The following is a 113396-nucleotide window of genomic DNA, read 5'->3' on the forward strand; positions in this document are numbered from 1 at the left end:
TGTTTGCCAGAGCGTCGAATTTTCGTTGTATGGCAGATTGTTACTTTGTCACAAAGGTCTGTCACAATAGGCCTGCCAACAGGACCGGGCACGGCCGTTACATGACTGTCGCAAAGCTGTGATTTGTACCCGACCGTCGGTGCGTCGCCGGCCCGGTGGTTCCCCCTTGCCTAATTTCCGCAGCGGTAGTTAGCTTCCTTCCGGGAGAGGTCGACGCAGATCGATGAAACCTGCGAGCGGGACGGACCGCCGCGCGGAACATCCGTTCTATCGAACGGACTTTGGGAGAATTACAATGAAACGGCGTGATTTCATGCTCGCTGCTGGCACGGCTGCCGGCGCCCTGATGCTGCCCCGCATGTCCTTTGCCGCCGAAGGCGTCATCGACATCTATTTCAGCTCGGACCAGAACGTCATCGACTTCTGGACCAATACGGTGAAGCCGGCTTTCGAAGCCGCCAACCCGGGCATCACGCTGAACCTAGTCGACGGCGGTGACGGCACCGGCGTTGGCGCCATTGCCGACCGCGCCCTGGCGGCGCTGGACAGCGGCGCTGACCCGCAGGCTGACCTGTTCGAAGGCTTCGACAGCCGCGTCACCACCGGTGGCATCGACAAGGGGCTCTATGTGAATTTTGAAGAGGCTGGCCTCTCCAACTATTCCAAGATCAATCCGCTGGCTTTCGACATCCCGACCAACATGCCCTACCGTGGTTCGCAGGTCCTTCTGGCCTATGACACCACCAAGCTCGATCCGGCCAATGTTCCCAAGACCTGGGCAGACCTCGTCGCCTGGATCAAGGCTAACCCGGGCCAGTTCATCTACAACCGTCCCAACAAGGGCGGTTCGGGCGGCAATTTCGTCCGTCGCGCCATCTATGAAGCCAATGGCAAGGACCCGAGCAAGTTCACCGTCGACAATTACACCGCCGAGCTGGGTGAAGAGACGCTGAACCCGGCCTGGGACATCCTCAAGGATCTGGCGCCCTCGCTGTTCGATGGTGGCGCCTATACGTCGGGCAATACGCAGTCGGTGCAGCTGCTGGGCCAGTCGGCCGTGACCATGATCCCGGTCTGGTCGGATCAGGCGCTTTCGGCCATCGACCAGGGCGTGCTGCCCGAGACCACCGGTCTCGTCCAGCTGCAGGACCTCGGCCTGCCGGGCGGTTTCACCAAGCTGGCCGTGCTCAGCAATGGTGCGAACAAGGATGCGGCACTCAAGCTGGCCGATTTCCTGCTGACCGAAGAAATCCAGTCGGCCGTGCTGACCGAACTGGGCGGCTTCCCGGGCGTCAGCTGGGACCATGTCTCGGCTGAACTGCGCGAGCGCTTCGCCGACATCATTCCGGAATCGATCCCGAGCTTCCCGAGCGGGGACTGGGAAACCGCCGTCAATGACGGCTGGTACCGCGCCGTGGCGCCGAATGTGGACCCGAATTCGTGACCATGACCGTCTCGGACCAGATCGGGTCCGCCACACCAGTGCGCAGGAGGCCTTTTGGCCTCCTGCTTGTTGCCACGCCAGTGCTGCTCGTCGCCTGGCTGGTCATCTGGCCGATCATCTCTGCCGTCATCCAGACCGTGTGGGTGCCAACGCCCGACGGTGGCAAGACGGTGTCGCTGGCCAGCTACAGCTATTTCTTCTCGGACGGCTACAGCCTTTCCAACCTGTCGATGACGCTGTGGACCACGGGCGTCTGCGCCATATTGCTGCTGGTCGTCTGCCTGCCGATCGCGCTCTATCTGCGGTTTTCCAATTCCAAGATCGCCGCCTATGTGCAGGGCCTCGCGATCTTTCCGATGTTCGTGCCGTCGATCATCCTGAGCTTTGCCTTCATCCGCGTGCTCGGCCCCAATGGCACCGCCGACCTTCTGCTCAACTCCGTCGGCCTGCCGAAAATCCGCTCGCCCTACCTGACGCCCTGGGGGCCGGTGATCGGGCTGGTCTGGGACAATATTCCGCTGACCGTTCTCATTCTGCTATCAGGCCTTGGGAATGTGTCGAACCAGGCAGTCGAGGCGGCGCGCGACGTCGGCGCGGGAAAGATCGCGCTGCTATGGCACATCATCCTGCCGCGCATTTCCAATTCGATCCTCGTGGCGATTTCCTTTGCCGTGCTCGGCATCTTCTCGGCCTTCACCCTGCCCTATATCCTGGGGCCGGCGGCGCCGGAAATGATGGGGCCGTTCATGCAGCGCACCTTCCGCGAATTGCTGCAGCCCAATACGGCCATAACCCAGGCGGTGATCACCTTCGGGTTCTGCATCATCTTCGGGCTCTTCTACGTGCGCTCCGTCGCCAAGAACAGGACGCCGTAAGATGGCTGCAACCCTGACCAAATCCCGCGTGGACTGGACCGGCATTGTCTTTGCCGTGGTCCTGACCATTGTCATCGTGGTGCCGCTGCTCGTCGTCGGCACCTGGGCTTTCACCAATGTGTGGCGCTATCCGTCGGTCATTCCGCAGGAATTCGGCCTGCGCTTCTGGAACCAGACACTGGCGAGAGCAGACGTCTGGAGCTCGATCTCGATGAGCCTGACCCTCAGCTTCACGGTGACGGCGCTCTCCGCCCTGATCTGCCTGCCGGCCGCCTATGCCTTTGCGCGGCTCGACTTTCCGGGCAAGAACATCCTGTTCTTCTCCTTCCTCGCCGGTCATGCCTTTCCCAAATTTGGCCTGCTTGTCGCCATTGCCGGCATTTTCCTGCAGCTCAATCTCATCGGCTCCTTCTGGGGCGTGGTGCTGATCCAGCTGGTTGGCACGCTGCTGTTCATGATCTGGATTCCGGTGGCGGCGTTCCAGGCGGTCGACCGGCGCATGGAAGAGGCGGCGCGCGACGTCGGCGCATCGCCGCTCCGCGTTTTCTGGTCAATCACCCTGCCCCAGGCTGGGCCCACCATTGCCGCGGCGATCCTTCTCAGCTTTGTCGGCACTTTCTACGAGACCGAAGGCGCCTGGCTGATCGGCGCGCCGCAGGTGCGTACGCTGCCGGTGCTGATGATCTCCTTCATCAACAACCAGCCTGTCATCCAATATGGCGCGGTGCTGTCCGTGCTGCTCTGGGTGCCCAGTTTCATCGCGCTGCTGTTCGCCCGAAAAGTGGTGAATTCCGGCTCGTTCGCCCGCGGCTTCGGCGGCTAGGATTCTTCGAAAATGTCCGTTCTCAAAATCAACGACGTCTCCAAAATCTTCCCCAATGGGACCACGGCCGTCGACAATTTCACGCTCGATGTGGCCGATGGCGAGCTGGTCTGCCTGCTCGGTCCGTCCGGGTCGGGCAAGTCGACGCTGCTGCGCATGGTGGGTGGCTTCGAAACGCCGACCTCTGGCGTCATGACCATCGATGGCGATGACATCACCCGCGTGCCACCCGAGCGGCGGCCGACGGGCATGGTGTTCCAGAGCCATGCGCTGTGGACGCATATGAATGTGTATAGGAACCTCGCCTTTGGCCTGAAACTCCGCAAGGTGCCGGCCAGCGAGATCAAGCGGCGGGTCGAGGGCGTGCTGGAGCTGGTGGGGCTGGGTGGCTATGGCACGCGCTCGGTGACACAGCTTTCGGGCGGGCAACAGCAGCGCGTGGCGCTGGCACGCTCGCTGGTGCTGGAGCCGAAAATCCTGCTGCTGGACGAGCCTTTTGCGAGTCTGGACCAGCACTTGCGCGAAAGACTTCGCGAAGAGGTTCGCGATATCCAGCAGCGCCTCAAGATCACGACGCTGTTCGTGACCCATGGCCAGGACGAAGCCCTCTCCATGGCCGACCGGATCGTCGTGATGCGCGACGGCAAGACCGAGCAGATCGACCGGCCGGACGTGGTCTATCGCGAGCCGCGCACGCCGTTCGTCGCCGGCTTCATCGGCACGATGAATCTCGTCGAGGGCATGGTCAGCAATGGCGTGTTTTCCAAGGCCGGCTTTGCGACGAAACTGCCGATCGGTGATGGCCCAGCCACGCTGGCGGTGCGGCCCGAGGCGCTCGATCTTGCGGCGGCAGGCAGCAATGGGCAGGGCAAGGTGCATCGCGTCACCGACTATGGCACGCATGGCTTGGTCGATCTCGAACTGAACGACGGCACGCGCATGAAGGCAATGGTCAGCCATCCCGATCTGTTCAAATCCGGTCAGGGCGTCAACCTCTCGCCTAGGGCCGTTGCCGCCTATCGTGACGGCGTGGTGGTGCATCGCGGCGAGGTCGCGGCGGTGACGGCGGTTCAGCCGGTTCTGGCAGACGCGTAATGGCCGACCCGATCTTTATCGAGCGCAACGGCCACCGCACGTGGCTGAAGTGGCATCGTGGACGGCGCCGGGCCAGCGATCCGGTGTTCACCGGGCAGCGGATCGTCGAAGGCATGCGGCTGGGGGCCAGCATCGAGGTCGATCTGGTGGTGACCGGCGACAAGGGTTTTGCCGTGCTGCATGACATGACCCTCGACCGCGAAACCACGGACCGCGGTCCGGTGGCGCAGACGGCTGACGCCCATATCCGCACGCTGAACCTGCGCGACAATGACGGCGCGCCGATCGACGAGCCGGTGATGCTGCTGGACGATCTCTGTGCGCTGATGGCAACGGCGGGCGTGCATCCCGAGGCGCTGCTGCAGCTTGACTACAAGGAAGACGAGCATGTGCTCGACGCGCGGGCACTGGAGAATTTTGCCCGGGCGACGGCGACGATCGCGGGCAATTGCATCGTGTCGTCGGGGAGCGCCAAGGCGGTCGACATGCTGACCGGCGTGGTGCCGGGAATGCGGGCGGGCTTCGATCCGAGCGACGAGGACGTCTTCAAGGCGGCGCTGGCGTCGGGGACGCTGCAGGGCTTTGTCGATGACGCGGTGGCGGCCTCGCCGAAGTCGGACCTGATCTATCTCGACTGGCGGATTGTCACCACGTCAGACGATGCGGGGTTCGATATCGTCGCGGCGTTCCATGCGCTGGGGAAACGCGTGGATGCGTGGACGATCAATCGCGCTGATACCGAAGGCCTCGCCAATGTCGAGCGGCTGCTGGGATTGAAGGTGGATCAGATCACGTCGGATGATCCGGAGGGGATTGTGGGGATGGCGGGGTGAGGCCTGCGCCTGTCGCTCCAACACCCACGGTGTCACCCCGGCCTTGAGCCGGGGCCTATCCTTAGATCAGGTCACGGCCGTTAGGTGCCGATGATTGGCACTGCGACCGTGCGGCCGTGGAAAAATCTCGGGATGGGTCCCGGCTCAAGGCCGGGATGACATCGCGCGTGTGGATGGTCTAGGTATCCTTATTTGGGATCCTTCTTCGGCACGTCCTTGAGCTTTTCGATCAGAAACGCATGCGTCGCCTTGTTGCCCACGATCAGCGTTCCCGTGCGCTCGTAGACCTCAGGACCACGCCCCCACCAGTCGGTGACGACGCCGCCGGCTTCCTGCACCAGCAGGATGCCCGCAGCCGTGTCGAGGAAGCCGGTCTCCTCGAAATAGCCGGTGAGGCGGCCCATGGCGACATAGGCGCAGCTGTTGGCGGCGCTGCCGACGACGCGGACGGAGGAGATCGGGGCGCGGATGGCGTCGAGGCGTTCATAGGCGCCCGGATAGAGCTGCAGGCCCGGCGTGGGGAGGCCGGTGCCAATGTTCATCAGACCGATGTCCACCTGTTCGCTGACCTTGAGGCGCTCGCCGTTCATATAGGCACCCTGCCCGGGCATGGCGGTGAACATCTCGTCGGCCGGCGGATTATACAGCACGCCGCAGACCGTCTCGTTGCCATGCCGCAGGGCGATCGAGATGGTGTAATGCATGCCATTGATGAAATTGGTGGTGCCATCGATCGGGTCCACCAGCCAGCGGTGATCGCCGCCGCGCTCGTCAGCGGCAAATTCCTCGCCCGTGAAATTCCAGTCCGGATAGCGCTCGCCGAGGAATTTCCGGATCAGCAGTTCGCTCTCCTTGTCGGCCTCGGAGACGAAGTCGGCCGGGCCCTTGATGCCGATCTCCAGATCGCGGAAACGCTTGAAATAATCGAGCGTCAAGGCGCCCGCTTCACGGGCAATGGTGATCATGTCCGCGAGGACGGCGTCGTAATTCATGGTGGTCTCCGGAGGCGAGTCTGCGGCTCAGTCTAGCGCGCAACAGGTCCTAACAGGGGACAATCGACAGAATTGTGACAGTCAGATTTCAAGTGTCCAGAGTACGCTCCAGGGGCCGAGCAGGCCCTCTTCGGCAAAGCCCTGCAGGTGCACGCGGCGGCCGATGATGGCAGGAACCCCGTCCTGAGAATTGTTGTCGAGATTGGCATAGAGGCGGAGCGTGGTGCCGTCGCCCATGTGCCACCGGATCAGCACAGCCTTCTGGCCGAGGACCTCGTAATGCGCGGAAAAGCCCTCGAGGCCCGGCAGGCGCGGCACGATTTCGGTCTTGCGGATATCGATCAGCTGGCGGTAGTGCCACAGCCATTCGGCGTGGTCAGCTTTTTTGACATTGCCCCAGTCGAGCTTGGCGGAGGCAAAAGTGCTGGGCAGGGTCGGATCGACGGTCTCGTGCACGTCGGGCTTGCTGGGGTCCTCGTGCTCGGGCGTGTTCTTGAGCTCCTCCTGGCGGCCTTCGAGCACGGCTTCGCGCAGATCGGGCGGCACGTCGGAGAAATAGGGGAAAGGCGTGTCGCTATTCCACTCTTCGCCCATGAACAGCATGGGGATCTGCGGCAGCAGCAGATAGACGGCGGATAGCGCCTTGATGGCATCGGCGTGGGCCAGCTTGCCGATGCGATCGCCGAAGATGCGGTTGCCGATCTGGTCATGGTCCTGAATGTAGGACACGAAGGCCGTGGCCGGCAGGCCAACGCTGGGCTCGCCGACCTTTTCGCCCTTGCGCGGCCGGATTTCCCCCTGATAGGCGAACCCTTCCGCCAGGGCCCTGCCGAGACGTTCGCAGCGCTCGTCCAGATTGTCGAAATCGGCGTAATAGCCGGTGTTTTCGCCGGTCGCGGCGGCATGGAGCAGATGATGCACGTCGTCGTTCCACTGCGCGGTGTAATGCACCGGCAGGCAGCCGGAATTGCGGCGCAGCCAGCGTTCCTGGTTCTTGGAATTTTCGACGATCAGATGCACATGCCGGTAGGGCCCCGCAGCGCGGACGCGGGCGGCGATGATTTCGAGAATGTGGGTGGTGCTGTCGTCCTGGATTTCGTGCACGGCGTCGAGCCGCAGCCCGTCGAAGTGGAATTCGGTGACCCAGTAGATGGCGGCTTCGATGACCAGTTCGCGCACCACGTCGGCGCCCTTGTCATCGTAATTGATGCCGGCGCCCCAGGGGCTGCGATGGCGTTCGGTGAAGATGGGCGCGATGGCAGGCAGATAATTGCCATGCGGGCCGAAGTGGTTGAACACGACATCGAGGAAGACCATCAAGCCGCGATCATGGGCGGCATCGATGAAGGCCTTGAGGTCCTCCGGGCGGCCATAGGTGCTGTCGGGAGCAAACAGCATGGCGCCGTCATAGCCCCAGTTGAAGCGACCGTGAAAGTCGCTGATCGGCATCATCTGGATGGCGCTGACGCCGAGATTGACCAGGTGGTCGAGCTTGCCGATGGCGGCGCGGAACGTGCCCTGGTCGGTGAAGGTGCCGACGTGCAGTTCATAGATGATCGCTTCTTCCCATGGGCGGCCGCGCCACTCCTGATCGGTCCAGTCGAAGGCGCGCGGATCGATGACCTCGCTCCAGGAGTGGATATCTTCGGGCTGATAGCGCGAGGTCGGGTCGGGAATTTCCACCCCGTCGGCCAGATACTTGTAGAGGGTGCCGGCCTTGACGCCATCCACTTCGATCTTGTGCCAGCCATCGGCGCGGGCTTCGAGATCGAGCGGCTTGCGCTGCCCCTTGAGCTTGAGCTGCACGCTCTTGCTCTTGGGCGCCCAGAGCTTGAAGCGGGTGCTCTTGGGCCGCAGTTCGGCTCCGAACCGCATCTTGTGGCTACGCGTAATGGTATGAGACGTCATGAAATACCCCGGCCGGGCAAACAGCCGGCAGGTCAGGAATGGGACGCCGGGCGATTGGGTTCCGCGCTCTCAGCGCATCACAGCAATTCCGGCTCCTGCACCAGGCGAACGCCGAAGCGGGTCTCGACGCCCTCAACGATCATGGCGGCCAGTTCGCTAATCTCGCTCTGGGTCGCGCCGCCATTGTTGACGAGGACCAGCGCGTGATTGGGCGAAACGCCGGCATTGCCATGGCGGAAACCCTTGAAGCCGGCGCGTTCGATCAACCAGGCGGCGGAGAGCTTTGCCAGCCCCTCGCCCGCAGGATAGCGCGGCGCCTCGGGGAATTCGGCCTGCAGGCGTTCGGCCACTTCGACGGGCACGATGGGATTGTGGAAGAAGGAGCCGGCATTGCCGGTCATGCGCCAATCGGGGAGCTTGCGACCGCGCACCTCTGCTACGCCGTGCAGGATGGTTGCGGCATCGGCGTCGGCGGGGATGTGGCTGAGGCCGGGATAGTTGAGGTTTGGTTGCCAGTCCACCGGTAGCGCCAGTGTTACCGAAGTAACGATGAAACGGCCGGGTTTGCGCTTGAAAAAGCTCTGGCGATAAGAGAAGGCGCATTCATCGCGGGTGAAGCGACGGATGGACCTGTCCTCGGTATCGAAGGCCAGTAGGGAGTCGAAACGGTCGACCAGTTCGACGCCATAGGCGCCGATATTCTGAATCGGCGCGGCGCCGATCGTACCGGGAATGGCGGCAAGGTTTTCGAGACCTGGCAGGCCTTGGGCGACGGTCCATTCGACAATGGAATGCCAGTTTTCGCCGGCGCCGAACTGGACAAGGTTGTGGTCGCCTTGCCGCCCGATGATGTCGCGACCCTCGATGCCCATCAGGCCGATGATGCCGTCGAACTGCGGGCGCAGAACGACATTGCTGCCACCGCCAAGAATGCGGAGCGGCAGGCCTTTGCTTTTCGCATCGGCCAGCAGCGGCGCCAGTTCGGCGGCGTGGGTGATTTCGGTTCCGAAGCGCGCATGCGCAGGCAGGCCAAAGGTGTTGTGGGCCTTCAAGTCAAAGTCTGGCGTCATCCAAGGCAGTCCCCGAGCATCAGCAGTGCTGATACAGAGAAGATGCGCCGAAATCGAGACTTTAGCGCAGTTGGTACCGCAATCTCGGTGTCATCCCGGCCTTGAGCCGGGACCTATCCCGAGATCCCGCCACAGCCGCTAGGTGGTCATGTCGAACATCTCAGGATGGGCCCCGGCTCGAGGCCGGGGTGACACCGTGGGTGGGGAACCTCTGGTGCCTCTCGTAACCTACTCCCCGGCAGCCGCAGCCTTGATCACCGTCACCACTGCGCCGGGCTGGGATACATAGGCTGCGTGGCTGGCGTCGATATTGGTCACTTCCGCACCCATGCGTTGGGCAAAGAAGGCCTGGGCATTGGGATCGATGACCTTGTCCTGATTGGCAATGACGTACCAGACCGGCTTGTCATGCCAGGCCGCCACTTCGGCCTTTGTCTCGAAGACGGCGCCGTTGAGCGGGCGCTGAGCCTTGGCCATCAGCTCGCCCCGTTCGGGAGGAAGGTCAGCGGCAAAGACGGCCGGAAAGGCCTCCGGATTGATGGACAGGTAACCCTTGTCGTCGGGCACAATCTGCTGCACCCCCTCGGTGGGTGGTCCCGATTGGGAGAGTGCGCCCAGGGTTTCGCCGCTATCGGGCGCAAAGGCCGCGACATAAACGAGCGCGGCGACATTGGGGTGGTCCCCTGCCTCGCCGATCACCACGCCGCCCCAGGAATGACCCACGAGGACCGTCGGGCCATCCTGGGCATCGAGTACGGCCTTGGTTGACGCCACATCGTCGGCCAGCCCGGTCAGAGGATTGGACACGGCGGTGACATTGTACCCCTCAAGCGACAACAGCCGCGCAACGTCTTCCCAGCCGGTTTCATCGGCAAAGGCGCCATGCACCAGGACGACATTCTTGATGCTGCCCTCCGGCAGCACGGCCTGGGCAACGGAGGGGGTGGCGATGGTCAGGGCAAGTATGGTGGTCAGATACAGGGATTTCATCAAGAACTCCGAGGTTGAATATGCAGGTGTCATTGGCTTCCGCCGCGGTGTTCGCGCACGGAAGTCGATCGATTGCCTATGGTCTTCAAGATCAGGGCGACGGGCGCTTAAAACGCTCGATGCCGGTCGCCCGCACACTGTATGTTCGTCGGAAATATGGTTGCCCGGTGCGCAATCCGGGCCGTCTGAAATCTACGGCAAGAGCTTGGGCAGACGCGTTTGCCGCCACGCCTGCATCAGAATGCTAGCGTAGCGGCCCTGCCCTGTCATCGAGAATGAATCGAGGGCTGGCGCGGGTTTGACAATCCCGCGCCATGCCGGTCAGTGCCCGGTCGGGCCGATCAGGCGCGAGCGGATGGCCGTCGAAAGATTGTCGAAGATGAAGACCACCAAAAGGATCAGCAGCACCATATAGGCCACCTTGTCCCAGTCGGAATTGGTGCCCATGGTTTCGAGCAGCTTGAGACCAATGCCGCCGGCTCCGACGGCGCCGATGACGGTGGCCGAGCGGGTGTTGCTCTCCCAGAAGTAGAGCGACTGGGACACGAACACCGGCAGCACCTGCGGCACGACGCCATAGCGATTGACTGAGGTCGGGCTGGCGCCGACCGACTTCATGCCCTCGCGCTGCTTGTCATCGACATTTTCCAGCGCCTCGGCATAGACCTTGCCCAGGGCACCGGTGTCGGTGAAAAAGATCGCCGCAATGCCGGGGATGGGACCGGGGCCGAAACCGCGGGTGAAGAACAGTGCCCAGATCAGCATGTCGACCGAGCGGATGAAGTCGAAGAAGCGCTTCATGAACCAGTTGGCCGGGCGGTTCTGGGTGATGTTGCGGGCGGCGATGAAGGCCAGCGGGAAGGCGAAGAGCGTCGCCAGCAGCGTGCCGACAAAGGCCATGACCAGGGTCTGGAACAGTTTCGTCAGGATATCGGCATGCTGCCAGGCCTGATTGCCGAGCCACTGCTCCCAGATCAGCTGGATATTGGACTTGCCTTCAACCACCTGCTCGCCCGAGAAGGCGAGGCCAATGGTCGAGAACAGATCATTGCCCCAGAGCGGCGATTTCGGATCGTAGAGGAAATTGGCCCAACCAAAGAAGCGGCGCTGAACGGCAACCTGATTGTCACGGATTTCGGCCTGGCCTTCGAAGCCGTAATAGACCCAGACCTTGTCGCGATCCTGGACGATTTCAGCAGGCGCATCGGCCGGCGCATAGGCGCCATCGGGGGTGATGGTGACCGGGTAAGACGTGCCGTTGACATAGACTTCGACCTGGGTGGTCGCAATCTCGAGGCGGTTGGCCTCGCCGTCGAACTCCACGCGCATGCTGCCGTCGGCATGCGGGGTCAGCCATGGAATGGTGGCGTCAGCTGGATACTGGCCGCGGCTCGACCATTGGGGGGTGACCACGCCATCGTCGCCAAAGCGCAGCCGCGGCTGGGCGCGCCAGCTGTACCAGTCCTGCACGTAGATGGAAGCGCGGTCCAACTTGCCGTTCTGCAGCGCCGGGCCGACGTTGAAGAAGAACCAGCAGAAGACCAGATAGGCGAGTGTGACGGCAAGACCGATGACGAGGCCATGTTGCTTGAAGAAATTGCGCTCGAAAACTTCGGGAAATTTCTTTTCGAGGCGGCTGCGTTCGGCGGCGCTGATGGCGGTCATTTACACGCTCCCCTTGGCGACGTTGAAACCCTGGTTGCCGACGAGGCGGCGGCGCAGCCAGCCGGAGAACTGGTCGATGACGATGATGGTCACCAGCAGCATGATGATGATGGCATAGGTCTGAGCGGCATAATCGCGGCCGATGGAGAGGCGGAAGACCTCGCCGATACCACCGCCACCGACGGCGCCGATAATGGTCGAGGCGCGCACGTTGATTTCCATGCGCAGCAGGCCATAGGAAACGAAATTGGGCATGACCTGGGGCACGATGGCGTAGCGCACGCGCTCGAGCCAGGAGGCGCCGACCGACTTCAGCCCCTCGTCGGGCTTCATGTCGGCATTTTCCACGACCTCGAAGAAGAGTTTCCCGAGCGCGCCGATCGTGTGCAGCGAGATGGCGACGATGGCGGCGATCGGACCGATGGACAAAATGGCCGTCAGCATGCCGGCGATGACGATTTCGGGGAAGGCGCGCAGCACTTCCATGGTGCGGCGCATGAACCAGCGCACGGCGCCGGCGCCGACCAGGTTGGTGGCCGCGAAAAAGCACAGGCAGAAGGCCAGACCGCCGCCGATGATGGTCGAGACAATGGCGATATTGACCGTGATCACCAGTTGGTAGATCAGGTGCGGAATGTAGAAGGTGTCGGTCAGATAGACCCGTTCGGACGTGTAATTATACTTGGCCGAGCCGTCGAAATAGGGCGATTCCAGATCGAACATCGCGCGAAAGATCTCGAAGGGATCACGCGGCAGGAAGTTCTTGACGAAGTCGAACATATAGGGAAGACGGTCGAAGAATTTCCCCGAATTGGCCGCGTTGGCGTAGTTCATCGCGAAGAACAACGCCACCAGCACGCCCGCAACAGCCAGCAGCGAATAGACGCGCCGGGTCATCACCTGGCTGCGATAGTGCCGCAGCAGCGTCTGGGTCGCTGGCGTGAGGCCGTTGGATGGGGCGATGTCGGCCATGGGCACCGTCTCTTGCAAAAGGAAACGGCGGCGCAGGATGCGCCGCCGCAGAGTGTTGGCGATTAGCCGCCGATGACCGACTTACGGGCGTCGATGATGGTCTGGTACATGGCCTTGTCGGCGTCGACAAAGTTGGTGTAGCCGCCAGCGGTGAAGGCGTCGAAGCATTCGAAATCGGTCTCAGGCAGGGCCTTGAAGGTTGCCGTGATGGTTTCCTTGAGCTCGGGCGCGAGGGCGTTCGAGACCATCAGCGGGCCGTTCGGGATGATCGGGGACTGCCAGACTTCGACCAGATCGTCCATGTCGAGCAGGCCCTTGTCGACCATGATGCGCAGGTTGCCGGAGGTGTAGCCTTCCGAGAAGTCGCCCTGGCCCGAGCCGAAGGTGGTGCCGACATCCCAGGTGCCGTCGAGCACGCCGAGGACGAGGTTTTCGTGACCGCCGCCGAAGCCGGTCTCGCTATAGGCTTCTTCGATCGACTTGCCGAGGTCAGCCGGCAGGGCAACGTTGGGGATCAGGTAGCCCGAGGTGGAGTCCGGATCGGCGAAGCCAAGCTTCTTGCCTTCGGACGAGGCCAGATCGGTGATGCCGCTATCGGCGCGGGCGACCATGATGGTGTGGTAGCCGGTGGAGCCGTCTTCCTGCTGGGTGGTCAGGACCGGGTCAACGGCATCGGCCTTCTGCAGCTCGATGGCGGCGTAGGACGAAGCGCCCATGATGGCGATGTCGATGGTGCCGCCGAGCAGGCCCTGGATGATGCCGTTATAGTCCGGCGAGGGGAAGAACTGGACTTCGGTGGCGCCGGTTGCGGCCTTCAGCGGCTCGGCAACGCATTCCGAACGGCGCAGCTGGTCGGCTTCGTTTTCGCCGCCATCAAGGCCGATGCGCAGAACGAGACCGTCCTGGGCGAAGGCTGCGGTGGACATGGAGAGGGCCACGGAGGCCAAGAGGATCGTGCGGAGCGCGGTCATGGATATCTTCCTTTGTGACGCAGTTTGTCGGCATGCCGGGCTTGCTTCCGGCAGCGGAACGAGGTTTCAGGGCGCCGGATTGGCGACTTGGGACTTGAGCGCGAGCGGCGCGAGGGAGGTCGAGGTCATGGCCTCGGAAAAAGCCTCCTTGAGCCCGTCGGCGCCGTAGATTTCGCGGGCGACATCGGTGGTCAGGTCATCGGGCGTGCCGTCGAAGACGACCTTGCCGGCGCTCATGCCGATGATGCGTTCGCAATAGGCACGCGCCGTATCGAGCGTGTGCAGATTGGTGATGACGGTGATGCCCTCGGAATTGATGTCGCGCAGGCTGTCCATGACGATCTGGGCGTTGCGCGGGTCGAGCGAAGCGATCGGCTCGTCGGCCAGGATCATTTTCGGACCCTGCATCAGGGCGCGGGCGATGGCGACGCGCTGCTGCTGGCCGCCCGACAGGGTCTGGGCCCACTGCATGGCGGTCTGGGCGATGTCGAGGCGTTCGAGCGCCTTGAGAGCTTCGAGCTGCTCTTCGGCGGAAAACACCTGGAGCAGGTTCAGCACCGGGTTGCGGCCATTGAGCCGGCCGAGCATCACATTGGTGATGACGTCGAGGCGCGGCACGAGGTTGAACTGCTGGAAGATCATGGCGCAATCGCGCTGCCAATTGCGCAGGGCCTGGCCGCGCAGCTCGGACACCTTCACGCCGTCGAATTCAATATAACCGGACGAGACATCGTTGAGCCGGTTGATCATGCGCAGCAGCGTGGACTTGCCGGCGCCGGAACGGCCAATAATGCCAACCATCTGACCTTGCGGGATTTCGATATTCACATCGCTGACGGCGAGTTTGTCACCAAAGCGTCGCGAAACATTCGAAATCTTCAGCATTGGACTGCCCCGGCCGTTGAACTGCGGCAGACCTAGGGCGGGCAGGTAACGTCAGGATAACGGTTGGATGACGGTTCCATGACTGTGCACTGGCACGGTGTGGCGGGTTGTCGCGGGATCGAGGCACGCCCTCGTGGTTCGAGGGTCGCTACGCTCCCACCTCACCATGAGGGCTGCTGAGGCATCGCGTTACCAGTAGCCCTCATGGTGAAGTGCGAGTTCTTACGAGCCTCGAACCACGAGGGCGTGACACAGTTTCGCCTACTCATACTTCTCCAGAAAAGCCTCGATCCCAAGCTTGCGGAAATCCGGCAGCGCCTGATGCAGCTTGTCGTGGCTCCAGTCCCACCAGGCCATCGCATCGAGCCGGCTGGCAATCGGATCGCTGAACCGCTGCTTGATGGTCCTGGCGGGCACACCCACGGCAATGGCAAAATCCGCCACATCTTTGGTCACCACCGCATTGGAGCCGATGATCGCGCCATTGCCGATCTTGACACCCGGCATGATGACCGCGCCGTGGCCAATCCAGGTGTCATGACCGATGGTGATCCCCTGCCCGGCACGCCAGTCAAAAAACGCCTGGTCATCTTCCTCGCCCTCGAAATACCAGGCCGAGCGGTAGGTGAAGTGATGGAGCGAAGCCCGCTCCATCGGATGCATGCTGGCATAGATACGGACGTGGCTCGCGATATTGGCGAACTTTCCAATGGTCGCATAGGCGATCTGCGTGTTGTCGACGCAGTAGGAATAGTCGCCGACGGAGGATTTGGCGACATGGCAGCCGGCGCCGATTTCGGTGTAGCGACCCAGGGTTGAATCCCTGACCTCGGCCGTGGGGTGGATGAAGGGCGTTTCGCTGAGGCGGGTCATGCAGCAACCTTTGGGGCAAAAGCGGTAACGTCAACGATACGGTCGGCGACTTGGGTGCGGACATCTTCGTCGTGGAAAATGCCGAGCAGCGCCACGCCTGCTGCCTTCTTTTCGGCGATCATGGCGACGACGACAGCACGATTGGTGGCGTCGAGCGAGGCGGTGGGTTCATCGAGCAGCAGCACCGGATGATGGGTGATGAAGCCGCGGGCGATGTTGACGCGCTGCTGTTCGCCGCCCGAGAAGGTCGCCGGCGGCAGGGTCCAGAGCCGTTCGGGCAGGTTGAGGCGGGCGAGAAGGTCCCTTGCGCGTTGTTGTGCCTCGGCCTTGTCGACACCGCGAATGACCAGAGGCTCGGCCACGACATCGAGCGCCGAGACGCGGGGAACGGTGCGCAGGAATTGCGACACATAGCCGATGCTGTCGCGACGCAGGGTAAGGACCGTGCGCGGATCGGCGGTGGCGAGGTCCACCGCTTCGCCGTGATGCTGCAGCACAATGGCGCCGGCATCGACGCCGTAATTGCCATAGACCATCTTGAGGATGGACGACTTGCCGGCGCCCGAAGGCCCACCGAGCACGACGCATTCGCCGGGATGCAGCTCGAAGTTCACATTGGACACCACCGGCAGCACCACGCCATCGCGCAGGTGCATGGTGAAGGTTTTCGCCAGGTTCTGGACGGAGAGAGCGGTCATCATCACACCTGCAAAATCGAGCTGACGAGAAGCTGGGTATAGGGCTCGCGCGGGTCGTCGAGGACGCGGTCGGTGAGGCCCGCCTCAATGACATGACCGTCCTTCATCACCATCATGCGGTGACTGAGGAGGCGCGCCACGGCGAGATCGTGGGTGACGACAATGGCGGCAAGGCCCAGTTCGCCCACCAGCTGGCGCAGTAGGTCGAGCAGGCGCGCCTGCACGGAGACGTCGAGGCCGCCGGTCGGCTCATCCATGAAAACCAAGCGCGGACCAGTGACCAGATTGCGCGCGATCTGCAGGCGCTGGCGCATGCCGCCGGAAAAGCCGCGCGGCTGGTCGTCGATGCGGTCGGCGGAGATTTCGACGCGCCCAAGCCAGTCGAGCGCCGTGTCGCGGATATGGCCGTAGTTGCGATCGCCCACCGCCATCAGCCGCTCGCCGACATTGGCGCCGGCCGAGACTGTCATGCGTAGTCCGTCGGCAGGGTTCTGGTGCACGAAGCCCCAGTCGGTGCGGACGAGGAAGCGGCGCTCGGCTTCGCTCAGCTCATAGATATTGCGCCATTCGCCATCGCGCATGCGGTACATGGTGCGGCCGGAGGTGGGCTCTAGCGTTGCCGACAGCGAATTCAGCAGCGTCGTCTTGCCCGAGCCGCTCTCGCCCACGATGGCCAGCACTTCGCCGGGCCAGAGTTCGAAATCAACGTCGGCACAACCGAGGCGGCTGCCGTAGTATTTGGTCAGGCCTTCGACGCGCAGAAGGGGTTCAGACATCGAGGTTCTCCTCAACATTGCAGTAGACCTCATGGTGAGGTGCGAGCCCTTCGCGAGCCTCGAACCACGAGGTCGTGGCACAGATGCATCGCGTCACGCCCTCGTGGTTCGAGGCTTTGCAAGAGCAAAGCACCTCACCATGAGGGCTACTGGGGATTGCCGCTTTCATTCTGCGGCCTCCTTCACGCCCAGTTCGCCGACATGGCCGGCGGCGCGGCGTTCCTCGCAATTGTCGGTGTCCGAGCAGACATACATGTGCCCGCCACGGTCATCGAGAATGACCTCGTCGAGATAGACCTCATCAGCACCGCACAGGGCGCAGGGCTCGGAAAAGTGCTGGATGGTGAAGGGGTGGTCTTCGAAATCGAGGCTCACCACTTCGGTCCAGGGCGGCACGGCGTAGATGCGGTGCTCGCGCCCTGCCCCGAAGAGCTGCAGCGCGGCGCTCATATGCATCTTGGGGTTGTCAAATTTGGGCGTCGGGCTCGGGTCCATCACATATCGACCCTCGACCTTGACCGGATAGGCATAGGTCGTGGCGATGCGGCCGTGGCGGGCGATGTCTTCGTAGAGCTTGACGTGCATGAGGCCATATTCTTCCAGCGCATGCATTTTTCGCGTTTCCGTCTCGCGCGGCTCGAGGAAGCGCAGGGGCTCGGGGATCGGCACCTGATAGACCAGCACTTGGCCCTCGGTCAGCGCGCGTTCGGGAATGCGGTGGCGGGTCTGGATGATGGTGGCGTCGGCCGTATGCGTCGTGGTTTCGACCTGCGCCACCTTGGCGAAGAAGGCGCGGATCGAGACGGCATTGGTGGTGTCGTCGGCGCCCTGGTCGATGACTTTCAGCACATCGTCGGGACCGATAATAGACGCCGTGACCTGCACGCCGCCGGTGCCCCAGCCATAGGGCATAGGCATTTCGCGGGAGCTGAAGGGCACCTGATAGCCGGGGATGGCGATGGCTTTCAGGATGGCCCGCCGGATCATCCGTTTGGTCTGCTCGTCGAGATAGGCGAAGTTGTAGCTGGCGAGGGCGTTCATTCCGCGGCCTCCTTCTGATTGGCAGCATCGTGGTCCGCCCGCATGCGGCGGATGAGATCGAGTTCGGCCTGGAAGTCGACATAGTGCGGGAGCTTGAGGTGTTCGACGAAGCCGGTGGCCTGGACATTGTCGGAGTGCGAGATGACGAATTCCTCGTCCTGGGCCGGGGCGACCACGTCCTCGCCAAATTCCTTGGCCCTCAAGGCACGATCGACCAGCGACATGGCCATGGCCTTGCGCTCGGCTCTGGCCGAAGACCAGACCGTAGCCGCGGGTGAACTGCGGCGGAACTCTTGGCCGAGCCCTTGAACTGGTTGACCATCTGGCATTCGGTGAGTTTCACCCGGCCGAGGGCAACGGCAAAGCCGAGCTCCGGCATGTCGAATTCGACCTCGACTTCGCCGATGCGGATTTCGCCGACGAAGGGATGCGTGCGGCCATAGCCGCGTTGGGTCGAATAACCCAGAGCGAGCACGAACCCCTCGTCGCCACGCGCCAGTGCCTGCAGGCGCAGGTCGCGGTCGAGCGGGAAGTCGAGCGGTTCGCGGGTCAGGTCGCCAACATCGCGATCCGGGTCGGTCTCGCCATCGGGCTCCATCAGGCCCTGGCGGCCGAGCAGGTCGGTGACGCGCGGCGCCTGTTCGGTCTCGGCGTCACGGGTTAGCGGCGCGGCGACCTCGTCCGTGACGATGGAAGGATCGAGCAGGCGATGGGTATAGTCGAAGGTGGGGCCCAGCATCTGCCCGCCGGGCAGATCCTTGAAGGTGGCCGAGATGCGCCGCTCGATCAGCATGGCGCCGGTATCAATCGGCTGACTATATCCGAAGCGGGGCAGCGTCGTGCGATAGGCGCGGACGAGGAAGATGGCTTCGATCAGGTCGCCCCGCGCCTGCAGCAGTGCGAGCGCCGCCAGTTCCTTGTCATAGAGCGAGCCCTCGCCCATGGCGCGATCGACGGCCAGGCCGAGCTGTTCGACGATCTGGTCGAGGCGCAGCGCCGGCACCGAGCGATCCCCACGACGGCGGTCGGCCAGCAGGGCATGGGCATTGGCGATGGCGGCTTCACCGCCCTTTACGGCAACATACATGTCAGTGTCCTTCCGAAATCCGGGTCGAGCGCGGCAGGCCCATCACCTGACCATCGGCCACCAGCAGCAGGTCGACGCCGCGGGGGAAGACCTCGCGATTGGCGGCCCATTGGGCGACGAAGTCGTCGGGCAGGCCGGTGGGGCTGCAATGGAGGTGATCCTTGATACCGGGACCGCGCAAAGCGAGATCTCGTCCCCCAGTCAGCGACGGCACCGCGAGCACCACGGTGGTCGAGCGGTCGGGATATTCCTGCGTGCCGAGATTGAAACTGTCGAGCCTCGGCAGTTCCGCGGTGCTGGTCGCAAAGGCGAAGGTGGCGCGCTCGGGATCGGTCACCAATGGCGCGCCGGTGTGAAAAGCTGCGAAACCCTCAACCTCCGGCCGGCGCAGCGTTTCCGACAACCAGATTCGCGTGTCGGCATCGCTCAATGCTAACAGTACGTTACCCAATTCGGCGGTCAGGCCATGCTGCGAAAGCACAAGATTACCCAGCGCCTGCGGCTTTCCGGGATTGGCCAGCGCATCCATGATGGCGCGAAACGTGGCCTGGGAGTCCAGGACCGGATCGGCGAAACCGCCTTCAAAACTCATGTCCATGTCAGTTATCCCCGCGCACCATGGTGAAGAAATCGACCCGTGTGGCCGCTGATTCATCGCGGCGCTGCCGGTCGGACTTTTGGGCAAGTGCCCGCAGCGGCGCGATAATTTCGGCCTCGACCTTGGCGGCATCGCGCTGCCATAGGGCGTCGATCACGGCAATGACCTCCGCCTTTGCGAGGTCGCGGCCCAAGTTATACCCGTGCCCCACTTCGCCGGTTACAATGCGGACCGAGGCACGGCTGACCGTCGCCTCCCCGAGATTAAAAGGAGCACCACCGCCACCGGCACGACCGCGCAACATGACCAGCCCGACCTCGGGGCCACGCACCTTGCTATGGCTCGGCTTGTCGGCCCAGGCGTCCCAGAGTTCGGCCAGGGCGCGGGATGGCGCGGCCGCCAGCACGTCAAGCGCAGCCTTGCGCTGATTGGGATTGATGGAAAATTGCGTTTGCATGCTACCCTCGATTTGTCTAATGTAATAGACAACTAATGTTGCTAATCCGTCCCTACGCCGATCATGTGAAAATGCAATGACAATCTCAAAGGACATTTCAGGCGGCGTCGCGCTGTGGCGACGGATCGCAGATGCGATCCGTCTCGATATCGTCGGCGGCAAGCTGGCGGACGGCGATCGCCTGCCCACGGAAGCCATTCTGGCGGAACGATTTTCCGCAAATCGCCACACGGTGCGCCGGGCCCTGGCCGTGCTGGCCGATGAGGGCGTGGTCGGCGCCGAGCAGGGGCGCGGCACCTTTGTACGCAGCGCCAAGAGGCTGAGCTATCCGATCGGAAAACGCACGCGATTTCGCGAAGGGCTCAAAGGGCAGGCTCGCGATTTCATGTCGCTCAGTCTTAGCCATCGCCTCGAAAATGCCAGTGCCGCGGTGGCGCAGGGCCTGGGCATCAAACCCGGGGCCAAGGTGGTACGCACCGAGGGGCTGACCATGGCCGATGGCGTGCCGATGTCGCGCTCGACGACATGGCTGAGCTATCGCCGCTTTGCCGATTTTGGCGAGCGGCTGGCCGCGGCACAGTCTTTCACCATGGCCTTCCAAAGCTATGGTATTGCCGACTATTCCCGCGCATCGACGCGCATATCCGCACGCCACGCCGATGTGGAAGAGACCAAGTTGTTGAAACTCGTTCCAGGCGCCATCGTGCTGGTCTCGGAAGCGGTCGACGTCGATGCCGAAGGCGAGCCGATTTCCTATGCGCTGAGCCGGTTTCCGGCGGAGCGAATGGAACTGGTGGTCTAGGCTTTTACCAGCCCGGCAGCATCCTGCAGCAGGGCGACAAACCGCTCGCCAGCGGCGGCAAGATCGCCGGAATTGTCGATATTGATGGTGCTGGCGGGTAACGTATCGCTGACCTTTCGGTCGAGTCTTTTGCCAATCGATTCAGGGGTTTCGCGGCCGCGGGCGGCAAGGCGCCGTTCCAGCACGTCGCGGTCGGCGGTGACCGAAACGACCAGCGCATCCGGATAGCGCTCCATCAGCGCCGGGATGACGCTGCGGGAGAGATTGGCAACCACCACCCGCCCTGCCCCGATCTCGTCTTCGAGCGCGATGGGCAGGCCATAGCGCAAGCCATGGGCATCCCAGTTGAGCGCGAAGCGCCCATCGGCCTCGGCCGCGGCGAAGTCGGCCACGGTCAGACTGTCATGATCCTCGCTGCCGCCATCGGCCTCGCGCGTCACCACGCGACGCACGAATTTGACGCGGCCGGATGCTTCCAGCCGCGCGCGGGCAAAGCCGATCAGGCTGTCCTTGCCGACCCCGCTCGGTCCGACGACGGCGACGAAAGTTCCAGTCATATCACGCGCTTGCCCTGGCGCCAGACGGTCAGAACGATAGGAATGCCATCTTCGACGCGCACATGCACGAAGTCGGCGCGCTTGCCCACGGCGATCTCGCCGCGGTCATCAAACCCGGCCGCTTCGGCCGGCCGCTTGGTGACCAGCTGAATGGCTTTCGCGAGGCTTATCCCCGGTACATTCTCGGCGAGCGAGAATGCCGACTGGAGCATGGAAAAGGGAATGTAGTCGGACGAGATGATGTCGAGCAGATCGGCTTCGGCCAGGGCACGGGCGGAGACATTGCCGGAGTGCGAACTGCCACGCACGATATTGGGGCCGCCCATCAGGATGGAGAGCCCAGCCTGTCGCGAGGCCTTCGCGGCTTCGACGGTGGTGGGGAATTCGGCAATATGCAGGCCGAGATCCACCGCCTCCTCAACATGGGCGCGGGTGGCATCGTCATGGCTGGCGAGCACAATGCCGCGGTCGTGGCAGAGCTGGGAGATGGCGCGGCGATGCGGGCCGGAATAGGCCTGCGACTGGGCATTGCGGCGCTCGGAAAAGGCATCGAGCTCCGCGTTGCTCATCTTGGTCTTGCCCTGGTAATAGGCCTTGTAGGCATCTAGGCTGGCAAACTGCCGCTGGCCCGGGGCGTGGTCCATGAGCGACGCCAGGCGCACCAGCGGATCATCCTGGATGGCGGTGAAGCTCTCGAGGCAGTCGGGCGCCGAGACTTCGCAGCGCAGGTGGATGTGGTGCTCGGCGCGCAGGCGGCCGGCCTCGCCGCCCGCACGGATGGCGCCGGCCAGAATGCGCATTTCCTCGGCGCTGACATCGGTATCCTCGTCAAGGCCGATGCGGATGGCGTCGAGCACGGTGGTAATGCCGGAAGCGGCGATCTGGGCGTCATGCGCCTGGACGGCAGCAACGGGATTCCAGCGCACTTTGGGACGCGGCGCGTAGTGCGTTTCGAGGTGATCGGTATGCAGTTCGACCAGGCCCGGGATCAAATAGTCGCCTTCGAGATCCACGCCGGTGCGGCTGGCTTCACCGATATCGGTGATGATGCCGCCATCGACGCGGACCGAACCTTCGAAAACCTGGTCAGCCAGAACCATGCGGGCATTGGTGAGGACGAGATCCCCAAGGGCGACAGAGTTCATGATCGAGGACATTCCGGCTGGGTTCACTGACGAGAAGCTGCGGTAACCCATATAGATGACAATTTGGCGACCATGGCAAATTTGTCTACTGGATTCGACATCTCGAGCAATGCCGAAGGAGATGGGCGACGCGTGGCGCCGCCCGATCCATCAGCGTGCGTCGAAGAGTTCGCGCGCCAGCTTGAGGCATTCCTGATAGGCGCCGAGATCGGTCAACAGTTGATCCGGAGCCACGTCGCGGCGCACCAGTTGGCCGCCGATGGCAGCGATGCCGCCGTCATACATCAGGTTATCCACCATGCCGTGATCCTCGATCATCAGGCCGTCGGCACCGCGCAGCACGCCCTGGGCGTCCTTTTCGGCCTTGCTGCCATAATAGTCCTCGAGCAGCCGATCGTAGTAGAGCTTGCTGGTATTGGTATAGCCAAAGACCGGCTTGCCGAGAGCGATCATGAAACCAACTTCATAGCCCGTGCCGACATCGGCCGAAATGCCGCGGAAGGGCGTGAGGTTGGCGATGCAGAAATCGGCATCGCGCATCATCTTCTCGTTGGCGGCACTGATCTGGCGGCCGAATTCGAAGGGTGTGGCGCCTGTCGGATCGAGGTCGTTCTCAGCCATTGTGCTGGGGAAAAAACCTTCCGCCAAAGCCATTTCGCCCTTGATGCGCATCTGGTCGAAACCGTTCGGAAGGAAGACCTCCGGCCCGGCGATATAGACCTTGTGGGTCGGGCTCATGTGAGCTTGCCGTCGGCGAGTGCCTTCAGGATCCAGTCCTTGTAGCTCTGGTCCTTGTCTTCGATCTCGGGAATGACCTTAGAGGCCTCCGTCATGAAGAACAGGTAGTCGCGCCCCATTTCCTGGCCACGGCGCGTGTGCATGTCGAGCGCGACATCGGGTATCTCGGGCAGGTTTTCGCCGAGCTCGATTGAACGCTTAGCCCAGTTGACCATGTCGTCGCTGGTACGGTCCTTCTTGGAGCCGGTCAGCAGGCGAATAGCATGAGCGGCGAAGAGGAATCGATCACCGGCGGGGCGCGGGTAGCGCAGATGCTGCTGGTAAAGCGTCTCGACCAGGACGGGCGCGTCGACGTTGCCGAAACCGATGTCTTCGACGGCGATCACGCAAAGGCGCGACCACATCATTTCTTCCATTTCGGGGCTGGTGATGAACATTTCCCAGGCGAGGAGCAGGACGTTCTGCGTCATGCCACGACGGGTGCACTTCTGCAGCGCCGAGATGACTTCGTCAGCGGCAAAGCCATGTTCGGTGGTGGTGCGCTGCCACGGATCGGGCGGCTGCTGGACTTTCATGATGGACTCCTGAGAGGTGAGAGAAGAGTTATCTCCACAGCGCGTCGATGCGCCGTTCGGCCGACATAACCAGTCCGAAGACAATGACGGCGGTGATGGTGGCGATGATCGAGGTGCCGAAGGCGCGCTCCATGGCTAAGCGCCCGGCGGCCTCGCGGAACATGAAGCCCAGGCCCGAGGTCCCCATGAGCAGTTCGGCGAGAATGGCTGCCAGCACGGCTTCGGGCGCGGTTAGGCGCAGGGCGACCATCATATTGGGCACGGCGGCCGGCATGACGAGGCGCAAAAAGCGCTGCCAGGGGCTGGCGCCCAGCACCTTGAACAGGTCATCGCTGCCGGGCGGCAGGGATTTGAGCCCTGCCCCAACGAAGACGAAGGTCGGGAAGAAGGCAGCGATCGCAACGATGGCGACTTCCGTGCGCATGTCATAGCCGAGCAGGCGTGCCAGGATCGGGATCAGGGCCACAACTGGAATTGAGGAAAAAATCAGCCCGAGCGGCGTGAGCAGGCCATTCAGCAGGCGGGAGGCCCAGGCGGCCAGCGACAGCAGCACGCCAGTGAGGAGACCAAAGGCCAGCCCGAGGACAGCGACAAGGAAGGTCTTGCCCGCATTGCCGGCATAAATGGCCGGATTGGCGACGAGGTCAGATGCAACACTGAATGGGCTTGGCAGAACGATTGCATTGAGCCCCGAGATGCTGACCCAGGCCTGCCAGAGCAGGAGAATGCCGAGCACGCCCCAGTAGCGCGAGAAAAAGGTGCGCAGGCCGCTCATTGGAACCGTCCGTAAACAAGACGCTCGACGAGGCTCATCAGGCCGAAGAGCACGAGCGAGGCCGTGGTGACAATCAGTACGGCGCTCCAGAGCAGCGGGATCTGGAAGTTCTGCATGGCCGAGACCATCAGCAGGCCAAGTCCGCGCGAGGCGCCGAACCATTCACCGACAATGGTGCCAATGAAGGCCACGGGAATGGCCAGCTTCATGCCCGAGACCAGTGCTGGAAGGGCGGCCGGCAGTTCGAGGCGGCGAAAGCGTTTCACAGGGCTTGAGCCGAGCGCAGTGAACAGGTCGCGATGGGTATGGCTGGCAGCCTTGAGACCAGAGGTGGTGGCCACGTAGATCATGTAGAAGACGCCCAGCGCCGAGATGGCGGGCGGTGTCAGGTCGCGATTGGCCAGCACCATGAAAACCGGCGCCAGAGCCACCAGCGGTACGGCGTGGATGAAGGCGATCAGGCGATCGAGGCCCGGCCGCATCATTGGCAGCACCTGTCCCAGCATGGCGGCGGCGACACCACTCAGGATGCCAACGAAATAGCCGATGGCGACCGAGGCGAAGCTGGCCAGCATGGCGCGGACGAACAGCGTCTGCCGCGCGGGATCGGCAATGAACATCAGCACGTCGGTCAGCGGCGGCCAGGTCATGCCGGCAAGGCGATAGGAGCCGATCACCTGCCAAATGGCCAGAAACAGGCCGACGCCGAGTACGCCCAGGACGAGGCGATGCGTGGTTTCACTGCGCAGGATCATGGTGTGGCCAGTTCCGGCTCCAGCGCCAGAGTCAGTTCGTCGACCAATTGATGGAAGCCAGGTTCGCGCATGACCACAGGGAGGCGCGGGCGGGCGAACGGGATTTTGATGTCGCGGATGATGCGCCCCGGACGACCGCTCATGACGATGACGCGATCGGCCAGGAAGAGCGCTTCATCGACGGAATGGGTGACGAGGAGCGTGGTGATCTGCTGCGCGCTCCAGATGCGCTGCAGCTCAAGATTCATCTGCCGGCGCGTAACGGCGTCGAGGGCCCCGAAAGGCTCATCCAGTAGGAGGACGTCGGGCTGGAGGGTCAATGCCCGCGCAATGGAAGCACGCTGTCGCATCCCTCCGGACAGTTGGCGCGGACGGGCCTTCTCGAAGCCGGCGAGACCGACCAGGGCGATGAGCTCGTGAACACGGGCTTCGTCGACCTTGCGGCCAGCAACCTGGAAGGGCAGCGCGACGTTGGAAAAAATGTCGAGCCAGGGCAGCAGTGCGTGATCCTGGAAAGCTACGCCGAGGCGATGCGTCTTGCTCAGGGCCTGGGGCTCCCTGCCCTCAATGCTGACACGGCCGGTGCTGGGCGTCTCAAGGGCCGCGGCCAGTCGCAGAATGGTGCTTTTGCCGCATCCGGAGGGACCGAGCAGCGCCACGAATTCGCCCTTGCCGATGCTGAGATCGATCTCGCTGAGCGCGGTCAACTGCTGGCCATTGTCGAGGACAAAGTCCTTGCTGACACGGTCGAGGCGGATGGCGGCTTCGGTCATATTGCGGTCCGGCAGGAAAAGTGCGGTGACGGCTAGAGGCGCCGCCACCGCAGTCAGGAAAGAATCAGGCCTTGAGGGCCGCGATGGCTTCTTCCAGCGGGCCAAGGTCGACGATCTCGGACGACGTGGGAATGGCTTCGATGCCCGAGGCCCTGGCGATTTCGGCAATGGTGGTATCCACCACGGCCGGGTCGAACCAGAAGGGGCCGGGAGCGCCCGGCGCCTCGATCAGTGGCTGGCCAAGCTCGTTCTGGCGGACCTGCTGGGCCAGTTCGAGGCCGAAATCGGCGCCATACTTGCTGATGATCAGCTCGGCAGCGACCTTGGGGTCCTTGCCATTCTCGATCCAGCCACGCAGCAGCGCCTTGAGATAGCCCACGACCAGCGGACGGTTCTCTTCGACATATTTGCGGTCGGCAACGATGATGCCGGCCGGGGTCGAATAGCCAAGGTCGCTCATCAGCGTGACGAAGAAGTCTTTGTCGCGCTCAAGACCCATGTTTTCCAGGGTGATCGGCTGGTTGGTGGCAAAGGCGAAATAGGCATCGCCATCACCGGCCACCAGCGGCTCGGGCGAGAATCCGGTTGGCACGAGGGTGTATTCAAGCGGCAGGCCGGCCGTGGTCAGGATGAAGTCGACCGTGTTCTTGTCAGCAGGCATCTGGTTGAGGATGCGGGCGCCGACGAGGTCCTTGGGCTCCCTGACCGGGTGGGCGGCCATGGAGATCAAGGCAGCGGGACTAGTGGGGAAGGCAGCGCCGAGAACGACAAAGTCATTGCCGCGGGCGAGAGCTTCAAACAGCGGGATCCAGTCGGCGCCGGCATAGTTGGCGTCGCCGGCAGCCAGCGAGACCAGCACGCCAGGAGCGTTCGGGCCGCCGGGCGTATAGCTGATGTCGATGCCTTCCTCAGCGAAATAGCCATTCTCGATGGCGATCCAAAGACCCGCATATTCGGCGTTCGGGATCCAGCCGAGGGCCGTGGTGACTGGCGCACCGGCCTGAGCGACGGACCAGCCGGGTATGCTCATGGCCAGGCCGGTGCCAGCCATGCCCACAAGCATCTGGCGACGGGTGAGAGAAAGAGATGGCAGCTTGCTCATATGTCGGTACGCTCCTTGGCGACGAATGACTTGCGCCGTGAGCATCACGGCGTCCCCACCCTGAGATGTTGTTTTTGTTACATGGATTGATATCACCTGTAACAAGAGTTTCAAGTTTTGTGAGCACAGTTTTGGCAGAAAATTCGCGACGCACAAAAAATGGGCTTCCGGCTCAAACTTTGGTCGCGCAGCGCATCGCGCAGCACTATCCGGAGCTGTCGTCAGCGCTGCGTCAGTTTGCCGACCACGTCCAGGCGGAACCGCTGACGCTGGCGCGGATGAGCATCCATGAGGCGGTGGAAACCGTGGGCGTATCGGTGGCGACCGCGAACCGTTTTGCGACCGCGATCGGCTTTTCCGGTTATGCCGAGTTTCGCAGTGAGCTGATCCGAGGGTTCGAGGCGCTGTTTGCCCCGGCAGAGCGGCTCAAGCAGAAACTGGCCGAGGGCGCGAGCCCGCAAGACGTGATGATCGCCTCGCTGCGGGAGGATATTGCCAATCTCGAAGCGACCATCGCCAACCTGACCGCCGCGCAGACCGACAAGGCGGTCGAGATGATCGTCAATGCGGAGCGCATCTATATTGCCGGATTCGAGAATGCCGCCAGCTTGGCCAATATTTTGGCGGTGGGACTGGAGCTGACGGGCAAGTCGGTGCGCACGGCCGAGAACGGTAGTGGTGTTGTTGGCGCGGCGCGGCAGCTGTTCAAGTTTGGCGAGAAGGATCTCGTCATCGCCATCGCCTTTTCCTTCTACATGCGCGACACGCTGGTAGTGACACAGCACGCCAGCCAGCATGGCATACCGGTGCTGGCGATCACAGACCACCTCAAATCGCCGCTGACGGCGATGAGCCGGATGGCGCTGCTGGTGGAGGCGCATCACGAGTTCAACCCACCCTCGGACACCGCCATCCTTGGGCTGATCGAGGCGCTGGTGGCGGCCGTTGCGAGCAAGACGCCCAATGCTGCTGAGGTGGTGGAGAAGTTTGCTGCCTATACCTATCCGTGGATGATCAGCTCACCAATGGATTGGCCACCAGACTAATCGCCGGTTCATTCGGCGTGGGCAGCGACGGTCTGCTCCTGATCGACCTGCCGATGCGGAAAGATCAGCGAGAAGGTCGAGCCTTTTCCTTCCACACTGCGGATATCGAGTTTGCCGCCATGCAGGTTCATGATCTGCAGCACGAAGTTGAGACCGATACCCGTTCCGGCGATGCCTTCGGCGGTGCGGGCGCGGAAGAAGCGTTCGGAGATGAAGGCCAGTTCATCCGCCGGAATGCCAACGCCAAAATCTTCGACCTCAATGATGACATGGTCGCCCCACTTACCGCCGCGCACCAGGATCGAGCGACTCGAGGGGGAGTATTTGAGCGCGTTGGAGATGAGGTTCTGAACAGCCTGTTCCAGCAGCGTCGTGTCCACCATGGCCATGCGCGGCAATCCGTCCAGCGAACGGACGATGCGGGTTTGATCTTCGTCGGGCTGGCTTTCGCAGACGGCGGTGATGAGCTGATGCAGATCACTGGGCCGGGCATGGAAGCTGATCTCGCCCTGATCCAGTCGCGCGGCGTTGAGGGTGCTCTCCATCAGCCGGGTCAGACGCTGGCAGGCATTGCGGATCTTGTTGACACGATTGGTGATCTCGTCCGGCGACATCACGGAGCCGCGCCGCAGCATGCGCTGCGCGCTTGCATCGATGATGGACAGCGGGGTGCGGAACTGATGCGATACGACCGAGGTGAAGGCGCGGTGCAGACGCGATATTTCGCGCTCGTGCTGCAGCGCAGCCTCGGCGCGGACGGTCGTGCGCAGGCCGCGAACAACAATGATGGCAACCAGCACGCCCGCCAGCAGGGTTGCCAGAAGATAGCCCAGCACTTCGAAAAGGATCCTGCGGCGACCATCTCGCACCGACTCCTGCCGGTCGCGGCCATCCAACATGCCCGCATTGGCCAGGTCGCGCAGGGTCTGGGCGACCGACTGCGCCATTTCATGCAGCTCAAGAACGGCCGTCGTATCGCCGGGCTGCATGTTTTCCAGCCCCACGCGGTGGCTTTCGAGAGTGGTTCGCAGCGCGGCGACCTCGTCGTCATAGCCCATGTCCGCAATGCGGCGGGTCAGATGACCCGCTTCAAAAAGACCGAGTCGGCTGTCGAGCAGGTCGAAGCGCAGAACAAGATCGTCATGTGCGATCCGTCCGCTCTCGTAGAGCAGGATGGTATCGGCGAGGCGCATGGCCTCGTACTGGCCCTGGCTGGAAAACCAGATGACTCCCTCCGCCGGCTCTCCGCTCAGCCGGTTTTCGTTGACGGCAAGGCGGATCACGGCGGTCAGCAGCAGGACGAACAGAACTGTCAGAGCGAGAGCCGCAACGAGGAAGGGCCGCGAAATCCAGGGTCGCAACGCTATTGGACCTCGAGCGACTTGAGTTGCCAGACCCATCGATCGTTCAATTCCCGGTTCTGCAACTCGGAGAAATCGTCGCGCGGATAGATGATCCAGATTGGCCCCTTGTCGCTGACGCGCATTTCCTCGCCGTTGACCTGGATTGCCAGCAGCACGTCGTAGTTGAGAAAATCATCCATCGGGATCTCGACGGTATAGTCATTGAGCGCTGCCGCCTTGACCAGTGCACCCTCGCCTCCGACCCGTTCGAACAGGGTCCGCGCCAACACGCCCTCGAAAACCTGCACGCCATCGGTCCATGGGGTCGAGGTGTGGATTTCGCTCATGCCGAGTTCGGTGAGCATCTGCCGGTCAAAGGCGGCACCCTCGGGCGTGTTGGTGACGCCGACGTCGCCACTGACAAGCAGGATGACCGGGCCTTCCGGGGCGGGCAACGGTTCCGCTCCATTGGCCGCAGCCAGTGACAATGCAAGCCCGGCGACCGTCACCGCGCCGCGTGTAACGTGCAGAGATGATGTCCAGCTGAAAGAAGACATGACGCATGCCCCGATATGTTTTGTGAAAGCCCAGGCCATTTTACGCGGGAGAACAGGCCCCTGCATCAAAATTCTTCGCAATTTCCCGCCCGGAACAGCAATCGCCAAGACGAACTTCAACTAAACAGTCTCTGGCAAACGATATTTTCGGATATTCGGCAATTCATGACGAAGGATCATCTCGAACATATTCAGTTGTGACCATGCCGAAGCTCTTAGGCCATTGCGACGATTGTTTCGTCAGACCCTGCAAACGAGTGGGGAAGTGAATCTTCTGTTTGTCTATCAGGCTCCGCCACGCACCGCCTCTGCGGTGTCGTCGATGGAGTGAATGAAATGAACGTGCATGTGCGGGGCGATGCCCCAATGACGACATCCTCGTTGACGCCGGCCATTGAAGCGCTGGCGTCACACCTTACTGGGCGGGTCATGATTGCCGGCCATCCTGACTATGACTTGGTGCGCGGGCTCGCCCACAGCAACTGGGACGACCAGCCGCTCTTGGTGGCGCGTGTCGCCAATGCCGCAGACGTGGCCGATGTGATCGACTTCACGCGGTACAACAAGTTGCAACTCGCCGTCCGCAGCGGCGGTCATTCGGTCTGCGGACACAGCAGCAGCCATGGCGGTGTGGTGATCGACCTGCGGGACCTGCAGGGGATCGAGGTGGATCTCGATGCGATGACGGTCTGGGCCGGCAGTGGTCTTACCGCCGGACAGCTGACCGAGGCGCTTGATCGCGACAAGGTGGTGGTGGGTTTTGGCGACTCCGGCTCCGTCGGCATCGGCGGCATCACCCTGGGCGGCGGGATTGGCTACATGACGCGCAAGTTCGGCCTGACCATGGATGCCATGATCGCTGCCGAATTGGTGACTGCGGCGGGGGATATCCTGACCGTAACCGAAGAGAGTTATCCGGACCTGTTCTGGGCGCTGCATGGCGGCGGCGGCAATTTCGGCGTGGTGACGCGCTTCTGCTACCGCCTCCACGCGCTGGCCGAATTTACCGGTGGCCCACTGGTACTGCCGCCAACGCCAGAAGCCCTCGCCGGCTTTGTTGCCGCTGCGGAGGCCGCGCCGGATGAACTGTCGACCATCCTGCTGGCCATGCCGGCGCCGCCCCTGCCCTTCCTGCCGCCGGAGGTGATCGGGCAGACCGTACTGATCGGCATGATGGGTTATGCCGGTCCGGCGGCCGATGCTCAGGAGGCCCTGGCCCCATTCCGTGCACTCGCCGAGCCGATCGCCGATCTCGTCGGTCCCGGGCCCTATGGCATGATGTATCTGCCTGAGGACCCGCACATGAAGCCGGCCGTTTCGGTGCGGAGCATGTTCAGGGACGAGTTTGGCATTGCCGAGGCGACAACCATGCTCGAGCGCCTCGGCGACTGCGATGCACCGATGCGCATGGCACAGGTGCGCGTGCTGGGCGGTGCGGTGTCGCGCATTCCGGCCGATGCCAGCGCCTATGCGCACCGCGATGCGGGAATGCTGGTTGGGTTCCTGGCGATGGATGGGACAGCAGAGGCCGCTGCGCGCAATGACCTCTGGGCCGAGGATTGTATTTCGGCCATGGGTGGCGCCTCGCGCGGCAGCTATGTCAACTTCCTGGGTGATGAAGGCGAGGACATGCTGAAGGCCAGCTATCCCGGCCAGACCTGGCAACGCCTTCGTCGGATCAAGACCTTCTACGACCCGACCAATCTATTCAGCCGCAACCAGAACATTCCGCCTGCCTGAGACAGCTTTCTCTCGCAGCCTTGACCGGTGCCGGGCCCAGTGCCCGGCACCTGCCACCGCGGCCGTCCGGCAGATGTCCGGTACGGCCTGAAGATAGGGAGAAAAACCATGGCACGTCTGCCACATACGATTGCCTTCAACGACCTGGACTATCCAGAACTGGCCGACATTCTGCGCGGCATTGATATCGGTATTGCCGCCATTATCGCCAGCGATCCTGCAATGCGCATCAAGGGGCGGAGACAGCGCGCGGCCGACGCCAACGAGGGCATTGCCAACGCGACATCGAACCGGATGCAGCGGCGCGCGGCCTGAGATCAGGCCGTGTCCCGGGCCACAGGGTTGGAGAGGAACAGGCTGATCAGGTCGGCCTGACGATCGGTCTCGGTCTTGCGGAACAGGTTTTTCAGCGTGTAGCTGACCGTATTGCGCGACAGGCCGAAGTCGTCGGCGATCTCGTCGAGCCGCAGGCCCCGGACAAGTGCCAGAGCCAGTCGCGTCTCTGCCGGCGACAGGCCATAAAGCTGGGCCATTGCTTCGGCAGCATCGCTGGATCGCCATTCCGGATCGGTGACAAACAAGCCAATCGCTGGCTCGCCAGCGGCAGCGGGACCCCGTCCGAGCGGACAGGCCACAGCGATCAGCGGTCGCCTGCCGCTTTCACGGGTCAGCGCCACCGCTTCGCTACCCTGGCGCGCGCCGTCGGCGCCCCGGGCAATGGCCGTGTCCATGATATCGCGCAGGGCATGCGTCTGCTGCGGCTTTTCTCCGCGCAGCAGGCCCTCGCGTCCCAGGCTGATGCCATCGGCTTCGTCCAGCAATTCGCCGGCGCGGCGGTTGCGGAACAGCACCTTGCGCTCGCTGTCGATCAGAAAGACCCCGACAGCTATGCGATTGAGCGCCTCGTCTGCGCCCATCAAAGCGGCACGCAAGTTTTGACTTTCGCCGTCGTCAGGTGAACGCGTGCCCCTGATGCGCGCCACCTGGTCTAGGCGCGCTGCAATGGTGATCAGCATCAGGTCGAAGTCGATGGGCTTGGTCAGATAGTCGTCCACGCCGGCCGCCTTGCCCGCGATGATGTCCTGCCGCCCGGCGAGCGCCGTCAGAAAGACAAAGGGTAGATCGGCCAGGTCCGGCTCCTGCCGCACCTGGCGCAGCAGGTCGAGGCCGGACATGCGGGGCATAGTGATGTCGCAGAGCACCAGATCGTAGCGCTCGTCCCGCAACAGGTCCAAGGCCTCCTGCCCCGTGCCGGCCTCGTCGACCGCATAGCCGGCCGCGATCAACTCCTCGCAGATGTCGGAGCGCAGATCGGCCTCATCTTCCACGCATAGCAATCTGGCGCCCTTCAACGGCTACACCCCCGTCGTTCCCTTGCATGACGTCCTAGCCGACATCACGGCCATATTGAGCCGCCCCGCATTCCAGGTCTAGTCGTCAGGACGCGTCACAAGGAATAATCGTCGCGCGTTCCGCGCATGGGTTGGCAAATATATCCAAGCAAAGCAGGCATGGCACATCAGCGCTTTTGCTGCCCACATATTTGGGTGGCGACTCCGAACACTGCGCTATGGTCTTGAGCGTGGTCGAATTTTTACACCGAGGTCACCATGCATAGAACCCACAATGATCTTCCCATAACCGGCTATGCGCTGCTGGGGCTGCTGGCGATCGGGCATGAAGCGCTCGGGCTGCAAGGCGCCGTAACACTTGGAATTGGTCTGGGCGCCGCATGGGTTCTGCTGAGCCTTGCCGCTGCGCTATTGGAACAGCTGCGGAAAACGCCGGCCGATGCAAGGCTCCCCCCTAAACGGGTGGGGCGATGAACAAAGGGTGCCGCTACTCCATCCGGGCCGTCGCCGACGGCATCTGACCTTCCAGTCGACTCGCCGTCCCGCGCATCATGCCGGGGCGGCTTTTTTCTTACCAGAACCGAGACTTGGTTTCTGTTCACCCCCTGCGAACGAGTGGGGCGAGGCCGCGGAGGCGGGCATAAAAGGCTGCCGGTCAAAGGAGCATATCATGACCAACATTCTCGATACCTGGCGCGAAAAGCGCCGCATTGCCCATGCCCGCCGTCAGCTGCATGGCCTCAGCGATCACATCCTGCACGACATCGGGCTGACCCGCGCCAGCATCAACTCGGGGGTGCAGGAAGACGCCAAGCCGCATCATGGCCGTAGCCGGAGCTAGGTGCCGCCCATATCTCCGCGCAAGTCGACCCGTCGCGATATGCGCCGCGCCGACTTCGCGCTGACCCCGAATAGAGTTCATTGGACGCCGCCGTTGTCACAGCGCCCGGTTGATTTTTTGCTCCCGACTGGCCATGTCGTGGCAAGCCCGTTTTGGGCGCAGTCTGGTGGGTATCTTGGACATCGATCTCGACGCCTTGGCGGTCTTAGCCCGCTGACCCGAGACTTCGACGGTTCGAGATCGCCCGCCTACGGCAGGAGCAGCCATGAGCCTTCGCGACAAGCAGATCCTCCTCATCGTCTCGGGCGGCATTGCAGCCTACAAGACACCGGACCTAGTGCGCAGATTGCGCGAACAGGGTGCGCGCGTGCGTTGCGTCATGACAGATGCGGCGCGGAATTTCATTACGCCGACAAGCCTTGCGGCGGTCAGCGGAACGCCCGTTGCCACGGACCTGTTTGAGCCTATCGCCGGGGCAGATGTCGGGCATATCCGCATCGCCCGCGAGGCTGACCTCATCATCGTTGCGCCGGCAACAGCCGATTTCATGGCGCGGATGGCGCTCGGCCTGTCCAATGACCTGGCGACGTCAATCCTGTTGGCCCGCAGCGGTCCGGTGCTGATCGCGCCTGCCATGAACCCCAAAATGTGGGACCATGCCGCGACACAACGAAACGCGGCCACCTTGAAGGCGGATGGGGTGCTGTTCGTCGGCCCGGAAACGGGGGAAATGGCCGAATCCGGAGAAGCCGGGCTGGGCCGGATGGCCGAGCCGATGACCATCGTCGAGGCTGCTCGTCTTGCGCTGGGGTCCAAATCGCAGAGGCTCGCGGGCCTTTCCTTTTTTGTCACGTCGGGTCCGACCGAGGAGCCGATCGATCCGGTCCGGTTCATCTCCAATCGCTCCTCGGGCAAGCAGGGCCATGCCATAGCCGCGGCTCTGGCTCGCGAAGGCGCCAGCGTGACATTGATTTCGGGGCCGTCTGCCTTGCCGCCTCCGCAGGACGTGGCGGTGGTTGCGGTTCAGACAGCAGCCGAGATGATGGAGGCTGCAACCACTGCTCTTCCCGTAGACGGCGCGGTGTTTGTCGCGGCCGTCGCTGACTGGCGGGCTGCCACGGTGGCGACCAGCAAGCTCAAGAAACAGGGCGGCGACGACGAGCAGCTATCGATCAGCTTGGTGCGAAACCCCGACATTCTTGCCACGATCGGTCATCACGAGCAGCGGCCAAGGCTCGTGGTGGGCTTTGCGGCCGAGACCGACGCGCTGATCGACAATGCCCAGGCCAAGCTGCGCTCCAAGGGGGCGGACTGGATCCTGGCGAACGACGTCTCGACGGCAGGCGGCGTGTTCGGCGGCGATCATAACCATGTGCATCTGGTTGCCGGCGATGGCGTGACGGATCTTGGAGCGGGAACGAAACAGGATATCGCAGAGAGGATCATTGCGCGGATAGCGGGGTTCTTTGATCGGGCCTAGCAAAAGGCGATAGATCCCGGATGGCGAAATTCCTCTAACGCCTCAAGGGTAAGAGGGCGAAGGTTTCTGACCTCCGTATCGGTTGTGCGCCGGCGACAGTGTGCTATCCATTTGTTCGCCCATGAGAATAGAGGCTTCAAGCTTGGACAGGCACTACCTCGATCTCGCCCTGCCGGTGGGCAAAGGCCGGCAGATGCGCATTGTGGAGAGGCCGGGCCTCTGGATGCCGCAAGCGGAGTTGTTGGGTCTGGTGGCGCAGCTACGGACGATCGCCTCGCGGACGCTTGCCGACAAGGATCTCGACTACGGCATTTTCTCAGGGGATCCCGAGCGGCTTGAGGCCAGTTTCATTACCCTTGTGACCGACAAGCGAAGCGGCGCGCCGATTGCCTTCAATGCACTGCCGGTCATTGCGCTCGAACTGGATGGCCGCTCGGTGGAGCTTGTTCACCTCGGATTGGTGATGGTGGATCCCGACCAGCGCAGCAAGGGACTGTCCTGGGTGCTCTACGGACTGACATGTTTCCTGCTGTTCATCCGCAATCAGGGCCGGCCGATTTGGGTATCCAATGTCACGCAGGTGCCGGCCGTGGTGGGCATGGTGACGGAGACCTTTTCGGAGGTCTATCCGGATCCGGAAGGAAATTCGCCACGCAAGTTCCGCCAACTGGTGCTGGTGCGGCAGATCATGGCGGCGCACCGCCATGTCTTTGGCGTGGGACCGGAGGCCGGCTTTGACGAGCAAAGCTTTGTCATCACCAATGCCTATACCGGCGGATCGGACAATCTGAAGAAAAGCTTCGAGGTGGCGCAAAAGCACCGGCGGGCAGCGTTCAACGACTATTGCCAGACCCATCTCGACTATGAACGCGGTGACGACGTGATCCAGATCGGCAAGCTCGACCTAGCTGCGGCGAGGCGCTACCTGAGCGAAATGGTGCCCAAGGGGGCGCTGGGCCTGGTAGCCGTGGCGGCCGTCATGGCGCTGGTGCAGCGCGCCATCCTCCCAGTCGTCCAGTGGCTCGATGGAAAACGCGAGTTTGGCCGGCTGCGGCCGAGGAGCGGAGTGTGAGCTTTTCCTACGCCGAATTCACCGATCGCAACCTGGGCTTTGTCACGGCCGAGGAGCAGGACAAGCTGCGGCAGGCGACGGTTTTTGTCTGCGGCACGGGCGGCATGGGCGGCGCGGCCGTCCTTGCACTGGCCCGGGCCGGCGTGGGCCGGCTGATCCTGGCCGATATCGACACATTTGAAATCGGCAATCTGAACAGGCAGGTGTTTGCCTTCACCGACACTGTGGGGCAGCACAAGGCCGAGGCCACCGCGGCACTGATCAGGACGATCAATCCCCAGATCGAGACTGTGGTCTATAGGGACGACTGGCCCGAGCATGCGGTAGCGAGCATCACGTCGAGCGCGGTGACCATCAATGGCACGGATGACCTTGCCGCGAGCCTGCTGCTATATCGCAGCGCCCGCGCGGCAGGTCGGCCGGTGATCGACGCCTATGCCTCCTCGCTGCCCTCGGTCTATGTGACCCGGCCGGGAGAACCCATGCCGGAGGAGCGGCTCGGCTATCCCACCATGGGCACGCCCTGGGACCAGCTTACCACCGCACAGCGCGGGGACGCTTTCATGCGCGAGATCGAGCATGTCATGGTGCATTCCTCGGCTCGCAAATATATCGACCTGTCGCTGGCTGGCGAAATGGCCGCCGGCAAACGCAAGCGCATGTCCTTTGCGCCGATGGTGATCACCACGGGCATGCTGATGGCCTATGAGACCATCGCGCTGATACTGGGGCAGCAGACCAAGACCGATTACCGAGGCTGGTTCTTCAATCCTTATGAAGGCAAGGTCGAGCGGCCCCTGCCCTTCTGGCTGTCGGCAATTGTGACGCCGATTGCCCGCCGGCAGATCGCCAGGCTGGTGGGCACAGCGTGACGACACTGCATTCGCTGCTTGCCAATAGCGTCGTCTCTGCCGCTGCCCTTGCGGGCACGCTGGCGGCCATTGCCGTGGTGCGCATCCGGCCGGACCGGGACGGGTTAAGCAGCCGCCTGGTTTTCGCGCTGACCCTGGTTTCGCTGGTCCTGGCCATGCGGCTCCTGGCATGGAATGTCCACCACGGGATTTTCGAGACGCTGACGCGGCTGTTTGCCGCCTGGATCCCGCTGGCTGCGCTGCTGGTGCTGGAAGGGCTGCAGCGGCGACATGCGCCAGCGCTGATGAAGCAGGCCAGCCTGATTGGCGGCGTTCTGTTTTCCGTGCTGGCCTTTGTCAGCGGCAATCTGGGCCTGCCGCTCTATGCCTTGCTGGCCTTTCAGCTGGGCAGTTTCGCTGCCATTTACGTCCTGGCCATCACCGGCAGCGACGATGGTTTGACCGAGCAGGAAAAGCGGGTGATCGCGCGCATCCGCTTTGCCCTGCCGGTTCTGGCCGTCTTCCTCGCCAGTGACTATGGCGTCTTCGAACAGGTCGTGCCCGTGCGGGCCTCGGGCGTGGCAATCCTGTTTTTCTGCTGGATGGCGATCAGTTCGACCAATGGCACCACCGGTCGCCGCGATGCCGCCTTTGCTTTTGTCATCACCGCCTTGCTCGGCGCCATCATCGGCCTCAGCGCTACGGCCATGGCGCAGATGGATTGGGCCTTTGCCGTTCAGCTGTCGGCCATGACGCTGTGCACCGGCATCCTGGCGCTGGTTCTCAACGAAACGGTCAACGCCTTTGCCGTGACCCGGCGCAATGACATCATGCTCGCGCTGACCACTGCCGACACCAGCTCGGTCCGGGCGTTCATCACATCGGTAGCCGCCGCGTCACCGCTCGATGGATCGACGATCCTCGATGAAAGCGAACTGGCCCAGTTCGATGTGCCGACGCTACGTGCGGCCTTTGCGCGCCAACCCGTCTTGCGGCCCCGCGATATCGCAATGCTGCCCGAAGACGCTCGCCAGCAGTTCGACAGCCTGTTGATCACCCATGATGCGACGCATCTGCTGATGCTGGCTGCACATCCCCTGCTGGTCATGGCCACCACGCTGCCGTCGGTCGGGCGCAGTTCTGCGATCGAGACCGAACTGGCCCTGGTGCAGCGCATGGCGAGCCTCATTTCCAGACGCGAGGACAGTGATGGAACTGCGTGAAGGCGACTTTGAAGCGTTCTTTGATACTCCTTTCGAGATCTACGGCGCCTCGTCGCCCTATGTATCGCCGATGAAATCGGACCTGCGCCGCTTCTATACGGTCGGGAAAAACCCGCTGTTTCCGGAGGCGGGGAATTTCGCGCTCTTTACCGTCCACCGCGACGGCCGGCCAATCGGCCGGATCGGTGCCCATGTGCATCCCGCATCCAACCAGTTGCACCAGACCAACATGGCGTATTTCGCCTATTTCGATTGTGCCGATGACGCCGAGGCCGCGCGCCTGCTGCTGCAGGCGGCCGAGGGCTGGGCGCGCCAGCGTGGCTTCGATACGATCGCGGGCAATTTCAACCTGACCGCCATGCAGCAGATCGGCGTCGTGACCGGTGGCTTTGACGCTACGCCCTATGTCGACCAGGTCTATGGCCCGGCTCATATCCCGCGCCTCCTGGAGGATAATGGCTACGAGGCCTATTTCCCGATGCGCACTTTCGACGTCGATCTCGAAGCCGTCGATCCCGCCGCATTGGCGGGGCTGGGTCACACGGATCTCCTGGCGTCACCTGACTGGTCCTTTGCCCCGATCCGTCGCAAGGATATTCCCGACCGTCTGGAGGAGGCCCGCCTCCTGCTCAACAGCGGTTTTGCCGCCAATCCCATGTTTGTGCCGCTGACGCGGGAGGAGTTCGATTTTCAGGCCAAAGAGCTGCGCTGGATCATCGATCCGCGCATTACCGCGGTGCTGCACTACAAGGGCGAGGCGGCCGGCGTGGTTCTGATCATCCCCGATCTCAATCCCTTCATCTGCGCCATACGTTCGCGCTTCAACTGGACGACGCCGTGGCATTTCCTGATCCATCGCCTGCGCCGCGATCGGGCGCTGGCGGTCTATATGTCGGTACGCAAGGATCTGCAGGGTCAGGGTGTGATGGGCGCCATCATCGGTACCATGTTTTCGAGGATGCGCGAGGCCGGCTACAAGCGGCTGGGCATGACCTGGGTGTGGGATGAGAACCACGCAAGCCTCCGCCAGATGGAGCGGGTTGGCGCGAAGCCGCTGCACCGGACCCACCTGTTCCGCAAGTCGCTGACCACAGCATGACAATCGATATCGCCCATATCGCGACCACCGCCAACCTCGCCCCGAGCGTGCACAATACGCAGCCGACCCGGTGGTCGCTGGGCGAGGATGGGGCGCTGTGGCTGACCGCCGATCTGGCGCGGCAACTGTCCGTCGGAGACGTCGCTGGGCGTGACCTGCGGGTTTCGCTGGGCGCGGCGCTTGAAGGCACGGTGCTCGCGCTTGGCCAGCAGGGGCTTTGTGCGCGTGCTGTCGAGCTGCAGGGCGAGACGCCTGCGGCACGGTTGGAGTTTGGTGGCGGTGGCGTGGCAGATCCGTTGTGCAGTCAAGTCAATCGACGCTGCACCTGGCGGCGCGGCTTTGTAGCGGCACGAACCGACCAGACGCAGGCTCTGGACAGCTGGTCCGGTCAGCATTCAGACATTACGCTCGTCGCCGACCGGGACGAGATCGAGGCCATCTCGACGCTCAACGAGCGGACCAGCCTCGCCTTTTATCGCAATGCGCGCTACCGGCACGAATTGCTGTCGTGGATGCGGCTGGGCCCGTCCGATCCAAACTATGGGGTCGACGGCCTCTCGGCCCCGGCCCTTGGTCTCTCACGCATAGAGGCCTTCGGGGCTGGCCTGGTGCTGAGCGATCCCGCGTTCTCCATTCTGGACACGGTCGGGCTTGTCGCCCCACTGATTTCGGAAGCGAGCCGGACGCGCAGTGCTGCCGCAGTGCTGCTGTTCCATCGCCCCGAAGATGAAAATCCGATCGACACCGGACGGGCGCTCTACCGTCGACTGCTGGAATTGTCGGCACTCGGCTTTCAGGCTTGGCCCATGTCGGTCCTGGCCGACGATCCGCAGACCGCTGCCGAATTGACCGGGCGCTATGGCTTGCCGGAGCAGGACCGGTTGATCACGGCTTGGCGTGTCGGGCCGCTGCCCTCCGGTGCGATTGCGAAGCGCGAGCGCCTGCCGGCAGGAATGTTGGTTGCAGGCTGAGGTGGCGGAGAAGAACGGCATGGGCAATATTGTTGGCGACGTCGAAATTTCGCAGCGTTCGATCATCGTCTTTGACGCGATGTGCGTGCTGTGCTCGGCCAATGCGCAATTCGTCCTCAGCAATGACCGCCACGGCCATTTCCTCCTGGCCTCCATGCAGGGCGAGGTAGGCAGCGCGCTTTATCGCAAGTTCGGCATCGACCCGGCCGAGCCAGACACGATCGTGGTGGTAACCGGCGACAGCGCGTTGCGCGATAGCGAAGCCGTGCTCTCCATCTACGAAGGGCTTGGCTGGCCGTGGCGGATTTTTTCGCTGTTGCGGATCATTCCACGCGGCCTGCGCGATCCCGTCTATCGCTTCATCGCGCGTCATCGCTACCGCATCTTCGGCGAGCGGGACGCCTGCTGGCTGCCGACGCCAGAACAGGCACGGCGCGTGCTCTGACGTCGTTGCAGCAGCCTCGATATCTCCCGAGGATCTGCACAAATTCTGCAAGCGGCGCGGTCAGTTTCAGCGGCATGCGCAATCCTGATCGCCCATCGCTACAGTCCGCCCTTAAGCTCCACAGAAGCATTGTCAACAACGGCTGGTGGCTGGTGGACGACCTCCCGATCCCATGCAAGCCGGAGCGACGGCGATCAGGTTGCGCCTTTCATGTCATTGACGGAGGCCAGCCCGATGCAGAGCAAGACGAGAACCGCGCCGAAACGATCAAGAGCGCTGTTATGGGCCGGAGGCGCCACTATCCTGCTGGTGGCCCTGAGTGACCTATTGCTGTTCGACGTCGATGCCGGCATCAGCGTCTTTCTCGTCGCACTCGCCACGGCGCTTGCAATCCTGATTCTAGCCTGGCGCCGGCAGCGTTTCCGCTGGGGCGTCATGGGGTTCATCGCGGCGTTGATCCTGTCCCTGCCGCTGATTGAAGCTGCCTCGCTGCTGAGCGTCATGCTGTCTGCTCTCGGCCTTGGCCTTGCCGCGCTGATGGCGGTTCGGCTGGTGCCCCACCGGCTGGAGCGCATGCCCGAGATCCTGCTGCGCCTGTTGCTGCCAGCGCCGATCCGCCTGCTGCGCGACGCAGCGGCCCTGCGCCCGGCAGTGCAGCATCAGGCCGGGCGGAAAGCAGCTCTGTGGCTGGTCGCCTGGATCGTGCCGCTCGGCCTGGGTGCGGTGTTTGCCTATCTGTTCGCAGCGGCCAATCCGCTGATCGAAACCACGCTATCGGCACTCCAACCACAGGTCCTGTTCGACCTTCTCGACCCGTTCCGCCTGATGCTCTGGCTGATCGTCGCTATGGGCGTCTGGGCTCTGTTGCGCCCGAAACTGCTGCGCCGGCGCCGTCGCAGATTGCCGGAGCAGGTCGTTGCACCCAGGGATTCCTCCTGGTTTGGCAGCGCGGCCATCTTGCGTTCGCTCCTGGTCTTCAATGCGCTGTTCGCCGTCCAGACCGCGCTTGACCTCACCTATCTTTGGGGCGGCATCGCCCTGCCCGATGGGATGGGTCATGCCGAATATGCCCATCGCGGTGCTTATCCGCTGATCGTCACGGCCTTGCTCGCCGGCGCTTTCGTGCTGGTTGCCATGCGGGAGCGCAGCCCGGCGCGAGACAACCGGGTCATAAGAGCTCTGGTTTATCTGTTCATCGCGCAGAACGTGCTGCTCTGCCTTTCGGCCATGCTGCGGCTCGAACTCTATGTGGAGGTCTATTCGCTGACCGAGATGCGGCTGGCCGCAGGGATATGGATGGGGCTGGTGGCCATCGGGCTGGTGCTGATCCTGGCCCGGATCTGGCTGCGACAGTCCAATGGCTGGCTGGTGGCCACAAATCTGTTGGCGCTGACCGCGGTGCTCTACGCCTCGGCCATGCTTGATCTCTCCGCCCATATCGCCCGTTTCAATGTCGAGCACAGCCGCGAACTGACCGGCGCGGACAGGTCAGTGGACCTCCACTATCTGTGGGACCTCGGGCCAAGCGCCATTCCAGCCTTCGACAGGCTGATTCCGCGCCTCGTACCGGGTACGGCGCTTTGGGACGATGCAAGGGCGATCCGCGCGGACCTGGTCCGGACATTGCTGGACGGCCCGCAGGATTGGCGCAACTGGTCGTGGCGGGAGCAGCGCCTCAAGGACTATCTCGTCATGCATGCGGTTGCCTCGGCACCGCCAACACGGCACAACGGCATGGTAGTCGTCAGGTAGGTGACATGAGCAGCCGCATTCTCGTCGTCGACGACGAACCCCACATTCGCGACGTCATCACCTTCGCCCTCGAACGGGCCGGCATGGCAGTGACCTCGGCCCGCGATGGCGCCGAGGCCCTGATCGCCTGGCGGCGCCATGCGCCGGACCTCATCGTGCTTGATATCGGCATGCCCGAGCGCGACGGGCTCGATGTCTGCCGGACGATCCGCAAGACGTCGGACGTGCCGATCCTGTTTCTGTCCGCCCGCGACGAGGAGGTCGATCGCATCATCGGCCTCGAGATTGGCGGCGACGACTATGTGAGCAAGCCGTTCAGCCCGCGCGAGCTGGTAGCGCGGGTCAAGGCCATTCTGAAGCGAAGCGGCGGTGGACTGTCCGCGCCGGCCGACGTGTTGATCAGGGGTGCGCTGCGGCTCGATCGCAGCGCCCATAGCGTGACCTGGGGCGCAGAGCCGGTATCGCTGACAGCGCTCGAATTTGCCGTGCTGGCCGCACTGCTGGCGCGGCCAGACATGGTGTTTTCGCGCGAGATGCTGATCACCGCAGCCTATGGTGGGGACATGCATGTGTCGGACCGGACCGTGGACAGCCACATCCGCAATATCCGCGCCAAGTTCCTGGCGTCTGGTTGTTCCAGCATCATCGCCACGATCCATGGCGTCGGCTTCCGACTCGGTGCACTGGAGGCGAAACAGTGACCATGGCGCTGCAAGTTCCCATCAAATGGCGCCCGAGCATGGCGCTGGTGGTCTATGGCGTGTTGCTGGCCGTGCTTGGCCTGCCATCCGGGCTGATCGTGATGGTGCGCCTTTTCGGCGGGCGCGGGCTATCGACGCTCGAGATCGGCGTGCTGTTGACCTCGCTCATCGGTACGCTGACCATCGCCTATGTTCTTACCCGCGCCGTGACCCGACCGATCGAGGCCCTGGTGACCCGAACGCATCAGATCGCGCTGGGTGGGCGCAGCGCCATCCGCCCGCCCGATGCCTATGGCACGGCCGAGCTGGCCAGCTTGTCACAGGCGTTTCTCGATCTGGCCTCGCGGCTGATGGATCGCACCGAGTATATGCGTTCCTTCGCGGCCCATGTGAGCCATGAGCTCAAGTCGCCGCTGACGGCGATCCGCGGGTCGGCAGAGCTGATGCGCGACGAGGGCGACAGCATGACGCCGGCCGAACGGCAGAAATTCCTCGACAATATCGTCCGAGATACCGACCGCCTGACGCGGCTGGTGGCTCGGCTGCGCGAACTGGCCCAGGCCGAAATGCCGATGGGCGCAGGCACGACCACACTTGCGGACGCCCTGCCCGAGCTGCGGGCGCAATGGGGCCAGCTCGACATTGTCGCTTCGGGCGAGGATGTCGTCCTGCCGCTGCCAAAGGAAACGCTTGGGATTGTGCTTGCCCATCTGGCCGACAATTCGTCCCAGCATGGCGCAACGCGGATCACGCTTGACGCCACCGGTGACACGCTGACCATCAGCGACAACGGCTCGGGCATTTCGGAGGGCAATCGCGAGAAGATCTTCCAGCCGTTTTTCACCACGCGACGCGACAGCGGCGGTACCGGCATGGGCCTCGACATCGTCCGCGCGCTGCTGCGAGCACATGGTGCCGACATCGTCCTAGAGCCCTCGCCGCAGGGCGCCGTGTTCCGGATTTTCGTGAATGGCGCTGGGGCAGCGGGGTAAGTGGCGGAGAGGATGGGATTCGAACCCACGAGGACCTTTAGAGCCCTGCGCCCTTAGCAGGGGCGTGCCTTCGACCACTCGGCCACCTCTCCGGCAGGAGCGTGGATAGCGGGCACCGGGTTGCATGGCAAGCGGTTTTTGGATTGCTCCCCGGATTGCTGAGGCGGGCCCGGGTGTTGCCGGACCCGCCAGATCAGGTCAGCGCTGGTTGAAGAGGATCTTCTGGGCTTCCTTGTCGTCGGCAAGGCTCTGCTGGGGGGCGTCCTTGCCCCAGGCGAGGCCGCGTTCGACGGCGGGGCGGGCGTTGAGGCGGTCGATCCAGGCCAGGACATTGGGATAGTCGGCACGGGTGATGCCGTAGCGTTCCCAGCCCTGCGCCCATCCGATCGAAGCAATGTCGGCGATGGAATATTCGCCGGTGATGAAATCCTTGCTCTCGAGCTGGGTGTTCAAGACGCGGAACAGGCGGTGCGTTTCGTCGCTGTAGCGCTTCTGGGCGTAGGGGATTTTTTCGGGTGCGTAGACGTTGAAGTGATTGTTCTGGCCGAGCATGGGGCCAAAGCCGCCGACCTGCCAGAACAGCCATTCATCGACCTTGACCTGCTGGCGCGGGTCGGTGGGATAGAACTGGCCGAATTTGATGCCGAGATATTTGAGGATCGCCCCAGATTCGAAAATGGAGATCGGTTCGCCGCCCGGGCCGTCGGGATCGACGATGGCGGGGATCTTGTTATTGGGCGAGATGGCGAGGAAGTCGGGCGTGAACTGCTCGCCCTTGCCGATGTCGATGCGGTGGTAGGTCCACGGCACGCCGAGCTCTTCGAGGATGATGTGAACTTTTTGCCCGTTTGGCGTGGGCAGGGAGTAGGCCTCGATCGGCTTGGTCTGAGTGGTCATTGCCGTCTTTCCGTTTTGATTTGATGAGAGCAGACTATCGGCAGGTTACGATGATGGGCAAGGCAGCATGTTTGCTGCCCTGCTCCAAGTTTAATTCATCCGGCCCGTTTCATGACCAGTTGCGGATTGCCGTTGCCGCGCATGGCATTGGAAATGCCGTGGATGTCGACCGTTGAGACCACGCGATGGCGCAGGGCGGCGAACATGAAGGTCGGCGTGACATTGACCGGGGTGTCGAACTGGATGGTCACGGTGAAGTTCTGCATGTTGCCGAGCAGTTGGACGCCGATCAGCATGCCGGTGAAGGGCTGATCGAGGTAGAGACCCCTAACCTTCTGGCCGACCTGCCAGGGCGAGACGACCCGATCGGGCAGCGCGGCGCGGGCGGTGTTCCAGTCGCGATAGCCGTGGGCACGGGCGACCTGTTCCAGGGCTGCGCCATGCGACAAGGTTTCACCGGCCAGCTCGCGCTGGGCGCGCAGGGCCTTGGCTTCGGATTTCAGGGTCTGGGCGGATGGGGTATCGAGCGAAAACGACATGATTAGTCCTCTCAATGCATTGAGGCGACTTGATCCATGGGAGCCCGCATTGCCATGACCCGCCTTGCAAGGAAGAACTTTTCGAGTTCGTTCTGCACGGTGGACTGGACTTCACCATCGGAATTGCTTCCGGCGAGCGGCGGGTGCCAGCGACCTGAGCGGGATATGGGCGCGGTGGACGGATTTGTCAACGCATGGCTGTGCCACGCCACAGCGCGGTGATATGCGGTGACATCCGAGGATTGACCACCATGATCGAGACATTCTTCCTGCTGATCGCCGGCTTTGTTGGCGGGTCGCTGAATTCGCTGGCGGGCGGGGGCTCGTTCATCGTCTTCCCGGCGCTGCTTGCTGTCGGTGTCCCGCCCGTGCTGGCCAATGCGTCGAACACCTATGCCGCCCTGCCCGGCTATGCGAGCGGGGCGCTGGGTTATTGGAAGAGCGTGATGCAGCACCGCGACCGGCTGGTGCTTTATGTGATCATCGCCGCGGTGTTCGGCTACGTCGGGGCGGAACTGCTGCTGGTGGTGAGCGACGAACAGTTTGCCGTCATCGTGCCTTGGCTGATGCTGTTTGCCGTGCTGCTGTTCGCCTTTGGCAATCGGCTCAATGCGCTGGTGGCGGCGCAGAGCGGCGGGCGGCGTGGGATGAAGTTGGTGGGCAGCGGCTTGCTGCTGCTGTTCCTGGCCGGGGTCTGCGTCTATGGCGGGTTTTTCAATGCAGGGCTCGGAATCCTGCTGCTGGCGTTTCTGGCGACGGCGGGGCTCAGCGATATCCATGCGATGAACGGGCTGAAGCTCGTGATCTCCACCACGGTGGCGCTGGTGGCTGTGGCCCGGTTTGCCTTCAACGGGTCCATCGACTGGTATCACGGCTCCATCGCGCTGGTCGGCGTGACGCTGGGCGGCTATGTGGCGGCGCGCAACGCGCATCGCATTCCGGCACAGTGGATCCGGGTGGCGGTGATTGTTTATGGGCTGTTCATGACGGGGTATTTCTTCTGGGGTGCCTACGCCTAGGATGGCCTGATCCATACCGCTGCATCGTGGAAGGTCGCGCCGCCGAAGGGCGGCGCGGGGGTGGCGTTGGTGAGGGTGTTGATGCCCTTGCCGCCCCGATGGGACTTGTTCTTGTGGAGGCCCTCGGCGATGAGGACACCGGTGGGCAGGCCGGTGCGGATGCGGGCGGTGAGGTCCACAGCGCCGCGGCGATTGCCAACCGTCACGAATTGGCCGTCCTCAATGCCAAGGCGGGCTGCGTCTTCGGGGTGGATGAAGACGGAGGGGACGCCTTCGCGCTTCTGGCTGCCGGGGGTTTCGTTGAAGCTGGAATTGAGGAAGGCCCGCGCCGGGCTGGTGGCGAGGCGGAAGGGATGGGTCTCGTCGGTCGCTTCGGTGATGGCCCAGTGGTCGGCAAAACGAGGCATGTCTGCGGGGTCGCAGGTCCAGAGATAGCCCTTCTTGATGCGGGTGCCTTCCCAATTGGCGGAGAAGCGGAAGCGCTTGTCGGGCCAGGCAAAGCCATCGGCAAAGCGGGCGACGTCGTCGGGGCGCTCGCGGTCGATGAAGCCGGTCTTTTCGACTTCGTCGAGGGCCGGATAATTCGAGCGGCGGAAGGTCTCGGCGACGATTTCCCGGTCGGTGCCCGAGAAATGCTGCTCATCGAGGCCGAGGCGCAGAGCCAGGGCGTTGATGACTTCGTGGTTGGTGCGGGTTTCGCCCGGACGCTGGATGACGGCGGGCCCATAGAGCACGCGGGTGTGGCCGCCGCGGGTGTAATAATCGTTGTGCTCGAGGAACATGGTGGCCGGCAGGACGATGTCGGCCAGTTCGGCGGTTTCGGTCATGAACTGCTCGTGCACGACGAGGAAGAGGTCTTCGCGCAGGAGACCCTGGCGGGTCAGGGTCTGGTCCGGGGCGACGGAAGCGGGATTGGTGTTCTGCACGATCACGGCCTTGACCGGGCCGCCATGCTTGAGAGCTTTCGCATCGCCGGTGAGGATCGGGCCGATCTCGGACATGTCGAGCCAGCGCGGATCGCCCTTCTGCAGGGCCGGGCCGGTGATGGCGGATTTGTCGAGCGCCCAGGTGCCGGAGTTGGAATGGAAGGCGCCGCCGCCGCGATGCTGCCAGGCGCCGGTCATGGCGGGAATGCAGAGGGCCGCATGCATGGCGGTAGCGCCATTGCGCTGGCGGGTGAAGCCATAGCCGAGGCGGAAATAGCTGCGCGGCGTGGTGCCGACGAGATGGGCGAATTGGGTGATCTCAGCGACGGTCAGGCCGGTGATTTCGGCGGCCCATTCGGGCGTCTTGCTAGCGAGATGGGCTTCGAAGTCGGGGCCGAAGTCGGTGTATTTTTCCATATAGGCGCGGTCGGCGAGATTGTCGCGCAACAGGATATGCATGACCGCCACGGCCAGGGCGCCGTCGGTGCCGGGACGCAAGACGAGGCCGAGATCGGCCTGAGCCATGGTGGCGGTCTGATAGATGTCGATGACGACGATCTTGGCCTTGCGCTCCTTTTTGGCGCGCATGGCATGGGTCATGACATTGACCTGCGTGTGCACCGCATTGGTGCCCCAGATGACGACGCAGTCGCTTTCGGCCATCTGCTCGGGATTGACGCCGCCCAGCATGCCGGTGCCGGCGATATAGCCGGGCCAGGCGGTGCCGGTGCAGATGGTGTCGTACTGGCGAGAATAGCCCTTGGCGGCGCGCAGGCGGTCGATGCCGTCGCGCTGCACATGGCCCATGGTGCCGGCGTAGTAGTAGGGCCAGATGGCTTCAGCGCCGTGTTCGGCCTCGATGGCGGCGAAACGGGCGGCGATTTCGTCGAGGGCTTCGTCCCAGGTGATCTGCTGCCAGCGCCCTGCCCCCTTGGGGCCGATGCGGCGCATCGGGTGCAGCAGCCGCTCGGGGTGATGCACGCGCTCGGCGTAGCGGGCGACCTTTTCGCAGATAACGCCGGCCGTATAGGGATCGTCCTTGACGCCCCGCACGCGACCGATGGTGTGGGTGTCGACGATTTCCACGTCCAGCGCGCAGGCGGAGGGGCAATCGTGCGGGCAGACCGAGCGGGCGGTACGGATGGGGGCGGCGTGGTTCATGGGGAGAGAATACCGGAGCGGCGGAGCGGGCTCAATGGAATTGGCGCCTAGGGACCACCTGACGGCCCGGGTCGTCAATCCGGGATCAGGTGGTCCTTTGGCGCTTTGCCATTCGGGCAGGGCTTTTGGTCGCCCGGCCTTGCGGCGTCGCGATTACACGAGTGGGAAGCGGCTTTTCACCTCGGGGGCCGCGAGGCCCCCAATATGTTTTGTATGAAGAGGCTGGAGCCGCTTCCCACGACCCGGCTTTTCCCATGCCTGCATCGAGCGGCGCTACCAGGACGCCGGTGGTCAGCAGTACACAGGTGCCGGGCGACCCCGGCTGCCAGCTCATCCCCGCCCGATGCTTCGTCGGCACCGCGTGTGTGACGGCGGGAACGGGATGATTATGCGGGAGGGTTGAGGGGTGGGGAAAACTATTTGGCAAATGAGCCATAAGGGACTGATCGCACACAAAACAAAGTGAGATTATGCGTGCCAGTTTCGGCGGATTGGTCGAGAGCCACGGTCAGCCTTCTCCCCTTGAGGGAGAAGGTGGCTCGGCGTAGCCGAGACGGATGAGGGGTCCAGCGCTCACCTTCAGCATTGAAGCATGGGATAGCCTGGCCATTCAGGCATAGCCTTCATGGCCTTCTTCGCTCAAATCGCTCCACAGGAGCGATTTGCCCTTCGGGACACTCAGAAGCCCCTCACCCTGGAAATCTGCTGAACGCAGATTTCCTGTCCCTCTCCCTCAAGGGGAGAGGGTTGGCTCCGAGTGCGTGAGACCTGCGTGTCATTCGACCTTAGGCCTGTTCAGCCAAAGTCGCTCCGCCGGAGCGACTTGGCCTTCGGCCAATTTAGAGAGTTGCAAACGCCTTGGTGGCGGTCTCGGAATTCCGGCGGGCGCGGCTGGTGGCGTGGAGGGCCAGTTGAGCGGCACCGGAATGGAACTGGGAAAAGGTGACGCGCTGGGCGTCATGCGTGGCGATGGTGATGCCGCGCCAGTTGGGGCGGACCGAGCGCACATCGGACCAGGCGATTTTCGTTTCGCGGCCGAAGGCGTTGCGGTGTTCGAGGAGGGTATTGTTCCAGCGCACCTTGGTGAAGAGGCCACCGAGGCCGATGCCGACGGCGCCTGAACCGAGCAGCAGCGAGGCGACGAAGGTGGCGATCATCTGGGTGGCTTCGACATGCTTGGTGCCGCCGATGACGATGATGGCGCTCATCAACACGACGGCGAGGGCCGCAGCACCGTAGCATGCGAAATATTCGACCATGGAAGGGCGCAGTTCGGACCAGCCATCAACACTGGCGGCATCCTCACCTTGGATCAGGCGGAGGGCCAGGAAGGCCGCGTAACCAAAGGCAACGACGCCGGCGGCACGCGCCAGCGGCAGGCCAGAGGTGACGGGAACATGCTTGAGGACGATCAGCGAGATAATCACGAACAGTGGCACAGCCACTTCCTGCCAGCGCAAGGGCACTATTGCTCTCCAGTCATTTGGGGGGCCGGCGACGCTAATCGGCTATGGGTCGAATCTAGCAAGCTTCTGAAAAAGCACCATTAACAAAATTGGGAGCAAGCCATGTTCAGACGGAACATGAACTTTTTTGTCACAGTGGCCGAGCCTTGCGAGATTGATTCAAATGCGCGGACGAAGGCGTTGAAAACAGGGTGTCATCCCCGCGAAAGCGGAGATGACGTCGTGGGTTTGGATTTTCGCATTCAGCTCAGGAACTTGAGGCCGGCAATGCCGGAAATTATGAGGCCGATCGAAACCAGGCGTGCCACGGTGACCGGATCGCCGAAGAGAACCATGCCGAGGATGGCCGTGCCGACGGTGCCGATGCCGGTCCAGACGGCATAGCCGGTGCCGACGGGCAGATCGCGCAGGGCGATGCCGAGGAGGATGATGGAGATGATCATGGCGCCAAGAGTGAGGATAGTCGGCGTCAGGCGGGTAAAACCCTCGGTATATTTGAGGCCGATGGCCCAGCCCATTTCAAAGATGCCGGCGATGACCAGATAGACCCATGCCATTTGGAAGCTCCAAACTGCGTGGGTCGTCCCGACGGAAAAGGGGAAAAGCGCCAGGTCGTCCAGGCGCAGGGCCCTTCTAGATTAACCACGGCGAAAGGTGAAGTGCGTTTGGGGACCATAAGATGGTCTGCCGACGCATGTTGGGTGAAACCAAAACGGCGCGCGGTCCGTAGCTGTGGTCAGTTTCTGTATCGAGTTCTGATCCCGTGCCTTTGTTCTATCGCCATGTCCCTCCCGCGAAACATGAAAATGTCATCGCCGTCCGTATCTTCTGCCTGCCTGAAGGCCTCTCCTGCGTGGTGAGCTGGCCGCTGCCCGAGCCGGGACTGCGGGTGTTCTCGCCCACCGCCAATCCGCCGCAGGGCATTGAAGAAGCCCTGCCCTATGCGGTGTTTCTGAGCTCCCATCTCGAAACCAAGATTGCGGTCGAAATGGATGACGGTCTTGATTGGGATCCGAGTTGGGGCGAGCTCGTCGACATGCATTAGAGAAAAGGGTCGACCCGTGGGTTGACCTTTGTTCATTCCGCCGGCGCACCAACCGCTGCCGCGGCGGCGCGTTCTTCGGCGGCGATCTCGGCTTCGGGTTCGCGGCGCAGGGTGTTGGCCAGTGGCAGTTCCCTGAGCATGAAGGCGAGGCCGAAGGCGATGATGGCTGCGGCGGCGGCCGTCAGGAAAACCGGGTGCAGCGCGGCGGAAAAGCCTTCCACGACCTGGGTGCGGACCTCGTCCGGCAGAGCCTGAATGGCCTTGGCGTTGAAGGCGCCGCCCGAGCCTTCCGGCATGGCGCCGCCCAATTGGGCCGCCAGATTGCTGGAAAAGATCGCGCCGAACACCGAGACACCGATGGAGCCGCCGATCTGGCGGAACAGGGTATTGCCGGCGGTCGCGACGCCGACGAGGTTTTGCGACACGGCATTCTGCGTGGCGGTCACGCCGACGCTGTTGACCGGGCCGATGCCGGCGCCGACCAGGAACATGAAGCCGGCGATCATCCATGCGGGCGTATCGAGCTGCATGGTACCAAGCAGGACGAGGCCGGTGAAGAGCACGGCGGTGGAGCAGATGGGCAGGAGCTTGTAGCGGCCGGTCTTGCTCATGACGAAGCCGGCCAATGTCGAGGCGCCGATGAGGCCGATCATCATGGGCACGAGCTGGAGGGCCGAGCCGGTGGGCGTAACGCCCTTGGCGACCTGGAGATAGAGCGGCAGAAAGGTGATGGAGCCGAACATGGCCATGCCGACGAGAAAGCCCACGGCATTGGTGATGACGAAGGTGTTGTTACGGAAGAGATTGAGCGGCAGGACCGGTTCGGCAGCGCGGGCTTCCACCCAGATGAAGGCAGCGAGCGCGGCGACGGCCAGAATGACGAGGCCGATGATGGGCAGCGAGAACCAGGGGAAGGTGTTGCCGCCAAGGCTCGTGGCCAGCACGAAGGCGGAAAGCGCCGTGGTGAGCAGGACAAAGCCCATGTAGTCGATCTTGTGCGAGACGCGATCAGGGCGCGCCTTGAGGACGAGGCCGATGACGACCAGCGTCAGCGCGCCGAGCGGCAGGTTGATGAGGAAGATCCAGCGCCAGCTGAGGTGTTCGACGATGAAGCCGCCGAGCAGCGGGCCAACAACGGTGGCAACGCCGAAGACGGCGCCGAAAATGCCCTGGATCTTGCCGCGCTGGCGCGGGGGGATGACGTCGGCGACGACGGTCATGGCCACGACCATGAGGCCACCGCCGCCCAGGCCCTGCACGGTGCGGGCGATGATGAGGAAGGTCATCGAGGACGCCAGTGCCGACAGCGTGGCGCCGAGCAGGAAGACGACGATGGCGACCTGCAGCACGATCTTGCGGCCATAGAGGTCGCCGAGCTTGCCATAGATGGGAGCGACGACCGTGGAGCTGAGCAGATAGGCGATGACCACCCAGGTCAGGTGATCGAGGCCGCCCAGTTCGGTGACGATGGTGGGCAGAGCGGTCGAGACGATGGTCTGGCCGAGGGAAGCGAGCAAGAGGGTGACGGCGACGGCCGTTATGATGAGGCCGACGGACTGCGCCTGCGGCGCGTCGTCTGGTTGTAGTGTCTGAGACATTGGGCGATCCTTGTGGCCAGGCACGGCAGGAGTCGCGCCACTTGCGATAGAGACAATTGCAGCATATATCTGCGCAAGGCATTTACATGTCAATGACATGCAATTGCGCAAGGCATGCAAATCGACGAGGACGGCCATGAGCCAGACCGATATCAACGCCCTGCTGGAAAAGGCAGGCATAGCCAATGCGACCGTCGAGGCGGTGGTGCGGATCGATGCGCTGTTGCAGAATTGGCGGCGGCGGGCACTCAAGCGCGAGCTGGGGCAGCGGGCGCTGGTCGACCTCAAGATCGGCATCGACCTGGCGCAGCTCGACGTGCTGTTTGCCATCGAGGCGCCGGTGGATGAATTCGGCGAAATGGCGGGGGGCGAGACCATGGTGGCATCGGTGGCCGAGCGGCTCGCCATCGACCCGTCGCGGGCCAGCCGCGTGGTCAGTGAAATGGTGGAAATGGGCTATGCGCGGCGGGCGGTGAGCCAGGCTGATGCGCGACGCGCCATTGTCGAGCTGACCGACAAGGGCCGCACGGTGGTGGAAGCGGTGCGCGCCTACAAATTCCTGATCATGGGTGATTTTCTCGGCGACTGGTCGGCGGAAGAGCTGGCGGCCTTCGTGCCCATGCTGCGCCGGTTCGGGCACTGGCCGGAGCATACCGAGCCGGGGGCGGAGAAATATGCCGAGGATATTGCCGTACTGGCTGGCCGGATTGCGGCGAGCAACAAGCAGGGCGAGACCGCCTAGGGCGTGACGCCTTCGCGGGCGCAGAGCTCGGCCATGGCGCTGCCGGGGGGCGGCGGGGGCATGTCGCCGCGGCCGCGATTGGTGAACTGGCTGCGCCAGAGGTGGATGGCGAGAGTTTCCGGGCGGATGGCGGTATCGACGCTGGAGCCGGGCTGCATCAGGGCCGGAATGGCTTCATAGGGGATGGGGTAGAAGACGCTGGCGGGCTGGACCTGGTCCCAGAGGCCGCGCTGGCGGACATAATGGGTCAGCGCCATGGGGCCAGTGGCGCCATATTGCATGTTTTCGGGCAGGAGCGGATCGCCGAACAGCCGGCGGGCGGCGACTTCGAGGCGTCGCATGGGCGGAAGGTAGGGTTCGAGCAGCGGCCGGTTGGTGCCGGTGAAGACACCCATCAGGTCATCGAGCAGCGGCGCGTCAGGCGGAATATAGAGGACCGCGCTATTGACCGAACCGGGGCGCTCGAAGCCCATGATATAGCCAGGACCAGTGATCGGCCTGAACGCATAGACGTCGAGATCGGCGTAAATGCCGCGGTTCTGCTTGAGCAGCATGACGCGGAACTGGTCGGAAAAGACCGCCGGCGTGCCCTTCCCCTTGTAGAAGACCAGCTTTTCACGCGGCATGACTTCGGCCGCATCGCGCCAGGTGGCGCCTTCCGGCAGGCCGGGGATGGGATCGAAAGCAAAAACCTCCACACGATGGCGCTGGCGCCGGAATGAGGCGATGGACAGGTGTTCCAGCCAGCTCATCGGGCCATGCCAGAAGCTGACGATCGTGCGGAGGGTGCTCATGGGCTCAGATCAGACCTGGGGCTTGCGCTTGGGCTTGTGATCCTTCTTGGGGGCTTTCGGCTTTTTGGCCGCGGCACCAGCATCGGCCTTGTCGGCCCATTTGGGCTTGCCCTTGTCCTTGCTCGGCGGCGCTTTCGTCACCTTGGGCGGACGGGGACGCTCTTCACGGGCAGGTGCAGCATCCTGGGACGGGGTCCAGCTGCCAGTGGCGGGTGCCTCGAAATCGTCGCGGCTCATGCCACCCGAACCATAGCGCGCCTTGCGGTCGGCACGTTCGGGACGCGGGGCGTTGGGGTCATAGCGTTCCACTGGGCCGGGCGGACGACGCTGGCTCGGCGGCGGACCGGAGCGGCGTTCACCGGGACCATCGACGGCCATGATGGAGACGCCGCGTTCGCCCGAGCCGTTCTTTTCGACCGACCGGGTAAAGGCATCGGCCTTGTCGGCGGCGACTTCGAAGATGGATTCCGTGTCGAAGATGCGAATGGAACCAATCGCCGTCTTGGTAACATTTCCGGCCTTGCAGAGCATGGGCAGCAGCCAGCGCGGCTCGGCCTTGTGCTTGCGGCCAACGGTGACCTTGAACCAGGTGCCGCCTTCAAAGCGCTCGCGGGTGCGCGGGTCCTTGTCGCCCGGCCTGTCGGGCATCATGGTGGCGCTGACATCCTCGGGCGCCGGCCGCGCGGCGAGCTGCTGGCGCAGATAGGCCGCGGCGATGGCTTCCACGGAATGGCGCTCGATCAGTTGAGCGACGAATTCGGCCTCGGTCTCGGCGACGGGCTGGGTCAGCATGTCGTTGGAGAGGATGGATTCACGGTAGCGGGCCTCGATCTCCTCGGCGGAGGGCGGAGCCATCATGGTCACGTCGAGCTTGGCGACCTTAAGGACGCGCTGAGCGACGTTGCGGCGATGCATCGGCGAGATGATGACGCAGGTGCCCTTGCGCCCTGCCCGGCCAGTGCGGCCCGAACGATGCAGCAGCGTGTCCGGGTTGGTCGGCAGGTCGGCGTGAATGACGAGGTCGAGGTTTGGCAGATCGATACCGCGGGCGGCAACGTCGGTGGCGACGCAGATGCGGGCACGGCCGTCGCGCATGGACTGCAGCGCATTGGTGCGCTCGGCCTGCGACAGTTCACCCGAGAGGGTCACGACGTCGAAGCCGCGATTGTGCAGGCGCGAGGAGAGGTGCTTCACGCCTTCGCGGGTCGAGGCGAAGACGATGGTGTTGACCGCCTCGAAGTAGAGCAGCGTGTTGATGATGGCGTTTTCACGCTCGGCGGCGGGGACCAGCATCAGCTTGTAGTCGATGTCGGCATGCTGCTCGTTGGCGCTGGTAGCAGCGACGCGCAGGGCATCGCGCTGGAAGGTTTTCGCCAGCTGGGCGATGGGCTTGGGGACGGTCGCCGAAAAGAGCAGCGTGCGGCGGTCTTCGGGCGCGGCGTCGAGGATGAATTCGAGGTCTTCGCGGAAGCCCAGATCGAGCATTTCATCGGCTTCGTCGAGCACGACGGCGCGCAGGGCCGACATGTCGAGAGCTCCGCGGGTAATATGATCGCGCAGGCGCCCCGGGGTGCCGACGACGATATGGGCGCCGCGTTCGAGCGCACGGCGCTCGGTGCGGGCATCCATGCCGCCCACGCAGGACGCGGTCTTGGCGCCGGTCTCGGCATAGAGCCAGTCGAGTTCGCGCTGCACCTGGAGGGCGAGTTCGCGGGTCGGCGCAATCACCAGCGCCATCGGGGCGCCGAGCGTGGTGAAGCGCTCCTGGTCTTCGAGCAGCGTCGGCGCGATGGCCATGCCGAAGGCGACGGTCTTGCCGGAGCCGGTCTGGGCGGAAACGAGCAGGTCGCGGCCGGAGGTTTCATCTTCGATGATGGCGGCCTGGACGGGCGTCAGGGTTTCATAGCCCTTGGCGGCAAGCGCACGGGCGATGGGCGGGAGAATGGTTTCAGGCAGGGACATTTCTGGCTTTCTGGGACGCCGACCAATCGTTTGGCGTCATGACCGCAGCAGCAAGAGGGCTGGCTATGCGGAAGGAGAAGGAACCCTGCATTGGCAGGGCGATGCCGGGGTGAAATCACCATAGCACAGATAAAGCAAAAGGCCGCCCTGCGGGCGGCCCTTCGAATGCGAAGGTCAGGCGGGGATCAGGAAGCTTGGTCCTTGCGCTGTTCAGCGACGGACTTGCCCCTGACACCCCAGTTTTCCAGCGGAACATCCTCGATGACCACATGGGTCATCTCGGGGTTCTTGCCGAGAACCTTGACCATAACGTCCGTAATGCCGGCGATGACCTCGGACTTTTGATCCGGGGTGGCACCTTCAAGAATGCGGACGCTGATGAAGGGCATTTAGCCGACCAGTTCTTCGTCGGAGAAGAAATACTTGATTTCTTCGGCAGCGGTTTCCGGAGCGTCCGAACCGTGCACCGAGTTCTCGCCGATCGAGAGAGCGAATTCCTTGCGGATGGTGCCTTCGGCTGCGTTTTCCGGGTTGGTGGCGCCCATGACTTCACGGTTCTTGAGGATGGCGCCTTCGCCTTCCAGAACCTGAACGACGACGGGCGACGCGATCATCTGCTCGACCAGTTCGCCAAAGAAGGGGCGTTCCTTGTGGACCGCGTAGAAGCCTTCGGCCTGGGCGCGGGTCATGTGGATCTTCTTGAGGGCGATCGGGCGGAGACCGGCTTCCTCGAACTTGGCGACGATCTTGCCGATGAGGTTGCGACGGACGGCATCGGGCTTGATGATGGAGAAGGTGCGTTCGAGCGCCATGGGGTCGATCCTTGAATAGGGTCTGTTGGAAAGGTCGCGCCTTGTAGCGGCGAACTGCGACGCTTGCAAGACGGCCGCGCATGCGAGAATGCGCGGCCTTTTATCCGATTGTGTCAGTCGTGGTCGATGCGGTCAGTGCCGGTTGCCTTGACCGAGCCATCGGGGGCAAGCAGCGTTACTTCGACCTGGGTGGCGCCTTCGGGCACCACGATGGCCTGCTCCACTTCGATTTCGACCAGTTGGCGGGTGCAGACCTCGGCCGTGCTGGTGGTGGGGAAGGTCACGGCCAGGGTGCCGTCGACCAAGTCGCCGACCTCCGCGGTGCCAACGGCTTCACAGGCGCTGCCGTCATATTCGAATTCGATGATGACCTGGGTGGCGTTGAGCCGGTCGGCGTCGAGATCATCAAGGCGAGCGGCTTGCTGCGCGAAGGCAAAGCCGGTGGTGCCAAGGGCGATGGTGGCGGCAAGGCCGAGTGTGGCGAAGTTCATGTCGTCATCCTTTTGGTCGTAAGCACCATAGATAGTGCGGCCAGGACATTGCACTAGCGCGACAAAGCGGCACGGCTGCGGCAGGTCGCGGGTTGCCATGGCGGCTGGTTGACCTTATCGAACAGCCAACAGTTTTCCGGCGACGGGCCGAAGCGAAATCTTGCGCGGCCCCTGCCCTCTTCCCAGATTGCCTCATCATGCTCAATATCAATAGTCTGACCTATCGCATTCAGGGCCGCGAGCTGTTCGAGGATGCGTCCGTCGTGTTGCCGACGGGCTCCAAGACCGGCTTCGTGGGCAAGAATGGCACGGGCAAGACGACGCTGTTTCACCTGATCCAAGGGCATATTGGCGCCGATTCAGGCGGGTTCGAGCTCGACCGGAAGGCGCGGATCGGGGCGGTGGCGCAGGAAGCGCCGGCGGGCAACGAAAGCGTGCTGGACGTGGTGCTGGCGGCGGACAAGGAGCGCACGGCTCTGCTGGCCGAGGCCGAAACGGCAACCGACCCGGACCGGATCGGCGAAATCTATACGCGACTGGCCGATATCGATGCCTATTCGGCGGAGGGGCGCGCCTCGTCCATCCTCAAGGGCCTCGGCTTCGAGCAGGACCGGCAGAATGCGCCGACGCATGAATTGTCGGGCGGCTGGCGCATGCGCGTGGCGCTGGCGGGCGTGCTGTTTTCGCAGCCGGACCTGCTGCTGCTCGACGAACCGACCAACTATCTCGATCTCGAGGGCACGCTGTGGCTGGAGAAATATCTCGCCACCTATCCCTATACCGTCTTCATGATCAGCCATGATCGCGACCTGCTCAACAAGTCGGTCAATTCGATCATCCATCTCGAGCATCGGAAACTGACCTTCTACAAGGGCAATTACGACACGTTCGAAACCACGCGCCGCATGCAGATGGAGCTCAACAACAAGAGCCGCGACAAGGCGCTGGACCAGGTGGCGCATCTGCAGAAATTCGTCGATCGCTTCAAGGCCAAGGCGACCAAGGCCAAGCAGGCGCAGTCGCGCATGAAGATGATCGAAAAGCTCAAGCCACCGGCGGCGATGTTCGACGAATATGCGGCGCCATTCAAATTCCAGCAGCCCAAGGACGAGCCCCCTACCCCCATGATCACCCTCGACCGGGTGTCGGCAGGCTATGGCGACAGGACCATCCTGCGCAATGTGACCATGCGCATCGACCCCGATGACCGTATCGCGCTGATCGGCGTGAACGGTAACGGCAAGTCGACCTTTGCCAAGCTCCTGGCAGGCGACATCGAGGTGATGGACGGGACGCTGCGCAAGGGCAAGAAGCTCGAGATCGCGCATTTTGCCCAGCACCAGATGGACAAGCTCAAGCCGGAATGGACGCCGCTGGAGCATATGGTCGACCTGATGCCGCTCGACAATGAAGCGCGGCGCCGCAGCCGACTGGCGCAGATGGGGCTGACCACGTCGCGCATGGACACCAAGGCGAAGAACCTTTCGGGTGGCGAGCGGGCGCGCCTCTTGATGGGTATCATCACCTTTGGCGGGCCGGGGATGATGATCCTCGACGAGCCGACCAACCATCTCGACATCGACAGCCGCGATGCACTGGTGCATGCGCTCAATGACTACGAGGGCGCGGTGCTGATCATTTCGCATGATCGCCACCTGATCGAAGCGACCTGCGACACGCTGTGGATCGCCGAAGGGGGCACGATCAAGGAGCTGGACGAGGATCTCGACAGCTACCAGCGCAGCATCACCTCCACCAAGGAAAAGCCAAGCGGTGGTGGCGGCAAGGGCGCGGCCAAGCTGAGCAAGCAGGAGGCAGCGGCCAAGCGCGCCGAAGTTGCGCCGCTCAAGGCCGACATCAAGGATGCCGAGACCAGGATCGCGCGGCTGAAAAAGGAAATCGAGAAGGTCGACGCCCAGCTGGAGGACCCCAAGGTCTACAATGGCCCGGCGGACAAGCTGATTGCGCTGGGCAAGGACAAGGCACGGTTCGCTGCTGACCTCGAAACTTCAGAGGAAAAGTGGCTGGAACTCAGCGCGGAGCTGGAAGCGGCGGAACGCGGCTAGGGCTTTCCACAGTCAAGGGAACGGTAACCAGATCAAGGTGTTGAGCGGTTGACAGGCACTGCGGCTTGGCGTCTTCTGGCCGGGACGCAACCGGCCCGAAAGTGCACGATGTCCCTGTTCAGGAAGCTGTTTTTCGGGCTGGCGATTGGCCTGCCCCTTCTGGCGACCGGCGCCCAGGCGCTGGAGATGACCAAGCAGCAGCGGGCCGAACAGCGTCGCTTCTCCTATAACAACAGTCTCTTCGTCCTCTATCACGAGGTCGGGCATCTGCTGTTCCACCAGCTCGACCTGCCGATTCTTGGTCGCGAGGAAGATGCGGCGGATAATTTCGCCAGTTGGACCCTGCTTCGCCAGGGCACCGATGTCGCCAAGCAGGTGATGGAAGATGCTTCGCATGGCTGGCTGCTATCGGGCGTGGCCTATAACAGCGGCGGTGACGAAAGCGACTTTGCGGCGGCGCATAGTCTCGACAAGCAGCGCGCCTATCAGATCGTGTGCCTTGCCATAGGCATGGACGAGGATGCGTTCCGGCCGATCGCCAACGAATATCGCATCGATCGCGACCGGCAGGAAAGCTGCGCCTGGGACTATGACATGGTCGACCGCTCGCTCGATAACGTGCTGGCCGGCAGCGGCAGCAAAAAGGGCATGGGCACCGAGGTGGTGGTGACCTATCACCATGTCGGCGGCCGGCTGAAAGCGGCGGCAGATGCGTTCCGCTCCAGCGGCGTCTTCGACCAGGTGGCGGACGAGTTGCGCACGCGCTACCGGCTGCGCGAGACCGTGCGCTTCAATGCGCAGCGCTGTGGCGAGGCCAATGCCTTCTACGACCCGGACACGGTGGAAGTGATCTTCTGCTACGAGCTGATGCAGGATTACATGGACCTCTATGCCGACGACCTGGCCGAAGAGATCGCCAATTCACCGGCCGGCAAACAGAAGGTCAGGTAGGCCAATCCATCCGCGATGGATCAGTCGTTACACGTCTCCTGCCAAAGTTCGAGCTCCACCTCACCGACATCCTGAACTCTGGCAGCGCGGAAGACGGATAGCGCTGCCTAGCTGAAGCCGAGGTAGCGGCCGGGCTTGTGGTTGAGGCCGATGATGGCGTTCATCACCAGCGCGCCGAGGATGGAATAGAACACCTTGTCGAGCGGCAGGAGAAAGAGGGCGACGACGAGGATGACGCCGTCGACGCCGAGCTGGAACCAGCCGGCGCGGATGCCGAAGCGGTCCTGCAGGTAGAGCGAGAGGATGTTGATGCCGCCGACGCTGGCCCGGTGGCGGAACAGCGACAGGATACCCAGACCGATCATGCCACCGCCGATCAGCGCCGCGAACAGCGGTTCGACCCGGCCGAGCACCATCCAGTGCGGGATATTGGCGGTGAAAAAGGACACGAGGCCGACGCAGACGAAGGTTTTGATGGCAAAGGGCCAGCCCATGCGCAGCACGGCCAGCACGTAAAAAGGCAGGTTTATCAGGAAGAAGAGCCAGCCGAAGCTGATACCGGTGACATATTGCAGCAGCAGCGCGAGGCCAGCGGTGCTGCCGGTGGTCAGGGTGACGCGGGTATAGAGCGCTATGCCGATCGAGACCAGGATGGTGCCGATCAGCATGGCGAAAATATCTTCCGGCAGCGTGTGGCGGCTGGGGGTGGAGAGGTCTGCTGTCATGCCTTTTTCACCCAACGACCGTCGGGTTCCTGCTGCCAATAGGTTAGCGCATTGTTACCCTTGAGAGCGCGCCATGCGAGGCGCGCTTCGGCAACGGCGTCGGGATCGTGCCCGGAAAACATATAGACCACACGCACATAGCCTTCGGTGGATTGCGGCACGGCGCGATCCACAAAGAATCGCACTTCGGCGCTGTTGGGATTGTCAGTGCCGGTGGTCAGAAGGATGGGCTGATGGGCGTCGCTGTCCTCCCCGGCCAGGCCATGGGGCAGAAAGCTGTCATCGCGGAAGGTCCAGAGATGGGCGTCGAGGGCTTCGGCCCGCTCGGTGGACCCCAGTTCCACCACCGCGCGCCAGCCGCGCTCGAGCGTCTTTTCCAGCAGGGCCGGAATGACGGTTTCGAGCGGGCGCGGTTCGAGGTGGTAGAAGAGGACTTCCGCCATGCTGACTATTGCTTCTCGTAATAGTCGCGGACCAGACGGTCGAGCAGCGCGACGCCGAAGCCGGGGGCCCAGGAGGTGTTGGTCTCGCTGGCGGTGCCACCAAAGGCAGTGCCGGCAATGTCGAGATGGGCCCAGGGGGTGTTGTTGACAAAGCGCTGCAGGAACTGCGCGGCAGTGATCGAGCCGGCGGGGCGGCCGACCGAATTGCGGATGTCGGCGAATTTGGATTCGATCAGCTTGTCATAGGCGGGGGCCAGTGGCATGCGCCAGAGCTTTTCGTTGACCGAGAGGCCCGCGTTGAGCAGGCGGGTCGAGAGTTCGTCATTGTTGGAAAAGAGGCCGGCGTGCTCGTGACCCAGGGCGACGACGATGGCGCCGGTGAGGGTCGCCAGGTTGATCATGAACTTGGGCTTGAAGCGGTCCTGGGTGTACCAAAGGGCATCGGCGAGGACGAGACGGCCTTCGGCATCGGTATTGATGACTTCGATGGTCGTGCCGTTCATCGCCTTGACGATATCGCCGGGGCGCACGGCGCCACCCGAGGGCATGTTCTCGACGAGGCCAATGACGCCGACCACATTGGCCGGGGCCTTGCGGGTGGCAAGGGCATGGATGAGGCCGGTGACGGCGGCTGCGCCGCCCATATCGCCCTTCATGTCTTCCATGGAGGCGGCCGGCTTGATGGAAATGCCGCCGGTATCAAAGACCACGCCCTTGCCGACGAAGGCGAGCGGGGCGTCACCCGGATTGCCACCACGCCATTGCATGACAACGAGGCGGGCCGGACGATCGGAGCCCTGGGCGACGCAGAGCAGCGAGCCCATGCCCAGATTTTCCAGCGCTTCGGGCTCGAGGATTTCGACATCGACACCGAGCTTGACCAGTTCGGCAGCGCGGGCAGCAAATTCGACCGGGCCCAGCACATTGGCCGGCTCGTTGATCAGGTCTCGGGCCAGCAACGTGCCCTGTACAGTTGCACCGCGATCGTCAATGGCGAGATCGGCCGCAGCGGGATCGGCGACATGCAAGGCGATGTCGAGCGGGCCGGAGACGTCGTCAGGCCTGGGCGACTTGTATTTGTCGAACCTGTAGTGGCGCAGGCGCAGACCGGCCGCCAGCTCACCGATGGCAAGGGCGCTGGCGCCGGGCTCGTCGATGACCACGGAGACGGTTTCGGCACGGGCCGCGGCCAGCTTGGCCAGCAGCGAGCCGCCACGGTCGGTCCAGCTATTGGCGGACAGTTCTGCATCGGACTTGCCGCGACCGAGCACCACCAGGCGTTTACCGCCAGCACCCAGGACGTCGAGCGCCTGGCCCTGCTTGCCCTTGAAGGCCCCTGCCCGCGCCGTCTCGCTCCAGTCCAGACCCGTCGCGGACCAGACTGTTGCCGCAGCGCCGGCGGGTGCGGCGTCTTCGGCGGCATAGATCACGGTCGTGGCGGCGAGTGCTCCGTCGAGCGGAGCGGTGCGGATGGCGATGGGCTGGGACATTGAAGGCCTTGGGGCAAAGCGGGCGCGTGCCCGGAATTTGAGGTTGCCCTTACATTGAGAGCTTTGCCCGCCGCGTCAATCCCGCAACAAGGCTGAGACAAATCCGTGCACAGGGTCCTACGTGCTTGTCTTGCAACCCGAACTGCACCAAGGTCCGCCCGATCCGGAGACTCTGCCGAAGCCGCATGAAGAAGCTGACCGCCTATCTTTCTCGTCTGTTCGTGGCGGATGCGCTGATCCTGCTCGGCGTGCTGTGCCTGCTGTTGTGGCTGGTCAATTGCCTGCGCTCGTTCGAGGTGATTTCGGTCAAGGGGCAGAATGTGCTCGTGCTGGCGCTGCAGGCCATGCTGACCATGCCGCCGCTGGTGATTTCCTTCTTCTATATCTGCGTCGGCATCGGCCTCGCGCGCGCCTTGCAACAGCTGCAGGCCAATCGCGAGTTGCATATCATCCATACGAGCTACGGGCTGGGTTCGCTGTGGCGCGCCACGGGCGTGGTGGCCGGCGCGGGTGTGCTGGTCATGCTGCTGCTGTCCAATTTCATCGAGCCCTATGCCATCCGCCGGCTGAACCTCCTCAATGCCAGCGTCGCGGCGGATCTGGTGAGCTCGACGCTGCGGCCGGGCCGTTTCACCCAGGTGACACCGGGCGTGGTCATCCTGATCGGCGGGCGCGAAGGCGACGGCGAAATCCAGCAATTCTTCGCCGATGACCGGCGCGATCCGCAGAGCCGGCAGACCTATATCGCCGAATCCGCCCGCGTGGCTGCCGATGGCGAGGGTTTTGTCATCGAGCTGCGCAATGGCACGCTGCAATATAGCCAGTCCGACGGGCGCTTCTCAGAGGTTTCCTTCGACCGCTATGACGTGAGTGTCGCCCAGCTGTCGCAGTCGATCGGCTCGATCGACCCGATGCTGGAAAAGGACAGCCTGACACTGGTCCGGGAAGCGCTGAGCTCGGGCGAGTGGAATGCCTATGCGGTGCTGCTGTTGTCCAATCGCATGGCCGAGGGACTGCGCGTCATCGGCATGGCCCTGATGGTGCTGGCGATCATGGGCTTTCCCAATGGAAGGCGCATGCGCCTCGGCCTGCCCATGGAGGTGATCGTCATGCTGATTGCCTTCGGGGAGAGAAGCCTCAGCGCCTATAGCCCGATCGGCACGGCGGCCGGCGCGCTGATCATGATTGCCGTCGCTGGCGCAGCCCTGTTGATCCGCATCCGGCCCCGACGCGCGCCGACGGTGGAGGTGGCGACATGAACGGCATAGACCGCGTCATCCTGGGCCGGGTAGGCAGCCGCATCCTCGTCACCGTGGGCGTGTTCTACGGCATCATCGCGCTGGTCGAATCGCTCGACACCTGGCGGTTCAACTACGTCTCCGAGCAGCACGGCGTGCATATGGCCGTGGTGATGGTGGCGATGAGCGCCGTCAAATGGACGATCAAGACCCTGCCGGTGACCGTGCTCATGGGTGCGATCCTGGGGTTTATCGACCTCAAGGCGCGTCATGAGCTGACGGTGATCCAGGCGACGGGCATGTCGATCTGGCGCATCATCCGGGCGCCGCTGATTGCGCTGATCCTGTTCAGCTTCGCCATCGGGCTGGGGCTCGAGACGGTGAGCGTGCATTTCAACCGCGTGCTCAAGCCGACCTCGCAGGGCTATACCGCCATGCTGACCCCGCCGGGCGAAATCTGGCTGGAGCAGCGCAGCGAGGATGGCGCCTATGTGATGATGGCCACGGGCATGCAGGAAGGCGGCACGGCGCTGGGCAATGTCACCGTGTTCAACCTCAATAGCGGCGATGCCACACGCATCGAGGCCGAGGAAGCACTGCTCGAAACCGGGCAATGGGTGTTTCCGACCGCAGTGCTCAAAAGCGCCGACCAACCGTCGCGCACCGTCACCAATTTCACCCTGCCGACCAGCTCGACGCCGACCGAGATGCGACTCAAGCTGGCATCTACCGAGGACATGACATTCTTCGAGCTGGCGCGGCTTTTATCGGCCGGCGTGGTGGACTCAAACATCCGCACGGCGGGGACGATGCGGCTGATTAAATTGCTGGCTTTGCCGCTTGTGCTAACCGGCTCGCTGTTCATTGCTTTTGCGTTTACCGCAGGTTATCGAAGAGGCTCTAATTATGGTCCTGCGGTCCTTTACGGGATCGTATTGGGGTTCGTTGTGTTCGTGATTACCGAGATGGCCGACCGCGCCGGGTCGACCGGCGTTCTCGATCCCACGTTTGCGGCAGTCGGACCGGCATTTGTAGCCATTGTCATTGGCGTGACGGTGCTGCTGCACAAGGAAGACGGGCGGGCGTGAAGAAGCTTTTCGACAGGGGGACGTCTGCGAGTCGCCTGGCCTTGGCCAGTGCCCTGCTTGCGCTTACCTTCTCGTCCGCGGCCTTCGCCCAGACGCTGGTTCCTACGGATTTTTTCAACGCACCGGTCAATAGCGCCGACCCGGCCGAGGTCGAATCGAGCACGCTGACCTTTGACAGTGCCAAAAACCTCATTACTGCCAGCGGCGATGTTGTGCTGCGCCAGAGCGGCTATACGCTGACCGGGCAGAATCTGGTCTACGACCGCAGCAACCAGACGCTGAAATTCACTGGCAATGTCACGGTGCTCGATCCCTCGGGCAACCTTGCCGAGATGAGTGATGCCGACATTACCGGCGGGATGAAACAGGCGTTTCTCAATGCCCTGACCATCACCGCCTATGACGGCTCGCGCATTACTGCCGACAGCGCCGACTATGCCTCGGCGCTGCGCACGATTCTCGACAAGGCGACCTATGCGCCCTGCGGGGACTGTATCGATGATCGCGAGCAGCGCATCGGCTGGAAGGTCAACACCTCCAGCATCACCTATAATTCCGAGGATGGCTCGCTCTATCTGGAGCAGCCGACGCTCGAAGTACTCGGCCTGCCGGTGGCCTGGCTGCCGTATCTGTGGATTCCTGATCTTAGTGCCAGCACGGTGGAAGGCTTCCGGACGCCGAACTACAGCTACACCGATGAAGTCGGGCACAAGGTCGAAGTCCCCTACTACGCCTATTCAAGCCGCTGGACCGACGTCATCCTGACGCCAACCTTCATGACGCGGCAGGGTTTCCTGCTCGGCGCCGAATGGCTGCAGCGCTTCGACAATGGCGCGTTCCAGATCAAGGCATCGGGCCTTTATCAGTGGGAAAAGGAAGCCTTCGGCTTTGCCGACGCTCAGCGCGACTGGCGCGGAGCGATCCAGACATCGGGTTCGTTCACCCCGATCGAGAACTGGACCGCAGGCTGGAGCTACACCGAATTCACCGATGCGGCCTATCTCGACGACTATGGGCTGACTACGGGCACATCGAGCGTCAATCAGGTCTATGCGACCAATGTAACCGATGACACTTTCCTCGACGTGCGGGTGCAAAAGTTCAACCGGATCGGCGACTATACCGATATCGACCAGGGCGAGCAGGCAGCCACGCTCCCCGCCGTGCGGTTCAACCACATTCAGGAACTCGCGCCCGGCAATGGCCGCGTCGAGATCAGCGGGCGCCTGCTGGGCGTGCAGCGCGAATATGACTCGACCACGTCGTCGAATGGCGTGCCCTATATCTTCGGCTATTCCGGCGGTCGGCAGCATGCCAGCGTCCAGGCCGGCTGGCAGAACCAGTATATCGGCGGCGGCGGGTTCGTGGCGACGCCCTATCTGGGTGGCCGTACAGACTTTGCCTATTACGATGGCACCAGCGCCGATCCGACGCAGCCGGGCGAGACGTCGCTGTTCAGCCTGACGCCGATCGCGGCCATGGATGTGCGCTTTCCGGTGGCGGCCAATGACGGCTCGACCGTACATCTGATCGAGCCGATCGCCCAGCTGGCCTATCGCGGCTCGGGCACGACGTCGGTCGGCATCACCAATGACGATGCGCAGAGCTTCGTCTTCGATGACACCAACCTCTTCAGCTACAACCGCTTCTCCGGCTATGACCGGCAGGAGACGGGGCTGCGCCTCAATGTGGGTGGTCGCTACCAGGCCAATTTCATCGACGGCAGTTATATCGAGCTGGTCGCTGGCCAGAGCTTCCACCTGGCGGGCGAGAATGCCTTCGACACGGTGGACCAGGCGCAGACGGGCGTCGGCGCGGGCCTCAGCGGCACGGCGTCCTATGCCGTGCTGGGCGCCTATGCAGGCTTTGAAAGCGGCATCAGGGCGGGCGGCAAGCTGCAGGTCGATACCGAGGAGCCGGCGATCACCCGCGCATCGCTGTCGGCCGGTTATGCCAATGACGGCTGGGCGGCCACGGCGGACTATAATTTCATCGCGGCCAACGAAGCGGCTGGCGTGGTCATGGACCAGCACGAAATCGGCGGTTCGGTGACCGTGCCGGTGGCCGAATACTGGTCGCTCCAGGCGCGGACCTATTGGGACATCGCCTCGAACAACTACCTGCAGGTCGGCGGCGGCGTGACCTATGATGACGGGTATTTGATGATCGGCGCCGACGCCTATCGCAACGGGCCGACCCATACCTCGCCCGACGAGACCCGCGTCACGGCTTCGTTCAAGCTCAAGGCCCCGGCGGGTCTGGACTTCGGCTTTGCCACCAACGCCGTGGTTGAGTAAACTTCTATCGGATTTTGGCCTCATTCATGGGGCAATTGACAGCGCGATATTCCCGCCCCATTGAGGGTTGGGTGGATCCATGCGAGGCGAATGACTATGGCCATGAATTTTCTGGGGCGCGCAGCCAGCGCCATGATCGTGGGTGCAGTGCTGACCATGGGCGCCGCCATGCCTGCCGTGGCGCAGAATGTGCGCGCGACCGTCAATGGCACCCCCATCACCGACATGCAGGTGGCGCAGCGCCAGCGGCTGTTCCAGATGGAAGGCAATAGCGGCGGTTCGGCCGGTGCCCTCAAGCAGCTGGTCGACGAAGCCATCCAGATTTCGGAAGCCAAGCGCATCGGCATCACGGTCAGCAATACGCAGGTCGACGAGGCCAAGCAGCAGATCGCCCGCAACATGAACCTCAGCCAGGACCGCCTGATTGCCATGCTGCAGCAAGGTGGCGTGGGCATCGAAACGCTGGAAGACCGGCTGCGCGCCGCCATCGCCTGGAATGCCATCACCGAGCAGGTGGTGATGCCGCAGGTGCAGATCTCGGAACTCCAGCTCGACCAGGAAGCCGCCAGCCAGGTGCAGGATTACCAGACCTTCGATTACATCCTCAAGGAAGTGATCTTTGTCGGTGGTGGCGGCCGGTCGAGCCAGGCCAACAATTATCGCTCAAAATTCAGTGGCTGTGACACGGCCGTCGACCTGTCGCTCGGCTTTACCGATGCGGCCGTGGTGGACGTCGGTCGCCGCCATGCCACGCAGATGCCCGAGGCAATTGCCAAGGAACTGGCGGGCCTCAATGTCGGCGGCATCACCAAGCCGCGCGCCACCCAGACCGGACTTTCCATGCTGGCCGTCTGCGAGAAGACCCAGGCGCAGGACCTGACCTTCATCAAGAGCGACCTGCGCGCCGAGCAGGGCAACGACGCCCTCTCCGGACAGGTGACCGCCTATATGGACAAGCTGCGCAGCGAAGCCAAGATCATCTACAACTAAGCCATACGGGCCCGCCAAGAGCGGGCCCTAAGCTTTCATGGGGGCCGAGATGGACAAGCCGCTAGCCATCAGCATGGGCGAGCCGGCAGGCGCCGGCCCCGATATCATCCTTGACCTTTATGCCCGACGGGGAGAGCTCAACCTCCCCGCGTTCTGCGTTTTCGGCCATGCCGATTTTCTCGCCGCACGGGCGCAGCGGCTGGGGCTGGATATTGCCATTGCCCAGGTCGAGCCAGCCGAGGCCATCGACGTTTTCACCGAGGCGCTGCCCGTCGTCAGCCTCGAGGGCCTGGTGCCCGACAAGCCGGGACAGGTGTCGCCGTTGTCGGCGAAGGTGGTGATCCGCTCGATCGAAGAGGCCGTGACGGCGACGCTGACCGGGGCCTGCCGCGGGCTGGTGACAGGACCGATCCACAAGGCCGGCCTCTACAATGCCGGGTTCAAACATCCGGGGCATACTGAATTCCTGGCCGAGCTCTGCGCCAATGGCGGCGAGCAAAGGCTGCCGGTGATGATGCTGGCGCATGGCGGGCTGCGCAGCGTGCCGGTCACCATCCACGTGCCGATCCGCGACGTGCCGAACCTGCTGACGAAAGAGCTGGTGGCCGAGACCATTCGCGTGGTCGCCTATGACCTGAAACATCGTTTCGGCATTGCCGCGCCGCAGATCGGGGTGGCGGGGCTCAATCCGCATGCCGGCGAAGGCGGGGCGATCGGACGCGAGGATCTCGAAATCATCGGGCCGGCGGTGGCGCAATTGCAATTCGAGGGGCTTGATGTGACCGGCCCCCTGCCCGCCGATACGCTGTTCTATCCGGCGCACTGGGCGCGCTATGACGCCGTGGTGGCCATGTATCACGATCAGGCGCTGATCCCGATCAAGACCGTGGCTTTCGACGAGGCGGTCAATGTTACGCTGGGCCTGCCCATCGTGCGGACCTCGCCCGACCATGGCACGGCCTTCGATCTGGCGGGGACAGGCCGAGCTTCGCCAGCGAGTTTTCTTGCGGCCATCCGCATGGCCGATGTAATGACCACGGCATCATGAGCCAAATCGACAATCTGCCGCCGCTGCGCGAAGTCATCGCCGAGCATGGCCTGCGGGCCAAAAAGGAACTCGGGCAGAATTTTCTGCTCGACCTCAACCTCACCGCGCGCATTGCGCGTGTCGCGGGATCGCTCGAAGGCGTGCGCGTCATCGAGGTTGGTCCGGGCCCCGGCGGGCTGACGCGGGCGCTGCTGGCCGAGGGCGCCAAGGAAGTCATCGCCATCGAGCGCGACCCGCGGGCCCTCCCCGCGCTGGCGCAGGTGGCCGAGGCCTATCCCGGCCGCCTGACAGTGATCAGCGGCGATGCCATGGAAATGGACTATCGCGCGCTGGCCGATGGGCCGACGCGGATCATCGCCAACCTGCCCTATAATATCGCGACGCCGCTTCTCACAGGCTGGCTGACCATGGATCCGTGGCCGAGCTTTTTCGAGAGCCTGACGCTGATGTTCCAGCGCGAGGTCGCGGAACGCATCTGCGCCAAGCCGGGCGAGGATCCCTACGGCCGGCTGGGCGTGCTGGCCGGCTGGCGCACCGATGCGCGGATCGCCTTCAATGTCGGCCGCCAGGCCTTTGTGCCGCCACCGAACGTGACGTCGGCCGTGGTGCATCTGACGCCAAAGCCGGTAGGCGAGGACGTGACGGTGAAAAACCTCGAGCATATCACCCGCGCCGCCTTCGGGCAGCGCCGCAAGATGGTGCGGCAGAGCCTCAAGGCCGCCGGCGTGGCTGTGGAGGGGCTGCTCACGGCCGCGAGCCTCAAGGGCGACGAGCGGGCAGAAGACCTGCCCATCGAGGCCTTTTTGGCCATGGCACGGGCGCTGCCCGAGCTGCGCAGGGCCCAGCAGGCGAGCTAGATCCTAGCCTGGCATCTGTCGCATGACACGTTGCGAGAGAGCAGGATCGACCAGCAGCGCGGTGAGGTCGCTAACCTGATCGAGTGATCCGATCACCGGACGTGCCCTGAGCTCGGGGTCTTCTATCGCGGCCATCGCCGCGGCAACCGCGTCGTGGGCATTGATGGTGTTGAACGGCCGATCATAATAGGGGCCGACCACGGGCTGGAAAGCAGCGCGGTCCATGGCCTTCTGCCGCTCCGCCAAAACCACATAAGCTGCGGCAAGGGCGTCGCCTCGCTCGTCCCATGCATCGGCGGCAATCGCCTGCAAAAGGTGTGGCGAAAGCTGCGCGGCAAGCGGCAGCCTGGCGAAACTGCTGCCGAACCACTTAGGGTAAGGGGCATAACGGCCCTCCAGCAGAAAAGCCATGCGCATCACCTCCCGCACCAGCCGGGCAGCGATCACGCGAGAGCCAAGCTCATCACCCACCTGCCCTGCGCGACCGACAAAGGCCTGTTCCTCGGCAATGCGCCGCCACTGGCAGGCGATTTTGTACAGCCACACATCGTCAGGAAAATAGGCGAGACGCCGGCGTGCCGCGCTCAGATGACCGTCGTCGTCGTGGAACACGGCCCCTGCGGTAAAGGCAAGGAGCTGCTGTTCGGCAAAACCCAGCCATTGCGCCGTGCCGAGATTGTCCACCGAGCGGACAGCGAGTTGGCGTTCAAGGCTGGACTCAAGGGTATGGAACTCCAAGCCGTGGTCGAGCACGCCCGCCGCCCCTGCGCCATTGGCGGGCGCATGCGGTCGGCTTCTCCACCCAATTGGCTCACCAAGATAGGTGGGCGGGGCCTCGGCTGAAAAAGCCTCGACCATTCGACGAGCGTAAGCCTCGAAATCTTCTTCGGTGAGGAAGATGTGTACACGCGGCCCCCAATTGTGGTCGCGGGAGGTTTCGTCGTCGAAGCCAAGCAGCTCTGAGCCATAGCCACCAATAGCTGCGGCGTGGCGCAGGCCGGGCGCAGCCCTGCCGAGCCACGGCCGGACGATATCTGCGTAGAAGCGACGCGACAGCTCGATGCCCTGCATTTATCCTCCTCTGCTCCCTAACCATAGAGGCCGGAACGCGCCATTTGAAGGCTCTCTTCAGACGCCCGCTGGCGGTTCGGCCGGTCTTTCCGGCATGGCCAGCGGTGGCAGGACCATCAGGCGGAAGGCGACGAGCAGGGCGGCGATGGCGGCGCCGCCGCTGACCAGCATGACGCCGTTCCAGCCCATGCCCACCCAGGCATAGCCGCCCAACGTGCCCAGCACGGACGAGCCGAGATAGTAGGCGAACAGATAGATGGCCGAGGCCTGGGCCCGGCCGACCAGTGCGCGCCGCGCCACCCAGGCGCTGGCGATGCCATGGGCGGCGAAATAGCCAATGGTGGCGATGGCGAGCCCGATGATGATGACCGGAGTTGAGGGCACCAGGGTCAGGGCCACGCCAATGCCCATGGTCAGCACCAGCGTCCAGTAGACTTTCCGGCGCCCGAGCCGCTGGGCGAGACCACCGGCCCAGGTCGAGCTGATGCTGCCCAGCAGATAGACCAGGAAGATGGCCGAGATCACCGCGTGGCTGAGTTCGAAGGGCGGCAGGGCGAGGCGGAAACCGGCGTAGTTGTAGAGCGTGACGAAGCTGCCCATCAAAAGGAAAGCCGAGAGGAAGAGCCAGGGCAGGCCCTCGTCGCGGAACTGGATGCGGATCAGCCGACCGAGATCGCGCAGTCCCAGTCGCGAGCGAGCGGAGTGATGCGGGGTTGGCAGAAGCAGGACGACGGCGATGGCCGCGGCGGCGATCATGACGCCAAGCACAAGCAAAGCGGGTCGCCAGGTGATCCAGTCAGCGAGCACGCCAGAGATCAGCCGGCCGGACATGCCGCCGATCGCCGTGCCACCGATATAGAGGCCCATGGAAAAGCCCAAGGCTTCGGGGTCCATCTCCTCGGCCAGATAGACCATGGCGACAGCCGGCAGGCCGGAGAGGGTCAGCCCCATCAGGGCGCGAATGGCGACCAGTGTTTCCCAAGTCGGCGCGAAGGGCAGCATGAGGCCCAGCACTGCGGTGGAGATGATGGCCCAGACCATCAAAAGCTTGCGCCCTACCCGGTCGGCGACGAGGCTGGCAAACAGCAGGGCGACCGCGAGCGTCGCCGTGGTCACCGAAAGCGAGAGCGAGCTCTGGCCGGCATTGAGGCCGAACTGCTCGGCAAAGATCGGCAGCAGCGGCTGGACCGAATAGAGCGTGGCGAAGATCGCGAAGGCCGAGAGGAAGAAGGCGATATTGGCGCGGATGAACTCCGGCGTGCCGCGTCGGATGACTGTGGGGAGGTGAGGCTCAGTCATGGTCGCTCACCTCACGCAGAACGTTCTCAAATTGAATCGATCTGACTCTGCAAGTCCTTGACGAAGCTCGTCAAATTGAGCTGGCGTTCACGGTTGAGACGGGCCGAGGCGAGGATGGAGCGGACACGCTGGGTCGAGGCTTCGAGGTCTTCATTGACGATGACATAGTCATATTCGCTGAAGTGCTCCATCTCGATGCGCGCGTTCTGCAGGCGTTTCTCGATCGTGCCGACAGAGTCCTGGGCGCGGCGCTCGAGGCGGGCGCGCAGCTCCTTGATGGTGGGCGGCAGGATGAAGACCGTCACCATGTCCTTGCGGCTGTTCTTGTAGAGCTGCAGCGTGCCCTGGTAGTCGATATCGAAGAGGATGTCGTTGCCGGCAGCGAGCTGTTCTTCAACCTTGGCGCGCGGCGTGCCGTAGAAATTGCCGTGCACTTCGGCCGATTCCAGCAGCTCGCCGTCAGCCTGCATGCGCTTGAAGGTCTCGACGTCGATGAAATAGTAGTGCTTTCCCTCGACCTCATCGGTGCGACGCGCGCGTGTCGTCACCGAGACGGAGAGCCTGATATTGGGATCTGCGCCGAACAGCGCGCGGGAGATCGACGACTTGCCCGCGCCCGAAGGCGAGGCGATGACCAGCATGACGCCACGGCGCTGAAATTCCATCGCCATCAATCCTATTCGATATTCTGCACTTGCTCGCGTAATTGATCGATCGCCGCCTTGAGGTCAAGGCCGATGGCGGTCAGCTCCACCGCATTGGATTTGCTGCACAGCGTATTAGCCTCGCGGTTGAATTCCTGGGCCAGGAAATCGAGCTTGCGACCAACGGCGCCGCCGTTGCGGATGAGCTGGCGTGCCGCCGCGATATGGGCGGTCAAGCGATCAAGCTCCTCGCGGATATCGGCCTTGGTGGCCAGAAGCAGGGCTTCCTGCGCCAGACGATCCTCGGACAGGCTGGTGTCCGCAGAAAGGTCGGCGATCTGCTGGCGGAGTTTTGCCAGGATGGTGTCGCGGCTGCGCGCCGGATGGGCTTCGGCGCGGGCGACCAGTTCCTCGACTTCGTCGAGCCGCGTCAGGAGAACCTGCGCAATCTGGGTGCCTTCCTGGCGGCGGGTGACGGCCAGGTCGACCAGAGCCTGCGAAATAGTGGACAGAATGGCCAGTTGCGGCCCCTCGCCCCATTCCCCCTGCCGCTCGCCGCGCTGTTCCAGAACGCCGGGCAGTCCGAGGATGCCATCGAGGCTGGGCGGCATGGCATCGACCTGTCCCTTGAGCTCGCTGATGGCCGCCAGAACGGTTTCCAGCGCCTTGCGATTGAGGACGAGGTCTTCGCTGCCGGTTTCGTACTGGACGTTGAGGTTGAGCGTCACCGAGCCACGTGTCAGCGTTTCGGTGATGAGCTGGCGAATTTTGCCCTCGAGCACATCGAGGCCGGGCGCCAGCCGCAGGCGAATGTCGAGCCCCCTGCCGTTGACCGTCTTGACCTCGCAGGCAAAGCTCGCGCCACGCACGCCGCCGCTGGCGCGGGCATAGCCGGTCATGCTGGCGAGCGACTGGCTCATGGGGTGGCTTCTCCGGCCTCCTCGGCCTCCAGCGCCTGGCGGGCCTCTTCTGCCTGGGCGGCGGCTTCGTCGACGATGCGGCGATACTGGGCCACATTGTCCTGATGCTCGGGATAAGTCTCGGCAAAGACATGACCCTCGGCTGGGGTCGCGCCCTTGGCCACGAAATAGAGATAGTCGTGGCTGTCCGGATTTGCGACAGCCTTGAGGGCATCGATACCCGGATTGGCGATGGGCGTCGGCGGCAGGCCGTCGATCTGGTAGGTATTGTAGTCCGTCCGGGCGTCGATTTCGGAGCGGCGCAAACCGCGGCCAAGCGTCGACTGACCCTTGGTGATGCCGTAGATAATGGTGGGATCCGACTGCAGGCGCATGCTTTCGCGCAGGCGATTGACGAAGACGGCAGCGACCTGGGGCCGTTCGCTGGCGACGCCGGTTTCCTTCTCGACGATGGAAGCGAGGACGACAAGTTGTTCGGGCGTATCGATTGGCAGATCGGCTTGCCGGCTTTCCCAGACGGCAGCCAGTTCGGTGGCCATGGCCGTCTGCATCTTGTCGAGCACGGATTGGCGGGTGTCGCCGGGGACGTAGTCATAGCTGCCCGGAAGGATGGATCCTTCGGCAGGAAGCGCAGGTATTTCGCCGACGATGTTGGTGTCGGCATTGAGGCGCTGCACGACCTCCCAGGACGTCAGGCCCTCGGGAATCACCAACGCATAACGGATCGGGTTGCCGGTGGTCAGCTCGGTCAGGATATCGGCCATGCTGGAGCCGCCGGGGATGCGGAAATCGCCCTGCTTGATGGTACCGGCCGTCTCGGCCACACGGCTGCCGACTTGGAAGATATACTGGTTGGAAATCAGGCCCTGCTCTTCGAGGCGCGGCGCGATGGAGCTGAGGCCCGAGCCAGCCTCGACGCGGAAGGTGGTTTCAGCGGTGGTGGGACCGTCGCCATAAAACTGGCTGGCGCCATAGAGCACCACGCCACCGGCGATCAGCAGGCCGAGTACCAGCAGCGACAGCAATCCATTAAGGATATCCAGGAAGCCATTGCGGGAGCGGCGGCGGCGCCTCTGCTTGCGGTCATTCATCGTGCTGGGTCACCTTCGAGCCCGGGTCAATTTTCCGGGTCTTGTCATCGCTTTGAGTCAGCCTCATGGCCGGGCGCATTGTTGGCGATGCGTTAACGCAAAAACAAGAGGCATGGCACAGCAGCATGGCTCTATCCACGGATGATGGACCGCCTGCCGCAAAGCTTAGTGCTCTATCGGCCTTCTCCCCTTGAGGGAGAAGGTGCCCGAAGGGCGGATGAGGGGTCATGGAGCAATGGGTCTGCGCCAGCGCATGGGAAGACGCAGGACCCCTCTCCCGTAAATCCGCTGAACGCGGATTTCCACCCTCTCCCTCAAGGGGCGAGGGTTGCTCCCAGTACCGGGCGCCTGCAGTGAACAATTCTTCTCTTGAGCCGGTATGACATCGCGGTTTTGGAAGAGTGATGGTTCAAAAAAAGGCCCGCAGTTGCCTGCGGGCCTTTGGAATTTCGATGCGGCCAGCCTCAGCTGGCCTTGCGCATCACGAGACTTGCATTGGTGCCGCCAAAGCCGAAGCTGTTGGAGAGCGCCACGTTGATCTCTTTCTTGAAGGCCGTCTTGGGCACAAGATTGATCTCGGTCTCGACGGAGGGATTGTCGAGGTTGAGCGTGGGCGGGGCAATGCCGTCGCGCATGGCGAGCAGGCAGAAGATGGCTTCCACCGAACCGGCGGCGCCCAGCAGGTGACCAATGGCCGACTTGGTGGAGCTCATGACGGTCTTGGGAGCGGCGTCGCCCAGAACGCGAGTGACCGCGCCCAGCTCGATCTCGTCACCAAGCGGCGTCGAAGTACCGTGGGCGTTGATATAGTCGATGTCGGCCGGGGTGATGCCGGCGCGTTTGATCGCCGCGCTCATGGCACGGAAACCGCCGTCGCCATCGGGCGCGGGCGCCGTGATGTGATAGGCGTCGCCCGAAAGGCCATAACCGATCACTTCGCCATAGATCTTGGCGCCGCGCGCCTTGGCGCGGTCGTAGTCCTCGAGCACGAGGATGCCGGCGCCCTCGCCCATGACGAAACCGTCGCGGTCCTTGTCATAGGGGCGCGAGGCCGCCTCGGGATTGTCGTTGAAGCCGGTCGAGAGCGCGCGGGCGGCCGAGAAGCCGGCCAGCGAGATGCGGTTGACGCAGCCTTCGGCGCCGCCGGCGATCATCACGTCGGCATCGCCCAGGGCAATGAGACGGGCGGCATCGCCAATGGCATGGGCGCCGGTAGAGCAGGCAGTGACCACGGAATGGTTGGGGCCCTTAAAGCCGTAGCGGATCGACACATGGCCGGAGGCCAGGTTGATCAGACGGCCGGGAATGAAGAAGGGGCTGATGCGGCGCGGGCCCTTTTCGTGCAGCGTGATGGAGGCATCATAGATGCCGCCAAGGCCACCGATGCCCGAACCGATCAGAACGCCGGTGCGCTCCTGGTCTTCGAGGCTCTTGGGCTCGACGCCCGCATCCTGGACAGCCTGGGTCGCGGCAGCCATCGCGTAAACGATGAAGTCGTCGACCTTGCGCTGTTCCTTGCTTTCCATCCACTCATCGGGATTGTACTTGCCGTCGGCGTAGTCGCCGAGCGGCAAGCGATGAGCGATCTGGCAGGCGAGATCATCGACCTGGAAATCATCGATGCGCTTGGCACCACTTTTACCGGCCAGAAGATTGGCCCAGGTGGCTTCAACTCCGCAGCCGAGAGGGGTTACAAGGCCCAGCCCGGTTACGACAACGCGGCGTAATTCCATATCAATGTATCCTGGCGGCTATTAGCCGACAGCCTTGGTGAGGAAGGAGACGGCATCGCCGAAAGTCTGGATCGACTCGGCAGCGTCATCAGGGATCTCAACCGAGAATTCTTCTTCGAACGCCATCACCAGTTCGACCTGGTCGAGGGAGTCTGCACCCAGATCGTCGATGAAGCTGGCCTTCTCGACAACCTTCTCGGCATCCACATTGAGGTGTTCCACAACGATCTTGCGGACCCGATCAGCGACATCGCTCATATTAGACTTCCTTTTTCGAAATCGAGGTTTCGTTTCGCTTCTTATTGGCGGAGTGCCAAATCTTCAAGCGCCGTGTTGGCTGACCGCGGCAATGTAGGCGTGCTTTTCAGCGCCTGCAAGGCGGCCAGAACATGGCGCGACGGCGGCGATTAGCACAGGAAATGCCACTATCAGAAGTCGGTTCCCCGGTTTTCAACGGGAATCCGGCCATTTAGCGGCGTTTCCTGCGCTTTTCGCCTTAAATCATGGCCATGCCGCCGTTGATGTTGAGCGTGTGGCCGGTGATGTAACCGGCTGCGTCGCTCGCCAGAAAAACCGTAGCGGCGGCAATTTCTTCGGCCGTGCCGAGGCGTCCGGCGGGCACGGAGGAAAGGATCGACTCGCGCTGCTTGTCATTGAGCTCGTCGGTCATGGCCGAGGCAATGAAGCCGGGCGCGATGGAATTGACGGTGATGCCGCGGCTCGCCACTTCGTGGGCCAGCGCCTTGTTCATGCCGATCAGGCCGGCCTTGGAGGCAGCGTAATTGCCCTGCCCCGGATTGCCCATGACGCCGACGACCGAGGAAATGCCGATGATGCGGCCGAAGCGCTGCTTCATCATGCCACGAAGGACGGCGCGATTGAGGTGGAAGGCGGCGGTGAGATTGACCGCGATGACCTCGTCCCACTCTTCGTCCTTCATGCGCATGAAGAGATTGTCGCGCGTCATGCCGGCATTGTTGACCAGGATATCGAGGCCGCCCATGGCGGCTTCGGCGGCGGGAACGAGCTTGTCGACTTCATCGAGCTTGCTGAGGTTGGCGGGGAGAATCGGGCAGTCCTTGCCGATTTCCTTCTGCGTGTCTTCCAGCGCACCAACGCGGGTGCCGGAGAGGGCGACGGTGGCGCCGGCTGCTGCCAGGGCCTTGGCGATTTCGCGCCCGATGCCGCCGCTGGCGCCAGTGACCAGAGCGCGTTTGCCAGTCAGATCAAACATTTAGTCCTCCCCAATGGAGATTGTGATTCAAGCTCTTGATGGCTTGAGTCAGGAGTTAGGCGGTAAGTTCAGCGACGAAGGCGTCGATATCAGCGGGCGTGCCAACGGCGGTCGCCACGGCTTCGGCATTGATGCGTTTGGCAAGGCCGGTGAGCACCTTGCCGGTGCCCAGTTCTGCCAAATGGGTCACCCCACCGGCACCGGTGAGCCAGGCGACGCTTTCGGTCCAGCGCACGACGCCGGTGACCTGTTCCACCAGGCGCTGGCGGATGTCGGCTGGATCGCTGATCGGCGTCGCCAGCACATTGGCGACCAGCGGCACGACGGGTGCGTTCATGGTGACTTCGCCCAGAGCCTGCGCCATGGCATCGGCTGCCGGCTGCATCAGCGAGCAGTGGAAGGGAGCGGAAACAGGCAGCAGCAGTGCGCGCTTGGCACCCTTGGTCTTGGCAATCTCGACGGCGCGCTCGACGGCAGCGGTAGCGCCGGAGACGACGACCTGGCCGGGGGCATTGTCATTGGCGACATCGCAGACATCGCCCTGTGCCGCTTCGGAGGCGACTTCTTTGGCGGTATCGAGATCGAGGCCCAGCAGGGCCGCCATGGCACCATGCCCGACTGGCACGGCCTTCTGCATCGCTTGGCCACGCGTCTTGAGCAGGCGAGCCGTATCGGCCAGAGAGAAAGTGCCTGCGGCGGCGAGCGCGGAATACTCGCCCAGCGAGTGACCGGCGACATAGGCAGCGTGGTCAGCCAGCTTGACACCCTTGCTCTCAAGCACGCGGATCACCGCAAGGCTCACCGCCATCAGGGCCGGCTGGGCGTTTTCGGTGAGGCGCAGGATGTCATCAGGGCCTTCGAACATGATGGCCGAGAGGCGCTGACCCAGGGCCTCGTCGACCTCCTGGAAGACGGCGCGGGCCTCGGGATAGGCCGCAGCCAGTTCCTTGCCCATGCCGACGGCCTGGCTACCCTGCCCCGGAAAGGTGATTGCGCGCTTGGTCATGTCTCGCCCTCGGTTTTGCATCAGTGTGACAATCCGCAAGGGGAGTGTCCAGTTGCGCGGCGTTTGACGGGAGTGTGCGGCGGAGTCAAGGCGGACGGGGCGCTCCGTTGAATATGAAGGCATCTAGTGCGATATTTGATGTGGAAGATGGAGGTCGAAATGAAGACCACAGTTACGATCGATGCGGAGCTGGTTGCGGACGCCAAGAAAATAACTGGCATTTCCGAGACCGGCCTGCTGATCGAGGAGGCTCTTCAGTCTCTACTCAGAGAGGAAGCAGCGCGCAGCCTGATCGAGATGGGTGGGACAATGCCACAGCTTGAGGACATTCCACGCAGCAGGCAAGACATTGAATGATCCTGGCTGACACGTCGATTTGGATAGACCATTTTCGCGTGACTAATCTTGCTGTTGTTCGAGCAATCAGGGAGAGGACGCTGGTCATCCACCCCTATGTTATCGGTGAACTTGCGCTTGGCAGTCTCAAATCACGCGACCAGACCATTGCTCGACTGAGCCGCTTTCACCATCTGCCGAAAGTGCCTCATGACGATATTCTGAAGATGATCGAAACGCTTTCGCTTTACGGTCGCGGGCTCGGATATGTGGATGTGCACCTGCTTGCCTCCTGTATCGCCACAGCTAACTGCAAGCTCCTCACCCGAGATCGACGCCTCCGCGAGACGGCTGAACAGCTTGGCATCGCTGTTTGAGTCCTGACTCCATAACTCTTGCCAATCCGCCCCCTTTCCCCTATAGCCGCCCCAGCAATTCGTTTGGCCGGGGGCTGAACGGAGGGTTTTTCGTTTGAGAGAACGAGAAATAGGGCATTCGCCCGGCCTCCCGTGTTCCCGCTCTTTGCAAGACTGCTTTGATGCCCTTTCCGGCTTCAAGGAGGCTCCGCGCCAGACGTTGCTCAGGTTTAAAACCACGAAGGAAGGCGCATCCATGGCCCTTTACGAACATATCTACCTGGCTCGCCAGGACGTTTCCCAGCAGCAGGTCGAAGAGCTGACCACTGCCCTGACCGAAATCCTGTCTTCGGGCGGCGGCAAGGTCACCAAGAACGAATATTGGGGCCTCAAGGGTCTCTCCTACCGCATCCGCAAGAACCGCAAGGCGCACTACACCCTGCTCAACATCGAAGCAGCGCCCGCAGCTGTTGCCGAGATGGAACGCCAGATGCGCATCAACGAAGACATCCTTCGTTTCATGACCGTCCGCGTGGACGAACTGGAAGAAGGCCCATCGGCCATGATGCAGAAGCGCGATCGTGACGATCGTGATGGCGAACGCGGTGGTCGTCCCGACCGCGGCGGTGATCGTGGTGGCTTCGGCGGCGAACGCCGTCCGCGCCGTTTCTAATTGAAGGACTGACACGCTATGGCAATCAAAGACCTTACCACCGCCCAGGCCCGCCGTCCGTTCCAGCGTCGCCGCAAGACCTGCCCGTTCTCGGGCGAAGGCGCACCAAAGATCGACTACAAGGACGTCCGTCTGCTGTCGCGCTACGTTTCCGAGCGCGGCAAGATCGTCCCGAGCCGCATCACCGCCGTTTCGGCCAAGAAGCAGCGCGAACTGGCCCAGGCCATCAAGCGTGCCCGCTTCATCGGCATCATGCCGTATGCCGTCCAGTAAGTTCGCTGGGCTGGCGATCTAGCGGCGGTTCGCTGCGCTTCCGGTGCTCACGTACTTATGTACGCTCCGCTCCGGTTCTCGCGAACCACCACTATCTCATCCAGCCCAACGTCTTCCTGTTTGGCCTACTGCCCCAACAGGCAGTGGGCCTCGTGCCTGTCAGGGGCACACCGCTGGGGTTCTGGATGGTCCGGGGCTCCTAACCGTCCACGAGACGGGACAGCCAAAGGATTATTGAAATGAAGGTTATTCTCCTCGAGCGTATCGGCCGCACCGGCTCGATCGGCGACGAAGTTTCGGTCAAGGACGGGTTCGCCCGTAACTTCCTGCTGCCGCAGGGCAAGGCGCTCCGCGCCACCGAAGCCAACCGCAAGAAGTTCGAAGCCGAGCGCGCTCACATCGAGAAGCGCAATGACGACCGCAAGAATGCCGCTGCCGGCATTGCCGAAGGTCTCAACGGCCGTGAAGTCGTCATCATCCGCCAGGCCGGCGAAACCGGCCAGCTCTACGGTTCGGTCGCTTCGCGCGACGTCGTGGAAGCCCTGGCTGCCGATGGCTTCACCATCCAGCGTTCGCAGGTCGACCTCGCCGATCCGATCAAGTCGGTTGGCGTGCACACCGTTGCGCTGAACCTGCATGCCGAAGTTGCCGTGTCGATCACGGTCAACGTCGCCCGCTCGACCGACGAAGCTGCCCGCCAGTCGGCTGGTGAAGACGTCACCGTCACCGTCTATGAAGACGACGAGAATGGCGATTTCGCAGCCGGCCAGAAAGACGCGCAGCAGGACGACCGTTTCGACGACGAGCTCTAGTCTCCTCGCGCATGACAAACAAAAAGGCCGGGCCCAGCGCCCGGCCTTTTTGTTTGCCTGAGCGGTCACGTTTCCGTCACAGCCCTCGCCTCTATTTCCAGTCATTGCCGGATTTGGAGAATTGTTCTGTGCGACAGTATTTTACTGCAGGATTGATTGTTTTGGCGGGCGCCATGCCAGCTTTGGGCCAAGGCTATCGCTATATTGACGACTTCGACTATTCCTCGCCGACAGCGGTCGCCGAGCAGTTCACCGACCACATGGCGAACGCCGATTTCCTCAGCGCCTACTATCTGCTGTCGCCAGAAGCCAAGGACGCGTTTTATGTCGCTGTTTCGTCCGGCAAGACGGGCACGGTCTTCCCGGGCCTCGAGCAATTCCAATATCCCGCGCTGATCGGTACGCAGGGTGCGCCGCGCGATGTGCTCGACGATCTCAGCATGGATTGGGCGCGGCTGTTCGACGACATGCTGGCTGGCGCGACGCAGGACGGGCAGATGCCGTTCAGCTTCGATGATGGTGCCGTGGAAGTGGTGATGGAGACGCCGGACGGCGCCGAGGCCGCTATCGATGGCGCCACGGATGGTCTGCGGCTGGGGCTCAAGCAGACCGAATGGGGCGAGTGGCGGGTCGAGTCCATTGCCTGGAGCGATGGCACGCTCAACAGACTCTGGTCGATCAGCCCGGAAGCCGGCGCGGGCCCTGCGGCGGACCTCCCCACCCCGCGGACCGTCCTCGACGAATATGATTTCACGGCGCCCGACGCCGTTGCCGAGACTTTCGTCACCGCCATGCGCGAGGGGGACTGGTATCGCGCCTATCTGACGCTGTCGCCCCACCCCAAGGGGATGATTCTGTCAGGGCGGCAGCCGCTGACCATGCTGTTGCCGGGGCTGGATACCGCCGACCTGCCAGGCACGGGTCTCTTCCGCCCTGACGTCAAGCGCGCCGATTCGCTGGCCTTTGACACGATGCGGGATACTGGCCTTGTGTTTGACCGTATCATGCAGGCCGGCGACCGGCAGGGTGTGCTGCCCTTCGACTTTACGGAAGCTGCGCTGGACGGCGTGTCGGACAATGTCGCGACGGTCAGCACAACCACTGGCGCTCTGACCCTCCAGATGATCGAGACCGGCCATGGCGAGTGGCGGGTGGACCAGGTGCGCTGGGACGGCTCGAACGAAACCGCCAAGCCGTGGGGCGCGGGATCGCTCACCGACGCCCTGACGAACTGACTGCGACTCGGGCTGCCATCGTGTCGCCCCACCCACATGCAACACACGATGGTCACAATCCCCGTTGTTCACAGAGATCACAGCGCGCTAAAGAGTCTTAAACCCCTCCTCCGGTAGGTCGAGACTCTTGGCCACCCTGCGTGGTTAAGAAAGGTTAACTCCCCCTCAGAGCCGCCCGCCCTTGCCATGCAACTGCGGTCGAGGTCTGAACCAAAGCACGCTTTCGCACCGGAACAGTGGCGGCACTTTCCCGAAAGCGCTCGAGAGGCATCATGGCAGAGATCGCGCGGCTTCATCCGGCCGAAGAAAAGTCCTTTCGTCTGGCACCCCACAATGTGGAGGCCGAGCAGGCGCTGCTGGGCGCTATCCTGATCAACAACGACGCCTTCTATCGCGTCGCCGATTTCCTGACGCCTGAGCATTTTTACGAGCCGGTGCATCGCGACATCTACGAACTGGCCGGCAAGATCATCCGTGCCGGCAAGTCGGCCGATCCGACCACGATCAAGACCCACCTGCCCGACCAGCTGCTGCCCGATGTCACCATGGCGCAATATCTGGCGCGGCTTGCTGCCGAAGCAACGACCGTGCTCAACGCTGCCGACTATGGCCAGGCCATCTATGACCTCGCCATCCGTCGCAACCTGATTCTCGTGGGCGAGGAAATGGTTTCGGTGGCCTATGAGTCGGAAGTCGACATGACGCCGAACAAGCAGATCGAAAAGGTGGAGGGCGAGCTGTTCCAGCTGGCCGAAAAGGGCCGCTACGACGGTGGCTTCCAGCCGTTCGGCACGGCCCTCTCCGCCTCGATCCAGATGGCCGGCGAAGCCTATCAGCGCGACGGGGGCCTGTCGGGCATTTCCACCGGCCTCGACGACATGGACCGCCAGATGGGCGGGTTGCAGCGTTCCGACTTGATCGTGCTGGCCGGGCGCCCCGCCATGGGCAAGACGTCGCTGGTCACCAATATCGCCTTTAACATCGCCAAGGCCTATCGCAACGAAGTGCAGGCCGACGGCAACAACAAGACCACCAATGGCGGCATCGTCGGCTTCTTCAGCCTCGAAATGAGCTGCGAACAGCTGGCAACGCGTATTCTGGCCGAGCAGGCCGAGATTTCCTCGTCCGACATCCGTCGTGGCCGCATCCACGACAGCCAGTTCTCCAAGCTGGTCGACGTCTCCAACATGATGAGCAAGCTGCCGCTTTATATCGACGACACCGGCGGCATCTCGGTGGCCCAGCTTGCCGCCCGCGCGCGGCGCCTCAAGCGCCAGAAGGGGCTCGACTGCCTGATCGTCGACTACCTGCAGCTGCTCTCCGGCTCGTCCAAGGCGTCGAGCCAGAACCGCGTGCAGGAGCTGACCGAAATCACCACCACGCTCAAGGCCCTGGCCAAGGAACTTGAAGTGCCGGTGATTGCGTTGTCCCAGCTGTCACGACAGGTGGAAACGCGTGATGACAAGCATCCGCAGCTTTCCGATCTGCGCGAATCGGGTTCTATCGAGCAGGACGCCGACGTGGTGCTTTTCGTTTATCGCGAAGAGTATTATCTCAAGAACAAAGAGCCCAAAGAGGGCACGCCCGAACACATGACCTGGCAAGGTGAAATGGAACAGGTGCACGGCAAGGCCGAAGTGATCATCGCCAAGCAGCGCCACGGCCCCACCGGCACGGTGCAGCTCAGCTTTGAGGCGCAGTTCACGCGCTTCGGCAATCTGGCACGCGCCGACTACCTCCCCGAGCGCATGGAATAGGCATGGCTCTGACGTCGGGGCTCGGGGGCCAACTCTCTATCGATCTCGGGGCCTTGGCCCGGAACTGGCGTGCGCTCGACAAGGTGAGCGCCGGCGCGCTGACGGGCGCCGTGGTCAAGGCCGATGCCTATGGCACGGGCGTGACCATGGCCAGCAAGGCGCTGTTCGCCGCCGGTGCGCGCTTCTTCTTCACTGCCACGGTGGACGAGGGCATGGCGGTGCGCGCCGCGGTGCCGGAAGCGCATATCTTCATTCTCAACGGGCTCTATCCGGGCGCGGCCAATCTCTACATCAGGCAGAACCTGATGCCGGTCATCTCATCGATGGCGATGCTCGAAGAATGGCTGGCCAAATGCGTCGAGCGCAACGAGGCCTATCCGTCGGCCTTCCACTTCGACACCGGCATGAACCGGCTCGGCTTCCGCCTCAACGAGGCGGGCCTGGTGCGCGAGCGCATCCAGGGCCTGGGCTATGCGCCGCAGATGGTGATGAGCCACCTGGCCTGTGCCGACCAGCCCAACCACGAGAAGAACCGCACCCAGTTGGCGCTGTTCGGCTCGGTGATGAACCAGTTCCCCGGCGTTCCGGCGTCGCTGGCCAATTCGGCCGGATTGATGACGGGCCGCGACTATCATTTCCAGATGGTGCGCCCCGGCATTGCGCTTTACGGCGGTCGGGCGGTCAATGGCCGCAAGAACCCGATGGCGCCGGTGGTGACGCTGCATGTGCCGATCCTGCAGGTCAAGGAAGCGCGCACCGGTGAAAGCGTCGGTTATGGCGCCAGCCATTCGCTGTCGCGCGACAGCCGCCTCGCTGTCATCAGCCACGGCTATGCCGACGGCTTCTTCCGCTCGCTGTCGGCCAGCAATACGCGGCCGGGCGGCAAGGTGGTGATCCGCGGCAAGGTCTGCCCGGTGATCGGCAAGGTGTCGATGGACCAGATCACGGTCGACATCACCGAACTGGGTCCCGACATCCCCAATCCCGGCGAAGGCGCCGAAGTGCTGGGCAATGTGCTCGATGTCGACCACCAGGGCGACGCCGGCGGCACCATCGGCTATGAAATCCTGACGTCGCTCAAGGGGCGGTACAACCGCAATTACGTGGGTGACGGGAATTTGCCGCCGGGGTAGGTTCTGGTTTTGTTCTTGCACTGTGCATGATCTGGCGTTAGGCTGCGATAGCTGAATTGCGGAGGGTCACATGGTCGATCGCTGGTATGGTGGCTCCCAATCAACCCCTCACCCGTCTCGGCCTTTGGCCGACCCACCCTCTCCCTCAAGGGGAGAGGGTTGGCACCGTGGCTCTCAAACTTCAAATCACCCACCGACCTTTGAGCACCATATCTCCCCGGTCACCGGCCAACCTTCTCCCCTTGAGGGAGAAGGTGCCCGAAGGGCGGATGAGGGGTCTCTTCCACGGGCACGCAAAGACTGGCGCTACGCGCGGACGCCGAGGCTGCGCGGCTATGCCCGATCCATGCGTGACGAGCCGACAGAAGCGGAAGAAAAATGCTGGCAGTTTTTGCGCGACCGCCGATTTGAGGCGTTCAAGTTTCGCCGGCAATTGCCCTTCGGACCCTACATTGTCGACTTTGTCTGTCTGTCTGCCAGACTTGTCATCGAGCTTGACGGCTCTCAACACGCGGAAAGCACATACGATGTCGTGCGAGATGCCTATATCGTAAGGCAAGGCTTTCGCATTTTCCGCTTCTGGAATGACGACATCCTGCGCGATCCCGGCCCTGCTCTCGATGCCATCTGGCATGCCCTTGCGCCCTATTCGGTGCAAGCCCAACCTTACACTCCATACCCTCAGGACTGACCCTTGGCCAAATCCCGTTCTTCCTTCGTCTGCCAGGCGTGCGGCGCCGTTTCGTCCCGCTGGCAGGGGCGGTGTGATTCCTGTGGCGAGTGGAATACCATTGTCGAGGAACTGGTGGACAGCGGCGTTGGCGCGGGGCCCAAGTCGGCCAAGGCGGGCGGCAAGCCGACAAACCTCGTGCCGCTGTCGGGCGAGACTGAAAGTGCGGCGCGCGTGGTCACCGGCATGGCGGAACTCGATCGCGTCACCGGCGGTGGCTTCGTGAAGGGTTCGGCAGTGCTGATCGGCGGCGATCCGGGCATCGGCAAGTCGACCATATTGCTGCAATCGGCGGCCGCCATGGCCAATCGCGGCAAGCGCGTCATCTATGTCTCGGGCGAAGAGGCGGTGGCGCAGGTGCGGCTGCGGGCGCAGCGGCTGGGCCTGGGCGAAGCCGATGTGCTGCTGGCGGCCGAGACCAATGTCGAAATCATCCTGGCGACGCTGGAAAACGGACCGCCGCCGGATCTGGTGATCATCGACTCGATCCAGACGCTGTGGACCGATCGCGTCGATTCGGCGCCCGGCACGGTGACGCAGGTGCGCACCTCGGCGCAGGCGCTGACGCGCTTTGCCAAGAAAAGCGGCGCCGCCGTGGTGCTGGTCGGGCACGTGACCAAGGACGGACAGATCGCCGGTCCGCGCGTCGTGGAGCACATGGTCGATGCGGTGCTCTATTTCGAAGGCGACTCCAGCCACACGTTCCGGATTCTGCGCGGCGTCAAGAATCGCTATGGCGCGACCGACGAGATCGGCGTTTTCGCCATGACCGAGCGCGGGCTCGAGCAGGTGGCCAATCCATCGGCCCTGTTCCTTGACCAGCGCGACGAGGATGCAACGGGCTCGGCGGTGTTTGCCGGCATGGAGGGTACGCGGCCAATCCTGATCGAGATCCAGGCGCTGGTTGCCCCCTCCCCGCTGGGCACGCCGCGGCGCGCCGTGGTTGGCTGGGATTCTTCGCGCCTGTCGATGGTTTTGGCGGTTCTCGAAACGCAATGCGGCGTGCGCATCGGCGCCAATGATATCTATCTCAATGTCGCGGGGGGGCTCAAAATCAACGAGCCGGCGGCGGACCTTGCCGTGGCGGCGGCGCTGATTTCCTCGCTCACCTCCTCGCCGCTGCCCAAGGACGCGGTCTATTTCGGCGAGATCTCGCTGGCGGGCGGCATTCGCCCGGTGGCGCATGGCTCGCTGCGCCTGCGCGAGGCCAACAAGCTGGGCTTCAAATCGGTCGCCACCGGCAAGCTCGGCTCGGCCGATCGCACCTCGGGCCTCGATGTCGCCGAATATGGCACGCTGGCCGAACTGGTCGGGCGGATCGCCGCCAATGGCAAGAAGCGCGAGCCGAGCCGCGACGAGTGGTAGGCAGATCGATAAAATTTTAGGGCGCGAGGCCACCTTATCGAAGGTTCTGGATGAAACGGTACTGCACCGAAGCTCCGTTTAACCAGAACAGAGGTCTGTCATGGCCATCGGCATTGCAGCAATTGGCGTCACGCCTCCCGAATATCCGGTCAGCCGCGTCAGTGCGGACCGGATTTCCGATCAGGATCTGCGCCAGGACCGCGCCGAACAGCGTGGCGAGGTCAATGTGCGGCAGGCGGCCATCCAGGCCCAGCGTGAGGTCGCCCCGGCAACAACCGAGCGGCAGACGGTGCAGAACGAGCCAGCCCCAGTCGAGGCCCGGCCGCAGCCTCTCGACTTTTCCGACCAGCCGCGCGCACAGGCGATCGAGACGGAAGCAGCATTGCGCGCCTATGAGGAAACGCAAGCCGAACTCGACGAATCCGAAGAGGCAAGCCTCAGCGCCAGCGAATTGCTGCAATCGCGCCAGGCCGTGCAGAGCTATGACTTTGCGCCATCGACACCCACCTATGTGGTGGACTTCAGCCGCTAGCGCCTCGCCGCGTTACGCCGGCTTGCGCAGGACCTTCTCCATCGGCTTTCCCTTGGCCAGTTCGTCAACCAGTTTGTCAAGATAGCGGATCTCCCGCATCGTGGGCTCCTCGATCTCCTCGATGCGCACGCCGCAGATCATGCCGGTGATCTGCGACCGGGCCGGGTTCATGGCTGGCGCCCCGGCGAAAAAATCTTCGAACGTGGTCATGTTGGCCAGTTCACGCTCAAGCCCGGCCTGATCATGCCCGGTCAGCCAGCGGGTGACCTCATCCACCTCCGCCCTCGTTCGTCCTTTGCGTTCGGCCTTGGCGACATAGTGCTTGTACACACTGGCGACACTCATGGCGTAGATGCGGTGATTGCTGTTCATGGCAGGCTCCTCGCGACATGCAGAGTATAGCGCAGTCCGTCCCGACTCGACTCATCGTTAAAATTGGAGTGATCTGCCATCTTCGGCATTGGAGGCGGCTGATGACAACTCTTCCGTAGACCACTCGACCTGGCGCAGCCAATTATGGGGCCCGGCATTTGCTGGGGCTCGGGTTCCAGCCCTGGGCCAAGGTGCGGGGCAAGGATCATGCCCCGGCGATCCATTTCCCGTCGGAAGAACAGGCGGTCAAGGCCGCGAGGCAACTCTATGACTGGCACACAGGCGTGCGCACGACGTCTCACTGACGAACGACCCCATAGGCTCCATAAGGATCAACTGCCGAAGTCGAAGCCTTCGATCCTGACGCAGGCCGACCGCACGGCGGTCTTGCCCTTGAAATCGGGATTTGAGCGCGTCATGCGATAATATTGCTTGGTCAGATAGTCGAGCCTGGCTTCGCACATCGACATCTGGAACGGCAGGTTGGCATCATAGAAGAGGTAGGGCTTGGTCACGCCCTGCTCGTCGGCAAAATAGATGGCGAGAGCCGTGTCATGGGGCAGCGGCGTCTGGGCCGTCGCCGTCGATGGTGTTGCGCAGGCGATCACCGCGGCGAGTAGAAAGCCGCCCGGCAAAGCAAATGACGTCATCCTATTCGGCTCCAAGAATTGATTTTGCTTCCAATATCTAATCAATGACCGAAAAAACAAAAAATCAGAAGTAGTTTCGCATGGGCTTGGGGTGAATGAACCAACCCGTGTCCTTGCCTGACAGGCCTGGCCCCTCACCTAGAATCTGAAATTCAGGCCGGTCGAAATCTTGTGAAACGACAGCCGGTCAGAGAGGGTCGTTCCGGCGTCGGTGAATGCGTCGAACTTGCCGAGATGGACATAGCTATATTCGGTCTGGACCGTCACATGCTCAGCAACAGCATATTCGTGCCCGACGCCGCCAGAGGCGCCGATGTAGGGCCGACCCACGGGCTGGCTCCCCGCACCACCGACCCACCCAAATAATCTGCAACATCGCTGGCAACGCCATCAGAGAAATTATCAGTTTCGGCACAAATCTGGTGATGAAAAACTTCCTCATCGCATTGCACAAAGCGTAACTCTGGGTGGTTAGGACCAGATAAACTGCCTTCAGCGCGCATCTATTGGAAAATTCCGGTATTTCTTCGACATCGGAAACTTGATCACTTCAGCGATGGCCTCAAGACTACCGGAGGCAGAAGGCCGCCCCCAGGCTGCGTGGCTAGCGCCCACCCGCCCAAATCCGCCCCAACCTTAACGCTTTCTTTGGAGATTGCGCGCTGCGCCTTGGCATTGGCTGCCAAAGCGGCTAAACGAGGCCCGATAGGCCGGGGCGGCTACTGAACTAGGCGAGAACATATGCTGACTGCGTTCGATGTTGGTGTGGGTGTGCTGGTGCTGATTTCGGCAATCCTGGCAACCGCGCGCGGATTGACCCGTGAAGTGCTGTCGCTGGCGACCTGGGCCGGTTCGGCTGCCATCGCCATCTACATGTGGCAGTATCATCCCGAAATCGCCCGGCAGTATATCGCCGAGCAGATCGTTGCCGATATCGCCACTGTGGTCGTGACCTTCATCGTCGCGCTGATCGTGCTGCATCTGCTCACGATGCGCATTGCCGATTTCGTCGTCGACAGCCGCATCGGGCCGATCGACCGCACGCTGGGCTTTGTCTTCGGCGTGCTGCGCGGTATCCTGATCGCCATCGTCATCACCATTTTCGGCACCTGGCTGCTGCCCAACAACCTGCCGAGCTGGGCCGCGGATTCGCAGTCGCTGCCGCATCTGCGCAATATGGGCCAGACGCTGATTGGCCTGTTGCCAGAGGGCCTCGAACAGCAGGTCACCGACATGCTGCAGGGCGGCACAGGCCTGACCGAAGATGGCGAAACGCCGGCCGTTCCGCTTGAAGAGGGTACGGACGGGACCGAGAATGGTACCGTTGAACCGGGCACGCTGGCGCCTGCCGCGCCGACCACAACGGTGACGCCGCCAGCTCCCGTTGCTCCTGCGGTCTGATCGATCATTTTCCGGTGAGCGCGCTGCGCTCGCCACAACCCTGACAGCCCCATAAGGCATTGGTCGGGGAGACACTTTGGGCTATGGGATGGCGACACCCCTTTTGGCCCTGCCGCCATTGGCGGGAATTTGTTGTTGGACGCGTTTTCGAGCCGCAAAGGTGGTGACCACCTTTGCCGAAAACGCTTCGGCGGTTGAGGCGCATTGGCATGGAGAGCCCGGTGAACCATCCTGGCGACGACGATTTCGATATCGATGGCGACACGCTGCATGAAGAGTGCGGCGTGTTTGGCATTTTGGGCCATAGCGATGCCTCGACCCTGACCGCGCTGGGCCTGCATGCCCTGCAGCACCGCGGCCAGGAAGCGGCCGGCATCGTCAGTTTCGACGGCCGCCAGTTCCACACCGAAAAGCGCATGGGCCTGGTGGGCGACCACTATACCGACCCGGCGCTGCTGGCCAAGCTGCCCGGCACGATCGCCATCGGCCACACCCGCTATTCGACCACGGGCGAAGTGGCGCTGCGCAATGTGCAGCCGCTGTTTGCCGAGCTCGAGGCCGGCGGCATCGCCATTGCCCACAATGGCAATTTCACCAACGGCCTGACCCTGCGCAAGCAGATCATCGCCACTGGCGCCATCTGCCAGTCGACTTCGGATACCGAAGTGGTGCTGCATCTGGTGGCGCGTTCGCGCCACTCTTCCACCACCGACCGCTTCATTGACGCCATCCGCCAGATGGAAGGCGGCTATGCCATGCTGGCGATGACGCGCACCAAGCTGATTGCCGCGCGCGATCCGATCGGCATCCGCCCGCTGGTGATGGGCGAACTCGATGGCAAGCCGATCTTCTGCTCGGAGACCTGTGCGCTCGACATGATTGGCGCCAAATATATCCGCGACGTGGAAAACGGCGAAGTCATCATCTGCGAGACCCAGCCGGACGGCTCGATTTCGATCGAGGCGCGCAAGGCCGCTCACGGCGCTCCGGAACGCCCGTGCCTGTTTGAATATGTCTATTTCGCCCGCCCCGACTCGGTGGTCAGCGGCCGCAGCGTTTACGCCGCTCGCAAGCGCGCCGGCAAAAATCTCGCCAAGGAAGCACCGGTCGAGGCTGACGTGGTCGTGCCCGTGCCCGATGGCGGCACGCCGGCTGCCATCGGCTATGCACAGGCCAGCGGCATTCCCTTCGAGCTGGGCATCATCCGCAATCACTATGTCGGCCGCACCTTTATCGAGCCGACGCAGTCGATCCGCGCCTTTGGCGTGAAGCTGAAACATTCGGCCAATCGCGCCGAGATCGCCGGCAAGCGCGTGGTGCTGATCGATGATTCCATCGTACGCGGCACCACCTCGCTGAAGATCGTGCAGATGATGCGCGATGCCGGCGCCACCGAAGTGCATGTGCGCGTCGCCAGCCCGATGATTTATTATTCGGACTATTACGGCATCGACACGCCGGACCCGGAAAAGCTTCTGGCCAACCAGTACAACAGCCTCCAGGCCATGTGCGACTATATCGGCGCGGATTCGCTGGAGTTTCTGTCGATCGACGGGCTCTACGAGGCCGTGGGCGGCGAGAAGCGCAACAATGCGGCGCCGCAGTTCACCGACCACTATTTCACCGGCGACTATCCGACCCAGTTGACCGATCTCGACGGCCGCAGCAAGAGCGAGCCGAAACATATCTCCTTGCTGAAAGAGGCCGGTTAATGGCTGACAATCAAGACCTTGCGGGCAAGGTCGTCCTCGTCACCGGCGCGTCGCGCGGCATCGGCTATGCGGCCTCCATCGAGGCAGCCAAGCGCGGCGCGCATGTCGTGGCCGTGGCGCGCACCGTTGGTGGGCTCGAAGAGCTCGATGACGAAATCCAGGATCTAGGCTCCTCGGCGACGCTGGTGCCGCTCGACCTGCGCGATGGCGATGCTATTGACCGGTTGGGCGCGGCGATCTTCGAACGCTGGGGTGCGCTGGATGGCCTTGTCGCCAATGCCGGCCAGCTCGGCGTGCTCAGCCCCCTGCCCCATGTGAAGCCGGAAGACTTCGACAAGGTGATCGCCGTCAATGTGACGGCCAACTATCGCCTGCTGCGCGCCACCGACCTGTTGCTGCGCCAATCGGTTGCCGGCCGCGCTGTGTTCGTGTCCTCGGCCTCGGCCCGCTCGGCCAAGCCGTTCTGGGGGCTTTATGCCGCCAGCAAGGCCGCCGTCGATGCCATGGCCAAGAGCTATGCCGGCGAAGTGGCCCAGACCAAGGTCAAGGTCAATGTCTTCTATCCCGGCGCCGTGCGCACCGCGATGCGCGCCAAGGCCATGCCGGGCGAAGATCCCGAAACGCTGCCCAAGCCATCCGACATTGCCCCCAGGCTGATCGACATGCTGAGCCCCACGCTCAAGGAGACGGGCAAGCTGTTCGACTATACCACTGGCGCTTTCGAAGCGATCTGATGGTCACGCTGCGCCCCTATCGCGAGAGCGATCTCGACGCGCTCTACGCCATCTGCCTGCAGACGGGCGACTCGGGCGCCGATGCGACGGGCCAGCACAATGACCCCAAGGCCGTCGGCCATCTCTATGCCGCGCCCTATGGCGTGCTTGAACCCCAGCATGTGTTCGTCGCCGAGGATGATGCGGGCGTCGCCGGCTATGTCGTGGGCACGTTCGATACGCGACAATTCGAGGAATGGCTCGAAAGCGAGTGGTTTCCGCCGCTGCGGACGCATTACGCAGACGTTTCGCAAGAAGTCGTCAAGCCTGCTGACAGGATGCGGATCGAGGCCATCATGACGCCCGGCACCAATCCGGCTGAGATTGTCGCGGCCTATCCCGCCCACATTCACATGAACCTGCTGCCCCGCCTGCGTGGCCAACGGGTCGGTACGGGGCTGCTGGAACGCTGGATCGATGCTGCAAGAGCTGGCGGCGTGAGGGGCATTCACCTCGGCGCCAACTCGAAGAACGCAGGCGGCATTGCCTTCTGGAGCAAGAGCGGCTTCCAGCCGGTGGCCGAGATTGCCCGGACCACCTGGTTCGGGATGAACCTCTAGAAACCAAAAGGCCCTCCCGCAAGCGGAAGGGCCTCTTTTGTGTTAGGCGACAACCCCTTAAGCCAGCTTACTCATCAGCACCTTATCGATGCGGCGGCCGTCGAGGTCGATGACTTCGATTTTCCAGCCATCGTGTTCGAAGGTCTCGCCGACCTTGGGCAGGTGATTGAGGATGGACAGGACATAGCCGGCCACGGTCTCGTATTTGGCGTCGCGCGAAATGGAGATCTTGAGCTTGTCGCCGAATTCATCGACCGGCATCCAGCCTGCCACGAGGAAGGAGCCATCCTCGCGCTTGACGATGGCCGGGTCGTCGCCGGTCTCTTCCTGGAACACGCCGGTGATGACTTCGAGAATGTCGCCCGAGGTGACGATGCCTTCGAAATGGCCATATTCGTCAACGACCAGAGCCATATGGACGGTGGAATTGCGGATGGCGCGGACCACGTCCAGGGCATCGGCATGATCCATGACCACCGGCACCGGCTGAACGAACTTGCGCACGTCGAGCGGCTGGCCGTTGGCGAAGACCGAGACGATATCCTTGATGGCGACCACGCCGATGATCGAATCGGCATCGCCATCCTGCACCAGCAGGCGCGAACGGTGGGTATCGAGAATGGTGCGACGGATTTCATCGGCATCGTCGGAGAGATCGACCACATCGACGTCAAGACGCGGTGTCATCAGGCCACGGGCCGAGCGGTCGGCGAGGCGCATGACGCCCGAGATCATCGAATGCTCGTCGCTTTCGATGACGCCGGCCGTGGTGGCCTCGGCGATGATGGTTTTCACTTCCTCTTCGGTGACGGTTTCTTCCGACTCGCCATGCTGGCCGAGCAGGCGCAGCACCAGCTTCCCAGAGACGTCGAGCAGCCAGACCACGGGCGAACCCACCATGGCGATGATCTTCATGGCCGGGGCGACGCGGGCGGCAACGCCTTCGGCATCGCGCAGGGCGATCTGCTTGGGCACCAGTTCACCCAGGATCAGCGAGATATAGGTGATCAGCACCACCACCACGCCGACACCGAGGATGTCGGCGACATTGTCGGCAACGCCGACGGATTCGAGCCAGTCCGTCAGGCGCAGACCAAGGGTCGCGCCGGAGAAAGCGCCGGACAGGATGCCGACGAGAGTGATACCGATCTGAACGGAAGAGAGAAATTTACCGGGGTCTTCGGCGAGGGTAATGGCCGTGGCCGCCCCTCTATTGCCCTGGTCGGCCATGGCCCGGAGACGGGCAGGACGAGCAGAGACGACTGCCAGTTCTGACATTGCCAACAGGCCGTTGACGATGGTCAGGACGACGACGATCAAAATTTCAGCGTACAAGGTCTTTTCTTGGATATGCGGCCCCGCAATCAGCATCGGGTCGCTTAAGCCCTATCAATATAGATGCAAAGCCTTTGGTTGCGCCATGGGTATTGAAAAGATGTCGCGGATGCGCGCCGCTTTGGCGCGTCTGATGCGTTATGCAGGCAGCAAGGAGTTCTAGATGCCACTGACCGAAAAGCTGCTGATTTTGATTGTCTTCATCCAGGTGCTTCTGACCATGGCCATCCTCGTCTGGATGGGCATGGAACGGGTGCCGCGGGTGATGCGGGGCGAGATCGCCGTGGGTGACATCGCTGTGGAGCGCAGCGCCTATCCGCTCAAGGCGCGGCTGCTGTCGAATAATTTCGACAATCAGTTCCAACTGCCGGTGTTGTTCTATGTCGCTGCCCTGCTGTCGTTGATCGTGGGCGGCACGGGATGGGTCGAGGTGCTGCTGGCGGGGCTTTTTGTCCTGCTGCGCTATGTCCATGCCGGCGTCCATGTGACGAGCAATCATGTGTTCCGGCGCTTCAGCGTCTATTTCTCCGGCCTTGTGGTGCTGGCGCTTCTGTGGCTATGGCTGGTCATCAAGATTTTGCTGAACTGAGTAGCCAATGCGCCTTCCCGGTCGCCTCTCTGCCGCCATTGATGTCCTCACCGATGTGGAGACGCGCAAGCTCCCTGTCTCCGAGGCTCTGAAAGCCTGGGGGCTGAACAACCGTTTTGCCGGCGCCGGCGACCGCGCCGCCATCGGCAATCTGGTCTATGATGCGCTGCGCCGTCGCGCCTCCCACGCCGCACTGATGGGCAGCGACAGTCCGCGGGCGCTGGTGCTGGCCGTCGCCGTGCGGGACTGGCAACTGGACGCATCTGCCATGAGTGAGGGCTTTGCCGGCGACAGCCATGCGCCTGCGGCATTGAGCGAAGACGAGTTGGCCCGTGTGGTCGGCGAATTGCCTGACAACCTGCCCGGCCATGTGCTGGCGGACTTCCCGGAATGGCTGTCGCCCTCGCTGGAGCGAGCCTTCGGCGACAACTGGATTGCCGAGGGGCAGGACATGGCGGGCCGGCCATCGCTCGACCTGCGCACCAACCTGCTGAAATCGAACCGCGAGCGGGTGATGAAGTCGCTGGCGCGGTTCAACCCGGCGGAGACCTCCATTTCGCCGATCGGCATCACCATGCCGGCGGGACCGGGCGATGCGCGCACGCCCAATGTCACGACAGACGAAGGCTATCTCAAGGGCTGGTTCGAGGTGCAGGACCAGGGCAGCCAGATCGTGGCGGCGCTGGCGGGCGCCAAGCCGGGCGAGCAGGTGCTTGATCTCTGCGCCGGTGCCGGCGGCAAGACCCTGGCACTGGCGGGCGCGATGATGAACAAGGGGCAGATCTTTGCCTATGACAGCGACCGCAATCGACTGGCGCCGATCTATGACCGGCTGAAGCGCAATGGCGCGCGCAATGTGCAGGTGCGGGCGCCGCTCGACGGCGCATTGGATGACTTGGTGGGCAAGATGGATCGTGTGGTGATCGACGCGCCCTGCACCGGCACGGGCACCTGGCGCCGTCGCCCAGACACCAAATGGAAGTTGACGCCGGAACTTCTGGCACAGCGCGTGGGCGAGCAGGCAGCGATCCTCGTCGAGGGCCAGCGCTATCTCAAGCCCGGCGGCACGCTGGTCTATATCACTTGCTCCATTCTTCCCGAGGAAAATGACGATCAGGTAGCGACCTTCATCGCGGCCCATCCGGGCTTTGCTTCGGTGCCGGCCGAACAGCTCTGGCAGGAGACGTTTGGCAGTGCCCTGCCCGACGGCGTGGCGACGGCCAAGGGCGGCATTGCGCTGACGCCGCGACTGACCGCTACGGACGGATTTTATTTCAATGCGTTGCACCGCGCGGCGTGAACCATGACGGGTCATGCAACGTTTGAAGGTCAGGTTTCCTGACACTTCGAGCCCTTGCCATGACCGTCCCGTCCCTCGCCGACTACAAGACTCCCCGCCCCTGGCTCACGCTGGGCATTTTCCTTGTCGTGGTGATCGGCGTTGGCGCGTTGATCGGCACGCAGTCGGTGCCCGGCGCCTGGTATGAGGGTCTGAACAAGCCATGGTTCAATCCTCCCAACTGGCTGTTCGGGCCGGTGTGGTTCACGCTGTATGCTATGATCGCTGTCGCCGGCTGGCGCATCTGGATGATCGATCCGAGCAGCAATGCGATGAAGATCTGGTTTGGCCAGATGGCGCTCAACTGGGCGTGGTCGCCGATCTGGTTCATCGGGCAAATGCTGTGGCCGGCCTTTGCCGTGATCATCGGCATAGTAGCGCTGGTCGTCGCCTTTATCCTCGTCGCGCGAAGGCTTGATACAATCGCGGCGTGGCTCTTCGTGCCCTATCTGATCTGGGTCAGCTTCGCGACGCTGCTGAATCTGTCGATAGCGCTGCTGAACTAGGTGTTTCTCCCTTGCGTTCGAGGCCCCGTGCCCAGCGGACCATTGGGCGTTCGAGGAGGTAAAAGCTCAGCGTTGCCACAAGCACGCTGAGCGCGATGGCAATGGCGCTGGACCACAGCCAGATGCTCCAGCCGTTTTCACCGGAGCCCTCGAAGGCAGGCGGCGCAAGGCGCGCCATGAGACCGATGATGAGGAAGTGCCAGATATAGATGCCGAAGGAGATTTCAGCGATAAAGCGCGCCGGGCGATTGTCGAGCAGACGCCCGACCAGCACCGAGCCAGGCAGAGCGACCAGTGCCACGCAGATAGCCAGCGGCATCCACGGATAGCCATAGGGGATGTCGAAGAGGCCAAAACCTTCATTGAGGCCGCCAATATGCAGCGCCATCACCAGACCGGCCGCGAAAATGGCAATTAGGCCAATGACATCGCAGGACCAGTGACGAAACTGATTCAGCTTGACCTGCACGCCAGCTGCCAGCGCGCCGAGTGCAAAGATGGCGAAGAAGCCGATGGGATTGAAACGCGGCATCCAGGCCTTGGCGCCGCCGGTCAGCCCGTGACCCCAGCCGCGCTCGACCTCGTCGATCGGCGCCCAGCGCATCACCATCAGATGCAGCACCACGACCATGGCGATGACACCCAGCCAGGCGAAGCGCGCGGCCCAGCCCTTGAGACGCAGGGCGAAGAGGACCGCGAGGAAGAACGGCAACAGCAGGTAGGAGGTGACCTCGAAGCCGATCGACCAGAGCGGGCCGTTGTTGTCGACTGGGAAGAGCGTGAACCAATGCCAGTCGCTGAGCAGGAAAAAGCCCGCCACGACGCGGATGATGCGCTCCGCATCGAGTGGGGAACCGCTGACGGTGATGCTGAGAATGAAGCTGAGGATCAGCGCCACCCAGAAGCCAGGCAGGATGCGGGCGCCGCGGCGCAGGGCATAGGTGCGCAGGCTTGGCATGGGCGCGCCCTTGTCGACTGCCAGCCAGAAGGGCCTGGCCAACAAAAATCCACTCAGCACGAAGAAGACCGAGACGCCGAAACTGCCCATGACGAAAAAATCCATCACCGGGGCGGCCCAGGCGGGCACATTGCCCATATCCATGCGGAAGGCCAGATGGTGCATCAGCACGAGCACACAGGCGGCGGCGCGCAGAAAATCTGCGCCGAGCAGTCGCTGTTGGGTCAATTGATCATCCCGCGAGGTTTGGGGCAGAACGCGCCGCATTTTGTTTCGTTGCGCAAGGCTCGATTGCGTGTCTTGTGCTTGCGGATTCTTTCCGGCGGAGATATGGCCTCGCCATGACAAACACAGCTTTGACCGACCGCCCGCAATCGATCCTCATCGTGGACTTCGGTTCGCAAGTCACACAGCTCATCGCGCGGCGTATTCGCGAGACGGGCGTCTACTGCGAAATCCATCCTTTCCAGAGCGCCGCCGTCGCGGTTGCCGCCATGCAGCCGACGGGCATCGTGCTCTCGGGTGGCCCCGCTTCAACGCTGGACGAGAATGCACCGACGATCGATCCGGCGGTGTTTGCGGCAGGCGTGCCGATCCTGGGCATCTGCTATGGCCAGCAGGCGCTGTGCATGGCGCTGGGTGGCAAGGTCGAGGCTGGACATCACCGCGAATTCGGCCGTGCCGAGGTCAAGGTCGAAAAGCCGACCGCGCTTTATGAAGGCGTCTGGGAGCTGGGCACCGAGCATCAGGTGTGGATGAGCCATGGCGACCGCGTCGTCGCCCTGCCCGAAGGCTTCGAGGTGGTCGGCACTTCGGCCAATGCGCCCTTCGCGATTGTCGCCAATGAGGCGCGCCGCATCTGGGCCGTGCAATTCCACCCCGAAGTCGTGCACACGCCCGATGGCGCCAAGCTCTATGCCAATTTCGTGCACAAGATCTGCGGCATCGAGTCAAACTGGACCATGACAGCCTATCGCCAGAAGATGATCGAAAAGATCCGCGCCCAGGTCGGCAGCGGCAAGGTCATCTGCGGGTTGTCGGGTGGCGTGGATTCGTCGGTGGCAGCCGTCCTGATCCACGAAGCGATCGGTGACCAGCTGACCTGTATCTATGTCGATCACGGTCTGATGCGGCTCAACGAGAGCGAGCAGGTCGTGACCATGTTCCGCGACCAGTACAATATCCCGTTGGTGCATGTGGATGCGTCGAAGGTCTTCCTGCGCGAACTGGATGGCCAGACGGATCCCGAAACCAAGCGCAAGATCATCGGCCGCCTGTTCATCGAGACCTTCGAGGAAGAGGCCAAGAAGCTCGGTGGCGCTGAGTTTTTGGCCCAGGGCACGCTTTATCCGGATGTCATCGAGTCGGTTTCCTTCACCGGCGGCCCCTCGGTCACCATCAAGAGCCACCACAATGTGGGCGGCCTGCCCGAGCGCATGAACATGCAGCTGGTGGAGCCGCTGCGCGAGCTGTTCAAGGATGAAGTGCGCGTGCTGGGTCGTGAACTCGGCCTGCCCGAGAGCTTCATCGGCCGCCACCCCTTCCCCGGTCCGGGTCTGGCGATCCGCTGCCCAGGCGGCATCACGCCGGAAAAGCTCGATATCCTGCGCCAGGCCGACGCCATCTATCTCGATGAAATCCGCAAGTCGGGTCAGTATGACAAGATCTGGCAGGCTTTCGCCGTGCTGCTGCCGGTGCAGACCGTGGGCGTCATGGGCGATGGCCGCACGTATGAATTCGTCTGCGCGCTGCGTGCCGTGACCTCGGTCGACGGCATGACGGCCGACTTCTACCAGTTCGACATGAACTTTCTGGGCAAGACGGCGACGCGCATCATCAACGAAGTGCGTGGCATCAATCGCGTCGTTTATGATGTGACCAGCAAGCCGCCCGGCACGATCGAGTGGGAATGATCGGTTAGCCGATATTCGGCTGACCAGACCGCTGCGCAACAAAATCCCCGCCTCAAAAAGGGCGGGGATTTTCTATTCCGCGGGCTGCGTTGCCGGCGTGGCGCGGAGGGATTTGAGGACACCGATCTTGCTGCCGAGCCAGTCGAGGACGGCCATGGCCAGCTTTTCGACAGGCTTGCGGAAGCGGTGTTCGAAGAGGGCCGAGAAGACCACCGCGATGCAGAAGGTGGTGGCGGTGACCAGCACCAGCGCCATCCATGCGGGCATGAAGCGATCAAACGTGGCGAGGAAGCTCAGGCCGACGTTTTCGTGGATGAGGTACCAGGAAAAGCTCAACAGGCCGACGCGGGCCACGGCAGGTGTCAGCAGCGGGATATGCGGGATCTTGCGGCCAGTGACATAGGCGTAGAACACCAGCGCCAGCAGCAGGTAGGCCGCGGCGCAGATCAGCGCCACCACGAGGCCGTCGTGGTTTTCGAAACTATAGGCCTCGATGCCGACGACCAGCGTCGAGAGGACAAGGTTGGTGTTCATCAACCCACGATAGCCAAGCGCGCCCTGCTGGATGCGACTACCGAGGATGCCCACGGCGAAAAAGCAGAGATAGGGCGCGATGACGAGGAATTTCAGCAAGGATTGCGGCGTGACGGGCGGCGTGCCCAGCGTCGAGAGTGTCGACAGCATCCAAAGTGGAGCCATGACGATGGCCAGCCAAGCAAACACGCGCGTCAGCTTCGGCGGATCGACGAAAATGGCAGCGAGCACGGCGATCAGCAGGTAGAATTTTATCTCCACCGCGATGGACCAGAAGGCGCCGTCGACCCATTCGCCGATCTCGCCAAGGAAGAAGAGGTTGAGCGCAACGTCGCCAAGGCCAGGCTCGACGGTGCGGAAATGGGCTTCGGGCACGCTGGGGACCTGGAAGACCACGCCGAAGACGAAGAGCAGCAGTACGGCTGCCACGAAGGGCGGATAGATGCGCGAGAAGCGACGGGCGAGGAACACGCCGACGGTCGCCGAGCGCTCCAGCGTCATGAAGATGCAGTAGCCCGAGACGATGAAGAAGAAATAGACCCCCACCCAGCCGAAAAACACGCGCCAGGGCGCGCCTTCGGCGATGTTGAGGGATTCGGCCGGCAGCCGGGCGGTGAAGTGGAACAGAACCACCAGAAGGATGGCGATTCCGCGAAAGACGTCGATGGTCTCGACCCGGCCTTTGGTCATATTCATACTCTTGCTACCCGCATCGGCCTTATAGCGTCTCCGGCAAATGCAGGGACCGGATTTTGAGGCTAGGCTTAACAGGTAAAGCTTTCGGCAAAAGCGTCGGTAAACAGCGGGTTTCCCGCGCGCATTTGCTTTCCCCGGGGACCATGCTAAACGTGCGCCCGAATTGAAGTGATGACCTTAGGCAGGCCATGTCCCAGGACAATATTTTCCGCGAAGTCGATGAAGAGCTGCGCAGTGACCGCATGCGCTCGCTATGGCGGCGTTTTGCCCCCTTCGTGATCGGCGCTGCCGTTGCCGTTGTGGCGATCGTGGCCGTCAATGAAGGCTGGTCCTGGTATCACAGCAACAATGCGGCTTCGTCCTCGGACGAGCTCTATGTGGCCTTCGACGAGATCGACGGCGGTGACCTTGCTGCGGCGCAGACCCAGCTTGACGCGGTGATCGCCAATGGCTCGGGCAGTTATCCGGTGCTGGCGCAGTTCCGCAAGGCGGGCGTGCTCGCCAAGGAAGGTAATGTCGCCGAGGCCGTTGCCGCCTATGACGCGCTGGCCAATAGCCAGTCCAATGCGCGCCTGCGCGAGCTGGCCCTGGTGCTGGCCGGTACGCTGATGGTCGATGGCGGCACTTTGTCCGATGTCGACAGCCGCGTCGGCTCGATTGCCGCCGAAGGCAGCCCGCTGCGCAATGCCGCGCGCGAAGCGCTGGGCCTGGCCCAATACAAGGCCGGCGACTTTGCCGCCGCACAATCCAGCTTCGAGGCCGTGGTCAACGACCCGATGTCGCAGAGCAATACGCGCAACCGCATGGGCTATTACCTGGCCCAGCTGCTGAGCGAAGGCGCCATTGACGATGCACCAGCATCGGACGATGCGGAAGCTGCGGCGACGGCCATCGATGAGATGGTCAGCGATGACGCGCCGACAGCCGAAGCTGCGCCGGCCGCGGAAACACCCGCTGCAGATACACCTGCCGCGACTACGCCTGAAACACCTGCAGCAGACGCTCCTGCAGCAGCTCCCGAGACAGAGCCGGCCGCGCAGTAAGCGCGGCTGCCCGTCTTCTACCGGATCGGAATGATATGACCGTCACCGTTGCCATTGTCGGTCGTCCCAACGTCGGCAAGTCCACCCTGTTCAACCGCCTCGTCGGTCGCAAGATCGCGCTGGTCGATGACACGCCAGGTGTCACCCGCGACCGTCGCGAGGCCGAGGGCCGCATTGCCGACCTCACCTTTCGCATTCTCGACACGGCCGGCTATGAGGACGTTACCGACGGCAGTCTCGAAGACCGGATGCGCCAGCAGACCGAGCTGGCGATCAAGGAAGCCGACGTCATCCTCTTCATGATCGACGCACGCGCGGGCGTCGTGCCGCTCGACCAGCGCTTTGCGCAAGTGTTGCGCAAGGCCGGCAAGGATGTGCATCTGGTCGGCAACAAGGCCGAAAGCGGCGCGGCCGAAGCCGGGCTGGTCGAAGCCTTCAAGCTGGGCTTTGGCGAAGCCATCGCCCTTTCCGCCGAACATGGCCTGGGGCTTTCCGAGCTCTATTCCATCGTTTCGGCGACGATCGACCGCAAGAATGCCGAGAGCGAGGCGATGGAAGTCGGCGATCTCGAGGAGATGCCCGAGGTCGATGTCGACATCACCGAGGACATGCTCGAGGGTGAAGGCGACGAGGCGACGCTGCGCTGGAATCCCAAGCGCTATCTCAACGTCGCCATCGTCGGCCGGCCCAACGCCGGCAAGTCGACGCTGATCAACCGCATGGTGGGCGAAGAGCGCGTGCTGGTTGGCCCCGAGGCCGGCATTACGCGCGATTCGATCCTGGTGCCGTGGGAATGGGAAGGCCGGGTGATCAACCTGGTCGATACCGCCGGTATCCGCCGCCGCTCGCGTGTCACCGAAAAGCTGGAAAAGCTGGCGGTCGGCGATTCGCTGCGCTCCATCCAGTATGCCGAAGTCGTCGTGCTGATGCTCGATGCGACCATTCCCTTCGAAAAGCAGGATTTGGCGCTGGCCGATCTGGTCGAGCGCGAAGGTCGTGCGCTGGTCATCGCGGTCAACAAGTGGGACCTGATCGAGGACAAGAACGAGCATCTCAAGATGCTGCGCGAGGAATGCGAGCGCCTGCTGCCGCAGCTGCGCGGCGTACCGCTTGTGACGCTGTCAGGCCTGACCGGCAAGAATATCGACAAGCTGATGGACGCCATCTTTGCCATCGAGCGCGACTGGAACTCCCATGTGTCGACGGCGCGGCTCAATCGCTGGCTCTACGGCATGGTCGAGGGGCATCCGCCACCGGCCGTGTCGGGCCGTCGCCTCAAGCTGCGCTACATGACGCAGGCCAAGACGCGGCCGCCAAGCTTCATCCTCTTCGCGTCGCGACCGGATGTGTTGCCGATGTCCTATCAGCGCTATCTGATCAACGGTTTGCGCGAAGCCTTCAAGATCAAGGGCACGCCGATCCGGCTCTGGGTCAGAGGGGGCAGCAAGAACCCCTTCGACGACAAGAACGAACGCAAGATGGGCTAAAACAAACCCGCGGTGAGAACCGCGGGTTTTGCTTTGGGCCATGCGCGGACCTGGCGTCCTGCCTTTCGACATTGCCAATTGCCGATTGTGGGCCCACTCTCAGGGAAGCAGATGCTTGCAGAGGAGTGAGGATATGGCGGCAGATTCGGCAGTCTTGGGACGCAGGGCATTCATGCTTGGTGCGGCGGCCGTCGGGGCGCTGGGGCTTGCCGGATGCAGCACCGGCGGCATGAGTTTTGCCGAGGCGGAGCGGGTCTATGGGCCGCTGCCCAACGAGCGTTTTCCGGTGCCGGCCGTCAACATCAGCAAGGTCGATCCGAAATATCTGCGGCGGACCGTGCGCTATGCGTCAAACGAGGCCAAGGGCACGATCATCGTCGATCCCAAGCATTATTACGTCTACCGCATCGAGGGCGATGGCATGGCCACGCGCTATGGCGCCAATGTGGGCCGCGCCGGCTTCCTGTGGAGCGGCGACGCCTATATCGGGCGCAAGGCGGAATGGCCGGTGTGGACGCCCCCGCGTGAGATGATCCTGCGGCAGCCGGAGGCCGCGCCCTATGCCAATGGCATGGCGCCGGGTCTCAACAATCCGCTCGGAGCGCGTACGCTTTATCTCTACCAGGGCGGACGGTACACGCTCTATACGATCTATAGCACGATCATGCCCGAGACGATCGGGCGTGGCGTTTCAAGCGGCTGCGTGGGCCTCCTCACGCAGGACATGCTCGATCTCTATGAGAAGACGCCGGTCGATACCAAGGTGATCGTGCTCAAGGCCTAAATACAAAAAACCCGCGGTGTGAACCGCGGGTTTTGATCTGGAAGTCGTCCTGGGATCAGCGCCCGCTGCGATAGTTCGGGGCTTCGCGGGTGATGGTCACGTCGTGGACATGGCTTTCGCTGAGCGCGGCGCCGGAGATCTTCACGAAGACGGAATTGTCGCGGAAATCCTTGAGATTGTGCGCGCCGGTATAGCCCATGGAGGCGCGCAGGCCACCGGCGAGCTGATGCAGCACGGCGCCGGCAGCACCCTTGTAGGGCACCTGGCCCTCGATGCCTTCGGGCACCAGCTTCATCTGGTCGCGAACATCATCCTGGAAGTAGCGATCGGCCGAACCATTGCCCATGGCCCCGACCGAGCCCATACCGCGGTAAGACTTGTAAGAACGGCCCTGGTAGAGGAACACTTCGCCGGGGGCCTCGTCGGTGCCAGCCAGGAGCGAGCCAACCATGACGCAGGAGGCGCCACCGGCCAGAGCCTTGGCCATGTCGCCAGAAAACTTGATGCCGCCATCGGCAATCACCGGGACGCCCTGACGAGCGCCCTCTTCCGCACAGGCCATGACGGCTGCGAGCTGGGGAACGCCAACGCCGGCAACGATGCGGGTGGTGCAGATCGAGCCGGGACCGATACCGACCTTGATGGAATCTGCACCGGCATCGATCAGCGCCTTGGTGGCTTCGGCGGTCGCGACATTGCCTGCGACGATGCGTGTGGAATTGCTCTCGCGCTTGACGCGCTCGACGGCCTCGGCAACGCGGACGGAGTGGCCATGGGCGGTATCGATCACCAGCAGGTCAACACCGGCTTCGATCAGTTGCAGTGAGCGCTCAAAGCCGCCATCGCCGACGGTGGAGGCCGCGGCAACACGCAGGCGACCCTGCTCGTCCTTGACGGCATTGGGATTGAGCTGGGCCTTCTCGATGTCCTTGACGGTGATCAGGCCGGTGCAGCGATAGTCGGCGTCGACGACCAGCAGCTTTTCGATGCGATGCTTGTGCAGCAGGACCTTGGCTTCGTCCTTGGAGACGCCATCCTGCACGGTGATCAGGTTTTCATGCGTCATCAGTTCGCGGATCGGCTGGGCAGGATGGGAGGCAAAGCGCACGTCGCGGTTGGTCAGGATGCCGACCAGCCTGCCGGTGGCGCGACCGCCCTTGCCGCCGTTTTCGACGACGGGAATGCCGGAAATGCGATTGGCCTGCATCAGCGAGAGGGCATCGGCCAGCGTTGCATCGGGGCCGATGGTGATCGGATTGACCACCATGCCGCTTTCAAAGCTCTTCACTTGGCGGACCTGCTCGGCCTGCTGCTCGGCGGTGAGGTTCTTGTGGATGACGCCCATGCCACCGGCCTGGGCCATGGCAATGGCCATGGCGCTTTCGGTGACGGTGTCCATGGCCGAGCTGAGAATGGGCAGATTGAGCGCTATGTCCTTGGTGACATAGGTGGAAATGTCGGTCTCCGTGGGCAGGATGTCGGAGCGCGCGGGCTGCAGCAGCACGTCGTCAAAGGTCAGCGCGTAGTCGCCGGTTGCTGTGGTAATAATCTTCGCCAAGGCCAGACCCTTCCTGCCTTCTGATGCAATCAGAAATGTTGGAGTTCAGAACCGGCCGTTGCTTGGCGGCGGGTTCAGGTTGGCGAGGGTCAATAGCACTGCACCCGGGCTTTGCAAAGGGGCCGGCCCGGCGTGGCGATGCCCGGCAGGCCTGCGTCCAGCCTACTACCCAAGGACGATTGCCGGTGCTATCAGAACAGGGTTTGGGCGCATCACGCCTGTAGGCAATCCCATAAAAATCACCGCCAAGCCTTTGCAGGGTCGGAAACAGGGTTCATAGTTCGGACAGTCGCGTTCGCGGCTCTTCCGACTCGCTCCCCGGCTCCGCAATTGATCCGCGTTACACCCCTCATCCTGGCGGTCGCCCTGTTCATGGAACAGATGGACTCGACCGTCATCGCCACATCGCTGCCAGCGATCGCGGCCGATATCGGTACGGAGCCGATTGCGCTGAAGCTCGCGCTGACCGCCTATTTCGTGGCGCTGGCGATTTTCATCCCGATCAGCGGCTGGATGGCCGACCGGTTCGGCGCCAAGAATATCTTCCGGCTGGCGATCTTCGTCTTCATGCTCGGATCGCTCGCCTGTTCCTTCTCCTTTTCGCTTGAAACCTTCGTCATCTCGCGCTTTTTCCAAGGCATTGGTTCGTCGATGATGACGCCGGTGGGACGCCTGCTGCTGGTGCGTTCGACGCCGCGCAACGAGCTGGTCTCGGCCATGGCCTGGCTGACGGTTCCAGCGCTGATCGGTCCGCTGACGGGGCCACTGATCGGCGGGTTTCTCACCACCTATCTCAGCTGGCACTGGATTTTCTGGATCAACATTCCGATCGGCATTGCCGGCATCATCCTTGCCGGGATTTTCCTCCACGTCCCTGACGCGCGCAATCCGCGGCCGATCGACATGGTTGGTTTCGTGCTCGCCGGCGTCGCCTTTTCGGGCACCGTGTTCGGACTTTCCGTCGTCAGCCTGCCTGCCCTGCCGCTGATCTATGGCTGGCTGACGCTGGCGATCGGCATCACTTCGGGCGTGCTCTATCTGCTGCATGCGCGACGGACAAGATTCCCGCTGCTCGATCCGGCGCTGTTCCGGCACAAGCTGTTTCGCTCCTCGATCACTGGCGGGTCGTTCTTCCGCATCGGGGTGGGCGCCGTGCCATTCCTGTTGCCGCTGATGCTGCAGCTCGGCTTTGGCCTCACGCCCTTCCAGTCGGGCGCCATCACCTTCATTTCGGCGCTGGGCGCCATTGCCAGCAAGTTCCTCGCCGAGCGGGTCTATGCCTGGTTCGGCTTCCCGCGCACCCTTGCCTTTGCTGCCTTCTTTGGCGGCTTGCTGATTGCCATCCAGGGGCTGTTCACCGCGTCGACGCCGGCCGTGCTGATGATGGCAGTGCTGCTCGGTGGGGGCGTGTTGCGGTCGGTGTTCTTCACCGGCTCCAATGCCATTGGCTATGCCGATGTGGATGACGACGAGGCCAGCCAGGCGACGGCGATCGTTGCCGTGTGCCAGCAGCTCAGCGTCGCCTTTGGCGTGGCCGTGGCCGGTGGGCTATTGGAACTGACCACGCGACTGCGCGGCACAGAGCTCGGGCTGGTGGATTTCCAGATCGCCTTTTTCGTCGTCGGCGGGCTCAGCATGCTGGCGAGCGTCATCTACTTCCGCCTGCCGCCCGATGCGGGAAGCAATGTTTCCGGCCATCGCCGCGTGACCGTGCAGAAGGAGTAGGCTGGTGGTATCGTCGCGCGTGGTGCCGCTGGTGCTGGCCACAGCCTTGTTCATGGAGAACATGGATTCCACGGTGATCGCCACCTCGCTGGCGGCCATCGCCAGTGACATCGGCACTGATCCGATTTCGCTCAAACTCGCGCTTACGGCCTATCTGGTGGCGCTAGCCATCTTCATCCCCATTTCGAGCTGGATGGCCGACCGGTTCGGCGCACGCAATGTGTTTCGCGTCGCCATGCTGGTGTTCATGTGCGGCTCGGTGGCCTGCGCCTTTTCATCGTCACCGACGGCCTTTGTCTGTGCCCGCTTTGTGCAGGGCATGGGTGGCGCGATGATGGGGCCTGTGGCGCGTCTCGTGCTGGTGCGGGCGACACCGCGACACCGGCTGGTCGATGCCATGGCATGGCTTACCATTCCGGCGCTGATCGGGCCGATCGTCGGCCCGCCGTTCGGCGGTTTCCTCACCACCTATTTTTCCTGGCACTGGATCTTCATCATCAATGTGCCCATTGGCATCATGGGCATGCTGCTGGTCGGGCTGGTGCTGCCCAATGAGGTGCGCAATGCGCCGCGGCGGATCGATCGCAAGGGGTTCGTGCTGGCTGGCGCAGCCTTTGCGCTGTTTGCCTTTGGCTGCTCGGTGGTGAGCCTGCCGGCCCTGCCTCCGCTCTATGGCGCGATCGCTGCCGCTGCGGGGATCGGGCTTGGCTTTGTCTATGTGCGGCATGCGCTCAGCGTCGAATATCCGCTGCTCGACCTGCGGTTGCTGCGTTATCCGATCTTCCGCACCGCCGTGGTGGCGGGCACATTCTTCCGGCTCGGCCAGGGCGCGACGCCCTTCCTATTCCCGCTGATGCTGCAGCTGACCTTCGGCATGAACCCGTTCGAATCGGGCATGGTGACCTTTGCCGGCGCCGTGGGGGCGCTGATCGCCAAATTCGTCGCTAACTGGATGTTTGCCCGCTTCGGCTTCAAATATCCGCTGGTGATCTCAACCGCCGTTTCGGCCGGTGGCATCGTCGCCATGGGCAGCTATGTGCCCACCACGCCGATGGCGCTGATCCTGGGCGTGCTGGTGTTCACCGGCTTCTGGCAATCCATGTTCTGGACAGGCTCCAATGCCTTTACCTTCGCCGATATCGAGGACAGGGATTCCGGTCAGGCCAATACGATCAGCCAGGTCTGGGGCCAGCTGATGTTTGCCATGGGTGTGGCGCTGGGCGGCGGCATCCTGGAACTGACGCACAAGCTGCGCGGCGGCGAGGCGCTGGTGCTGGGCGATTTCCACATCGCCTTTTACGTCGTCGCCGCCGTCGGTTTCGTCGCAACGCTGCTGTTCTGGCGCCTGCCCAACAATGCGGGACACCAGCTCACCAACAGCGGCGGCCTGCACTAAAGCCTATTCGTCTTCGCCGCGATCGCCGAAATGGGCGTCGCCATCGCGATGCCCCTTGAAGCCCTTGGCGATGAGATAGGCTTCGGCCGAATCCTGCCGGCTCGACTTTGGCTTGGCGTGGAAGGTGCTGCGGAAGTGGCGCTTGAGCATATGCAGCAGCTCGTGCTCGGTGCCGCCCTGGAAAACCTTGGCCACGAACGTGCCATTGGGCGCCAGCACGTCGAGCGCAAAGTCGGCGGCGATCTCGATCAGTTGCACGATGCGCAGATGGTCGGTTGGGCGGTGGCCCGTGGTGGGCCAGGCCATGTCGCTCATCACCAGGTCGGCCTTCTTGCCACCCATGGCGTCGATCAGCATCTGGGGGGCATCATCCTCGGTGAAATCCTTGCGGAACAGGATCACGCCGGGAATCGGGTCCATTTCGAGATAGTCGATGCCGACGACCAGCGGATTTTCATCGGTCGAACCGACGGCCGCCGCCGCAATCTGGCTCCAGCCACCGGGCGCAGCGCCCAGGTCGACGACGCGCGTGCCCTTGTGGAAGAGCTTATGCTTTTCGTCCATTTCCTTGATCTTGAAGGCGGCGCGCGAGCGATAGCCTTCGGCGCGGGCGCGCGCCACATAGGGATCGTTGAGCTGGCGCTCGAGCCATTTCGTCGACGAGACCTTACGGCCCTTGGCCGATTTCACGCGGATCTTGAGATCCTTGTCGGACTTGCGCCCGCCGGTGCCGAGTGCCTTGTCAACCATTGGAATTCTTCCTCGGATAGCGCGATGCGCGCGCCTGGACGCGATCGGCATCCATCAGTGAAATCAGGATGCCTTCGCGCAAGCCACGATCGGCAACGCGGACGCGCTCGGTCGGCCACTCGCGGCGGATGGCCTCAAAAATGGCGCAGCCGGGCAGGACCAGGTCAGCCCGGTCGCGCCCGATGCAGGGATGGGCAACGCGGCGATCGAAGGGCATGCCGAGCAGCACGTTCATGGTCTCGTCGACCTCGGCGCGCCGCATCCACAGCCCGTCGACCTTCTGGCGCTCGTAGCGCTCCAGCCCCAGGTGCAGGCCGGCCAACGTCGTGACCGTGCCAGAGGTGCCGATCAGGTGCACCGGATGCGTGCCGATCATCTGGCGCAGCTTTTCGCGGCCACGGAACTGCTTGAGGTGTTCCGAGACATGGGCGACCATGGCTTCGAAAACCTCGGGCGTCACATCGACGCCGCCGAACTTTTCCGCAATCGAGACCACGCCCACCGGCAGCGACTGCCAGGAGCGAATCGAGGCCGACATGCGGCCCTGCGACTTGGGCCGGCCACCGCGGAAATCGAGCCAGGCCAGTTCGGACGAACCACCGCCGATATCAAACATCAGCGCGCCGGCGGCTGCACCCTCGATCAGGTCGGCGCAGCCGGTGACGGCAAGCTCGGCCTCGGTACGGCGATCGACGATCTCGAGATCGAGCCCGATCTCGGCCTTGACCCGCGCCAGGAAAGCCGGGCCGTTCTCGGCGGCGCGGCAGGCTTCGGTGGCGATCAGGCGCATGCGTGTCGGCTGGTGCTCGCGCAGCTTGTTGCGGCACTGGCGCAGCGCTTCCATGGTGCGTTCCATGGCGGCATCGCCCAGCCGGCCGGTGACCGAAACGCCCTCGCCGAGCCGGACGATTCGGGTGAAACCATCGAGCACGCGAAAGCCGTGGTCATGCGGGCGGGCAATCAACAGGCGGCAATTGTTGGTGCCGAGGTCTAGCGCGGCATAAATGGGACCGCGATGGCGGCGCGGATTCGGGGCGTTGGGTGTCCGCTTGTCCGTTCGGTGCGGGGACGGATCGCCCCCTGCCCTGCCCACAGGCCTGTGCTCCTGCGAGATACGGACCGCCGGCTCGTCCAGGGACGATTCTGTGGCGGCGGACCGATCGGAATCGGTCACTGTAGTCTCCTGTCGTGCGCGGTCGCCCGTTCCGGCCTAGCCGGCGGCGCCCGGCGCACTGTTCATTGCGTGTCGAAAACGACGGTAGTGCAAGGGGCTCGCCAGCGCAATGGCACGGGTTTGCACACAGGCCATGTCAGAGGCGCTTGCAATCTGAAAAATCATTGTCTATGTAGACCGCGCACCGGCAAATCCGGTCCAGCGGCCCACCGCTGCTGGGGAATAGTTCAATGGTAGAACAGCGGACTCTGACTCCGTCGATCTTGGTTCGAGTCCAGGTTCCCCAGCCAATTCTTTTTTCTAAAAAAATCAACGATTTAGCTAGCTCCATCAGCAGGCCTTTTTAGCATGTTTCGCTAGCGGCTGTGGCATGTCTTGCGATCGTATGCCACCGCCGTTTACGCTCCCGCAATCATACAGGGAGCTACGGGGCAGCATGGTTGAGTCTGATCTCTATTTTGCAGCTTCGGCAGCGTGTCTCGACAATGCGGATAGCCTAATCGCAGCGGCAGTTGCCGTATTGGATTCTGGTCAACCTAACATCGCCTTTCATCTT

General features: G+C 63.0%; 113 protein-coding genes, 2 tRNA genes and 2 pseudogenes (1 of these 117 cut by a window edge). 58 read left to right on the top strand and 59 right to left on the bottom strand.

From position 1 onward, the window contains the following. Positions 1–295 precede the first annotated feature (295 nt). The 5 genes from P0Y65_09875 to P0Y65_09895 are packed head-to-tail and all read left to right on the top strand — an operon-like array spanning position 296 to position 5070. Positions 296–1444 (top strand): extracellular solute-binding protein, encoded by a 1149-nt coding sequence (locus tag P0Y65_09875; GenBank protein WEK06527.1) that lies wholly within the window; start codon positions 296–298, stop codon positions 1442–1444. A gap of 2 nt (positions 1445–1446) precedes the next feature. After that, on the top strand, positions 1447–2319 hold the full coding sequence (locus P0Y65_09880; protein WEK06774.1) for a sugar ABC transporter permease: 873 nt from the start codon (positions 1447–1449) through the stop codon (positions 2317–2319). A gap of 1 nt (position 2320) precedes the next feature. Beyond that, entirely contained in the window at positions 2321–3142 is an 822-nt protein-coding gene (locus P0Y65_09885) for an ABC transporter permease subunit (protein WEK06528.1), read from the top strand. Between the two features lie 12 nt (positions 3143–3154). Further along, on the top strand, positions 3155–4237 hold the full coding sequence (locus P0Y65_09890) for an ABC transporter ATP-binding protein (protein ID WEK06529.1): 1083 nt from the start codon (positions 3155–3157) through the stop codon (positions 4235–4237). Beyond that, entirely contained in the window at positions 4237–5070 is an 834-nt protein-coding gene (locus P0Y65_09895) for a glycerophosphodiester phosphodiesterase family protein (protein ID WEK06530.1), read from the top strand. Before P0Y65_09890 ends, P0Y65_09895 begins: the two co-directional genes overlap by 1 nt. 188 nt (positions 5071–5258) lie before the next feature. Here P0Y65_09895 and P0Y65_09900 read toward each other — a convergent pair whose 3' ends face one another. From P0Y65_09900 to phnG, 15 genes and pseudogenes are all read right to left on the bottom strand, one after another. After that, entirely contained in the window at positions 5259–6062 is an 804-nt protein-coding gene (locus P0Y65_09900) for an inositol monophosphatase (protein WEK06531.1), read from the bottom strand. A gap of 81 nt (positions 6063–6143) precedes the next feature. Beyond that, positions 6144–7970, bottom strand: coding sequence for a malto-oligosyltrehalose trehalohydrolase (treZ, locus tag P0Y65_09905; GenBank protein ID WEK06532.1), 1827 nt, complete (start codon positions 7968–7970; stop codon positions 6144–6146). A gap of 77 nt (positions 7971–8047) precedes the next feature. Continuing rightward, positions 8048–9040 (bottom strand): UDP-N-acetylmuramate dehydrogenase, encoded by a 993-nt coding sequence (gene murB / locus P0Y65_09910; protein ID WEK06533.1) that lies wholly within the window; start codon positions 9038–9040, stop codon positions 8048–8050. A 228-nt stretch (positions 9041–9268) separates the two neighbouring features. Beyond that, positions 9269–10030 carry an alpha/beta hydrolase gene (locus P0Y65_09915; protein WEK06534.1) on the bottom strand — a complete coding sequence of 254 codons (762 nt, stop codon included), beginning with the start codon at positions 10028–10030 and terminating at the stop codon, positions 9269–9271. A gap of 321 nt (positions 10031–10351) precedes the next feature. Then, positions 10352–11695, bottom strand: coding sequence for a phosphonate ABC transporter, permease protein PhnE (gene phnE / locus P0Y65_09920; protein WEK06535.1), 1344 nt, complete (start codon positions 11693–11695; stop codon positions 10352–10354). After that, a complete protein-coding gene (gene phnE, locus P0Y65_09925; GenBank protein WEK06536.1) occupies positions 11696–12667 on the bottom strand; it encodes a phosphonate ABC transporter, permease protein PhnE in 972 nt (323 codons plus the stop codon). Positions 12668–12729: 62 nt separating this feature from the next. Then, positions 12730–13638 (bottom strand): phosphate/phosphite/phosphonate ABC transporter substrate-binding protein, encoded by a 909-nt coding sequence (phnD, locus tag P0Y65_09930; protein WEK06537.1) that lies wholly within the window; start codon positions 13636–13638, stop codon positions 12730–12732. Between the two features lie 66 nt (positions 13639–13704). Further along, positions 13705–14523, bottom strand: a complete 819-nt coding sequence (gene phnC / locus P0Y65_09935) for a phosphonate ABC transporter ATP-binding protein (protein ID WEK06538.1) — start codon at positions 14521–14523, stop codon at positions 13705–13707. A gap of 261 nt (positions 14524–14784) precedes the next feature. Further along, entirely contained in the window at positions 14785–15396 is a 612-nt protein-coding gene (locus P0Y65_09940; protein WEK06539.1) for a DapH/DapD/GlmU-related protein, read from the bottom strand. Beyond that, on the bottom strand, positions 15393–16097 hold the full coding sequence (phnL, locus tag P0Y65_09945; GenBank protein ID WEK06540.1) for a phosphonate C-P lyase system protein PhnL: 705 nt from the start codon (positions 16095–16097) through the stop codon (positions 15393–15395). The genes P0Y65_09940 and phnL overlap by 4 nt, the downstream gene beginning before the upstream one ends. Beyond that, positions 16097–16870 (bottom strand): phosphonate C-P lyase system protein PhnK, encoded by a 774-nt coding sequence (gene phnK, locus P0Y65_09950; GenBank protein WEK06541.1) that lies wholly within the window; start codon positions 16868–16870, stop codon positions 16097–16099. The genes phnL and phnK overlap by 1 nt, the downstream gene beginning before the upstream one ends. Positions 16871–17035: 165 nt before the next feature. After that, positions 17036–17911 (bottom strand): alpha-D-ribose 1-methylphosphonate 5-phosphate C-P-lyase PhnJ, encoded by an 876-nt coding sequence (locus tag P0Y65_09955; GenBank protein ID WEK06542.1) that lies wholly within the window; start codon positions 17909–17911, stop codon positions 17036–17038. Further along, positions 17908–18998, bottom strand: a pseudogene (locus P0Y65_09960) (carbon-phosphorus lyase complex subunit PhnI). The gene P0Y65_09955 and the pseudogene P0Y65_09960 overlap by 4 nt, the downstream one beginning before the upstream one ends. 1 nt (position 18999) lies before the next feature. Further along, positions 19000–19596, bottom strand: a complete 597-nt coding sequence (phnH, locus tag P0Y65_09965; protein WEK06543.1) for a phosphonate C-P lyase system protein PhnH — start codon at positions 19594–19596, stop codon at positions 19000–19002. Position 19597: 1 nt separating this feature from the next. Further along, complete coding sequence (phnG, locus tag P0Y65_09970; protein ID WEK06544.1) at positions 19598–20053, bottom strand: phosphonate C-P lyase system protein PhnG; 456 nt, start codon at positions 20051–20053, stop codon at positions 19598–19600. A 76-nt stretch (positions 20054–20129) separates the two neighbouring features. Here phnG and phnF point away from each other — a divergent pair, with 76 nt between their 5' ends. Beyond that, positions 20130–20855 carry a phosphonate metabolism transcriptional regulator PhnF gene (phnF, locus tag P0Y65_09975; GenBank protein ID WEK06545.1) on the top strand — a complete coding sequence of 242 codons (726 nt, stop codon included), beginning with the start codon at positions 20130–20132 and terminating at the stop codon, positions 20853–20855. On the opposite strand, the gene phnN is transcribed toward phnF, so the two are convergent. From phnN to P0Y65_10015, 8 genes are all read right to left on the bottom strand, one after another. Next, entirely contained in the window at positions 20852–21412 is a 561-nt protein-coding gene (phnN, locus tag P0Y65_09980; protein ID WEK06546.1) for a phosphonate metabolism protein/1,5-bisphosphokinase (PRPP-forming) PhnN, read from the bottom strand. The two genes, phnF and phnN, sit on opposite strands and share 4 nt — an antisense overlap. Further along, positions 21409–22557 carry an alpha-D-ribose 1-methylphosphonate 5-triphosphate diphosphatase gene (locus P0Y65_09985; GenBank protein ID WEK06547.1) on the bottom strand — a complete coding sequence of 383 codons (1149 nt, stop codon included), beginning with the start codon at positions 22555–22557 and terminating at the stop codon, positions 21409–21411. The genes phnN and P0Y65_09985 overlap by 4 nt, the downstream gene beginning before the upstream one ends. 150 nt (positions 22558–22707) lie before the next feature. Further along, entirely contained in the window at positions 22708–23295 is a 588-nt protein-coding gene (locus P0Y65_09990; protein WEK06548.1) for a nucleoside 2-deoxyribosyltransferase, read from the bottom strand. Then, complete coding sequence (locus P0Y65_09995) at positions 23292–23870, bottom strand: AAA family ATPase (GenBank protein ID WEK06549.1); 579 nt, start codon at positions 23868–23870, stop codon at positions 23292–23294. Before P0Y65_09995 ends, P0Y65_09990 begins: the two co-directional genes overlap by 4 nt. 28 nt (positions 23871–23898) lie before the next feature. Further along, positions 23899–24645, bottom strand: a complete 747-nt coding sequence (locus P0Y65_10000; GenBank protein ID WEK06550.1) for an ABC transporter permease subunit — start codon at positions 24643–24645, stop codon at positions 23899–23901. Continuing rightward, the gene (locus P0Y65_10005) at positions 24642–25400 is read right to left on the bottom strand and encodes an ABC transporter permease subunit (protein ID WEK06551.1); all 759 of its coding nucleotides are present in this window, start codon (positions 25398–25400) and stop codon (positions 24642–24644) included. The genes P0Y65_10000 and P0Y65_10005 overlap by 4 nt, the downstream gene beginning before the upstream one ends. Continuing rightward, positions 25397–26173 carry an ABC transporter ATP-binding protein gene (locus P0Y65_10010; protein ID WEK06552.1) on the bottom strand — a complete coding sequence of 259 codons (777 nt, stop codon included), beginning with the start codon at positions 26171–26173 and terminating at the stop codon, positions 25397–25399. Before P0Y65_10010 ends, P0Y65_10005 begins: the two co-directional genes overlap by 4 nt. Before the next feature lie 64 nt (positions 26174–26237). After that, positions 26238–27275, bottom strand: a complete 1038-nt coding sequence (locus tag P0Y65_10015; GenBank protein ID WEK06553.1) for an ABC transporter substrate-binding protein — start codon at positions 27273–27275, stop codon at positions 26238–26240. A gap of 131 nt (positions 27276–27406) precedes the next feature. Between P0Y65_10015 and P0Y65_10020 the strand changes: the two genes are divergently transcribed. Next, a complete protein-coding gene (locus tag P0Y65_10020) occupies positions 27407–28321 on the top strand; it encodes a MurR/RpiR family transcriptional regulator (protein WEK06554.1) in 915 nt (304 codons plus the stop codon). An 8-nt stretch (positions 28322–28329) separates the two neighbouring features. Here the strand turns inward: P0Y65_10020 and P0Y65_10025 are convergent, their stop codons facing one another. After that, complete coding sequence (locus P0Y65_10025) at positions 28330–29682, bottom strand: HAMP domain-containing sensor histidine kinase (protein ID WEK06555.1); 1353 nt, start codon at positions 29680–29682, stop codon at positions 28330–28332. 2 nt (positions 29683–29684) lie between these two features. Next, the gene (locus P0Y65_10030; protein WEK06556.1) at positions 29685–30221 is read right to left on the bottom strand and encodes a molybdopterin-dependent oxidoreductase; all 537 of its coding nucleotides are present in this window, start codon (positions 30219–30221) and stop codon (positions 29685–29687) included. 366 nt (positions 30222–30587) lie between these two features. On the opposite strand from P0Y65_10030, the gene P0Y65_10035 reads away from it, so the two are divergent. Then, positions 30588–31961, top strand: coding sequence for an FAD-binding oxidoreductase (locus P0Y65_10035; protein ID WEK06557.1), 1374 nt, complete (start codon positions 30588–30590; stop codon positions 31959–31961). Between the two features lie 108 nt (positions 31962–32069). Next, positions 32070–32276, top strand: coding sequence for a hypothetical protein (locus tag P0Y65_10040; GenBank protein WEK06558.1), 207 nt, complete (start codon positions 32070–32072; stop codon positions 32274–32276). A gap of 2 nt (positions 32277–32278) precedes the next feature. Here P0Y65_10040 and P0Y65_10045 read toward each other — a convergent pair whose 3' ends face one another. Then, positions 32279–33289: a response regulator gene (locus P0Y65_10045; protein WEK06559.1), complete on the bottom strand. Its 1011-nt coding sequence runs from the start codon at positions 33287–33289 to the stop codon at positions 32279–32281. A 282-nt stretch (positions 33290–33571) separates the two neighbouring features. Here P0Y65_10045 and P0Y65_10050 point away from each other — a divergent pair, with 282 nt between their 5' ends. The 12 genes from P0Y65_10050 to P0Y65_10105 all read left to right on the top strand — a co-directional run bounded on the left by P0Y65_10050 (position 33572) and on the right by P0Y65_10105 (position 44740). Further along, a complete protein-coding gene (locus P0Y65_10050; protein ID WEK06560.1) occupies positions 33572–33787 on the top strand; it encodes a hypothetical protein in 216 nt (71 codons plus the stop codon). A gap of 196 nt (positions 33788–33983) precedes the next feature. Next, positions 33984–34154, top strand: coding sequence for a DUF1127 domain-containing protein (locus P0Y65_10055; protein WEK06561.1), 171 nt, complete (start codon positions 33984–33986; stop codon positions 34152–34154). 265 nt (positions 34155–34419) lie between these two features. After that, complete coding sequence (gene coaBC / locus P0Y65_10060; protein WEK06562.1) at positions 34420–35634, top strand: bifunctional phosphopantothenoylcysteine decarboxylase/phosphopantothenate--cysteine ligase CoaBC; 1215 nt, start codon at positions 34420–34422, stop codon at positions 35632–35634. Between the two features lie 142 nt (positions 35635–35776). Next, a complete protein-coding gene (locus tag P0Y65_10065) occupies positions 35777–36706 on the top strand; it encodes a hypothetical protein (GenBank protein ID WEK06563.1) in 930 nt (309 codons plus the stop codon). Continuing rightward, complete coding sequence (locus P0Y65_10070) at positions 36703–37578, top strand: ThiF family adenylyltransferase (protein ID WEK06564.1); 876 nt, start codon at positions 36703–36705, stop codon at positions 37576–37578. The genes P0Y65_10065 and P0Y65_10070 overlap by 4 nt, the downstream gene beginning before the upstream one ends. Further along, positions 37575–38780 carry a hypothetical protein gene (locus tag P0Y65_10075; GenBank protein ID WEK06565.1) on the top strand — a complete coding sequence of 402 codons (1206 nt, stop codon included), beginning with the start codon at positions 37575–37577 and terminating at the stop codon, positions 38778–38780. The genes P0Y65_10070 and P0Y65_10075 overlap by 4 nt, the downstream gene beginning before the upstream one ends. Beyond that, complete coding sequence (locus tag P0Y65_10080) at positions 38767–39879, top strand: GNAT family N-acetyltransferase (protein WEK06566.1); 1113 nt, start codon at positions 38767–38769, stop codon at positions 39877–39879. The genes P0Y65_10075 and P0Y65_10080 overlap by 14 nt, the downstream gene beginning before the upstream one ends. Next, positions 39876–40850, top strand: a complete 975-nt coding sequence (locus tag P0Y65_10085) for a hypothetical protein (protein ID WEK06567.1) — start codon at positions 39876–39878, stop codon at positions 40848–40850. Before P0Y65_10080 ends, P0Y65_10085 begins: the two co-directional genes overlap by 4 nt. A gap of 19 nt (positions 40851–40869) precedes the next feature. Beyond that, on the top strand, positions 40870–41295 hold the full coding sequence (locus P0Y65_10090) for a thiol-disulfide oxidoreductase DCC family protein (protein WEK06568.1): 426 nt from the start codon (positions 40870–40872) through the stop codon (positions 41293–41295). 234 nt (positions 41296–41529) lie between these two features. Then, complete coding sequence (locus tag P0Y65_10095; GenBank protein ID WEK06569.1) at positions 41530–43047, top strand: DUF4173 domain-containing protein; 1518 nt, start codon at positions 41530–41532, stop codon at positions 43045–43047. A gap of 5 nt (positions 43048–43052) precedes the next feature. After that, entirely contained in the window at positions 43053–43748 is a 696-nt protein-coding gene (locus P0Y65_10100) for a response regulator transcription factor (protein WEK06570.1), read from the top strand. A 2-nt stretch (positions 43749–43750) separates the two neighbouring features. Next, entirely contained in the window at positions 43751–44740 is a 990-nt protein-coding gene (locus tag P0Y65_10105; protein WEK06571.1) for a HAMP domain-containing sensor histidine kinase, read from the top strand. Between the two features lies 1 nt (position 44741). Here P0Y65_10105 and P0Y65_10110 read toward each other — a convergent pair. From P0Y65_10110 to P0Y65_10120, 3 genes are all read right to left on the bottom strand, one after another. Further along, a tRNA-Ser gene (locus P0Y65_10110) sits at positions 44742–44832 on the bottom strand. A 106-nt stretch (positions 44833–44938) separates the two neighbouring features. After that, positions 44939–45637 (bottom strand): glutathione S-transferase N-terminal domain-containing protein, encoded by a 699-nt coding sequence (locus tag P0Y65_10115; GenBank protein WEK06572.1) that lies wholly within the window; start codon positions 45635–45637, stop codon positions 44939–44941. Positions 45638–45732: 95 nt separating this feature from the next. After that, positions 45733–46176: a glyoxalase superfamily protein gene (locus P0Y65_10120; GenBank protein ID WEK06573.1), complete on the bottom strand. Its 444-nt coding sequence runs from the start codon at positions 46174–46176 to the stop codon at positions 45733–45735. Between the two features lie 251 nt (positions 46177–46427). Here P0Y65_10120 and P0Y65_10125 point away from each other — a divergent pair, with 251 nt between their 5' ends. Then, positions 46428–47195: a sulfite exporter TauE/SafE family protein gene (locus P0Y65_10125; protein WEK06574.1), complete on the top strand. Its 768-nt coding sequence runs from the start codon at positions 46428–46430 to the stop codon at positions 47193–47195. On the opposite strand, the gene P0Y65_10130 is transcribed toward P0Y65_10125, so the two are convergent. The 3 genes from P0Y65_10130 to sugE all read right to left on the bottom strand — a co-directional run bounded on the left by P0Y65_10130 (position 47192) and on the right by sugE (position 51305). Next, a complete protein-coding gene (locus P0Y65_10130; GenBank protein WEK06575.1) occupies positions 47192–49282 on the bottom strand; it encodes a molybdopterin-dependent oxidoreductase in 2091 nt (696 codons plus the stop codon). The genes P0Y65_10125 and P0Y65_10130 overlap by 4 nt on opposite strands. An 839-nt stretch (positions 49283–50121) precedes the next feature. Beyond that, positions 50122–50748, bottom strand: coding sequence for a hypothetical protein (locus P0Y65_10135; protein ID WEK06576.1), 627 nt, complete (start codon positions 50746–50748; stop codon positions 50122–50124). A 242-nt stretch (positions 50749–50990) separates the two neighbouring features. Next, entirely contained in the window at positions 50991–51305 is a 315-nt protein-coding gene (sugE, locus tag P0Y65_10140; protein WEK06577.1) for a quaternary ammonium compound efflux SMR transporter SugE, read from the bottom strand. A gap of 206 nt (positions 51306–51511) precedes the next feature. Between sugE and P0Y65_10145 the strand changes: the two genes are divergently transcribed. Next, positions 51512–51793, top strand: a complete 282-nt coding sequence (locus tag P0Y65_10145; protein ID WEK06578.1) for a hypothetical protein — start codon at positions 51512–51514, stop codon at positions 51791–51793. A gap of 32 nt (positions 51794–51825) precedes the next feature. Here P0Y65_10145 and P0Y65_10150 read toward each other — a convergent pair whose 3' ends face one another. After that, positions 51826–53391 carry an MDR family MFS transporter gene (locus P0Y65_10150; GenBank protein ID WEK06579.1) on the bottom strand — a complete coding sequence of 522 codons (1566 nt, stop codon included), beginning with the start codon at positions 53389–53391 and terminating at the stop codon, positions 51826–51828. A gap of 136 nt (positions 53392–53527) precedes the next feature. On the opposite strand from P0Y65_10150, the gene P0Y65_10155 reads away from it, so the two are divergent. After that, entirely contained in the window at positions 53528–54133 is a 606-nt protein-coding gene (locus tag P0Y65_10155) for a MarR family transcriptional regulator (GenBank protein ID WEK06580.1), read from the top strand. Here the strand turns inward: P0Y65_10155 and P0Y65_10160 are convergent. The 5 genes from P0Y65_10160 to P0Y65_10180 all read right to left on the bottom strand — a co-directional run bounded on the left by P0Y65_10160 (position 54130) and on the right by P0Y65_10180 (position 58192). Further along, complete coding sequence (locus tag P0Y65_10160; GenBank protein ID WEK06581.1) at positions 54130–54927, bottom strand: hypothetical protein; 798 nt, start codon at positions 54925–54927, stop codon at positions 54130–54132. The genes P0Y65_10155 and P0Y65_10160 overlap by 4 nt on opposite strands. A 9-nt stretch (positions 54928–54936) precedes the next feature. After that, on the bottom strand, positions 54937–56889 hold the full coding sequence (locus P0Y65_10165) for a DEAD/DEAH box helicase (protein WEK06582.1): 1953 nt from the start codon (positions 56887–56889) through the stop codon (positions 54937–54939). Between the two features lie 185 nt (positions 56890–57074). After that, positions 57075–57278: a 4-oxalocrotonate tautomerase family protein gene (locus P0Y65_10170; protein WEK06583.1), complete on the bottom strand. Its 204-nt coding sequence runs from the start codon at positions 57276–57278 to the stop codon at positions 57075–57077. Continuing rightward, positions 57279–57701, bottom strand: a complete 423-nt coding sequence (gene ndk, locus P0Y65_10175; GenBank protein ID WEK06584.1) for a nucleoside-diphosphate kinase — start codon at positions 57699–57701, stop codon at positions 57279–57281. 113 nt (positions 57702–57814) lie between these two features. Next, entirely contained in the window at positions 57815–58192 is a 378-nt protein-coding gene (locus P0Y65_10180; GenBank protein ID WEK06585.1) for a hypothetical protein, read from the bottom strand. Between the two features lie 197 nt (positions 58193–58389). On the opposite strand from P0Y65_10180, the gene P0Y65_10185 reads away from it, so the two are divergent. Together P0Y65_10185 and P0Y65_10190 are read left to right on the top strand one after the other, a co-directional pair. After that, positions 58390–60258 (top strand): ABC-F family ATP-binding cassette domain-containing protein, encoded by a 1869-nt coding sequence (locus P0Y65_10185; GenBank protein ID WEK06586.1) that lies wholly within the window; start codon positions 58390–58392, stop codon positions 60256–60258. Positions 60259–60366: 108 nt separating this feature from the next. Beyond that, a complete protein-coding gene (locus P0Y65_10190) occupies positions 60367–61209 on the top strand; it encodes a DUF4344 domain-containing metallopeptidase (protein ID WEK06587.1) in 843 nt (280 codons plus the stop codon). A 107-nt stretch (positions 61210–61316) separates the two neighbouring features. On the opposite strand, the gene P0Y65_10195 is transcribed toward P0Y65_10190, so the two are convergent. Genes P0Y65_10195 through P0Y65_10205 form a run of 3 tightly spaced genes read right to left on the bottom strand, consistent with a single transcriptional unit; the run spans position 61317 to position 63867 of the window. Continuing rightward, a complete protein-coding gene (locus P0Y65_10195; protein WEK06588.1) occupies positions 61317–61934 on the bottom strand; it encodes a YitT family protein in 618 nt (205 codons plus the stop codon). Continuing rightward, the gene (locus P0Y65_10200; protein WEK06589.1) at positions 61931–62377 is read right to left on the bottom strand and encodes a DNA polymerase III subunit chi; all 447 of its coding nucleotides are present in this window, start codon (positions 62375–62377) and stop codon (positions 61931–61933) included. The genes P0Y65_10195 and P0Y65_10200 overlap by 4 nt, the downstream gene beginning before the upstream one ends. A 5-nt stretch (positions 62378–62382) precedes the next feature. Next, positions 62383–63867 carry a leucyl aminopeptidase gene (locus tag P0Y65_10205; protein ID WEK06590.1) on the bottom strand — a complete coding sequence of 495 codons (1485 nt, stop codon included), beginning with the start codon at positions 63865–63867 and terminating at the stop codon, positions 62383–62385. Between the two features lie 185 nt (positions 63868–64052). Between P0Y65_10205 and P0Y65_10210 the strand changes: the two genes are divergently transcribed. The 6 genes from P0Y65_10210 (at position 64053) to rsmA (ending at position 71385) form a co-directional block, all read left to right on the top strand. Next, positions 64053–65126, top strand: coding sequence for an LptF/LptG family permease (locus P0Y65_10210; protein WEK06591.1), 1074 nt, complete (start codon positions 64053–64055; stop codon positions 65124–65126). Further along, on the top strand, positions 65123–66193 hold the full coding sequence (locus P0Y65_10215; protein ID WEK06592.1) for an LptF/LptG family permease: 1071 nt from the start codon (positions 65123–65125) through the stop codon (positions 66191–66193). The genes P0Y65_10210 and P0Y65_10215 overlap by 4 nt, the downstream gene beginning before the upstream one ends. After that, positions 66190–68490: an LPS assembly protein LptD gene (gene lptD / locus P0Y65_10220; GenBank protein WEK06593.1), complete on the top strand. Its 2301-nt coding sequence runs from the start codon at positions 66190–66192 to the stop codon at positions 68488–68490. The genes P0Y65_10215 and lptD overlap by 4 nt, the downstream gene beginning before the upstream one ends. Positions 68491–68586: 96 nt before the next feature. Further along, the gene (locus P0Y65_10225) at positions 68587–69480 is read left to right on the top strand and encodes a peptidylprolyl isomerase (protein WEK06594.1); all 894 of its coding nucleotides are present in this window, start codon (positions 68587–68589) and stop codon (positions 69478–69480) included. 49 nt (positions 69481–69529) lie between these two features. After that, positions 69530–70528, top strand: coding sequence for a 4-hydroxythreonine-4-phosphate dehydrogenase PdxA (gene pdxA, locus P0Y65_10230; GenBank protein WEK06595.1), 999 nt, complete (start codon positions 69530–69532; stop codon positions 70526–70528). After that, the gene (rsmA, locus tag P0Y65_10235) at positions 70525–71385 is read left to right on the top strand and encodes a 16S rRNA (adenine(1518)-N(6)/adenine(1519)-N(6))-dimethyltransferase RsmA (protein WEK06596.1); all 861 of its coding nucleotides are present in this window, start codon (positions 70525–70527) and stop codon (positions 71383–71385) included. The genes pdxA and rsmA overlap by 4 nt, the downstream gene beginning before the upstream one ends. Positions 71386–71388: 3 nt before the next feature. Here rsmA and P0Y65_10240 read toward each other — a convergent pair whose 3' ends face one another. From P0Y65_10240 to fabD, 9 genes are all read right to left on the bottom strand, one after another. Continuing rightward, positions 71389–72456 (bottom strand): DUF4037 domain-containing protein, encoded by a 1068-nt coding sequence (locus P0Y65_10240; GenBank protein WEK06597.1) that lies wholly within the window; start codon positions 72454–72456, stop codon positions 71389–71391. A 57-nt stretch (positions 72457–72513) separates the two neighbouring features. Further along, on the bottom strand, positions 72514–73755 hold the full coding sequence (locus P0Y65_10245) for an MFS transporter (protein WEK06598.1): 1242 nt from the start codon (positions 73753–73755) through the stop codon (positions 72514–72516). A gap of 26 nt (positions 73756–73781) precedes the next feature. After that, complete coding sequence (gmk, locus tag P0Y65_10250; GenBank protein WEK06599.1) at positions 73782–74426, bottom strand: guanylate kinase; 645 nt, start codon at positions 74424–74426, stop codon at positions 73782–73784. A 5-nt stretch (positions 74427–74431) separates the two neighbouring features. Beyond that, positions 74432–75319, bottom strand: a complete 888-nt coding sequence (locus P0Y65_10255; protein ID WEK06600.1) for a YicC family protein — start codon at positions 75317–75319, stop codon at positions 74432–74434. Continuing rightward, positions 75316–76410 (bottom strand): endolytic transglycosylase MltG, encoded by a 1095-nt coding sequence (gene mltG, locus P0Y65_10260; GenBank protein ID WEK06601.1) that lies wholly within the window; start codon positions 76408–76410, stop codon positions 75316–75318. The genes P0Y65_10255 and mltG overlap by 4 nt, the downstream gene beginning before the upstream one ends. 464 nt (positions 76411–76874) lie before the next feature. Next, positions 76875–78143 (bottom strand): beta-ketoacyl-ACP synthase II, encoded by a 1269-nt coding sequence (gene fabF, locus P0Y65_10265; protein ID WEK06602.1) that lies wholly within the window; start codon positions 78141–78143, stop codon positions 76875–76877. Between the two features lie 21 nt (positions 78144–78164). Next, on the bottom strand, positions 78165–78401 hold the full coding sequence (locus P0Y65_10270; protein WEK06603.1) for an acyl carrier protein: 237 nt from the start codon (positions 78399–78401) through the stop codon (positions 78165–78167). A 238-nt stretch (positions 78402–78639) separates the two neighbouring features. Continuing rightward, a complete protein-coding gene (gene fabG, locus P0Y65_10275) occupies positions 78640–79377 on the bottom strand; it encodes a 3-oxoacyl-[acyl-carrier-protein] reductase (GenBank protein WEK06604.1) in 738 nt (245 codons plus the stop codon). A 55-nt stretch (positions 79378–79432) separates the two neighbouring features. Further along, entirely contained in the window at positions 79433–80383 is a 951-nt protein-coding gene (gene fabD / locus P0Y65_10280) for an ACP S-malonyltransferase (GenBank protein ID WEK06605.1), read from the bottom strand. Positions 80384–80542: 159 nt separating this feature from the next. Between fabD and P0Y65_10285 the strand changes: the two genes are divergently transcribed. From P0Y65_10285 to P0Y65_10335, 11 genes and pseudogenes are all read left to right on the top strand, one after another. Continuing rightward, complete coding sequence (locus tag P0Y65_10285; GenBank protein ID WEK06606.1) at positions 80543–80740, top strand: type II toxin-antitoxin system VapB family antitoxin; 198 nt, start codon at positions 80543–80545, stop codon at positions 80738–80740. Beyond that, positions 80737–81096, top strand: a complete 360-nt coding sequence (locus P0Y65_10290) for a type II toxin-antitoxin system VapC family toxin (protein ID WEK06607.1) — start codon at positions 80737–80739, stop codon at positions 81094–81096. Before P0Y65_10285 ends, P0Y65_10290 begins: the two co-directional genes overlap by 4 nt. Before the next feature lie 235 nt (positions 81097–81331). Beyond that, positions 81332–81748, top strand: coding sequence for a 30S ribosomal protein S6 (rpsF, locus tag P0Y65_10295; protein WEK06608.1), 417 nt, complete (start codon positions 81332–81334; stop codon positions 81746–81748). Between the two features lie 24 nt (positions 81749–81772). Beyond that, entirely contained in the window at positions 81773–82021 is a 249-nt protein-coding gene (gene rpsR, locus P0Y65_10300) for a 30S ribosomal protein S18 (protein ID WEK06775.1), read from the top strand. A gap of 239 nt (positions 82022–82260) precedes the next feature. Further along, positions 82261–82743: pseudogene (gene rplI / locus P0Y65_10305) on the top strand (50S ribosomal protein L9). 263 nt (positions 82744–83006) lie between these two features. Next, positions 83007–84068, top strand: coding sequence for a hypothetical protein (locus P0Y65_10310; GenBank protein ID WEK06609.1), 1062 nt, complete (start codon positions 83007–83009; stop codon positions 84066–84068). Positions 84069–84340: 272 nt separating this feature from the next. Then, on the top strand, positions 84341–85825 hold the full coding sequence (locus P0Y65_10315; protein WEK06610.1) for a replicative DNA helicase: 1485 nt from the start codon (positions 84341–84343) through the stop codon (positions 85823–85825). A gap of 2 nt (positions 85826–85827) precedes the next feature. Then, positions 85828–86958, top strand: coding sequence for an alanine racemase (gene alr, locus P0Y65_10320; protein ID WEK06611.1), 1131 nt, complete (start codon positions 85828–85830; stop codon positions 86956–86958). A 325-nt stretch (positions 86959–87283) separates the two neighbouring features. After that, positions 87284–87649, top strand: a complete 366-nt coding sequence (locus P0Y65_10325) for a DUF559 domain-containing protein (protein ID WEK06776.1) — start codon at positions 87284–87286, stop codon at positions 87647–87649. A gap of 3 nt (positions 87650–87652) precedes the next feature. Continuing rightward, on the top strand, positions 87653–89053 hold the full coding sequence (radA, locus tag P0Y65_10330) for a DNA repair protein RadA (GenBank protein WEK06612.1): 1401 nt from the start codon (positions 87653–87655) through the stop codon (positions 89051–89053). A gap of 100 nt (positions 89054–89153) precedes the next feature. Beyond that, a complete protein-coding gene (locus tag P0Y65_10335; GenBank protein ID WEK06613.1) occupies positions 89154–89585 on the top strand; it encodes a hypothetical protein in 432 nt (143 codons plus the stop codon). 12 nt (positions 89586–89597) lie between these two features. Here the strand turns inward: P0Y65_10335 and P0Y65_10340 are convergent, their stop codons facing one another. From P0Y65_10340 to P0Y65_10350, 3 genes are all read right to left on the bottom strand, one after another. Continuing rightward, positions 89598–89957: a DUF2200 domain-containing protein gene (locus P0Y65_10340; protein ID WEK06614.1), complete on the bottom strand. Its 360-nt coding sequence runs from the start codon at positions 89955–89957 to the stop codon at positions 89598–89600. Positions 89958–90289: 332 nt separating this feature from the next. Next, positions 90290–90607 carry a hypothetical protein gene (locus P0Y65_10345; protein ID WEK06615.1) on the bottom strand — a complete coding sequence of 106 codons (318 nt, stop codon included), beginning with the start codon at positions 90605–90607 and terminating at the stop codon, positions 90290–90292. A 138-nt stretch (positions 90608–90745) separates the two neighbouring features. Next, positions 90746–90937, bottom strand: a complete 192-nt coding sequence (locus tag P0Y65_10350) for an outer membrane beta-barrel protein (GenBank protein ID WEK06616.1) — start codon at positions 90935–90937, stop codon at positions 90746–90748. Positions 90938–91348: 411 nt separating this feature from the next. Between P0Y65_10350 and P0Y65_10355 the strand changes: the two genes are divergently transcribed. The 4 genes from P0Y65_10355 to P0Y65_10370 all read left to right on the top strand — a co-directional run bounded on the left by P0Y65_10355 (position 91349) and on the right by P0Y65_10370 (position 95053). Beyond that, positions 91349–92008: a CvpA family protein gene (locus tag P0Y65_10355; protein WEK06617.1), complete on the top strand. Its 660-nt coding sequence runs from the start codon at positions 91349–91351 to the stop codon at positions 92006–92008. Positions 92009–92217: 209 nt separating this feature from the next. Further along, the gene (purF, locus tag P0Y65_10360; GenBank protein WEK06618.1) at positions 92218–93720 is read left to right on the top strand and encodes an amidophosphoribosyltransferase; all 1503 of its coding nucleotides are present in this window, start codon (positions 92218–92220) and stop codon (positions 93718–93720) included. Continuing rightward, positions 93720–94454 (top strand): SDR family NAD(P)-dependent oxidoreductase, encoded by a 735-nt coding sequence (locus tag P0Y65_10365; protein ID WEK06619.1) that lies wholly within the window; start codon positions 93720–93722, stop codon positions 94452–94454. The genes purF and P0Y65_10365 overlap by 1 nt, the downstream gene beginning before the upstream one ends. After that, positions 94454–95053: a GNAT family N-acetyltransferase gene (locus tag P0Y65_10370; GenBank protein ID WEK06620.1), complete on the top strand. Its 600-nt coding sequence runs from the start codon at positions 94454–94456 to the stop codon at positions 95051–95053. The genes P0Y65_10365 and P0Y65_10370 overlap by 1 nt, the downstream gene beginning before the upstream one ends. A 57-nt stretch (positions 95054–95110) precedes the next feature. On the opposite strand, the gene P0Y65_10375 is transcribed toward P0Y65_10370, so the two are convergent. Next, positions 95111–96373 (bottom strand): hemolysin family protein, encoded by a 1263-nt coding sequence (locus tag P0Y65_10375; protein ID WEK06777.1) that lies wholly within the window; start codon positions 96371–96373, stop codon positions 95111–95113. 178 nt (positions 96374–96551) lie between these two features. Between P0Y65_10375 and P0Y65_10380 the strand changes: the two genes are divergently transcribed. The 3 genes from P0Y65_10380 to P0Y65_10390 are packed head-to-tail and all read left to right on the top strand — an operon-like array spanning position 96552 to position 98822. Then, positions 96552–96977: an MAPEG family protein gene (locus tag P0Y65_10380; GenBank protein WEK06621.1), complete on the top strand. Its 426-nt coding sequence runs from the start codon at positions 96552–96554 to the stop codon at positions 96975–96977. A gap of 7 nt (positions 96978–96984) precedes the next feature. Beyond that, positions 96985–98277, top strand: a complete 1293-nt coding sequence (locus P0Y65_10385; protein WEK06622.1) for an RsmB/NOP family class I SAM-dependent RNA methyltransferase — start codon at positions 96985–96987, stop codon at positions 98275–98277. Positions 98278–98336: 59 nt separating this feature from the next. Further along, positions 98337–98822: a tryptophan-rich sensory protein gene (locus P0Y65_10390; protein ID WEK06623.1), complete on the top strand. Its 486-nt coding sequence runs from the start codon at positions 98337–98339 to the stop codon at positions 98820–98822. On the opposite strand, the gene P0Y65_10395 is transcribed toward P0Y65_10390, so the two are convergent. Next, complete coding sequence (locus P0Y65_10395) at positions 98776–100008, bottom strand: acyltransferase (GenBank protein WEK06624.1); 1233 nt, start codon at positions 100006–100008, stop codon at positions 98776–98778. The two genes, P0Y65_10390 and P0Y65_10395, sit on opposite strands and share 47 nt — an antisense overlap. A gap of 113 nt (positions 100009–100121) precedes the next feature. On the opposite strand from P0Y65_10395, the gene guaA reads away from it, so the two are divergent. After that, the gene (guaA, locus tag P0Y65_10400; GenBank protein ID WEK06625.1) at positions 100122–101693 is read left to right on the top strand and encodes a glutamine-hydrolyzing GMP synthase; all 1572 of its coding nucleotides are present in this window, start codon (positions 100122–100124) and stop codon (positions 101691–101693) included. Positions 101694–101765: 72 nt separating this feature from the next. Here guaA and P0Y65_10405 read toward each other — a convergent pair whose 3' ends face one another. Next, positions 101766–102917 (bottom strand): acyltransferase, encoded by a 1152-nt coding sequence (locus P0Y65_10405; GenBank protein WEK06626.1) that lies wholly within the window; start codon positions 102915–102917, stop codon positions 101766–101768. A 194-nt stretch (positions 102918–103111) separates the two neighbouring features. Here P0Y65_10405 and P0Y65_10410 point away from each other — a divergent pair, with 194 nt between their 5' ends. From P0Y65_10410 to P0Y65_10420, 3 genes are all read left to right on the top strand, one after another. Further along, on the top strand, positions 103112–103966 hold the full coding sequence (locus P0Y65_10410; GenBank protein ID WEK06627.1) for a tetratricopeptide repeat protein: 855 nt from the start codon (positions 103112–103114) through the stop codon (positions 103964–103966). 35 nt (positions 103967–104001) lie between these two features. Continuing rightward, positions 104002–105453 carry a ribosome biogenesis GTPase Der gene (gene der, locus P0Y65_10415; protein WEK06628.1) on the top strand — a complete coding sequence of 484 codons (1452 nt, stop codon included), beginning with the start codon at positions 104002–104004 and terminating at the stop codon, positions 105451–105453. A 133-nt stretch (positions 105454–105586) separates the two neighbouring features. After that, complete coding sequence (locus P0Y65_10420; GenBank protein WEK06629.1) at positions 105587–106237, top strand: L,D-transpeptidase; 651 nt, start codon at positions 105587–105589, stop codon at positions 106235–106237. A gap of 55 nt (positions 106238–106292) precedes the next feature. On the opposite strand, the gene guaB is transcribed toward P0Y65_10420, so the two are convergent. Then, positions 106293–107795, bottom strand: coding sequence for an IMP dehydrogenase (gene guaB, locus P0Y65_10425; protein ID WEK06630.1), 1503 nt, complete (start codon positions 107793–107795; stop codon positions 106293–106295). Between the two features lie 330 nt (positions 107796–108125). Between guaB and P0Y65_10430 the strand changes: the two genes are divergently transcribed. Together P0Y65_10430 and P0Y65_10435 are read left to right on the top strand one after the other, a co-directional pair. Next, positions 108126–109520, top strand: a complete 1395-nt coding sequence (locus P0Y65_10430; protein ID WEK06631.1) for an MFS transporter — start codon at positions 108126–108128, stop codon at positions 109518–109520. A 4-nt stretch (positions 109521–109524) separates the two neighbouring features. Beyond that, entirely contained in the window at positions 109525–110916 is a 1392-nt protein-coding gene (locus P0Y65_10435; GenBank protein ID WEK06632.1) for an MDR family MFS transporter, read from the top strand. 3 nt (positions 110917–110919) lie between these two features. Here P0Y65_10435 and P0Y65_10440 read toward each other — a convergent pair whose 3' ends face one another. Both P0Y65_10440 and P0Y65_10445 read right to left on the bottom strand, forming a co-directional pair. Further along, entirely contained in the window at positions 110920–111666 is a 747-nt protein-coding gene (locus P0Y65_10440; protein WEK06633.1) for an RlmE family RNA methyltransferase, read from the bottom strand. Next, a complete protein-coding gene (locus P0Y65_10445; GenBank protein WEK06634.1) occupies positions 111659–112840 on the bottom strand; it encodes a Ppx/GppA phosphatase family protein in 1182 nt (393 codons plus the stop codon). The genes P0Y65_10440 and P0Y65_10445 overlap by 8 nt, the downstream gene beginning before the upstream one ends. A gap of 216 nt (positions 112841–113056) precedes the next feature. Between P0Y65_10445 and P0Y65_10450 the strand changes: the two genes are divergently transcribed. Together P0Y65_10450 and P0Y65_10455 are read left to right on the top strand one after the other, a co-directional pair. Continuing rightward, positions 113057–113130: transfer RNA gene (locus P0Y65_10450), tRNA-Gln, on the top strand. A 146-nt stretch (positions 113131–113276) separates the two neighbouring features. Continuing rightward, on the top strand, positions 113277–113396 hold the 5' end (the start) of the coding sequence (locus P0Y65_10455) for an AbiV family abortive infection protein (protein ID WEK06635.1). Its footprint extends 1431 nt past the window's final position; 120 of the gene's 1551 nt are visible here — the first part of the coding sequence; its start codon is at positions 113277–113279; its stop codon lies off the right edge, out of view.

The organism is Candidatus Devosia phytovorans (assembly GCA_029202405.1).
Classification (GTDB): domain Bacteria; phylum Pseudomonadota; class Alphaproteobacteria; order Rhizobiales; family Devosiaceae; genus Devosia; species Devosia phytovorans.

Bases quoted from the DNA above. Each gene is read 5' to 3' on its own strand.
- P0Y65_09875 (WEK06527.1), top strand. From the start codon at position 296: ATGAAACGGCGTGATTTCATGCTCGCTGCTGGCACGGCTGCCGGCGCC.
- P0Y65_09880 (WEK06774.1), top strand. From the start codon at position 1,447: ATGACCGTCTCGGACCAGATCGGGTCCGCCACACCAGTGCGCAGGAGG.
- P0Y65_09885 (WEK06528.1), top strand. From the start codon at position 2,321: ATGGCTGCAACCCTGACCAAATCCCGCGTGGACTGGACCGGCATTGTC.
- P0Y65_09890 (WEK06529.1), top strand. From the start codon at position 3,155: ATGTCCGTTCTCAAAATCAACGACGTCTCCAAAATCTTCCCCAATGGG.
- P0Y65_09895 (WEK06530.1), top strand. From the start codon at position 4,237: ATGGCCGACCCGATCTTTATCGAGCGCAACGGCCACCGCACGTGGCTG.
- P0Y65_09900 (WEK06531.1), bottom strand. From the start codon at position 6,062: ATGAATTACGACGCCGTCCTCGCGGACATGATCACCATTGCCCGTGAA.
- treZ (WEK06532.1), bottom strand. From the start codon at position 7,970: ATGACGTCTCATACCATTACGCGTAGCCACAAGATGCGGTTCGGAGCC.
- murB (WEK06533.1), bottom strand. From the start codon at position 9,040: ATGACGCCAGACTTTGACTTGAAGGCCCACAACACCTTTGGCCTGCCT.
- P0Y65_09915 (WEK06534.1), bottom strand. From the start codon at position 10,030: ATGAAATCCCTGTATCTGACCACCATACTTGCCCTGACCATCGCCACC.
- phnE (WEK06535.1), bottom strand. From the start codon at position 11,695: ATGACCGCCATCAGCGCCGCCGAACGCAGCCGCCTCGAAAAGAAATTT.
- phnE (WEK06536.1), bottom strand. From the start codon at position 12,667: ATGGCCGACATCGCCCCATCCAACGGCCTCACGCCAGCGACCCAGACG.
- phnD (WEK06537.1), bottom strand. From the start codon at position 13,638: ATGACCGCGCTCCGCACGATCCTCTTGGCCTCCGTGGCCCTCTCCATG.
- phnC (WEK06538.1), bottom strand. From the start codon at position 14,523: ATGCTGAAGATTTCGAATGTTTCGCGACGCTTTGGTGACAAACTCGCC.
- P0Y65_09940 (WEK06539.1), bottom strand. From the start codon at position 15,396: ATGACCCGCCTCAGCGAAACGCCCTTCATCCACCCCACGGCCGAGGTC.
- phnL (WEK06540.1), bottom strand. From the start codon at position 16,097: ATGATGACCGCTCTCTCCGTCCAGAACCTGGCGAAAACCTTCACCATG.
- phnK (WEK06541.1), bottom strand. From the start codon at position 16,870: ATGTCTGAACCCCTTCTGCGCGTCGAAGGCCTGACCAAATACTACGGC.
- P0Y65_09955 (WEK06542.1), bottom strand. From the start codon at position 17,911: ATGAACGCCCTCGCCAGCTACAACTTCGCCTATCTCGACGAGCAGACC.
- phnH (WEK06543.1), bottom strand. From the start codon at position 19,596: ATGGACATGAGTTTTGAAGGCGGTTTCGCCGATCCGGTCCTGGACTCC.
- phnG (WEK06544.1), bottom strand. From the start codon at position 20,053: ATGCAAACGCAATTTTCCATCAATCCCAATCAGCGCAAGGCTGCGCTT.
- phnF (WEK06545.1), top strand. From the start codon at position 20,130: ATGACAATCTCAAAGGACATTTCAGGCGGCGTCGCGCTGTGGCGACGG.
- phnN (WEK06546.1), bottom strand. From the start codon at position 21,412: ATGACTGGAACTTTCGTCGCCGTCGTCGGACCGAGCGGGGTCGGCAAG.
- P0Y65_09985 (WEK06547.1), bottom strand. From the start codon at position 22,557: ATGAACTCTGTCGCCCTTGGGGATCTCGTCCTCACCAATGCCCGCATG.
- P0Y65_09990 (WEK06548.1), bottom strand. From the start codon at position 23,295: ATGAGCCCGACCCACAAGGTCTATATCGCCGGGCCGGAGGTCTTCCTT.
- P0Y65_09995 (WEK06549.1), bottom strand. From the start codon at position 23,870: ATGAAAGTCCAGCAGCCGCCCGATCCGTGGCAGCGCACCACCACCGAA.
- P0Y65_10000 (WEK06550.1), bottom strand. From the start codon at position 24,645: ATGAGCGGCCTGCGCACCTTTTTCTCGCGCTACTGGGGCGTGCTCGGC.
- P0Y65_10005 (WEK06551.1), bottom strand. From the start codon at position 25,400: ATGATCCTGCGCAGTGAAACCACGCATCGCCTCGTCCTGGGCGTACTC.
- P0Y65_10010 (WEK06552.1), bottom strand. From the start codon at position 26,173: ATGACCGAAGCCGCCATCCGCCTCGACCGTGTCAGCAAGGACTTTGTC.
- P0Y65_10015 (WEK06553.1), bottom strand. From the start codon at position 27,275: ATGAGCAAGCTGCCATCTCTTTCTCTCACCCGTCGCCAGATGCTTGTG.
- P0Y65_10030 (WEK06556.1), bottom strand. From the start codon at position 30,221: ATGTCTTCTTTCAGCTGGACATCATCTCTGCACGTTACACGCGGCGCG.
- P0Y65_10035 (WEK06557.1), top strand. From the start codon at position 30,588: ATGACGACATCCTCGTTGACGCCGGCCATTGAAGCGCTGGCGTCACAC.
- P0Y65_10040 (WEK06558.1), top strand. From the start codon at position 32,070: ATGGCACGTCTGCCACATACGATTGCCTTCAACGACCTGGACTATCCA.
- P0Y65_10050 (WEK06560.1), top strand. From the start codon at position 33,572: ATGCATAGAACCCACAATGATCTTCCCATAACCGGCTATGCGCTGCTG.
- P0Y65_10055 (WEK06561.1), top strand. From the start codon at position 33,984: ATGACCAACATTCTCGATACCTGGCGCGAAAAGCGCCGCATTGCCCAT.
- coaBC (WEK06562.1), top strand. From the start codon at position 34,420: ATGAGCCTTCGCGACAAGCAGATCCTCCTCATCGTCTCGGGCGGCATT.
- P0Y65_10080 (WEK06566.1), top strand. From the start codon at position 38,767: ATGGAACTGCGTGAAGGCGACTTTGAAGCGTTCTTTGATACTCCTTTC.
- P0Y65_10085 (WEK06567.1), top strand. From the start codon at position 39,876: ATGACAATCGATATCGCCCATATCGCGACCACCGCCAACCTCGCCCCG.
- P0Y65_10090 (WEK06568.1), top strand. From the start codon at position 40,870: ATGGGCAATATTGTTGGCGACGTCGAAATTTCGCAGCGTTCGATCATC.
- P0Y65_10095 (WEK06569.1), top strand. From the start codon at position 41,530: ATGCAGAGCAAGACGAGAACCGCGCCGAAACGATCAAGAGCGCTGTTA.
- P0Y65_10100 (WEK06570.1), top strand. From the start codon at position 43,053: ATGAGCAGCCGCATTCTCGTCGTCGACGACGAACCCCACATTCGCGAC.
- P0Y65_10105 (WEK06571.1), top strand. From the start codon at position 43,751: ATGGCGCTGCAAGTTCCCATCAAATGGCGCCCGAGCATGGCGCTGGTG.
- P0Y65_10115 (WEK06572.1), bottom strand. From the start codon at position 45,637: ATGACCACTCAGACCAAGCCGATCGAGGCCTACTCCCTGCCCACGCCA.
- P0Y65_10120 (WEK06573.1), bottom strand. From the start codon at position 46,176: ATGTCGTTTTCGCTCGATACCCCATCCGCCCAGACCCTGAAATCCGAA.
- P0Y65_10125 (WEK06574.1), top strand. From the start codon at position 46,428: ATGATCGAGACATTCTTCCTGCTGATCGCCGGCTTTGTTGGCGGGTCG.
- P0Y65_10130 (WEK06575.1), bottom strand. From the start codon at position 49,282: ATGAACCACGCCGCCCCCATCCGTACCGCCCGCTCGGTCTGCCCGCAC.
- sugE (WEK06577.1), bottom strand. From the start codon at position 51,305: ATGGCATGGGTCTATCTGGTCATCGCCGGCATCTTTGAAATGGGCTGG.
- P0Y65_10150 (WEK06579.1), bottom strand. From the start codon at position 53,391: ATGTCTCAGACACTACAACCAGACGACGCGCCGCAGGCGCAGTCCGTC.
- P0Y65_10155 (WEK06580.1), top strand. From the start codon at position 53,528: ATGAGCCAGACCGATATCAACGCCCTGCTGGAAAAGGCAGGCATAGCC.
- P0Y65_10160 (WEK06581.1), bottom strand. From the start codon at position 54,927: ATGAGCACCCTCCGCACGATCGTCAGCTTCTGGCATGGCCCGATGAGC.
- P0Y65_10165 (WEK06582.1), bottom strand. From the start codon at position 56,889: ATGTCCCTGCCTGAAACCATTCTCCCGCCCATCGCCCGTGCGCTTGCC.
- P0Y65_10170 (WEK06583.1), bottom strand. From the start codon at position 57,278: ATGCCCTTCATCAGCGTCCGCATTCTTGAAGGTGCCACCCCGGATCAA.
- ndk (WEK06584.1), bottom strand. From the start codon at position 57,701: ATGGCGCTCGAACGCACCTTCTCCATCATCAAGCCCGATGCCGTCCGT.
- P0Y65_10180 (WEK06585.1), bottom strand. From the start codon at position 58,192: ATGAACTTCGCCACACTCGGCCTTGCCGCCACCATCGCCCTTGGCACC.
- P0Y65_10185 (WEK06586.1), top strand. From the start codon at position 58,390: ATGCTCAATATCAATAGTCTGACCTATCGCATTCAGGGCCGCGAGCTG.
- P0Y65_10190 (WEK06587.1), top strand. From the start codon at position 60,367: ATGTCCCTGTTCAGGAAGCTGTTTTTCGGGCTGGCGATTGGCCTGCCC.
- P0Y65_10195 (WEK06588.1), bottom strand. From the start codon at position 61,934: ATGACAGCAGACCTCTCCACCCCCAGCCGCCACACGCTGCCGGAAGAT.
- P0Y65_10200 (WEK06589.1), bottom strand. From the start codon at position 62,377: ATGGCGGAAGTCCTCTTCTACCACCTCGAACCGCGCCCGCTCGAAACC.
- P0Y65_10205 (WEK06590.1), bottom strand. From the start codon at position 63,867: ATGTCCCAGCCCATCGCCATCCGCACCGCTCCGCTCGACGGAGCACTC.
- P0Y65_10210 (WEK06591.1), top strand. From the start codon at position 64,053: ATGAAGAAGCTGACCGCCTATCTTTCTCGTCTGTTCGTGGCGGATGCG.
- P0Y65_10215 (WEK06592.1), top strand. From the start codon at position 65,123: ATGAACGGCATAGACCGCGTCATCCTGGGCCGGGTAGGCAGCCGCATC.
- P0Y65_10225 (WEK06594.1), top strand. From the start codon at position 68,587: ATGGCCATGAATTTTCTGGGGCGCGCAGCCAGCGCCATGATCGTGGGT.
- pdxA (WEK06595.1), top strand. From the start codon at position 69,530: ATGGACAAGCCGCTAGCCATCAGCATGGGCGAGCCGGCAGGCGCCGGC.
- rsmA (WEK06596.1), top strand. From the start codon at position 70,525: ATGAGCCAAATCGACAATCTGCCGCCGCTGCGCGAAGTCATCGCCGAG.
- P0Y65_10240 (WEK06597.1), bottom strand. From the start codon at position 72,456: ATGCAGGGCATCGAGCTGTCGCGTCGCTTCTACGCAGATATCGTCCGG.
- P0Y65_10245 (WEK06598.1), bottom strand. From the start codon at position 73,755: ATGACTGAGCCTCACCTCCCCACAGTCATCCGACGCGGCACGCCGGAG.
- gmk (WEK06599.1), bottom strand. From the start codon at position 74,426: ATGGCGATGGAATTTCAGCGCCGTGGCGTCATGCTGGTCATCGCCTCG.
- P0Y65_10255 (WEK06600.1), bottom strand. From the start codon at position 75,319: ATGAGCCAGTCGCTCGCCAGCATGACCGGCTATGCCCGCGCCAGCGGC.
- mltG (WEK06601.1), bottom strand. From the start codon at position 76,410: ATGAATGACCGCAAGCAGAGGCGCCGCCGCCGCTCCCGCAATGGCTTC.
- fabF (WEK06602.1), bottom strand. From the start codon at position 78,143: ATGGAATTACGCCGCGTTGTCGTAACCGGGCTGGGCCTTGTAACCCCT.
- P0Y65_10270 (WEK06603.1), bottom strand. From the start codon at position 78,401: ATGAGCGATGTCGCTGATCGGGTCCGCAAGATCGTTGTGGAACACCTC.
- fabG (WEK06604.1), bottom strand. From the start codon at position 79,377: ATGTTTGATCTGACTGGCAAACGCGCTCTGGTCACTGGCGCCAGCGGC.
- fabD (WEK06605.1), bottom strand. From the start codon at position 80,383: ATGACCAAGCGCGCAATCACCTTTCCGGGGCAGGGTAGCCAGGCCGTC.
- P0Y65_10285 (WEK06606.1), top strand. From the start codon at position 80,543: ATGAAGACCACAGTTACGATCGATGCGGAGCTGGTTGCGGACGCCAAG.
- P0Y65_10290 (WEK06607.1), top strand. From the start codon at position 80,737: ATGATCCTGGCTGACACGTCGATTTGGATAGACCATTTTCGCGTGACT.
- rpsF (WEK06608.1), top strand. From the start codon at position 81,332: ATGGCCCTTTACGAACATATCTACCTGGCTCGCCAGGACGTTTCCCAG.
- P0Y65_10310 (WEK06609.1), top strand. From the start codon at position 83,007: ATGCCAGCTTTGGGCCAAGGCTATCGCTATATTGACGACTTCGACTAT.
- P0Y65_10315 (WEK06610.1), top strand. From the start codon at position 84,341: ATGGCAGAGATCGCGCGGCTTCATCCGGCCGAAGAAAAGTCCTTTCGT.
- alr (WEK06611.1), top strand. From the start codon at position 85,828: ATGGCTCTGACGTCGGGGCTCGGGGGCCAACTCTCTATCGATCTCGGG.
- P0Y65_10335 (WEK06613.1), top strand. From the start codon at position 89,154: ATGGCCATCGGCATTGCAGCAATTGGCGTCACGCCTCCCGAATATCCG.
- P0Y65_10340 (WEK06614.1), bottom strand. From the start codon at position 89,957: ATGAACAGCAATCACCGCATCTACGCCATGAGTGTCGCCAGTGTGTAC.
- P0Y65_10345 (WEK06615.1), bottom strand. From the start codon at position 90,607: ATGACGTCATTTGCTTTGCCGGGCGGCTTTCTACTCGCCGCGGTGATC.
- P0Y65_10355 (WEK06617.1), top strand. From the start codon at position 91,349: ATGCTGACTGCGTTCGATGTTGGTGTGGGTGTGCTGGTGCTGATTTCG.
- purF (WEK06618.1), top strand. From the start codon at position 92,218: ATGGAGAGCCCGGTGAACCATCCTGGCGACGACGATTTCGATATCGAT.
- P0Y65_10365 (WEK06619.1), top strand. From the start codon at position 93,720: ATGGCTGACAATCAAGACCTTGCGGGCAAGGTCGTCCTCGTCACCGGC.
- P0Y65_10370 (WEK06620.1), top strand. From the start codon at position 94,454: ATGGTCACGCTGCGCCCCTATCGCGAGAGCGATCTCGACGCGCTCTAC.
- P0Y65_10380 (WEK06621.1), top strand. From the start codon at position 96,552: ATGCCACTGACCGAAAAGCTGCTGATTTTGATTGTCTTCATCCAGGTG.
- P0Y65_10385 (WEK06622.1), top strand. From the start codon at position 96,985: ATGCGCCTTCCCGGTCGCCTCTCTGCCGCCATTGATGTCCTCACCGAT.
- P0Y65_10390 (WEK06623.1), top strand. From the start codon at position 98,337: ATGACCGTCCCGTCCCTCGCCGACTACAAGACTCCCCGCCCCTGGCTC.
- guaA (WEK06625.1), top strand. From the start codon at position 100,122: ATGACAAACACAGCTTTGACCGACCGCCCGCAATCGATCCTCATCGTG.
- P0Y65_10405 (WEK06626.1), bottom strand. From the start codon at position 102,917: ATGACCAAAGGCCGGGTCGAGACCATCGACGTCTTTCGCGGAATCGCC.
- P0Y65_10410 (WEK06627.1), top strand. From the start codon at position 103,112: ATGTCCCAGGACAATATTTTCCGCGAAGTCGATGAAGAGCTGCGCAGT.
- der (WEK06628.1), top strand. From the start codon at position 104,002: ATGACCGTCACCGTTGCCATTGTCGGTCGTCCCAACGTCGGCAAGTCC.
- P0Y65_10420 (WEK06629.1), top strand. From the start codon at position 105,587: ATGGCGGCAGATTCGGCAGTCTTGGGACGCAGGGCATTCATGCTTGGT.
- P0Y65_10440 (WEK06633.1), bottom strand. From the start codon at position 111,666: ATGGTTGACAAGGCACTCGGCACCGGCGGGCGCAAGTCCGACAAGGAT.